Annotated in this window: 101 protein-coding genes and 1 tRNA gene (2 of these 102 running past the window's edge); 33 read left to right on the top strand and 69 right to left on the bottom strand. The window is 63.4% G+C overall.

The features are described 5' to 3' along the window. Both glcF and QQF40_RS02495 read left to right on the top strand, forming a co-directional pair. On the top strand, positions 1-614 hold the final stretch of the coding sequence (gene glcF, locus QQF40_RS02500; RefSeq protein WP_285460272.1) for a glycolate oxidase subunit GlcF. 733 nt of this gene lie to the left of the window's left edge; only the last 614 of its 1,347 coding nucleotides appear in the window; the start codon falls outside the window, past its left edge; it ends in the stop codon at positions 612-614. 90 nt (positions 615-704) lie between these two features. Next, positions 705-1,112: a GlcG/HbpS family heme-binding protein gene (locus tag QQF40_RS02495; RefSeq protein WP_043334532.1), complete on the top strand. Its 408-nt coding sequence runs from the start codon at positions 705-707 to the stop codon at positions 1,110-1,112. Between the two features lie 104 nt (positions 1,113-1,216). Here QQF40_RS02495 and QQF40_RS02490 read toward each other — a convergent pair whose 3' ends face one another. Then, positions 1,217-2,122 (bottom strand): LysR family transcriptional regulator, encoded by a 906-nt coding sequence (locus QQF40_RS02490; protein ID WP_285460270.1) that lies wholly within the window; start codon positions 2,120-2,122, stop codon positions 1,217-1,219. Between the two features lie 192 nt (positions 2,123-2,314). Between QQF40_RS02490 and mgrA the strand changes: the two genes are divergently transcribed. Then, positions 2,315-3,343 carry an L-glyceraldehyde 3-phosphate reductase gene (gene mgrA / locus QQF40_RS02485; protein ID WP_175089809.1) on the top strand — a complete coding sequence of 343 codons (1,029 nt, stop codon included), beginning with the start codon at positions 2,315-2,317 and terminating at the stop codon, positions 3,341-3,343. A gap of 112 nt (positions 3,344-3,455) precedes the next feature. Here the strand turns inward: mgrA and xylB are convergent, their stop codons facing one another. The 8 genes from xylB to QQF40_RS02445 form a co-directional block, all read right to left on the bottom strand. Then, positions 3,456-4,973 (bottom strand): xylulokinase, encoded by a 1,518-nt coding sequence (gene xylB, locus QQF40_RS02480; protein ID WP_285460269.1) that lies wholly within the window; start codon positions 4,971-4,973, stop codon positions 3,456-3,458. A gap of 24 nt (positions 4,974-4,997) precedes the next feature. Next, positions 4,998-5,699: a nucleoside/nucleotide kinase family protein gene (locus QQF40_RS02475; protein WP_348994691.1), complete on the bottom strand. Its 702-nt coding sequence runs from the start codon at positions 5,697-5,699 to the stop codon at positions 4,998-5,000. 59 nt (positions 5,700-5,758) lie between these two features. Continuing rightward, positions 5,759-6,601, bottom strand: a complete 843-nt coding sequence (locus QQF40_RS02470) for an L-iditol 2-dehydrogenase (protein ID WP_175089807.1) — start codon at positions 6,599-6,601, stop codon at positions 5,759-5,761. A 21-nt stretch (positions 6,602-6,622) separates the two neighbouring features. Further along, on the bottom strand, positions 6,623-7,333 hold the full coding sequence (locus QQF40_RS02465) for an HAD family hydrolase (RefSeq protein ID WP_254627098.1): 711 nt from the start codon (positions 7,331-7,333) through the stop codon (positions 6,623-6,625). A gap of 41 nt (positions 7,334-7,374) precedes the next feature. After that, complete coding sequence (locus tag QQF40_RS02460; RefSeq protein WP_285460268.1) at positions 7,375-8,622, bottom strand: ABC transporter ATP-binding protein; 1,248 nt, start codon at positions 8,620-8,622, stop codon at positions 7,375-7,377. Between the two features lie 211 nt (positions 8,623-8,833). Further along, positions 8,834-9,718 carry a carbohydrate ABC transporter permease gene (locus QQF40_RS02455; RefSeq protein ID WP_176676670.1) on the bottom strand — a complete coding sequence of 295 codons (885 nt, stop codon included), beginning with the start codon at positions 9,716-9,718 and terminating at the stop codon, positions 8,834-8,836. Between the two features lie 31 nt (positions 9,719-9,749). Continuing rightward, positions 9,750-10,637: a carbohydrate ABC transporter permease gene (locus QQF40_RS02450; RefSeq protein ID WP_043334545.1), complete on the bottom strand. Its 888-nt coding sequence runs from the start codon at positions 10,635-10,637 to the stop codon at positions 9,750-9,752. Between the two features lie 256 nt (positions 10,638-10,893). Then, the gene (locus QQF40_RS02445; protein ID WP_279837136.1) at positions 10,894-12,237 is read right to left on the bottom strand and encodes an ABC transporter substrate-binding protein; all 1,344 of its coding nucleotides are present in this window, start codon (positions 12,235-12,237) and stop codon (positions 10,894-10,896) included. 173 nt (positions 12,238-12,410) lie between these two features. On the opposite strand from QQF40_RS02445, the gene QQF40_RS02440 reads away from it, so the two are divergent. Then, entirely contained in the window at positions 12,411-12,668 is a 258-nt protein-coding gene (locus QQF40_RS02440) for a hypothetical protein (protein WP_175089803.1), read from the top strand. Positions 12,669-13,085: 417 nt separating this feature from the next. Here QQF40_RS02440 and QQF40_RS02435 read toward each other — a convergent pair whose 3' ends face one another. Together QQF40_RS02435 and QQF40_RS02430 are read right to left on the bottom strand one after the other, a co-directional pair. Beyond that, complete coding sequence (locus tag QQF40_RS02435; protein ID WP_285460267.1) at positions 13,086-14,042, bottom strand: sugar-binding transcriptional regulator; 957 nt, start codon at positions 14,040-14,042, stop codon at positions 13,086-13,088. A gap of 181 nt (positions 14,043-14,223) precedes the next feature. Continuing rightward, a complete protein-coding gene (locus QQF40_RS02430) occupies positions 14,224-14,817 on the bottom strand; it encodes a Yip1 family protein (protein ID WP_175089801.1) in 594 nt (197 codons plus the stop codon). A 322-nt stretch (positions 14,818-15,139) separates the two neighbouring features. On the opposite strand from QQF40_RS02430, the gene QQF40_RS02425 reads away from it, so the two are divergent. Further along, positions 15,140-16,153, top strand: coding sequence for a TRAP transporter substrate-binding protein (locus tag QQF40_RS02425; protein WP_285460266.1), 1,014 nt, complete (start codon positions 15,140-15,142; stop codon positions 16,151-16,153). 153 nt (positions 16,154-16,306) lie between these two features. Further along, the gene (locus QQF40_RS02420; RefSeq protein WP_285460265.1) at positions 16,307-17,305 is read left to right on the top strand and encodes a TRAP transporter substrate-binding protein; all 999 of its coding nucleotides are present in this window, start codon (positions 16,307-16,309) and stop codon (positions 17,303-17,305) included. Between the two features lie 108 nt (positions 17,306-17,413). On the opposite strand, the gene QQF40_RS02415 is transcribed toward QQF40_RS02420, so the two are convergent. The 3 genes from QQF40_RS02415 to QQF40_RS02405 all read right to left on the bottom strand — a co-directional run bounded on the left by QQF40_RS02415 (position 17,414) and on the right by QQF40_RS02405 (position 18,936). Next, positions 17,414-17,581 (bottom strand): hypothetical protein, encoded by a 168-nt coding sequence (locus QQF40_RS02415; protein ID WP_175089798.1) that lies wholly within the window; start codon positions 17,579-17,581, stop codon positions 17,414-17,416. Between the two features lie 82 nt (positions 17,582-17,663). After that, a tRNA-Gly gene (locus QQF40_RS02410) sits at positions 17,664-17,737 on the bottom strand. A 158-nt stretch (positions 17,738-17,895) separates the two neighbouring features. Continuing rightward, positions 17,896-18,936: an adenosine deaminase gene (locus tag QQF40_RS02405; protein WP_348994690.1), complete on the bottom strand. Its 1,041-nt coding sequence runs from the start codon at positions 18,934-18,936 to the stop codon at positions 17,896-17,898. Between the two features lie 309 nt (positions 18,937-19,245). Here QQF40_RS02405 and QQF40_RS02400 point away from each other — a divergent pair, with 309 nt between their 5' ends. Next, positions 19,246-20,313 (top strand): Bug family tripartite tricarboxylate transporter substrate binding protein, encoded by a 1,068-nt coding sequence (locus QQF40_RS02400; protein WP_285460264.1) that lies wholly within the window; start codon positions 19,246-19,248, stop codon positions 20,311-20,313. A gap of 169 nt (positions 20,314-20,482) precedes the next feature. Here QQF40_RS02400 and QQF40_RS02395 read toward each other — a convergent pair whose 3' ends face one another. Beyond that, complete coding sequence (locus QQF40_RS02395) at positions 20,483-22,135, bottom strand: MFS transporter (protein ID WP_285460263.1); 1,653 nt, start codon at positions 22,133-22,135, stop codon at positions 20,483-20,485. Between the two features lie 607 nt (positions 22,136-22,742). Between QQF40_RS02395 and QQF40_RS02390 the strand changes: the two genes are divergently transcribed. From QQF40_RS02390 to QQF40_RS02380, 3 genes are read left to right on the top strand one after another with little or no spacing between them, the layout of a single operon-like run. Further along, positions 22,743-23,717 (top strand): Bug family tripartite tricarboxylate transporter substrate binding protein, encoded by a 975-nt coding sequence (locus QQF40_RS02390; RefSeq protein WP_254627097.1) that lies wholly within the window; start codon positions 22,743-22,745, stop codon positions 23,715-23,717. Continuing rightward, positions 23,717-24,154 carry a tripartite tricarboxylate transporter TctB family protein gene (locus tag QQF40_RS02385; protein WP_175089794.1) on the top strand — a complete coding sequence of 146 codons (438 nt, stop codon included), beginning with the start codon at positions 23,717-23,719 and terminating at the stop codon, positions 24,152-24,154. Before QQF40_RS02390 ends, QQF40_RS02385 begins: the two co-directional genes overlap by 1 nt. Further along, positions 24,154-25,674 carry a tripartite tricarboxylate transporter permease gene (locus tag QQF40_RS02380; protein ID WP_285460262.1) on the top strand — a complete coding sequence of 507 codons (1,521 nt, stop codon included), beginning with the start codon at positions 24,154-24,156 and terminating at the stop codon, positions 25,672-25,674. The genes QQF40_RS02385 and QQF40_RS02380 overlap by 1 nt, the downstream gene beginning before the upstream one ends. Before the next feature lie 156 nt (positions 25,675-25,830). Here the strand turns inward: QQF40_RS02380 and QQF40_RS02375 are convergent, their stop codons facing one another. Next, positions 25,831-26,496, bottom strand: a complete 666-nt coding sequence (locus QQF40_RS02375; protein WP_285460261.1) for a helix-turn-helix domain-containing protein — start codon at positions 26,494-26,496, stop codon at positions 25,831-25,833. 200 nt (positions 26,497-26,696) lie between these two features. On the opposite strand from QQF40_RS02375, the gene QQF40_RS02370 reads away from it, so the two are divergent. The 4 genes from QQF40_RS02370 to putP all read left to right on the top strand — a co-directional run bounded on the left by QQF40_RS02370 (position 26,697) and on the right by putP (position 33,578). Next, positions 26,697-27,062 (top strand): hypothetical protein, encoded by a 366-nt coding sequence (locus QQF40_RS02370; RefSeq protein ID WP_043335450.1) that lies wholly within the window; start codon positions 26,697-26,699, stop codon positions 27,060-27,062. Beyond that, the gene (locus QQF40_RS02365) at positions 27,062-27,820 is read left to right on the top strand and encodes an AraC family transcriptional regulator (RefSeq protein WP_285460260.1); all 759 of its coding nucleotides are present in this window, start codon (positions 27,062-27,064) and stop codon (positions 27,818-27,820) included. The genes QQF40_RS02370 and QQF40_RS02365 overlap by 1 nt, the downstream gene beginning before the upstream one ends. Positions 27,821-28,449: 629 nt before the next feature. Beyond that, entirely contained in the window at positions 28,450-31,629 is a 3,180-nt protein-coding gene (gene putA / locus QQF40_RS02360; protein ID WP_175089893.1) for a bifunctional proline dehydrogenase/L-glutamate gamma-semialdehyde dehydrogenase PutA, read from the top strand. A gap of 467 nt (positions 31,630-32,096) precedes the next feature. Then, positions 32,097-33,578, top strand: coding sequence for a sodium/proline symporter PutP (gene putP / locus QQF40_RS02355; RefSeq protein ID WP_279838110.1), 1,482 nt, complete (start codon positions 32,097-32,099; stop codon positions 33,576-33,578). 178 nt (positions 33,579-33,756) lie between these two features. Here the strand turns inward: putP and QQF40_RS02350 are convergent, their stop codons facing one another. The 10 genes from QQF40_RS02350 to QQF40_RS02305 all read right to left on the bottom strand — a co-directional run bounded on the left by QQF40_RS02350 (position 33,757) and on the right by QQF40_RS02305 (position 44,070). Beyond that, entirely contained in the window at positions 33,757-35,619 is a 1,863-nt protein-coding gene (locus tag QQF40_RS02350; protein WP_285460259.1) for a glucosyltransferase domain-containing protein, read from the bottom strand. Between the two features lie 162 nt (positions 35,620-35,781). Beyond that, on the bottom strand, positions 35,782-36,621 hold the full coding sequence (locus QQF40_RS02345; RefSeq protein WP_282627817.1) for a mechanosensitive ion channel family protein: 840 nt from the start codon (positions 36,619-36,621) through the stop codon (positions 35,782-35,784). Positions 36,622-36,828: 207 nt separating this feature from the next. After that, the gene (locus QQF40_RS02340; RefSeq protein WP_285460258.1) at positions 36,829-37,524 is read right to left on the bottom strand and encodes a hypothetical protein; all 696 of its coding nucleotides are present in this window, start codon (positions 37,522-37,524) and stop codon (positions 36,829-36,831) included. Continuing rightward, positions 37,499-38,698 (bottom strand): putative hexosyltransferase, encoded by a 1,200-nt coding sequence (locus tag QQF40_RS02335; protein ID WP_285460257.1) that lies wholly within the window; start codon positions 38,696-38,698, stop codon positions 37,499-37,501. The genes QQF40_RS02340 and QQF40_RS02335 overlap by 26 nt, the downstream gene beginning before the upstream one ends. Then, the gene (locus QQF40_RS02330) at positions 38,695-39,129 is read right to left on the bottom strand and encodes a GtrA family protein (protein WP_175089786.1); all 435 of its coding nucleotides are present in this window, start codon (positions 39,127-39,129) and stop codon (positions 38,695-38,697) included. The genes QQF40_RS02335 and QQF40_RS02330 overlap by 4 nt, the downstream gene beginning before the upstream one ends. After that, the gene (locus tag QQF40_RS02325; protein WP_285460255.1) at positions 39,119-40,261 is read right to left on the bottom strand and encodes a glycosyltransferase family 2 protein; all 1,143 of its coding nucleotides are present in this window, start codon (positions 40,259-40,261) and stop codon (positions 39,119-39,121) included. The genes QQF40_RS02330 and QQF40_RS02325 overlap by 11 nt, the downstream gene beginning before the upstream one ends. Positions 40,262-40,755: 494 nt before the next feature. Next, positions 40,756-41,061: a cyd operon YbgE family protein gene (locus QQF40_RS02320; RefSeq protein WP_082388798.1), complete on the bottom strand. Its 306-nt coding sequence runs from the start codon at positions 41,059-41,061 to the stop codon at positions 40,756-40,758. Between the two features lie 60 nt (positions 41,062-41,121). Next, on the bottom strand, positions 41,122-41,223 hold the full coding sequence (cydX, locus tag QQF40_RS02315; protein WP_024951692.1) for a cytochrome bd-I oxidase subunit CydX: 102 nt from the start codon (positions 41,221-41,223) through the stop codon (positions 41,122-41,124). A gap of 90 nt (positions 41,224-41,313) precedes the next feature. Then, positions 41,314-42,447 (bottom strand): cytochrome d ubiquinol oxidase subunit II, encoded by a 1,134-nt coding sequence (gene cydB / locus QQF40_RS02310; RefSeq protein WP_279836936.1) that lies wholly within the window; start codon positions 42,445-42,447, stop codon positions 41,314-41,316. Positions 42,448-42,453: 6 nt separating this feature from the next. Further along, positions 42,454-44,070, bottom strand: coding sequence for a cytochrome ubiquinol oxidase subunit I (locus QQF40_RS02305; RefSeq protein WP_054556794.1), 1,617 nt, complete (start codon positions 44,068-44,070; stop codon positions 42,454-42,456). A gap of 584 nt (positions 44,071-44,654) precedes the next feature. Between QQF40_RS02305 and QQF40_RS02300 the strand changes: the two genes are divergently transcribed. The 3 genes from QQF40_RS02300 (at position 44,655) to QQF40_RS02290 (ending at position 47,570) form a co-directional block, all read left to right on the top strand. Then, a complete protein-coding gene (locus tag QQF40_RS02300; protein WP_285460254.1) occupies positions 44,655-45,518 on the top strand; it encodes a lipopolysaccharide kinase InaA family protein in 864 nt (287 codons plus the stop codon). Between the two features lie 361 nt (positions 45,519-45,879). After that, on the top strand, positions 45,880-46,473 hold the full coding sequence (locus tag QQF40_RS02295; RefSeq protein WP_175089782.1) for an OmpW/AlkL family protein: 594 nt from the start codon (positions 45,880-45,882) through the stop codon (positions 46,471-46,473). A 485-nt stretch (positions 46,474-46,958) separates the two neighbouring features. After that, entirely contained in the window at positions 46,959-47,570 is a 612-nt protein-coding gene (locus tag QQF40_RS02290) for an OmpW/AlkL family protein (RefSeq protein WP_285460419.1), read from the top strand. A gap of 145 nt (positions 47,571-47,715) precedes the next feature. Here the strand turns inward: QQF40_RS02290 and QQF40_RS02285 are convergent, their stop codons facing one another. Beyond that, positions 47,716-48,714, bottom strand: coding sequence for a DMT family transporter (locus tag QQF40_RS02285; protein ID WP_285460253.1), 999 nt, complete (start codon positions 48,712-48,714; stop codon positions 47,716-47,718). A 156-nt stretch (positions 48,715-48,870) separates the two neighbouring features. On the opposite strand from QQF40_RS02285, the gene QQF40_RS02280 reads away from it, so the two are divergent. Further along, entirely contained in the window at positions 48,871-50,577 is a 1,707-nt protein-coding gene (locus tag QQF40_RS02280; protein WP_285460252.1) for an aminotransferase-like domain-containing protein, read from the top strand. A 39-nt stretch (positions 50,578-50,616) separates the two neighbouring features. Here QQF40_RS02280 and QQF40_RS02275 read toward each other — a convergent pair whose 3' ends face one another. Further along, positions 50,617-51,492, bottom strand: a complete 876-nt coding sequence (locus QQF40_RS02275; protein ID WP_175089779.1) for a carboxylate/amino acid/amine transporter — start codon at positions 51,490-51,492, stop codon at positions 50,617-50,619. Between QQF40_RS02275 and QQF40_RS02270 the strand changes: the two genes are divergently transcribed. Next, positions 51,491-52,057, top strand: coding sequence for a DUF6314 family protein (locus tag QQF40_RS02270; RefSeq protein ID WP_285460251.1), 567 nt, complete (start codon positions 51,491-51,493; stop codon positions 52,055-52,057). The two genes, QQF40_RS02275 and QQF40_RS02270, sit on opposite strands and share 2 nt — an antisense overlap. A 138-nt stretch (positions 52,058-52,195) precedes the next feature. On the opposite strand, the gene QQF40_RS02265 is transcribed toward QQF40_RS02270, so the two are convergent. The 7 genes from QQF40_RS02265 to QQF40_RS02235 form a co-directional block, all read right to left on the bottom strand. Continuing rightward, positions 52,196-52,879, bottom strand: coding sequence for an alpha/beta hydrolase (locus tag QQF40_RS02265; protein WP_175089777.1), 684 nt, complete (start codon positions 52,877-52,879; stop codon positions 52,196-52,198). Positions 52,880-53,090: 211 nt separating this feature from the next. Further along, a complete protein-coding gene (locus QQF40_RS02260; RefSeq protein WP_285460250.1) occupies positions 53,091-53,936 on the bottom strand; it encodes a haloacid dehalogenase type II in 846 nt (281 codons plus the stop codon). A 504-nt stretch (positions 53,937-54,440) separates the two neighbouring features. Then, entirely contained in the window at positions 54,441-54,707 is a 267-nt protein-coding gene (locus QQF40_RS02255; protein WP_285460249.1) for a hypothetical protein, read from the bottom strand. Positions 54,708-55,239: 532 nt separating this feature from the next. After that, entirely contained in the window at positions 55,240-55,572 is a 333-nt protein-coding gene (locus QQF40_RS02250; protein ID WP_285460248.1) for a hypothetical protein, read from the bottom strand. A gap of 115 nt (positions 55,573-55,687) precedes the next feature. Continuing rightward, positions 55,688-56,020, bottom strand: coding sequence for a hypothetical protein (locus tag QQF40_RS02245; protein WP_285460247.1), 333 nt, complete (start codon positions 56,018-56,020; stop codon positions 55,688-55,690). Between the two features lie 90 nt (positions 56,021-56,110). After that, the gene (locus tag QQF40_RS02240) at positions 56,111-56,443 is read right to left on the bottom strand and encodes a hypothetical protein (RefSeq protein WP_175089771.1); all 333 of its coding nucleotides are present in this window, start codon (positions 56,441-56,443) and stop codon (positions 56,111-56,113) included. An 86-nt stretch (positions 56,444-56,529) separates the two neighbouring features. After that, positions 56,530-56,871, bottom strand: coding sequence for a hypothetical protein (locus tag QQF40_RS02235; protein ID WP_175089770.1), 342 nt, complete (start codon positions 56,869-56,871; stop codon positions 56,530-56,532). A 1,229-nt stretch (positions 56,872-58,100) separates the two neighbouring features. Between QQF40_RS02235 and QQF40_RS02230 the strand changes: the two genes are divergently transcribed. After that, a complete protein-coding gene (locus QQF40_RS02230) occupies positions 58,101-59,345 on the top strand; it encodes a DUF1853 family protein (protein WP_285460246.1) in 1,245 nt (414 codons plus the stop codon). A 270-nt stretch (positions 59,346-59,615) separates the two neighbouring features. Next, positions 59,616-60,956, top strand: a complete 1,341-nt coding sequence (gene brnQ, locus QQF40_RS02225; protein ID WP_285460244.1) for a branched-chain amino acid transport system II carrier protein — start codon at positions 59,616-59,618, stop codon at positions 60,954-60,956. Positions 60,957-61,092: 136 nt separating this feature from the next. Here brnQ and QQF40_RS02220 read toward each other — a convergent pair whose 3' ends face one another. Both QQF40_RS02220 and QQF40_RS02215 read right to left on the bottom strand, forming a co-directional pair. Beyond that, entirely contained in the window at positions 61,093-61,593 is a 501-nt protein-coding gene (locus tag QQF40_RS02220; RefSeq protein ID WP_175089768.1) for a gamma-glutamylcyclotransferase family protein, read from the bottom strand. A 131-nt stretch (positions 61,594-61,724) separates the two neighbouring features. After that, a complete protein-coding gene (locus QQF40_RS02215) occupies positions 61,725-62,090 on the bottom strand; it encodes a YqcC family protein (protein WP_175089767.1) in 366 nt (121 codons plus the stop codon). 75 nt (positions 62,091-62,165) lie between these two features. Between QQF40_RS02215 and QQF40_RS02210 the strand changes: the two genes are divergently transcribed. Both QQF40_RS02210 and QQF40_RS02205 read left to right on the top strand, forming a co-directional pair. Continuing rightward, positions 62,166-64,154, top strand: coding sequence for a monovalent cation:proton antiporter family protein (locus QQF40_RS02210; protein ID WP_175089766.1), 1,989 nt, complete (start codon positions 62,166-62,168; stop codon positions 64,152-64,154). Positions 64,155-64,353: 199 nt separating this feature from the next. After that, a complete protein-coding gene (locus tag QQF40_RS02205) occupies positions 64,354-64,620 on the top strand; it encodes a late competence development ComFB family protein (protein WP_217485873.1) in 267 nt (88 codons plus the stop codon). A 223-nt stretch (positions 64,621-64,843) separates the two neighbouring features. Here the strand turns inward: QQF40_RS02205 and QQF40_RS02200 are convergent, their stop codons facing one another. The 3 genes from QQF40_RS02200 to QQF40_RS02190 form a co-directional block, all read right to left on the bottom strand. Next, positions 64,844-65,608 (bottom strand): amino acid ABC transporter ATP-binding protein, encoded by a 765-nt coding sequence (locus QQF40_RS02200; protein ID WP_175089764.1) that lies wholly within the window; start codon positions 65,606-65,608, stop codon positions 64,844-64,846. Continuing rightward, positions 65,605-66,279: an amino acid ABC transporter permease gene (locus tag QQF40_RS02195; protein ID WP_175089763.1), complete on the bottom strand. Its 675-nt coding sequence runs from the start codon at positions 66,277-66,279 to the stop codon at positions 65,605-65,607. Before QQF40_RS02195 ends, QQF40_RS02200 begins: the two co-directional genes overlap by 4 nt. Before the next feature lie 148 nt (positions 66,280-66,427). Next, positions 66,428-67,162: an amino acid ABC transporter substrate-binding protein gene (locus tag QQF40_RS02190; protein WP_217485879.1), complete on the bottom strand. Its 735-nt coding sequence runs from the start codon at positions 67,160-67,162 to the stop codon at positions 66,428-66,430. 779 nt (positions 67,163-67,941) lie between these two features. Between QQF40_RS02190 and QQF40_RS02185 the strand changes: the two genes are divergently transcribed. From QQF40_RS02185 to QQF40_RS02170, 4 genes are all read left to right on the top strand, one after another. After that, a complete protein-coding gene (locus QQF40_RS02185) occupies positions 67,942-69,066 on the top strand; it encodes a DUF3549 family protein (RefSeq protein WP_175089761.1) in 1,125 nt (374 codons plus the stop codon). A 488-nt stretch (positions 69,067-69,554) separates the two neighbouring features. Continuing rightward, positions 69,555-70,064, top strand: coding sequence for an ATP-dependent zinc protease family protein (locus QQF40_RS02180; RefSeq protein ID WP_175089760.1), 510 nt, complete (start codon positions 69,555-69,557; stop codon positions 70,062-70,064). A gap of 197 nt (positions 70,065-70,261) precedes the next feature. Next, positions 70,262-71,170, top strand: a complete 909-nt coding sequence (gene rimK / locus QQF40_RS02175) for a 30S ribosomal protein S6--L-glutamate ligase (protein ID WP_175089759.1) — start codon at positions 70,262-70,264, stop codon at positions 71,168-71,170. A gap of 305 nt (positions 71,171-71,475) precedes the next feature. Next, positions 71,476-71,934: a hypothetical protein gene (locus QQF40_RS02170; RefSeq protein WP_043335223.1), complete on the top strand. Its 459-nt coding sequence runs from the start codon at positions 71,476-71,478 to the stop codon at positions 71,932-71,934. Between the two features lie 105 nt (positions 71,935-72,039). Here QQF40_RS02170 and QQF40_RS02165 read toward each other — a convergent pair whose 3' ends face one another. The 19 genes from QQF40_RS02165 to QQF40_RS02075 form a co-directional block, all read right to left on the bottom strand. Continuing rightward, the gene (locus QQF40_RS02165; RefSeq protein WP_285460243.1) at positions 72,040-72,960 is read right to left on the bottom strand and encodes a SanA/YdcF family protein; all 921 of its coding nucleotides are present in this window, start codon (positions 72,958-72,960) and stop codon (positions 72,040-72,042) included. A 146-nt stretch (positions 72,961-73,106) separates the two neighbouring features. Beyond that, positions 73,107-73,712 carry a YceI family protein gene (locus QQF40_RS02160; RefSeq protein ID WP_175089757.1) on the bottom strand — a complete coding sequence of 202 codons (606 nt, stop codon included), beginning with the start codon at positions 73,710-73,712 and terminating at the stop codon, positions 73,107-73,109. Positions 73,713-73,964: 252 nt separating this feature from the next. After that, a complete protein-coding gene (gene sufT, locus QQF40_RS02155; RefSeq protein WP_285460242.1) occupies positions 73,965-74,540 on the bottom strand; it encodes a putative Fe-S cluster assembly protein SufT in 576 nt (191 codons plus the stop codon). Between the two features lie 165 nt (positions 74,541-74,705). Then, the gene (locus tag QQF40_RS02150; protein ID WP_175089755.1) at positions 74,706-75,950 is read right to left on the bottom strand and encodes a cysteine desulfurase; all 1,245 of its coding nucleotides are present in this window, start codon (positions 75,948-75,950) and stop codon (positions 74,706-74,708) included. Further along, the gene (gene sufD / locus QQF40_RS02145) at positions 75,947-77,359 is read right to left on the bottom strand and encodes a Fe-S cluster assembly protein SufD (protein WP_175089754.1); all 1,413 of its coding nucleotides are present in this window, start codon (positions 77,357-77,359) and stop codon (positions 75,947-75,949) included. Before sufD ends, QQF40_RS02150 begins: the two co-directional genes overlap by 4 nt. Beyond that, positions 77,359-78,108: a Fe-S cluster assembly ATPase SufC gene (gene sufC, locus QQF40_RS02140; RefSeq protein ID WP_175089753.1), complete on the bottom strand. Its 750-nt coding sequence runs from the start codon at positions 78,106-78,108 to the stop codon at positions 77,359-77,361. The genes sufD and sufC overlap by 1 nt, the downstream gene beginning before the upstream one ends. Before the next feature lie 75 nt (positions 78,109-78,183). Beyond that, positions 78,184-79,626 (bottom strand): Fe-S cluster assembly protein SufB, encoded by a 1,443-nt coding sequence (gene sufB / locus QQF40_RS02135; protein WP_176676623.1) that lies wholly within the window; start codon positions 79,624-79,626, stop codon positions 78,184-78,186. A gap of 119 nt (positions 79,627-79,745) precedes the next feature. Beyond that, the gene (locus QQF40_RS02130; protein ID WP_175089751.1) at positions 79,746-80,252 is read right to left on the bottom strand and encodes an SUF system Fe-S cluster assembly regulator; all 507 of its coding nucleotides are present in this window, start codon (positions 80,250-80,252) and stop codon (positions 79,746-79,748) included. A 378-nt stretch (positions 80,253-80,630) separates the two neighbouring features. After that, positions 80,631-81,926, bottom strand: coding sequence for an adenylosuccinate synthase (locus QQF40_RS02125; protein ID WP_166019460.1), 1,296 nt, complete (start codon positions 81,924-81,926; stop codon positions 80,631-80,633). A 188-nt stretch (positions 81,927-82,114) separates the two neighbouring features. Then, positions 82,115-83,299 carry an ATP phosphoribosyltransferase regulatory subunit gene (locus QQF40_RS02120; protein ID WP_285460241.1) on the bottom strand — a complete coding sequence of 395 codons (1,185 nt, stop codon included), beginning with the start codon at positions 83,297-83,299 and terminating at the stop codon, positions 82,115-82,117. A 348-nt stretch (positions 83,300-83,647) separates the two neighbouring features. Continuing rightward, positions 83,648-84,529, bottom strand: coding sequence for a protease modulator HflC (hflC, locus tag QQF40_RS02115; protein WP_175089748.1), 882 nt, complete (start codon positions 84,527-84,529; stop codon positions 83,648-83,650). Next, positions 84,529-85,749 carry an FtsH protease activity modulator HflK gene (hflK, locus tag QQF40_RS02110; RefSeq protein WP_043335204.1) on the bottom strand — a complete coding sequence of 407 codons (1,221 nt, stop codon included), beginning with the start codon at positions 85,747-85,749 and terminating at the stop codon, positions 84,529-84,531. Before hflK ends, hflC begins: the two co-directional genes overlap by 1 nt. Positions 85,750-86,136: 387 nt before the next feature. Further along, entirely contained in the window at positions 86,137-87,507 is a 1,371-nt protein-coding gene (gene hflX / locus QQF40_RS02105) for a ribosome rescue GTPase HflX (protein ID WP_285460240.1), read from the bottom strand. A 15-nt stretch (positions 87,508-87,522) separates the two neighbouring features. Next, on the bottom strand, positions 87,523-87,771 hold the full coding sequence (gene hfq / locus QQF40_RS02100) for an RNA chaperone Hfq (protein ID WP_043335203.1): 249 nt from the start codon (positions 87,769-87,771) through the stop codon (positions 87,523-87,525). Between the two features lie 114 nt (positions 87,772-87,885). Then, entirely contained in the window at positions 87,886-88,869 is a 984-nt protein-coding gene (gene miaA, locus QQF40_RS02095; RefSeq protein WP_084589552.1) for a tRNA (adenosine(37)-N6)-dimethylallyltransferase MiaA, read from the bottom strand. 60 nt (positions 88,870-88,929) lie between these two features. Then, a complete protein-coding gene (mutL, locus tag QQF40_RS02090) occupies positions 88,930-91,245 on the bottom strand; it encodes a DNA mismatch repair endonuclease MutL (protein WP_285460239.1) in 2,316 nt (771 codons plus the stop codon). Positions 91,246-91,408: 163 nt separating this feature from the next. Further along, positions 91,409-92,863: an N-acetylmuramoyl-L-alanine amidase gene (locus tag QQF40_RS02085; RefSeq protein WP_175089746.1), complete on the bottom strand. Its 1,455-nt coding sequence runs from the start codon at positions 92,861-92,863 to the stop codon at positions 91,409-91,411. A 121-nt stretch (positions 92,864-92,984) separates the two neighbouring features. Continuing rightward, a complete protein-coding gene (gene tsaE / locus QQF40_RS02080) occupies positions 92,985-93,470 on the bottom strand; it encodes a tRNA (adenosine(37)-N6)-threonylcarbamoyltransferase complex ATPase subunit type 1 TsaE (protein ID WP_043335197.1) in 486 nt (161 codons plus the stop codon). Next, positions 93,451-95,256, bottom strand: coding sequence for an NAD(P)H-hydrate dehydratase (locus QQF40_RS02075; protein WP_285460238.1), 1,806 nt, complete (start codon positions 95,254-95,256; stop codon positions 93,451-93,453). Before QQF40_RS02075 ends, tsaE begins: the two co-directional genes overlap by 20 nt. Positions 95,257-95,543: 287 nt before the next feature. Here QQF40_RS02075 and queG point away from each other — a divergent pair, with 287 nt between their 5' ends. Then, the gene (queG, locus tag QQF40_RS02070) at positions 95,544-96,614 is read left to right on the top strand and encodes a tRNA epoxyqueuosine(34) reductase QueG (protein ID WP_285460417.1); all 1,071 of its coding nucleotides are present in this window, start codon (positions 95,544-95,546) and stop codon (positions 96,612-96,614) included. 45 nt (positions 96,615-96,659) lie between these two features. On the opposite strand, the gene orn is transcribed toward queG, so the two are convergent. Continuing rightward, positions 96,660-97,232 (bottom strand): oligoribonuclease, encoded by a 573-nt coding sequence (orn, locus tag QQF40_RS02065; RefSeq protein ID WP_285460237.1) that lies wholly within the window; start codon positions 97,230-97,232, stop codon positions 96,660-96,662. Between the two features lie 183 nt (positions 97,233-97,415). Here orn and rsgA point away from each other — a divergent pair, with 183 nt between their 5' ends. Next, entirely contained in the window at positions 97,416-98,426 is a 1,011-nt protein-coding gene (rsgA, locus tag QQF40_RS02060; RefSeq protein ID WP_285460236.1) for a small ribosomal subunit biogenesis GTPase RsgA, read from the top strand. 145 nt (positions 98,427-98,571) lie between these two features. On the opposite strand, the gene QQF40_RS02055 is transcribed toward rsgA, so the two are convergent. After that, positions 98,572-99,906 carry an NCS2 family permease gene (locus QQF40_RS02055; protein ID WP_285460235.1) on the bottom strand — a complete coding sequence of 445 codons (1,335 nt, stop codon included), beginning with the start codon at positions 99,904-99,906 and terminating at the stop codon, positions 98,572-98,574. A 539-nt stretch (positions 99,907-100,445) separates the two neighbouring features. On the opposite strand from QQF40_RS02055, the gene QQF40_RS02050 reads away from it, so the two are divergent. Beyond that, on the top strand, positions 100,446-101,309 hold the full coding sequence (locus tag QQF40_RS02050; protein ID WP_175089740.1) for a sulfurtransferase: 864 nt from the start codon (positions 100,446-100,448) through the stop codon (positions 101,307-101,309). 251 nt (positions 101,310-101,560) lie between these two features. Beyond that, positions 101,561-102,478, top strand: a complete 918-nt coding sequence (asd, locus tag QQF40_RS02045) for an archaetidylserine decarboxylase (RefSeq protein WP_285460234.1) — start codon at positions 101,561-101,563, stop codon at positions 102,476-102,478. A gap of 485 nt (positions 102,479-102,963) precedes the next feature. Here asd and epmA read toward each other — a convergent pair whose 3' ends face one another. Further along, positions 102,964-104,034 (bottom strand): EF-P lysine aminoacylase EpmA, encoded by a 1,071-nt coding sequence (gene epmA / locus QQF40_RS02040; protein WP_285460415.1) that lies wholly within the window; start codon positions 104,032-104,034, stop codon positions 102,964-102,966. A gap of 238 nt (positions 104,035-104,272) precedes the next feature. After that, positions 104,273-104,839, bottom strand: a complete 567-nt coding sequence (efp, locus tag QQF40_RS02035; RefSeq protein ID WP_175089738.1) for an elongation factor P — start codon at positions 104,837-104,839, stop codon at positions 104,273-104,275. A 91-nt stretch (positions 104,840-104,930) separates the two neighbouring features. Between efp and epmB the strand changes: the two genes are divergently transcribed. Together epmB and QQF40_RS02025 are read left to right on the top strand one after the other, a co-directional pair. Then, complete coding sequence (epmB, locus tag QQF40_RS02030) at positions 104,931-106,163, top strand: EF-P beta-lysylation protein EpmB (RefSeq protein WP_285460233.1); 1,233 nt, start codon at positions 104,931-104,933, stop codon at positions 106,161-106,163. A 125-nt stretch (positions 106,164-106,288) separates the two neighbouring features. Then, positions 106,289-106,648: a 5-carboxymethyl-2-hydroxymuconate Delta-isomerase gene (locus QQF40_RS02025; RefSeq protein WP_043335180.1), complete on the top strand. Its 360-nt coding sequence runs from the start codon at positions 106,289-106,291 to the stop codon at positions 106,646-106,648. Positions 106,649-106,758: 110 nt separating this feature from the next. Here QQF40_RS02025 and QQF40_RS02020 read toward each other — a convergent pair whose 3' ends face one another. From QQF40_RS02020 to pgi, 6 genes are all read right to left on the bottom strand, one after another. Beyond that, positions 106,759-107,007, bottom strand: coding sequence for a TIGR02647 family protein (locus QQF40_RS02020; RefSeq protein WP_043335179.1), 249 nt, complete (start codon positions 107,005-107,007; stop codon positions 106,759-106,761). Positions 107,008-107,246: 239 nt separating this feature from the next. After that, complete coding sequence (gene serB / locus QQF40_RS02015; protein WP_175089736.1) at positions 107,247-108,458, bottom strand: phosphoserine phosphatase SerB; 1,212 nt, start codon at positions 108,456-108,458, stop codon at positions 107,247-107,249. Positions 108,459-108,564: 106 nt separating this feature from the next. After that, positions 108,565-110,841 carry a DNA topoisomerase IV subunit A gene (gene parC, locus QQF40_RS02010; RefSeq protein WP_285460230.1) on the bottom strand — a complete coding sequence of 759 codons (2,277 nt, stop codon included), beginning with the start codon at positions 110,839-110,841 and terminating at the stop codon, positions 108,565-108,567. A 161-nt stretch (positions 110,842-111,002) separates the two neighbouring features. Further along, a complete protein-coding gene (parE, locus tag QQF40_RS02005) occupies positions 111,003-112,883 on the bottom strand; it encodes a DNA topoisomerase IV subunit B (protein WP_285460229.1) in 1,881 nt (626 codons plus the stop codon). Positions 112,884-113,136: 253 nt separating this feature from the next. Beyond that, entirely contained in the window at positions 113,137-113,889 is a 753-nt protein-coding gene (locus tag QQF40_RS02000; protein WP_285460228.1) for a YqiA/YcfP family alpha/beta fold hydrolase, read from the bottom strand. A gap of 274 nt (positions 113,890-114,163) precedes the next feature. Then, a protein-coding gene (gene pgi, locus QQF40_RS01995; protein ID WP_285460227.1) for a glucose-6-phosphate isomerase crosses the window boundary here: on the bottom strand, positions 114,164-115,343 show its 3' portion. Its footprint extends 524 nt past the window's final position; only the last 1,180 of its 1,704 coding nucleotides appear in the window; its start codon lies off the right edge, out of view; it ends in the stop codon at positions 114,164-114,166.

The raw sequence follows: 115,343 nt of genomic DNA, 5'->3' as shown, positions 1-115,343 counted from the left end.
ACTATCACCTCAACGCCCAGCAGGCCGGTCGCGCGCGCATGCGTGCCAACATCGATGCCTGGTGGCCGGCCATCGAGGCCGGTGCGGAAGCGATCGTGCAGACCGCCAGTGGCTGCGGGGCCTTCGTCAAGGAATATGGCGAGATGCTGGCCGATGACCCGGACTATGCTGAGCGCGCCGCACGCGTAAGCACCCTGGCCCGCGATATCGTCGAAGTGCTGGGCGAGGAGATCGCGCGCCGAGATCGACAGAGTCTCGCGGCCGCGCCCGACCAACAGCCGCTGGCCTTCCATTGCCCCTGCACCCTGCAACATGCCCAGGGTCTGGGCGGCGAGGTGGAGAAGATCCTGACGCAACTGGGCTTCACACTGGCGCCTGTCATGGAGGGCCATCTGTGCTGCGGGTCCGCCGGCACCTACTCGATCACGCAACCGGAGTTGTCACGCCAGCTGCGAGACCGCAAGCTTGAGGCGCTGGAGGCCAACGGGCCTGCGCGCATCGCCACCGCCAACATCGGCTGCCAGACGCATCTGCAGAGCGCCGGACGCACGCCGGTGAGTCACTGGATCGAACTGGTGGATGATGCCCTGCCCGAGACGCTCCCGCAGGAATGAAGCGTCACTATCTGTTTCAGTATCTGTTTCACTATCTGTTTCACTATCTCTTTCACTGTCCTTTTCCCTCACCACTGCCAAGGAAGACCGATGATCACTCGCCACGTACTGACCCTCGCTGACGTCAATCAGATGCTGGACGCCGCCCAGAAGGAAGCCGAGGCCAATGGCTGGGCCGTCTCCATCGCCGTTGCCGACGATGGCGGCCACCCGCTGGGCCTGCGTCGCCTAGACGACACCCCGGCGATGACCGGCTACTTCGCCCAGGAGAAAGCCAAGAGCGCCGCCCTGGGTCGCCGCGAGACCCAGCTGTTCGAGGACTCCATCAACGGTGGACGCACCGCCTTCCTGTCAGCGCCGCAGCTTGAGGGCATGCTGGGCGGCGGCGTGCCGGTGATGGTCGAAGGCCAGATCGCCGGCAGCATCGGTGTGTCCGGCGTCAAGCCGGAGCAGGATGCCCAGATCGCCAAGGCCGGGGTCGCCGCACTGGGCCTCTGAGGCCCCGTCAGTCTAGATAAAAAAGAAGCGAATATAACAACGCCGCGCCCGCTAGGGTGCGGCGTTGTTTTGTCATATGCCCCACGTGCGCCTGTATCTTTCGGTCACGCACCGCGAGGCGCCATGGCGGCTTCCACCGCCGCCATGAAGGCGCGCAGCTTGCCCGACTGCGGCAGGCGCTGGGGATAGAGCATGTAGATGCTGTTGGGCTCGCCCTCCTCGTGCGCCAGCAGACGCACCAGACGGCCTTCGGCCAGCTCACGGTCAACCAGATAATGGGCAACCCGGATGATGCCGGCATGACCCAGTGCCTGCTGCTTGAGCAGGCGGTGATCATTGATGGCCACTCCCCCCGCGAGACTGACCTCACCACTGGCCAGCGGCCAGCCGGACTGCCCTGACCAGACATGGCAGCGATGATCGCCAAGCGCCGCGGCCGTGTGCGGCGTGCCATGCGCGGCAAGATACTCGGGCGAGGCGCAGCAACAGTGGACGTAATCGAGCAGGCGACGCGCGATCATGTTGTCCGGTGGCGTGCGCGTGGCGCGAAATGCCACATCAAATGGCTCGCGGGTCAGGTCATGACTCTCGTAACTGACGTCCAGACGCAGCTCGACTGCCGGATGACGGGCCTGAAAGGCATTGCAGACCTCGACCAGATAACGCTCGGCGAACAGCACCGGTGCCGTGATACGCAACACGCCGCTGTAGCCCTGACGCTCCGACTCGCTCGTCTGCTCCAGGTCATGTTCAAGCTCCCGCTCCAGTGCCAGCAGCTCGCCGTATACCGACTGCATGCGCTTTCGAATGCGCTCGCCCTCCTCGGTGAGACGGACCGCCCGCGTGGTGCGGATCAGCAAGGGCGCCCCGATGTCCTGCTCCAGTCGCCGCACCTGCTCGGAAAGATGAGCACGCGACACGCCCAGCGCCTTTGCCGCCCGGGTGAAGCTGAGGGTTTCCGCCACCTGAGCGAACAACATCAGTCGCTCCACCTGCTTGTGATGTCGCATCCTGCCTGCTCCTCATGCCAGCCATCCGGAATTTGAGCGATCGAGCCTGCCACATAATTGTACGCTCTGGCGAACAATCTATTCGTTGGCATGTGCTTATCAGACCTGCAGACGCGACCTAGACTGAAGGCGTCATTCGATGTCACTTCACCTCTGCGACATCGACGCCTCCACTCGCGAAAGGACTCCGCCATGCGCTATACCCCGGCTGAAGATCGCTATGAACGCATGCACTACCAGCGCTGCGGCAAGAGCGGCCTCAAGCTGCCCCGCCTGTCACTGGGGCTCTGGCACAACTTCGGCAACAACGCCCACGAAGGCAATGCGCGCGCCATCTGCCAGACCGCCTTCGATCTGGGCATCACCCACTTCGATCTGGCCAACAACTACGGGCCGCCGCCGGGCAGCGCCGAGGAAATGTTCGGACGCATGCTCAAGCGCGACTTCGCCGGCTATCGCGATGAGATGGTGATCTCCACCAAGGCGGGCTATCACATGTGGCCTGGCCCCTACGGCGAATGGGGCAGCCGCAAGTACCTGCTCTCGAGCCTGGACCAGAGCCTCAAGCGCATGGATCTCGATTACGTCGACATCTTCTATTCGCACCGCTTCGATCCGGACACGCCGCTGGAAGAGACGATGGGGGCGCTTGACAGCGCCGTGCGTTCCGGCAAGGCACTCTATGCGGGCATTTCCTCCTACAATGCCCAGCGCACCCGCGAAGCCGCCGCCATCCTGCGCGAGCTGGGCACGCCGTGCATCATCCATCAGCCCAGCTATTCGATGATCAATCGCTGGATCGAGGAAGACGGCCTGCTCGACACCCTCGATGACGAAGGCATCGGCTCCATCGTGTTCTCACCGCTGGCCCAGGGCGTGCTGACCAACAAGTATCTGGGCGGCGTGCCACAGGATAGCCGCCTGGCGCGCGGTGGAGCGATCAAGGAAGATCACCTCACCGAGGACAATCTGGAGCGGGTGCGCGCCCTCAACGCCATCGCCGAGCGTCGTGGCCAATCACTGGCCCAGATGGCCCTCGCCTGGGCGCTGCGCGGCAACCGTGTCACCACCGCACTGATCGGCGCCAGCCGCCCGGAACAGGTCAGCGATTGCGTCAAGGCGCTGGATCATCTCGACTTCACCCAGGCCGAGCTCGACGAGATCGACCGCTACGCCGTCGATGGCGGCGTCAATCTATGGGCGCGTTCGTCCAATGCCTGAGCTAGCGCCTGAGCCACGACTGAAGCAGTGAAGGACCTGAAACACATCGCCCCCACCGAGTGAGTCTCGACGGGGGCGATGTGCTTTGGCGTGACGTGCTCATGATATGAGTTCAGCCGCCGGCGGGAATGCCGTGCTCGCTGGCCAGCAGCGTACGATAGTCGGCGTAGCCCTTGCGGTAGGTGGCCACGCCTTCGGCCTGGGGATGGGCGAGAGTCGCATGATCCAGCGCGACCAGCCGCTCACACAGTTGCTCAAGCGTCTCGCTGGGGCGACCCTTCCCTGCATCGCCTGACTGGCCCAGACACCAGCCCGCCTGAATGGCGGCGCCTAATGCTGCGGCCTCGGTCACCTGCGGGCAGACCACCTCGAGGCCGAGAATGTCGGCCAGCATCTGACGCCACAGCGGGCTTTTGGCGCCACCGCCCACCAGACGGATCTGGCGCGCTTCATTGGCCAGCGGCCCCATGCACTCCAGTGCGTAACGCAGGCCGTAGCTTGCGCCTTCCATGGTCGCGCGACAAAGGTTGGCCGGGGTGGCATTGCGACTGTCCAGACCATGGAAACTGGCCTGGGCACGCGGCAGCATCGGCACGCGTTCGCCATTGAAGAACGGCAGCACCTGCACACCCTCGGCTCCGCGCGGGGCGCTTGCCACCTGAGCGGAGAAGGTGGCGATGTCGAAACCGAAAATCTCGCGCACTCGGGTGGTGGCCGACGTCACATTCATGGTGCACACCAGTGGCAGCCAGCCACCATCGCTGGCGCTGAAGCTGGCCACCTGAGGATCACAGCCCACCGGATAGTCCGCCGACCAGGCGCATACCGTGCCGGAGGTGCCCATGCTGAGCGTCACCCGCCCCGGAGCGATATTGCCGGTGCCGATGGCGCTCATCATGTTGTCACCGCCGCCGCTGGAGACGATGACGTCGTCACGCAGCCCGAAGCGCGCGGCGACCTCGGAGCGAATGCGCCCGGCCGGCTCGTGGGACTCGATCAATCGGGGCAGCACGCGCCGGGCGTCAAGCTCCGGGGCGATCTGCGCGAAGACATCCTGATGCCAGCAGCGCCGACGGGTATCGAAATAGCCGGTGCCCGAGGCATCGCTGTATTCGGCGACGCGCTCACCGGTCAGCCAGAAGTTGAGATAGTCATGCGGCAGCAAGATGCTGGCGATGCGCTGGTAGCGCTCGGGATGCTGCTCACGCAGCCAGGCGAGCTTGGAGGCGGTGTAGCCGGTCTGCAGCACCAGGCCGAGCGTCTCCAGGCAGCCCGCCTCACCTCCCAGCGCCTCGACCAGCGCGGCATTGTGCTCGCTGGTCTCGGTGTCACACCACAGCTTGGCCGGATGGAGCGGCACGCCGGCCTCATCCAGCACCACCATGCCATGCTGCTGGCCGGACACCCCGATCGCCGCGATGCGCTGCGGGTCCAGCCGCGAGATGGCCAGTGCATCATCGAAGGCGCCCTCAAGCGCCGCCACCCAGTCCTGCGGGGCCTGCTCGCGGCGCCCGTTGGCGCCTTCCTGCAGCGCATGACTGCGCTGGCCCTGGGCCACGATGCTCCCGCAGGCCGGATCGACGATCACCACCTTGGTACTCTGGGTCCCGCAATCAACACCTACCCACATGCGGCTCTCCCTGCCATCCATCATTCAGCTGCCCTCCCCATCGGGGCCGATGGGGGTATTCGCGAGACGCCAACGCCAGTCGGCGTTGAGCGAGTCCTGCTTGATCAGGTGCGCGTTGAGCATGTCCTTGTGATGGGTACGCTCATGGGCACCACGGGCATCCTGGCCCATCTCGCGCCAGCGGTGCAGCAGGCGCGGCACCAGCACCTCATCCTCGATATCCAGGAAGATGCTGATGTCGAACAGGCCGAGCAACGTATCCCAGGGCGCGTGGCGCAGCAGCAGATAGTTGCCCTCGACCAGCACGATGCGGTGGTGATTCTCGACCACGCGGCCACCGGCACGTGCCAGGTCCAGCGGGCGATCGAAGACCGGCACGGCGACCGGGCCATCATTGGCGCGCACCCTGACGAGATCATGATAGAGCCCGCGCGCATCGAAGGTTTCCGGTGCGCCCTTGACGTAGAGCAGGCCCTGGGGCGCCAGCACGGCGTTGTCGTAGTGGTAGCCATCCATCGGCACCACCACGGCGATGCCGGGTTCCAGCGCATTGAGGGTCTCGCACAGGGATTCCGACAGGGTCGACTTGCCCGCCGCAGGCGGACCGGCGAGGGCCACGATGGTACGTGTGCGCTGACTGGAGGCGTGTTCCGCCAGCACACGGCTGGCCATGTCGTCCAACGAGGGCGACATGTGGGCCAGGCGGGAATCGGATAAAGATGTCACGTGACTACCTCATTCATGGATGCGCACCCTTGCAGCAGGACGGAAGGCGTCTCTCATCCTTAGCTCATCCAGTTGCCACCGTCGACATTGAGTGTCTGGGCGACGACGAAATCGCTGTCTTCACAGGCCAGAAATACCGCGGCACCGGCGTGGTCGTCCGGCAGCCCCATGCGCCCATAGGGCACCGCCTCACCGACCAGGCGCTTCTTCTCGCCCAGTGGACGCTGTTCATGGTGGGCGAACAGCGCATCGACCTGATCCCACATCGGCGTATCCACCACGCCCGGCGCGATGCCATTGACATTGATGCCATGGCGGATGAGATCAAGCCCGCAGGACTGGGTGAGGCTGATCACGGCGGCCTTGGAGGCACAATAGGCGCTGACCAGCGCCTCGCCGCGTCGTCCGGCCTGCGAGGCCATGTTGATGATCTTGCCGCCCTGACCACGCTCGACCATCGTCCTGGCCACCGCCTGCAGAGTGAAGAACAGGCCTTCGACATTGACCGCCAGCTGGTGGCGCAGCATGCCCTCGCTGACCTCCAGCACCGGCGCCATGGCGAAGACGGCGGCATTGTTGACCAGGATATCGATCGGCCCCAGCTGTGCCTGCACGCATTCCAGCATGCTCTGGCGTGAGACGCTCGACGTCACGTCCAGCGTCACTGCCAGCACTCGTGCCTGCGGCCCGGCCTGCTCGCGCAGCTGCTGGGCGGCACGCTCCGCCGCCTCACCGTTGATGTCCGCCAGTGCCACATAAGCGCCTTCGGCGACATAGCGGGTGGCGATGGCCAGGCCGATACCGCCCGCACCGCCGGTGACCACCGCCACCTTGCCGGCGAGCCGGGCGCTGCGTGGCGAGGTCAGCGGTTCACCGCTGGCCGACTCAGATAGCGTCTGCATGGTGTCACCCCCTGACGGTGCTCATGTGGCGCTCAGGTCGCTGGCCTGACCGATACGCAGCTGACTGATCAAAGCGCTGACCTCATCCATGCTCGCACGGCTCTGCCAGGCACCCGCCTCCTGCTGACGCTGGGCGTGGCCCGGCGGAATATGCCCGGCGCCGGTGAAGCCGATCACACGCAGACCGGCCGCGACCGCCGCGCTGACGCCGGCGAGGCTATCCTCGACCACCACGCATTCCTCGACATCACGTCCCAGCTGACGCAGCGCCAGCTGATAGACATCCGGTGCGGGCTTGGGTCGCGCGACCTGCTCGGCCGTGAAGAGCGGCACCGAGCCCAGCCAGTGATCCAGGCCGGTGGCGGCCAGCGAGGCGCGCACGCGGCGCTCGGCACTGTTGGAAACGATCGCCACGGCCACGCCATTCGCCAACAGCCTTCCAAGCAGTTCCGCCATGCCGGTGATGGGCGCAAGTTCCTTCGCCAGACGTGATTCGATGGCGTGATCGATGCGCTCCATTGCCTGCGGTGGCAGGGTGTGAGTACTCATGGCCTCCAGATGGCCCAGGATGGCCTCGGTGGTCATGCCCAGCGCCGCACGCAGCTCGGCCTCGGTGTCGAGGTCCGGCAGCCATTCCCCCAGCTGGCGCGACAGCTCCTCCTCAGCCAGCACTTCGCTGTCCACCAGCACGCCGTCACAATCGAAGATCACCTGCTGCAAGGGGGTACTCATCTCATCATCCTCTCTGGCTTCCAGGTTCGCGGCTGCCCGGTTCATGCGCGGGCTTCCTGTGCGGCGCTGGCACTGGACAGGGAATTGTCCTGACGCGTCAGGCTGGTCAGCGGGTGACGGTTGAGATTCTGCAGCGCCAGCCCTTCACGGGTGAAGAGGTGTGCGCGCTCGACATCGAAGCCGTAGCGGATGCTGTCACCCACCCGGCTGTTGACGTCGCCATCCGCCATCAGGATCCAGCCGCTGTCGGACTGCTCGTCGGACCTGAGGCCGCCGATCGGCACATCGCCGGAGCCATCCGGAGTCGCCAGATAGAGTGACGTCACCCCGCCCAGACGCTCGATGACCTGAACCTGACCCGTGAACGGGCCTTGCTCATCGAGCATCAGATGCTCGGGGCGCACGCCCAGCGTCAGGGTGTCGCCGACGTTGACCGAGGCGCCATCTTCAGTCTGGCTCGCCACCGGAATCAGGCGCTCGCTGCCGTCGGGCAGGCGCACCGTGACGCCCTCGCCGGCCACGCCAGTGACGGTGATGTCGAGGAAGTTCATCTTCGGCGAGCCGATGAATCCGGCCACGAAGCGGTTGCGCGGGTGATGGTAGAGCTCCATCGGCGAGCCGACCTGCTCGACCACGCCGCCCTGCAGCACGACGATCTTGTCGGCCATGGTCATGGCTTCGACCTGGTCGTGGGTCACGTAGATCATGGTCGCCTTGAGCTCGGCATGCAGGCGCGCCAGCTCGATGCGCATCTGTACACGCAGCGCGGCGTCCAGGTTGGAGAGCGGCTCATCGAACAGGAAGATGCTCGGGTTGCGCACGATGGCACGACCGATGGCGACACGCTGACGCTGCCCCCCGGAGAGTGCCTTGGGCTTGCGGTCCAGCAGTGGTCCGAGCTGCAGCACCTCGGCGGCAGCATTGACCTTCTCGGCGCGCTCTTCCTTGGAGACACCGGCGAGCTTGAGGCTGAAGCCCATGTTCTCGCCCACCGTCATGTGCGGATAGAGCGCGTAGCTCTGGAACACCATCGCCAAGCCGCGCTCGGCCGGGCCGATATCGTTCATGCGCTTGCCATCGATCAGGATGTCACCGGAGGTCGCGTTCTCGAGACCGGCGATCATGCGCATCAGCGTGGACTTGCCGCAACCGGACGGGCCGACGAAGACCACGAATTCCTGGTCCTTCACTTCCAGATCGACTCCCTTGATGACCTGGGTGGTGGAGGCGCTGGCGCCGCTGCCGGAGGTGAATTCCTTGACGATGTTCTTGAGCGTGAGTGTGGACATGGGAAGTTTCCTTATCCGCACCTGCCCGAGGGCAGGTGATGGCAAATTTGGGTGGCATGGCAAGGGTGCAACATGCGTATGGCTCTCGGCCGCCTGCGCTGATCTGCTGTCAGGCAATGTTCATCAACCAATGATGTTCATCAACCAATGTTGCGCAGGCGGCGTACCTCTCCGTGAGTGACGCGTCTTGCGTGTCTCTGACTGGCGCGGGTTACTTGACGGCGCCGAAGGTCAGGCCGCGTACCATCTGCTTCTGGGTCATCCAGCCGAAGATCAGGATCGGCGCGATGGCAAGCGTGGAAGCCGCGGACAGCTTGGCCCAGAACAGTCCTTCCGGACTGGAGAAGGACGCGATGTAAGCGGTCAGCGGTGCGGCGTTGGAGGTGGTCAGGTTCAGGCTCCAGAACGCCTCGTTCCAACTCAGGATCACGCACAGCAGACCGGTGGAAGCGATGCCCGGCAGGGTCAGCGGCAGCAGCAGGTGGAAGATCTCCTGCAGGGTGCTGGCGCCATCCATGCGCCCGGCTTCGAGGATGTCCTTGGGGATGTCCTTGAAGAAGGTGTAGAGCATCCAGACCACGATCGGCAGGTTCATCAGCATGTAGATGATGATCAGGCCGGTGCGGCTATCCAGCAGCCCCAGATCGCGGAAGATCAGGTAGACCGGCAGCAGCACGCCCACGGACGGCAGCATCTTGGTCGACAGCATCCACAGCAGTGTCCCTTGGGTACGCTTGGTGGGCAGAAACGCCATCGAGTAGGCGGACGGAATCGCGATCAGCAGCGCCAGCAGCGTTGCCCCGAGCGAGATCACCACACTGTTCATGGCGTACTTGAAGTAGTCCGCGCGTGCCTGGATCTCGATATAGCCCTCGACGCTGGGCGTGAAGAACAGGCTCGGCGGCGTGGCGATCGCCTCGGCCTCGGTCTTGAAGCTGGTGAGGATCATCCAGAAGATCGGGAAGAACATCACCAGCGCGATGGTCCAGGCCACCAGGGTCAGGACAAGCTTCTTGTTGATCACGCTGCGGCGCGCGCGACTGGCGCTGACGGCAGCGCTGGCGGCGGCCACGGAATTGGAAGTTGAAGTCGACATCATTGAGTCTCCCTGTGCTGAGCGCTTGTCATCAGTTCTCGAGATTCTTGGCGACGGTACGCACCAGGAAGAAGGCCACGATATTGGCCAGGATGATGGCGATCACGCCACCGGCGGAGGCACCACCCACATCGAAGTCCAGCAGAGCGCGGATGTAGATCAGGTACGCCAGGTTGGTCGAGGCAAGACCCGGGCCACCTGAGGTGGTGACGAAGATCTCGGCGAAGATGGTCAGCAGGAAGATCATCTCGATCATCACCACCACGCTGATGGCGCGCTTGAGGTGCGGCAGGGTGATGTAGAAGAAGATCGCTACCGGCCCTGCCCCGTCCATGCGCGCCGCCTCGACCTGGTCATCATCGAGTGACTGGATGGCGGTCAGCAGGATCAACACCGCGAACGGCAGCCACTGCCAGGTGACGATGATCACGATGGAGGTCAGCGGCAGGCTGGCGAACCAGTCGATGGCCGGCAGACCGAACAGCCCGGCGACCCAGGCCAGAATGCCGTTGACCGGGTGCATCATCATGTTCTTCCACACCAGGGCACTCACGGTGGGCATGATGAAGAACGGCGCGATCACGAACAGGCGCGCGACGCCGCGGCCGAAGAATTCCTGCTGGAGCAATACCGCCAGCAGCGTGCCGCCGACCACGGTGGCGACCAGCACCCAGCCCACCAGCAGCAGGGTATTGCCCATGGCGGTCCACAGGGACGGATCGGTCAGCAGGTAGTAATAGTTGTCGACGCCGGCGAAACCGGACACCGACGGCATCATCAGGTTGTAACGCTGGAAGGAGAACCACAGGGTCATGACCAGTGGTACCAGCATCCACATCAACAACAGGCTTACGGCTGGGGCTTGCAGCGACAGGGTTCGCAATCCCCCGACGGTGCGTCCGGATGCTCTCGTGCGCATGGTGAGTCCTTCGATACGGTGAGGAAGTCAGGCAATGCGGTGGGCTTCAGGCCGAGGCTGTCCGTGCCACGCCGCGAGGGCGTTGCAGGAGTCTCGAGAGGAAGGGGTACCGCGGGCGCCGGACGGGGCTCCCGCCGTGCTTCGAGTCAATCTCTGTTGAGGCTCAAGGCAAGGCGGAAGGCCGTTGCAACATCATTCAGATCAAACCCGTCCATGTCAGATCAGATCCGTCGGGATCAGATCCGCCGGGCTCAGATCAATAACCTGACTGACGCATGGTGCGCTCGGTGGAACGCTGGGCGGAGGACAGTGCCTGCTCGACCGACATCTGGCCGGCCAGCGCCGCGGCGATCATCTGACCCACCTGGGTGCCGATGGACTGGAATTCCGGAATGGTCACCATCTGCACGCCGACATAGGGCACCGGCTCCAGGGTCGGATCGGTCGGGTCGGCACTGGTGATGGCGTCCATCACGAAGCCAGCGAAGGGTGCGGCGTCCTTGTAGGACTGGTTCTCGTAGGTGGAGACACGGGTGCCCGGCGGAATGCTGGCCCAGCCTTCACGCTCGCCGACCAGGTTCACGTATTCCTGGGAAGTGGCCCAGGTGATGAAGGTCTGGGCGGCATCCTTGGACTTGGAGGATTCCGGAATCGCCAGCGCCCAGGACCACAGCCAATGCGAGCCCTTCTCCGTCTTGGCGATCGGTGCCGGCGCGAAGCCCAGCTTGTCGGCCACGGAAGATTCCTTCGGGTTGTAGAGCTTGCCGGCCGCCGAGGTAGCGTCGACCCACATGCCGCACTTGCCGCTGGAGAACAGCGCCAGGTTCTCGTTGAAGCCGTTGGAGGTCGCGCCCGGCGGGCCGTACTTGCCCATCATGTCGACGTAGAAGTTGATGGCCTCGCTCCAGGCCGGGGAATCCAGCTGCGGCTCCCACTCCTCATTGAACCAGCGACCGCCGAAGCTGTTGACCATGGTGCCCAGCACCGCCATGTTCTCGCCCCAGCCCGGCTTGCCGCGCAGGCAGATGCCGTAGACGCCTTCATCCGCGGAGTTGAGCTTGGCAGCCCAGTCATTGACCTGGCTCCAGGTCGGCTGCTCGGGCATCTCGATACCGGCCTGCTCGAAGAGGTCCTTGCGGTAGTAGAGCATGGAGCTTTCGCCATAGAACGGCAGCGCGTAGAGGCCCTTCTTCTCGCCTTCTGTCACGCTCAGACCATCACGCACCGGCTTGATCAGGTCATCGACCTGATAGTCTTCCGGCAGGTTGTCGAGCTTGGTCAGCCAGCCATGCTTGGCCCAGATGGGCACTTCATAGGTGCCGATGGTCATGACATCGAACTGGCCTCCCTGGGTCGCCACATCGGTGGTCAGACGCTGACGCAGCACGTTCTCTTCCAGTACCACCCAGTCGAGGGTGATGTCCGGATGCGCCTTCTCGAATTCGCTGGTCAGGCTCTGCATGACCACCATGTCGGCGTTGTTGACGGTCGCGACGGTGATGGTCTCGGCGCTGACCTGGGCGCTGAGCGGCGCCAGGGCAGCGACACTGGCGAGCGAGAGCAGATGGCGGCGGGGCTTGGTGATGTGAGGTAGGCGCATGAGGGCACTCCATCGGGGCGTTATTGGCATTGTTCTTTTCGAGGGCAACGGCGCCTTGGGCACCGTTGCCTTCCCATCAACCGGCTTGGTGAACGGATGTCCTGGCGGGACATCGCGACGCAAACACGTTCGATCAAAACGTCACTCAGTGAACAAATGATCGGATCAGACCTGTGAAAAAGCAAACCCTGAAGCGCTATACCTTGGGCTATACAACCTTGGGATCTGATCCTTTGGGTGTAGGCCACAAGGCGGCATGGCCACTGAGCTTGCGTGCAATTCAGCATAGACAGACATTAGCGTTAAACGAAACAACGCTGGCCACGATTGCCGGCCCAATTCTCTATCAAGAAGGCGAACAAACGCGCTGGATTGTCAGACAAGAGAAGGCGGCGTTCGCCCTGAAAGTCGTGACTCCGACGCAAGGGTGAGAGAACGAAAGAAGAATAGATAACGAACCAGGAGAAGGATGAGAGCAAAGCAAAAGAAAAAACGCAGGTATCGCGGAGAAATAGCAAAGGAATGGCGAAGGAATAGCGAAAGAGTGACGAAGAAATAACGGAGCAATAGCGCCGAATAGGTGACGGAAACGCCTGGGCATCGAGCGGGCATCACGCGAGCAATGACAATGCTGAACCCTGACCACGATAACGACACCGTGAACGGCACCAGGAGCAAGGCCTGGGGCCATTCGCCCCGCCCTGCTCCCGACGACTCGCTCGGCGCCTTGTGCGGACTGTATACGGGAGTCTGTCATCGGGAGACGGTCGTCAAGCGCAAGCCATCAGCAGAAAACCATCAGGCTGCAGACTTCTCAATGAAACCATACGAAGACAGCAGTTCTCTGCTCACTCCTTGAGGGCCGCGCAGACACGCTGGGCGGCCACCTCATCGATGATCAGCCCTTGCAGCCAACCACCGCGCAACGCACTCAGAATGGCCGGCACCTTGTCGTGCCCACCCGCCAGTCCGATCAGCGGCTGCGCCTTGAGCGAGGTCAGCGGCACACTGGTGATGCGCTGCGCCAGCGGGCAATCGATCAGCCGGCCATGGGTGTCCAGCGGCCACCCCATCAACTCCCCCACTGCCCCGACTTCCATCAACTCATCGCGTTCCGCGGCGCTGATGAACTGATCCTGGAACAGCGTCGCCTGGGCATCGAGACGCCCGATGCCGATCATGCCCACATCAGCCTCACAAGCGACCTTGAATACCGCCTTGACCAGATTCTGACTCAGCAGCGACTCCTTCTCCTCGATGCTGGCCGCCACCACGGGCGCGGGCAGCAGGAAGCGATCAGCGCCGATCTTGTCCGCCAGCAGCATCACGCCGTCATAGCGGTTGGAAGAGCCATCCAACGCCACATTGCCGACCAGTGACACGATACGATGCTGAGGACGCTCGCTGCGACTCAGTGCTTCCACCGCCGCGCGTACCGCACGCCCGGTACTCAGCGAGATGGTCTGCGGCTGCTGGCGACCGAGATAGAACGCCAGGCGTTCGGCACCCGCCACCGCCAGATATTCCGCGATGCATTCCGGTGACTGGGTGTCAGAGGGCACCACATCACAGAAGCTCAGCCCGAAGTGCTCCACCAGCGTATCCGACAGCGCCATGCTGCTGGCCACGGGGTGATCGATGGAGATCTTGACCAGCCGCTCCTGACGCGCCAACGACAGCAGGCGCTGCACGCCGGGGCGCGACACCCCCAGCTGAACCGCGATGTCGTCCTGGGTCCGTCCACCGACATATGACAACCATGCAGCCCGCGCAGCCTGCTCCAGTCGCTGTTCAAACTTGTCCATGCGCTTTCTTCCACACTGTCGATTGAGTCCAACACTTTCCACGCCACCGCCACCGAGCACAAGTGCCACGCGCCAACCCGCGCACGAAACGACAACGCCCCGCCGATGAAGGCGAGGCGTTGCAGAGGCGCTTTTCTCGCGCCGAGGCATCAGCTGACTGAGGCCGGTGTACCGCGGAGGACTACATGAACCAGCGTGCGCCATACCCCCACAGCAGCACGGTGACCGCCAGCAGGCCCTCGAGAACCAGTACCCCGATTCCCAGAGTCGACCCGGTGACGAGGAAGCCTTCCTTGTTGGAGATGTCGAGCAGTGGCGGGATGCCCAGATACAGCAGGTATGCGCTATAACACAGGCCAATGGTCCCCGCGAGGATGCACACCCAGATGACAGGATAGAGCGCAACCAGCCCCGCGAGGAACATCGGCGTGGCGACATAGCCCGCGAAGATGATGCAACGCCGGCGACTGGGGTGCCCCGAGAAACGCTTCGAGAGCATGTGAATGACAGTGCCCATGAAGCCGATCGCTGTCAGTATGGCGATATAGAACGCGATACCGGCGAAGAAGGCATCCAGTGGCTCCAGAAGAATGGCGTGGCCTTCCGTCAGGCTCCAGCCGAACTGCGTGGTCCCGATATAGGCGCAGATGACAGGCACCAGCGCCATGAGCAGCACATGATGTGCGTAGAGGTGGGTGATGGATTCGTGTTCCTTGCGGATGGTCTGCCATTCCCGTTGCGGATGCGCCATCAAGCCCCATACGTGGGTCAGCATGTGGTCTACCTCCCGTTGACAGTCGTCGACAATCCGGCCATGCGGTCCCGGCGCGGAGTCCGTGTCAGGGCAGTTGCACAGCCATGATTTGAGCGTAGACCACATTGCGCCAAGTGGCAGTTCAACGCCCGTTGCCCCTTCCGAATCGTGCCGGTGCAGGCGTGAAACAGGCCAACCAGGGAAGCGTTGACCGGGACAGCGGCAGCACGCCCTGCACTTTTGAGAGATACTTGATTTACCCCCTATGGATGGATGACGACGAATGCCAATCGGACAGCGTAGCGGCATGAAGGCAGTGCTTGTCATGCAGGGAGCGCTCGACATGAAGAGAATGTTCGGTATCAAGAGAACGCTCGGCGTGAGCCTGGCACTGAGCCTTGCAACCCTGAACACGCCAGCTCAGGCGGAGCCAGTCGAGCTGACCATGAGCCGCGAATACGGCCCCCAGACCATGATGGGCCAGCGCGCCCAGCAGTTCGTCGATCAGGTGGCAGCGCTCAGCGGGGGCGAGCTCAAGATCACCTTCGGAGAAGGCCCGCTGAGTCGGCTGCGTTCGGTGAATCACCTCGAGGCCATCAACGCCGACATCATCCAGCTGGCCGACTCCCACAGCGGCGCGCTGGCTGCCGAGATGCCGCTGTTCGGCCTCAGCTCGCTGCCGACCCTGGTCGATGACCCGCATCAGGCGCGCGAACTCTACCGTCTGGCGCGCCCCAGCTATGAAGCGCTACTGGAAGAGCATGACCAGATTCTGCTCTATGCCCTGCCCTGGCCGCCCAGCGGGCTGTGGTCGCGCAAGCCGATCACCACACGCGATGACCTCCGGGGCGTCCCCGTGCGGGCCTACGACCGCAATACCCAGCGCGTGCTGCTCAACCTTGGCGCCATCGCCACCGTGCTCGGCTGGGAGCCGATGCAGCAGCAACTAGCCGAAGGCCGTATCGAGGCGGTGATGACCTCGGCCCTGGGCGGCCTGACGGCGGAGCTCAACCACACGCTGAATCACTACACCGCACTGCAATACGCCATGCCGCTCAATATCGTTCACATGAGCCGGTCACGCTATGAGGCGCTCGACGACACCCAGCGCGAGGCCCTTCTCGCCGCCGCGACCCAGATTGAAGACACCAGCTGGAACGCCATCGCCAGCGTCCTGGAGCAGACCCATGCCCAGCTGGAAGAGGCCGGCGTGAAGGTCAGCAACCCTCTCTCGCCCGAACTCAAGCGCTCACTGGCACGCGCCAGTGTCAGCGTGATCGAGAGCTGGCGCGGCAAGGTTTCCCCCGAGGGAAGCGAACTGTTGGACCGCTATCTCGTACAACGCGACACCCTCTGAGCCAGACGCGCGCACGCTCCACCAGCCGCGGCCATGACGGCCACCTTCGATGGCAATGCTGCAAGACCGTGGAGACACGATTCATCTGAGCATAAACGCAGACATGCACTACCCTAGCGGGCAAAGGCCAAAGACAAAAAGAAAGGATTCCCCATGACGTCTTCCTCACGTATTGCCGCCCTGTTGTCCGCCTGGCTGGCAGCGGCAGGCCTGATCGGCGCACTCAGCGCGCACGCTCAGACGACCCTCAGCATGAGCAGCGATTACCAGCCCGACACGATGATGGGCCAACGCGCTGTCGAATTCAGCCAGCAGGTCGCCAGCCAGTCCGAAGGTGACCTGACGCTGACGCTGCGCTCGGACATTCGCTCCGCCAGCCACCTGCAGGCCACCACCGGCGGTGTCATCGACATCGCCGCGACACTCAGTGGCGCGCTCGCCGAGGAAGCCCCCTTCTTCGGCATCTCCTCGCTGCCGGCGATCGCCTACGATCTCGATGAAGCTCACCGCCTGTACGTGATCGCGAAGCCACGCTACGAGGAACTGCTCGCCGAGTACAACCAGATCCTGCTGTATGCCCTGCCGTGGACACCCAGCGGTCTGTGGTCGAAAGCGCCCATCGCTGACGGTGATGACCTGAAGGACATGCCGATCCGTACCTACGACCGCAACACGCAGCGTGTGCTGCTCAATCTGGGCGCGGCGCCCCAGGTCATGAGCTGGGGAGAGCTCAAACCCCTGCTGCCCGGTGGCAGCATCCACGGCGCGCTGACCTCCGCGATGGGCGGCGTCAGTGCGGAGCTCTACCGCTACATGCCCCATTTCACCACGCTCAACTACGCGATGCCGCTCAATATCATCCACATGAATCGCGATAGCTTCGACGACCTGACAGAGGCGCAGCAGCAGGCGTTGATCGATGCCGCGCATGCCGCCGAATCTGCCGGCTGGATGGCCACCCACAGCGTGCTGGACCAGGCCTACGCCACCCTGCAGGAGAACGGCGCGAAGCTGATCACTCCTGCCCCGCCTGAGCTGCAGGATGCCCTCGAGGAGGCCAGCCAGCATGTGGTGGAAAGCTGGAAGCAGAAGGTCACCAGTGAAGATCGCGAATTGCTGAGCAGGTATCTCGAATCACGGCCTGAGCGCTGAGCCTGATAGCACTGATGATCGACAGACTCCAGACACGACAACGGCACCCTCGGGTGCCGTTGTCGTCTGCGTGCGCTTCACGACTTGTGCAGTAGAGCGGGGCTCTGCTCAACGATGCGACGCCGCCCATGCCGCGCCGAGGCTCATCGACGACAGAGCCATCAGTACCAATGACGGCGCCGCCCCGCCCGCCACCGTCGCGAACGAGCGGCGTCGCCCGTGGCGCAGGCCGTGATCCATGCACAGCAACGCAAACGGTCCGGGAAAGGTGATCAAGAACGAATTCCATGCGCATGCGTGCCGCATGGAATCCTAGACACAAAAAAGCCTCCCATTCGGGAGGCTTTTTTGAAGAATCTGGAGCGGGTGAAGGGAATCGAACCCTCGTCTTAAGCTTGGGAAGCTTCTGCTCTACCATTGAGCTACACCCGCAGGGCGGTGCATTGCGCACGCCAGAACTGCATTGTACTCAACGACTTAGCGCGGTCAAGCAACATCTGATAGAGCGGTTGCTGCAGGCGCCGTCGCACTGGCGATGTTGGTGGCCAAGCCGTTGATTGCATTCACTATTCAAGCGCCGGTGATAATCCTCAGGCAGCGCAGCTATCGAGTTGCGCCAGCAGCACGTCACGGCGGGCATCACTCATGCCGAGGCCTTCGGCACGCTGCGGAAAGGCGGCGTCGATGGCGTTGCGGCACAGGGTGAGCCACTGCGCCTCGCTGAGATCCAGCGCTTGCTGCACGGCTAGGAAGTTGTCGAGCATGCCACCGCCGAAATAGGCCGGGTCATCCGAGTTGAGGGTGATGTTGAGGCCCGCCTCGATCAGCTTCGGCAGCGGGTGGTCCTCCATGCGCTCCACCACCTTGAGCGCGACATTGGACAGCGGGCACACCGTCAGCGGGATACGCCGCTCGGCCAGCTCCGCGACCAGGGCGGCATCTTCCAGGCAGCGCACACCGTGGTCGATACGCTCTACCCCCAGCACCTCAAGCGCCGTGCGGATGTACGCAGCCGGGCCTTCCTCACCTGCGTGAGCGACACGATGCCAGCCGCGCTCTCCCGCAAGCGTGAAGACTTCGGTGAACTTCTCTGGCGGATTGCCGATCTCGGCGCTATCCAGGCCGACACCCACGAAGCGTGACTCGAAGGGGATCAGCGCATCGAACAACTCGCGGGCAGACGCCGCGGAGTGACAGCGCAGGAAGCTCGGTACCAGCGCCGAGGTGATATCGAACTCCTTCACCGCCTCACGGCAGGCACGCTCCAGCCCCGCGAACTGGGTTTCCAGACTCACGCCACGCGCCAGGTGCGCCTGCGGATCGAAGAACAACTCCAGATGCTTGACGCCATCGGCGCTCGCACGGCGGAAGTAGTCCTGCGCCAGACGATAGAAATGTGACTCGTCATTCAGAACACCCATGCCCTGGTAATAGAGCGCGAGGAAGGCAGGCAGATCCGCGAAGTCATAGGCCGCCTCGACCTCCTCCAGGGTGGCGTAGGGCAATGTGATGCCCTGCTCCGCCGCCAGCTCGAACATCAATGCCGGCGTCAGCGAGCCTTCGATGTGCAGGTGCAGCTCCACCTTGGGCAGGCGGGCGAGAAAGTCGTGCATGCGCGGGGTAAGGGTCATGGCCCGTCTCCTCAATGAAAGGCGGCGGCTGGAAGATCGCGGAGCGCTCACCACAGCCTGATGGCGCAATTCTAGCAATCCCGAGACCACCTTGAGGAGAGACGGCGCGGGAAATGCGATTTCTCTGCGCGATGCCCGCCTGCCGTGACTTTTCGCGACTCGCCGAAATAGGCTATTTTCGTTCATTCGCACTCTCGCAAGCTCACCACAACAGTCATGAGCGTGCGACAGCCAGCAACGCCCAGCCCCATGCCGCGCTGACTGACATAACCATAACGATCGACGCTGAACACCAAGGACACGATTGCCATGCACGCCACATCCCCTGCCCGCCATCCCTTCTCACGCAGAAAGCATGCTCGACAGCGTGCTGGCGCTCTGCCCGCTGCGCTCCTGCTCAGCCTTGGCCTGCTGGTGCCCTTGAGCGCCAACGCCACCCAAGAGGAACATAACGAACAGACTGGCTTCGCCCCGCAGGGCAAGACGGAGTGCATCGCGCCGGCCAAGCCCGGCGGCGGCTGGGATTTCACCTGTCGCAGCGTGGCCCGCCTGCTGGATGAGCAGAACCTGATCCCCGCCGGTATGCAGACGCTGAACGTGCCCGGCGCCAGCGGAGGCGTCGCCTTCGCGCATGTGAAATCCAAGCGCCATGATGATGAGCAGGTCATCGTCGCCGCCTCGAGCGCGACCACCACCCGTCTGGGCCAGCATGCCTATCAGGACGGCAAGGTCGACGACGTGCGCTGGTTGATGACCCTCGGCGCCGACTACGGCGTGATTGCCGTGGCCGAGGACTCGCCCTATCACTCGCTGACCGAGCTGCTGGCCGCCATGCAGGCAGACCCCAAGGCGGTGCGCTTCGCCGGTGGCGATGTCGCGGGTGGCTTCGATCACCTCAAGGTGCTGATGGCGGCGCGTGAAGCGGGCATCGACAACCTGCGCGCCCTGCCGTACCTCGCCTACGACTCAGGCTCCGTCGCCATCACCCAGGTGATGGGCGGCCACCTGGAGGCCTTCACCGGCGACATGACCGAGGCCCGCGGTTTCGCCGAATCCGGCCACCTGCGCCTACTGGCAGTGTTCAGTGAAGAGCGTCTGCCCGGTCAGTACAGCGACATTCCCACCGCGCGTGAGCAGGGGATCGATGTGGTCGCACCCAACTGGCGCGGCTTCTACCTGCCGGGCGGCGCATCGGATGCCGCCTTCGCCTGGTGGGAGCAGACTCTCAACCGCATGGCCGAGACGCCCGAGTGGCAGCAGGTGATGCAGGACAACGGCCTGATGCCGTTCCACAAGTCCGGCAAGGCGTTGGATCGCTTCATCACCCAGCAGGTCAGCGATGTCGAGCAGATGTCGCAGGAGCTGGGCCTGCAGTGATCCACTGAAGCACTGAGGTAGTGGCTCCCTGAGGTCCTTGAGCCCTGAGCGCTGCGCTCGCCTGGCAAACGCTCAAGACTGGCAAAAGCTCATGGCAGCCCCAAAAAAGCCGCCACACCGTTTGCCGGGGTGGCGGCTTTTGGCGACTGACTGGTTTGCTCCAGCAATCTCAGGGCATGGACGGCCACGGCCCCTTGGGCGGCTGATGTTCGGAGTCAAACTGAGAGGGCAATTGCGGGTCGCGCTCTTCATGCGGCGCAGAATCTCCCTCTGAATCTGTCTGTGACCGAGGCACTGTTTCCGGCGCTGCTCCTGTCTCAGTTGTCAGTTCCGCTCTCGGCAACAGCTCGGACAACCGCTCCGTCTCGAACGCGATTTCCGTGTCTACGCCAGCCTCGAGCAGCGGCTCTGCCACGTACTCGTGACTCAGCTCCACCAGTTCCGCCTCCTCCAGCGGCGCGACGTTGGCCTCGAAGGCCTCATCCAGCGCCTCTTCCAATGCCTCCTCGAAGGCTTCCTGCAACGCGACCTCAAAGGCCTCTTCCTGCGCCGCCGCCTCGGCGGCCTCAGAGGCCAGCTGCTCATCCTCGGCGTGTTCATGTGCCCACTCCACCGCCACCTCGACCGCCATCGGTGACGCCGTCGGCAGGATGTTGAGGTAACTGTCGGTCTCCTCGACCGGCACCATCTCGCGCTGGGTGATCTGATAGAGCGCATACAGCGAGATGGCCACGAAGGTGGTCGCCAGCACCAGCCAGAAGGCGTAGGGGTCCATCACCTCCATCGCGCCACCTGCCGCCAGCGGCCCGACGATGGCGCCCAGCCCGAAGGCGAACACCAGCCCGCCGGAGGCACCCGGCATCTCCTCGGCCGACAGCGAATCATTGGTGAAGGCCAGCAGCAGCGCGTAAAGCGGTGTCGTCACGCCGCCGGCAAGGAAGGCCGAGGCGATCAGCGGCCACAACGCATCGCCCGCCATCCAGCCGAACAGACACGAGCCTGCCCCGGCAGCGGACAGGCCGCAGATGAGCACGCGGCGGTCCATGCGGTCCGACAGCCAGCCGATCGGGGTCTGCAACACCAGCGCGCCGGCGAACAGCATGGCGATGAACAGGGCGATATGTGAGCCCGACAAGCCCACCTGGGTGCCGAATACCGCGCCCATCCCCGACTGGGTCGCATAGACACTGCCGAGCAGGAAGATGCCGATGGCACCCAGCGGTGACGCCTTGAACAGTGTCGCGAATGACATCGCCCGCGACACCTCGACCGCCGGTGCCACGGCCGCCGACAGCAGAATCGGCCCGAAGGAGATCGACACCAGGATGGAGGCACAGATGAACAGCACCGAGGTCGCGGCGTCGCCCAGCGTCAACAGGCCCTGCGCACCGATGATGCCCAGCGTCTGCGCCATCATGTAGGCCGACAGCACCTTGCCGCGTGTCTCGTTGCTGGCGGCCGCATTCAGCCAGCTTTCCGCCGTGACATAGATGCCCGACATGCAGAAGCCGATCAGCAGGCGCAGCAGGGTCCAGGCCCAGGGTTCGGTCAGCAGTGGCAAGGCGATCAAGGCCGCCGAGATGAAGCTGCCGAGTGCTGCGAACACCCGCACATGCCCGACCCGCTGGATCAGCACCGGGGTGTAGCGCGCGCCGGAAAGGAAACCCACGAAATAGCCCGAGGTGACGATCGCCAGCTCCGCCGAGGAGAAGCCCTCGATGCCGCCACGCAGACCGATCAGCGTGAAGTGCATGCCATTGCCAAGCATGATCAGCACGATACCCAGCAACAATGCCCACACACTGCCCAACACCTTGGCCATGAGCCTTCCCCCTCCCCTGTCCCCTTGCACGATTGCCGCTGGCACCCGGACAGCACGCAGTCTGGCCACCGGCTACACGCTAGACCAGAGCCCAAGGGCCACGCTTCTGCTGCAACGCCGCATAACGTTTCAAACACGACAGGCAAGCCATGGCGCCCGTGGGCGGATAGCTCACGCACCCAGCGCGAGCGCCTCGCTCGGGCCTGCCGGGAGAGGTGCGAAGGAGGCATGCAAGAGCAGCAAGAGAAGCGCAACGAGAGAGAAGTGAGTAGAGAAAAAAGAGAGGGGCGAGAGAGGAGCAACAGAGCGTCGTAAACCGCCAGATTCCGACACGCCATCCGGGCGGATCATCCACGAAAATGCACCGCAATGGTGCGCGAATACGCCTTTCGACCAAGGTCGGTGCGACGAATGGGTATCTTGCGAGCCAGCGGGCAGCAGTCTAATTTCACCACACAGAATAAAGTTTCGCCTTACAGAATTGTAAGGTTGCTGTCAGGTTCGCGGCTGCAGGGCGAGTTTCTCGCTCGACCGCTGCCAGCACCTGACCCACGACATGTGCCGCTACCACAATCCAATAACACCAGAGGTCGCCATGACACGTCATATGACACTCAAACTCCTGACAGCTGCGGTGGTCACCGCCATGTCCGCCCAGGCCTTCGCCTTCGAACCGAAAGGCAAGGTTGACTGCATCGCGCCGGCTGATCCGGGCGGCGGCTGGGACTTCACCTGCCGCAGCGTCGGCAAGATCCTGTCTGAGCTCGATTTCGTGCCGGGCAACGTGCAGACCATCAACATGGCGGGTGCCGGTGGCGGGGTCGCCTTCGCGCACACCGTCTCCAAGCGTGCCGGTGACGAGCAGCTGCTGGTGGCCGCCTCCACCGCGACCACCACCCGTCTGGCTCAGGGCCAGTTCCCGGGCATGAATCAGGATCAGGTCGAGTGGATCGGCGCACTGGGCGCGGACTACGGCGCCATCGCCGTCTCCAAGGACTCACCGTACGACACCCTGAGCGAGGTGATGGACGCGCTGAAGAAAGACCCGAAATCCGTCAAGTTCGCCGGCGGCAGTGCCGCAGGTGGCTGGGATCACCTCAAGGTGCTGATCGCCGCCCAGGCAGCCGATGTCGAGAACCTGCCCAAGGTCTCCTACCTGTCCTACAACAACGGCGGCGAAGCCATCACCCAGGTCGTCGGCGGCCACGTGCAGGCCTTCACCGGTGATATCTCCGAGATTCAGGGCTTCATGGAATCCGGCGACCTGAAAGTGCTGGCCGTGCTCTCCGAAGAGCGCCTGCCGGGCAAGCTGGCTGACGTGCCGACCGCTCGCGAACAGGGCATCGATGCCGTCGCCCCCAACTGGCGCGGCTTCTACATCCCGGCCGGTGTCAGCGACGATGCCGAGCAGTACTGGACCACCACGCTGGACAGCGTCTATGAAAGCGAAGAATGGAAAGACGTGATGACCAAGAGCGGCCTGATGCCGTTCCATAAATCGGGTGCCGAGTTTGATGCCTTCGTGAAGGCACAGATCCAGGACATCCAGACCCTTTCCAAGGACATTGGGCTGATTCGCTGATGAATGACCGCATCTTTGGTCTGCTGATGCTCACCCTGGCCGTCGCGTACGGCTGGGGTGCCCAGCAGTTCCCGGAACCCTTCGGCGGGGCCGAGTCCATCGGGCCCGAAACCTTCCCCACGGTGCTCTCGATCGTGCTGGCGCTGAGTAGCCTGTATCTGATCGTGCGCCCCGATCCGGACCAGCAATGGCCGTGGAGCCGCACCGGCGCCGAGATGGTGCTGGCCATCGTCATCCTGTGCCTCTACACCGCGCTGCTTGAGCCGCTGGGCTTCATCGTCACGACCACCGCTGCGGTCGGCACCCTGTGCTGGCGCATGGGCTCCAGGCCGGTTCGCGCTTACGTGACAGGTCTGCTCGGCGGCATCGTCGTCTTCGCCCTGTTCAACTTCGTGCTTGAGCTACCACTGCCGCTGGGCATCCTGGAGGTGGCGTAATGGAAAGTCTTGGCTTCTTGATGCAGGGCTTCGGCATCGCCCTGCAGCCAGAGAATCTTATGTTCGCCGTGCTGGGGGCCTTCCTGGGCACCCTGATCGGCGCACTGCCGGGCCTGGGCCCGGCCAACGGTGTGGCCATCCTGATTCCGCTGGCCTTCACCCTGGGCCTGAGCCCGGAAACCTCACTGATCCTGCTGACCTCGGTCTACGCCGGTGCCATGTACGGCGGGCGCATCTCCTCGATCCTGCTCAACATCCCGGGCGATGAGCCGGCGATGATGACCTGTCTCGATGGCTATCCGATGGCCCAGAAAGGCAAGGCCGCCGAAGCGATGGCCATCTCGGCGATCGCCTCCTTCATCGGCAGCCTGATCGCCACCATCGGCCTGATCATGATGGCGCCGTGGCTGGCCAGCTTCGCGCTGACCTTCGGTCCGGCGGAGTACTTCGCCCTGTTCGTGCTGGCCTTCGCCACCCTGGGCGGCATCACCGGCAAGAATCCGGTCAAGACGCTGATGGCCGCGGCCATCGGCCTGATGATCGCCACCGTCGGCATCGATGGCTCCACCGGCACCCAGCGCTACACCTTCGATGTGCTGGAGCTGTTCGAAGGCATCGACTTCATCATCGCCATCGTCGGTCTGTTCGCCATCTCGGAGCTGCTGTTCTTCATCGAACAGCACGCCGGTGAAGGCAAGCCGATGATCGCCATGAACAAGATGACCCTGAAGCTGAAGGACGTCATCGCCATCCTGCCGACATCCTTCCGCGGGGGCGTGCTGGGCTTCATCTCCGGGGTATTGCCGGGCGCCGGTGCGTCGCTGGGCAGCTTCATCAGCTACACGCTGGAGAAGAAGATCCTCGGCAAGAAAGGCAACTTCGGCGAAGGTGACTCGCGCGGCGTGGCCGCCCCGGAAGCCGGCAACAACGGTGCCGCCTCAGGCGCACTGGTGCCGATGCTGACGCTGGGCGTGCCGGGTTCCGGTACCACCGCGGTACTGCTGGCGATGCTGATCTCGCTCAACATCACCCCGGGCCCGCTGATGTTCACCCAGCACGGCGACATCGTGTGGGGCGTGATCGCGGCGCTGCTGATCGGTAACGTCATCCTGCTGCTGATGAACATCCCGATGGTCGGCATCTTCGTCAAGCTGCTGTCCGTGCCGCCCAAGTACCTGCTGCCGGTGGTGACCATGGTCGCCTTCGTGGGTATCTACTCCATCAGCCACTCGACCTTCGACCTGTACTTCATGGTCGCCTTCGGGGTCGCCGGCTACTTCCTGCGCAAGCTGGATATCCCGCTGGTACCGGTCATCCTCGGCATGCTGCTGGGGCCAGAGATGGAGAAGAACCTGCGTCACGCCATGCAGCTGTCTGACGGCGACTGGACCATCCTGATCGGCAGCCCCCTGGCCGTGACCCTGTGGTGCATCGCCATCGCCGGTCTGCTGCTGCCAGTGATCGTCGGCCCCATCCTGCGTCGCCGCATGAGCGCCGCCAAGGCCGCCACCGACGCCTGATCCAGGGCAGGGCCCGCGCCTCTCATGAGGTGACACGCCCTGAACGACAACGCCCTGAATGACAGCGCTCTGAAATGACAACGCCCCCGCCGGCAAGACCGGCGGGGGCGTTGTCATTTCAGCACCTCAAGAAAGCTGTCACTGGCGAGTCGCGTATCAGTCGCCCTGCTGCCACTGCGCGAGCAGGCGGTGGGCCTGGGCAGGCGTCAGGCGCGCCGTCGGGCCACTGAGCACGATGACCTCAGCCGGTGCCCCCCCCTCGTCGTGATGCTGGGCGACGCTGACCGCCAGCGCCGCCACCGACAGGCCGGCCGCTTCGCCGGTCTCGATCTCGCCACTGTCGACACACTGCTGCAGCAGGGCGGACAGCGCCTCATCGACCAGCTCGCCTTCCTCCAGCTGATGACGCAGCGGCCACTGGCTGACATGCGCGTACTGGCACATCGCCTGACGCGGGCGTGTCACGCCCTTCACCGGTCGCGCCTCGGCCAGCGGGCCATGCTCAACCAGCATCAGGCTGGCCGTCTCGCCACTGATGGCATTCAGCGCCGCCAACCAACCCCGCAACTGAGCCTCGCGGGCCGGCAGCGCCGGTGCCAGCTGGGCAAAACGCCCAAGCGCCGCGCCGATGGAGTAGATACCGTGGCTGTCACGCGCCACATAGCCGAAGTGCTCAAGCGAGCCCATCAGCCGCAGAATCGTGCTCTTGTAGAAACCACTGGCCTGCGCCAGCTCGTTGAGCGTCAGTCGAGGGGTCGCGGGGGTAAAGGCTTCCAGCAGCGTCAAGGCACGCTCGACCGCTTCCACACGTTGATTGGCCATGCGGCGGGACTCCCACGGCAGATGAAGAACGAGGCTGACAGGCGGCTTGCGCCATGCCGCCTCACAGGACTTGAATCATGCCATAACGTTCTGACAGACAGAACATGACGCGCCTGTCGCATTGACGATACTGGCCGTGCAGCGTGGTAGAATGGTGAGCTACGACACTATTTCCGGTTACGTCCGCACAAGGTTCGCTCATGTCCATCTTCATCATCACCTTCGTGGTCTGCCTGATCGTCACCGTCGGCACCGTGGCCATGCTGATGATGTCGCGTACGCCGCGTTTTCGCACCGACTACAGCGACATCGCCCGCGTGCTGGACCAGGCGATCAGCGGCGAGATCAACGAGAACGAATGGCACAGCGTGATCGGCTATCCGATTCGCCATGATGAGTATCTGGAGAGTCTGCGTCGCCGCTGCCAGGGCATCTTCGACAACCATGCCAGGCCGTGGCAACTGGCCCAGGGCGGTGCGCTGTTCTCGCGCGCCGGCCGTGAAGAGCTCAACGTGCTGCTGGGCCACCTGCGTGCCCGCACCGGTGTCGCGGAGACTCGCGCCTGATGGCCGCCAGCGAGATGCGCCTGATTCCGCTCTCCAACCTGCGCGAGCACCACGATCACAGCTACCACCAGCTGGTGATCGGCCTCGATGGCCTGGCCGAGTTCGAGATCGAGGGCCAGGGCGGCGAGATTCGCCCGCTGACCGGCTGCATCGTGCCGGCCGATCATGTCCACTACTACGCGGGCATCGGCGAGAATCGCCAGCTGATTCTCGACCTGCCCGATGATGCGCCCTACCTGACCGGCCATCACCGTGAACTCAAGCGTCTGTTCGAGCGTCCACGCTTCTTCACGCTGGACACCCGCCTGCGCGGCTATCTCGAATTCATGCTCGCGGAAGTCAACGACTACCAGCAGGCGCCGGGTGACCTGCTCGCCGCCACCTTCCTCGCCTGCCTCAACACGCGCATCGAAGAGCCGATGAGCGCCCTGAGCACCAGTGGCCGCCAGCTGGATCTGGTCGCGCTCAACCGCTTCATCGACGCCAATCTCGGCCAGCGCCTGAGCGTGGCGGATCTTGCCCGCCAGTCGCATCTCTCCGAGCAGCATTTCAGCGAGCGTTTCCGTGTACTGACCGGCCTCTCGCCCTATCAGTACCTGCTGCGCCGTCGTCTGGAGGAGGCACGCCAGCTACTGGGCACCAGCGAGCTTTCCCTGTCCCAGATCGCGGATCGCTGCGGCTTTGCCAACCAGAGCGCCCTTTCCCATGCCTTCCGCAAGCATCTCGGCTTCCCGCCTTCGGCTCTGCGCAAAGCCTGATCGAGTTGGCAGAAGCCGATGAGGCATGCGCATCCCCGGGTATCTGACATGCCCTTGCTTCCCTCATTCACGGCCGTGTTTCTGACACGCCGCTCTTCATTCCTCCCCCTCGCTGGAAGTACGTCGCCTGGGGCACGCACGTCGTTCAACGCCACTCCCACCGTCAGCCGCAAACCAGTTCACCTCCAGACCTCTACCACCTTGGTATAACAAGATCGCGTCATTTCGCGGCACATCCTTCGACAAAGGTCGGAGAAGAGCGTCACTTTTCTGACATGCCCGTGAATTTGACATGCGCAGCCGAGAAATTGGAAAGACCCGCCCCCCTGCGCCACCCTACATTCTCAGTCATACATCCAGACGTGCCGCTGTCGCGCTTTCTGATGCGTTCTGCATCACTCCCGGCGCTGTGACTCGGCAATCCCATTCGGCGCTTCGACGCCCAGCAGCAAGGGGTTCGCACCATGACCACCTCCACTTCCTCCGATCAGTCCAGTGCAGTGAATGCCGCGATCGCCTCGGCCACGTCCACAGCCGCCCAGTCCTCGAACAACTCGTCCACGAATACTGCCAAGCAAGGGGTTCTCAAGGGCAATGTGCTCAAGGACAACATCCTGCGCAGTGACCAGATGCTGGCCGCCAGCACCTGGCAGCAGTCTCCGGAGGCGCTGTTCGCGCGCGTCAGTGACCACTATCTGGTCGATGAAAGTGCCTACGTCAGCGAGCTGGTCGGCCTGCTGAATGCCGAAGAGCAGGATGTCAAGCGCATCGGCGACAAGACGGCAGAGCTGGTGCGCGAGATTCGCACCATGGACACCGCTGTCGATTCCATCGACGAGCTGCTGCAGCAGTACAGCCTCGACACCCAGGAAGGTGTGCTGCTGATGTGCCTGGCCGAGGCGCTGCTGCGCATTCCGGACAAGGAAACCGCCGATGCGCTGATCGAGGACAAGCTCGGCGTGGCCGACTGGAAGTCCCACCTGGGCCAGAGCGAGTCCTGGTTCGTCAACGCCTCCACCTGGGGCCTTCTGATGACCGGCAACGTCATCAAGATGGATCTGCCCAAGGGTGACGGCAAGCCGGCCACCTTCATCAACCGCATGGTCAATCGTCTCGGCGAGCCGGTCATCCGCCGCGCCATGTACCAGGCGATGAAGGTGATGGGCAAGCAGTTCGTGCTGGGCCGCGACATCAAGGAAGCGCTCAAGCGCTCCCAGCCGCTGTTCGACAAGGGCTACACCTATTCCTACGACATGCTGGGTGAAGCGGCCTGCACCCGCGACGACGCCAAGGGCTACTTCGACGACTACGCACGTGCCATCCGCACCGTCGGCGAAACCTCACGCAAGCTGAAGGAAGCCACGCCGTCACCGTCCGTCTCCATCAAGCTGTCCGCCCTGCATCCGCGCTATGAATTCGGCCGTCGTGAGCAGGTGCTGGAAGAGCTGGTGGCAAGCGTGCGTGAACTGGCCGGTATCGCCCGCGAGCTGAACGTCGCCATCACCATCGATGCCGAGGAAGTCGATCGCCTCGAGATCTCGCTGGAAGTGTTCCGCGCCGTCTACGAGAGCGACACCTGCCGCGGCTGGGGCAAGTTCGGCCTCGTCGTGCAGGCCTACTCGACGCGGGCCCTGCCGACCCTGCAGTACCTCAACCGCATCGCCGACCTGCAAGGCGACGAGATCCCGCTGCGTCTGGTCAAGGGCGCTTACTGGGACAGCGAGATCAAGGAATCCCAGGAACTGGGTGTCGAAGGCTATCCGGTGTTCACCCGCAAGGCCTCCACCGACGTCAGCTACCTGGTCTGCGTGCGCTTCCTGCTGTCCGAGAACACCCGTGGGCGCATCTACCCGCAGTTCGCCACCCACAATGCCCACACCATCAGCACCATTCTGGATGTGGCCAACGCCGGCGAGACACGTCAGTTCGAATTCCAGCGCCTGCACGGCATGGGCGAAGCCCTGTATGAAGCCGCGCTCAAGCGCGCGCCCAAGGGGACCTGGTGCCGTATCTATGCGCCGGTCGGCGCACACAAGGACCTGCTCCCGTACCTGGTGCGTCGTCTGCTGGAGAACGGAGCCAACTCCTCGTTCGTTCACCAGTTGGTCGACCCGCGCGTGCCGGTCGAGAGCCTGTGCACCCACCCGGTGGTCACGCTCAATCAGTACAGGACCTATCACAACCCACGCATCGCGCTGCCGCCGAACATCTATGGCGCAGACCGCCTAAATTCACGGGGCATCAATCTGAACATCAATAGCCAGTACCAGCCGCTGATCGACGAGATGGCCACGCACATGGACACCACCTATGACGTGCGTCCGCAGCTGGCCTTCGATGTCCAGGTCAATGCCGAGCGCCGCCAGGCCGTCACCTGCCCGTTCGACCGTCGTGACACCCTGGGCCACGTGCAGTGGACCAGCGCCGAGGAAGCTTCCAGGGCCATCGACGCCGCCTGGGCTGCCTTCCCGCGCTGGGAGCAGACGCCGGTCGAGGAACGCGCCGCGATTCTCGAGCGCTTCGGTGACCTGATGGAAACCCACACCGCCGAGCTGATGACCCTGTGCTCCCGCGAGGGTGGCAAGCTGTTGACCGACGGCATCGCCGAGATCCGTGAAGCGGTCGACTTCTGCCGCTACTACGCCAACCGTGCGCGTGCCGACTTCGCCGAACCGACCGAGCTGCAGGGGCCGACCGGCGAGCACAACCAGATCATGCTCGGCGGCAAGGGCGTCTTCGCCTGCATCAGCCCGTGGAACTTCCCGGTCGCGATCTTCTGCGGCCAGATGGTCGCCGCCGCCGTCACCGGCAACACCGTGGTCGCCAAGCCCGCCGAGCAGACCTCGCTGGTCGCTCACCGCGTGGTCGAGCTGCTGCGCGAAGCCGGCATGCCGCGCGATGTCGTCCAGCTGCTGCCGGGTGATGGCCCGACCGTGGGCAGCGTGCTGTCCAGCGACCCGCGCATCACTGGCGTGTGCTTCACCGGCTCCACCCAGACCGCGCAGATCATCAACCGCTCGCTGGCCGCGCGGGAAAACGCTCCGCTGCCGTCACTGATCGCCGAGACCGGTGGCCTCAACGCCATGATCGTCGACTCCACCGCCCTGCCGGAGCAGGTCGTCAATGACGTGGTGCAGTCCGCCTTCCAGAGTGCCGGTCAGCGCTGTTCCGCCCTGCGTGTGCTCTACGTGCAGGAAGACGTCGCCGAGCGCGTCATCAGCCTGCTAAAGGGCGCGATGGACGAGCTGAAGATCGGCGATCCGCGTGACCTGGGCACCGACGTCGGCCCGGTCATCGACGAGGAAGCGCGTGCCGGTCTGCTCAAGCACATCGAGGAATATCGCAGCCAGGGCCGTGTGATCGCCGAAGCCGCCGTCGACAAGGCCACCACCGAGCACGGCACCTTCGTCGCGCCGGTCGCCCTGCGCATCGACGGCATCGATAGCCTGGAAAGCGAGCAGTTCGGCCCGGTTCTGCACATCGCGACCTGGAAAGGCGGCGAAGTGGACAAGGTCATCGACACCATCAATGGTCTCGGTTACGGCCTGACCTTCGGTGTGCATTCGCGAAACGAAAGTTTTGCTAATGCCGTTGCACAGAAAATTCGTGTTGGTAATGTCTACGTCAACAGGAATATCATCGGTGCCGTGGTAGGTGTACAGCCGTTTGGTGGTCAGGGCTTCTCTGGTACTGGCCCGAAAGCCGGCGGCCCGCACTACCTGCACCGCTTCGCTACCGAGAAGACCCGTACCGTCAACACCACGGCTCTCGGCGGCAACGCGTCTCTTCTCGCCATGGGCGACGAATGACCGACGCTGCCTGCTCTCGCGGCAGCAGCAGAGGTCACGCCTGGCGGAAGACTGCATGCTGGACGTGCATGAGGTAGCCAGGTGACAGGGCATCAGGACGATGCCCAGTGGATGACGGCGAGCACGCCAGGCCGTCATCTGCCCCGGACACCGACGGGACGCCCACGGACATGAATCGCCAGCGACTGGCCCCTCATGTTCGTGCCCTGCGGTGTCCGTTGCCGTTTTCCCTTTTGACTCGACGGCAATATGCGGGGACGGACGATCGTCAGAAGATTCGTTTATGCGCTAGTCTGAACGTACAAGATTGGCAGGAACTTGCGAGAGCCGCCGCGACATGGCCCTCGAAGGACGTTCGATGCATGACGCAGGACTCCCGGCGACGGTCTGACAGGAACCGTCACTGGCAGTGAATCATCACGACGCTCGCCGTCCGACAACAATAAATGCAAAGGATTTACTCCACGATGGTCGATAACAGCCCCACCATACTCATCACGTTCGCTATCTATCTGGCGGTGATGCTCGGCATTGGCCTGCTGGCCTACAAGCGCACCTCCAACATGTCGGATTACATCCTGGGTGGCCGCTCATTGGGCCCCTGGACGTCCGCCATTTCCGCCGGTGCGTCTGACATGTCCGGCTGGCTGCTGCTGGGCCTGCCCGGTGCTGCCTACCTCAGCGGCCTGTCCGCTGCCTGGATCGGCATCGGTCTGCTGGCCGGTACCTGGCTCAACTGGCTGATCGTCGCCAAGCGCCTGCGTATCTACAGCTTCATCGCCAGCGACTCGCTGACCCTGCCGGATTACTTCGAGAAGCGCTTCCGTGACAACTCCAAGATGTTGCGCGTCATCTCGGCCGTCTTCATCCTGCTGTTCTTCCTCTTCTACACCAGCTCCGGTCTGGTGGCAGGTGGCAAGCTGTTCGAGACCGTCTTCGGCCTCGACTACACCATCGCCGTGACCGTCGGTACCATCGCCATCGTGTCCTACACCTTCTTCGGCGGCTTCCTCGCCGTGTCGTGGACTGACCTGATCCAGGGTCTGATGATGGCCGCCGCCCTGATCGTGGTGCCCATCGTGGCACTCACCGACATGGGTGGCGTGGCAGAAGCGACCTCGCGCATCACCGCCGAGAACCCGCTGCTGCTGGAATGGTTCCGTGACGCCTCCACCGGCGAAGCGCTGACGCTGGTCGGCATCGTCTCCTCACTGGCGTGGGGCCTGGGCTACTTCGGTCAGCCGCATATCCTGGCGCGTTTCGCGGCCATCCGCAGCGAGAAGGACATCGGCGCGGCACGTACCATCGCCGTGGTCTGGTCTGCGCTGGGTCTGTTCGCGGCCATCTGCATCGGCCTGCTGGGTCTCGTCTACGTGCCGAAGGACCTGGCCGACAGCGAGAAGATCTTCATGGTCATGGTGAACTTCATCTTCCACCCGGCGGTTGCCGGCGTGCTGCTGGCCGCCATCCTGGCTGCCGTGATGTCCACCGCTGACTCCCAGCTGCTGGTGTCGTCCTCTGCCCTGGCCGATGACTTCTACAAGGCGCTGTTCAAGAAGGATGCGACCCAGTCCGAGCTGGTGTGGGTCGGTCGCTTCGCGGTGGTCGGTATCGCCATCATCGCCTGGATCCTGGCGCTGGATCCGAACTCCAGCGTGCTGGGTCTGGTGTCCTACGCCTGGGCCGGCTTCGGTGCCGCCTTCGGTCCGGCTCTGATCATGTCGCTGTACTGGCGTCGCATGAACCGCTTCGGCGCGCTGGCCGGCATCATCGTCGGTGGCGTGACCGTGGTGGTCTGGAAGCAGCTTTCCGGTGGCATCTTCGATCTCTACGAGATCGTGCCGGGCGTCATCTTCGCCTACATCGCCATCTACGTGGTCAGCATCATGAGCGCAGCACCGGCTGATGAGATCACCACGGAATTCGACAAGGTCGAGAACCACGCCTGATCGAGGTGTGACAGGACACTGTCGAAGCCTGTATTGCCGTTCACATCGGCAACACGACAACGCCGCCCCTCGGGGCGGCGTTGTCGTTCATGGCCACTTGTCATGACTGACTCTCGCTTTCATGGATCCCTCTTGTGAGCCCCTTGCATGTCCTGGTTACATGACTGACTCGCATGGCCTAATCACATTGACGAGGCTTGCGAAAATCGATCACCCAGACGCCCTCCTGCAGTGACAGCGCTGGCGATTGCACTCGAGACTGCACGTGCGACAGAAGTTGAGATTGAGCGGATGAAGGGGCTGAGGTCTGACTGGTGGGCTGATCAGAGGACTGACTGGCAGCATCGCCAGGCGCACAGGACGAATGCGCTTGCAGGCGTGCCTTGAGCGCCTCATCGCGCAGCAAGGTCACCGCGCTGGCGCCCGCCAGGCGCAGCCGCACCACGGCCCAGTAGTTGTCGGGCGTGAAGGCGGCAACCAGATTCTGGCCCACGGCCGCCACCTGCTGGCGAGCGACCCGCGCCAGCGGCGCCACTGGCGCCTCGCCCAGCACCAGTACCGGCAAGGCATCGCGCGGTTGGTAGCGCTCGGCGTCGCGGGGCGAGTCCAGCGGCAGGCCCTGCTCCCGCGCCTGAGCCACCAGCGTGCGAGCCAGCTGCGTTTCATGAGCCTGCTGGGCGGCCAGCGCATTGCTCCAGGCGGCGAAGATCACCACATGGCGCACCAGCAACAGGCAGGCGACGATCAACAGGCACTGCTTCAAAGGGCACTGCATCAGCCGCCGCCAGCCAGGTGACTTGCGCTGCGTGGTGGCCGCTTCCGTCATGCTCGGCGTTGCGCTTGCTTCCGTGCTCGCTCTCACACTCTCACTCGTACTCTGAGCCAGCATCAGGGCGCCACCCAGCAGCGGCCCCCAGGCGATCAGAGTGCGCGAATGCAATACCGGCTCGGCCAGCAACAGCATCGGCCCCCATAGAGCAGGAACCAGCAGCAGCGCCCACAGGGCCCAGCTCATGCGCTGCAGCGATAGCTGGCGCGCCGAGCGAGACCTGAGCTCGGGCGCGCCAGCGGTTTCATGTCGCACAGGCGCGCCGCGAGGCAGGAGTCGCAACAGCGCCGCCCCGGCCAGCAGCGCCAGACTGAGCAACAACGTGACCTGCCCCAGCCCCTCACGCAGTTCACCCAGCGCCACGCTCAGGTTGTGCTCGAGCCCCGCCAGCAAGGCCTGCGGGTCGGCGAAGGGCAGCATCTGGCCATGCTGCTGACTGTACTCGCCCGCCACCAGCAGCCGCGTGATGGGCAGATAGAGCAGCAAGGCCACGGCGGCCAACGCCCCACGCTGCAACAGCATCCGCCAGCGCGACCACAGTGACGTGCTGGCAGCGCCCGCGAACAGGGCTTCGAGCAGGCTCAGCACCAGAAAGGCATTCAAAGCCGGTTGATAGCAGCACAGCGCCAGCAACAACAGCAGCAAGGCACTCAGCGGTGGCTGCCAGGCCTGCCACAGGCCCCGCCCTTCGCCCCGCCCTTCGCCCCGCCCTTCGCCTCCCCCTCCGGCTTGCTCTCCCTCTCCCCCGCTTTTCCCTCCAGGGCGCAGCAACAGACTGGCCAGTACTGCACTGGCCAGCGCCACGCTCATCGGCAGGCTATCGAAGGCGTAACTGAAATTCTGCAGGATGAAGGGCGTCAACCAGATCAGCGCATTGCCCACGACGCAGCCCGTCAGCGAGAGCCCCGGCAGCCATCGCCACCAGGCCAGCGCCATGCCCGACGCCAGCCCCCAGGCCGCCAGTTGTGGCAAGGGCGCGACATTGACCAGCACATCGCCGAAGCCCAGCAGACGCATGATGCCCTCGGCGGCCGGGCGCGCATTGAGCATCCAGCCGTAATAGCCATCCAGCGCGCGGCTCATGTCATCCAGATACAGCTCGCGCGTGGCAATCAATGGCACAAGCCCGAGGCCGATCACCACGAGGCTGGCAAGCAGAATGCGCCACGCCTGACGCCGCCGGGCATCAGCGGCATCATACGCTTGGGACAACGACTGCGACCTTGTCATGCACTGGACTCCCGATCAGAACGACACCCAGGACGGATGACCTCGAGAGTACCTGACTCGGGGCGCGATGGAATGCCCCGACGAAAGCCCATGAAAAACGCCACCCGAGGGTGGCGTTGTCGACCTGCATGGGTGATGCGCAAGTTACTCGGCCGGCGTACTGGCCTGATGGAAGTGCACATCGCGCTGCGGATAGGGAATGCTGATGCCGCGCTCATCGAAGGTCAGCTTGATGCGTTCGGTCATGTCCCACTTCAGCGCCCAGTAGTCGGCCGCACTGCACCACATGCGGAAGTTGAAGTTGACCGAGCTGTCGGCCAGCTCTGACACGGCGATCAGGTGGGACGGCTCCTTCATGATGCGCTCGTCACCGGCGACCAGCTCCTCGAGCACCGCCTTGACCTGACGGATGTCATCGTCATAGCTGACACCGACCACCAGGTCCAGACGACGCGTCGGCAGCGCCGAATAGTTGGTGATGGTGTTGGACATGACGCTGGAATTCGGCACGGTGACCTTGCGGTTGTCCGGCGTCACGAGGCGGGTCTGCAGCATGGTGATCTGATCGACGCTACCGGAGGTGCCGGCGGCTTCGACGTAATCGCCCTTCTTGAACGGCCGCAGCGTGACCAGCAGGAAGCCGGAGGCCAGATTGGACAGCGAGCTCTGCAGCGCCAGACCGATCGCCAGACCCGCCGCACCCAGCGCGGCGATCATGGAGGTGGTATCGACACCGAGCTGATCCAGAGCGGTCAGCAGCACCATGACCACCAGGATGGCGTAGGCGATCTGCCCGACGAAACCGGCCGCCGCCTCGTCCATGCTCTTGCGGTGCAGCAGCGAGGTCGCCCACCGGGTCAGACGCTTGGCGACCCACATGCCGAAGACCAGCACGGCCAGCGCCGACAGCAGGGTTCCGCCCCATTGCAGCCCCATCTCGAACAGCTGACTGGTATCCATGGGAATGGCATTCAAAAATTCCACGACAACTCCTTGAGCATCCCTTGCGTGGCAGTCAGCAGACCACCGGGTGCTTTATCGTTATAGGGCACGAGGCGCGCGCCGGGGACGCACCGACACTCGGCCGAACGGATCATTGGGTATTCACGCGCGCACAATTTACCTGACTATCGGCGTCACGTCAGTGCTCTTGCAGCTGAAGCAGCGTGCCCTGACAGGCCATTCATCCATTCAGGGCTGTGCCCGAGCGGGTGTCAGTCCCAGCGGTGAGCGCAGCGTCAGCGCGTCCAGACGCAGGCCCACGGGAAACTTGTTGGCATCCAGCCCCACATCGCGCGGCGCAATGGGCGGCGGCCCCTTGAGGGTCAGGCTGAAGCTGCCATCGCTCGCGATCAGCGCGGCGGGCACCTCGACCTCGAAGCGCTCATAATCACCGCCCACCGGCCAGCGCGTGACGGTCTGCTCTTTGATCATGACTTCCACCGGCAGCGCGGTGGCCGAATCCGAGAAGCGTGACAGCTCAAGCGCCACGACCACCGCCTGTGAACCTGCCGGCGAGACCTCGGGCGCCACCCGCAGACGCAAGGTGACCTCCGCCAGCCGCGCACTGACCGGCACGTCTGGCTGAGGCGAGTAGAAACCGGCCCACAGCACACCGCAATTGCCCAGCGGCTCGCCCTTGCGGACGGAGTAGCGCTCACCAAGCGTCAGTACCGGCACCTCGCCCATCGGCCGGTAACAGGTGGTGGCATGCTCGATGAAGTAGCGCCGATAGTGATCATCGACCCTGGGCGTGCGCGCCAGCCACAGAATGGCGAGTTCGAAGGCCAGCACCACCACGGTGGCCAGCAGCCACCAGACCCGCTGGCTGCGACGCGGCCGTGGCGCGCCATACAGCGCATCAGACGAGCCAGAAGACGGCGTCATACCAGTTCTCCACCAGCCAGAGATTAGCGAGCGCACCCAGCATGACAAGACCCCAGGCCAGCGTGCGTGGCAGCCGCACGAGCAGGTCATGGAGGGCCAGCACGAACACCGGCATGCCGATCATGTAGCGCGGAATGGCGTCCAGCCCGGTCGCCAGCGGTATGAACAGCGTGAAGCCCGCCAGCCCCGTCTCCAGCCAGCGCCGCTGCAGGCCCAGCCAGCCGATCAGGCCGACACCGACCAGTGCCATGCTCGCCTGCCACGCCGGGCGCAGCGTCTCCGGCGCGCTCTGCCAGTAGCTCAGCCCTTCAATGAGGTTGGTCAGAGGGTTGCCCATCTCACGGCCCCAGGAAATCTGCACATGGCTGAAGGCCAGCGCGTCACCCATCCGGAGATAGAGCAGCGCCATGAACAGAAACAACCCCAGGGGCCCCACCATGCCGATCAGCAGCCAATCGGGCCGCCGCCACAGCTCGGCGAAGGCCCGCAGGCGCAGGCGCGCCACAAGCTCGATTCCCATCGCGATGACCCAGAACACCCCGGTGGCACGGGTCATCGACAACAGCAGCGTCCAGAGCATCACGCGGCCGGTGCGCTGGCAGCGCCAGTCGATCAATGACGCCAGACACAGCAGCCAGAACAGTGACTCGGAATAGAGCGCGCTGAAATAGAAGCTGTACGGCATGCTGGCCGCCAGCCACACGAACAGCAGCAACGGCGCGCCGGGACGCGTGATGGCCAGATAACGACAGCCCAGCCCCAGCGCCACGGCCAGCAAGGCATTGCTCAGCAGTACGCCCATCAGTTCGGGGTCGAGCTGACCGCCCAGCGTCACCAGCCACAGCAGTGCCGGATAGAGCGGGAAGAAGGCCCAGTTGGCGGCGTCGCCATCACTCATGCCGCGCGCCTCGACATCGTAGCCGCGCGTCATGATGCCCTTGAACCAGCTGCCGTCGAACTGCGCCATGGCGTGCAGATAGCCGTGATCGCCCCACAGCGCGATGGCGATCCAGACGGCGCGTGTCACCAGCAATGCCAGCAGGATATGCCCCCAGGGAATGTGCACGGCCTGCGCCCGCGCGAGTGCCTCGGCAGGGGGCGGCGTCTCGGCCGCCAATGTCTTGAGGCGCTCCCCCAGCATCGAGCGCGGCCCTGCGGTGACGCTGTCATTCATGCATGGTCTTCCTTGAAGGCCCACAGCCGTGAGGCCAGATAGGTCACGATAGGCACCGAGAGCGTGGCGATCGCAATGGCGACGAAGCCCGAAAGGTCCAGCCCCTGCATCAGCAGTGCCAACAGGCCATTGTTGAGCGCGAAGCCGCCCGCCGCGACCAGTCCGAAGCGCCAGGCACTGCCCTGGCGCTTGAAGGTCAGCCGGCGATGGCCGACCAGCGAGACCTGGAAGGCGACGCAGAAGGCAATGATATTGGCGATGAATTCATTGAGCTGCGGCCACAGGAACAGTAGCAAGGCAGCGACCCCCAGATGCACGCCCGTCGCGACCAGCCCGACCAGCCCGAAGCGGGTCGCGGTGCCCGCCTCCTCCCTGGCGCGGGCAGTGACTGGCTTTTCGGACTCGCTGACGCCTTCACGATCAGCGCTCAAGTGATTCACCTCGCGCCGCGTCGCGTGGCCCACCGCGCACGACGCGCGCAGTGCTCAGGCCGCTGTCGAGGCCCCTGTCCGGTGACACGCTGCCCGGCGGGCTGTCGTGCAGGCTGTCATGGTCGATCAGGTAAAGCGGACGCTGCTTGGTTTCCATGAACAGGCGACCGAGGTATTCGCCCAGCACGCCGATCGAGATCAACTGCATGCCGCCGAAGAACAGGATCGCGACCATCAGTGAGGCATAGCCCGGCGCATCGGCGCCGAACAGCACCGTCTTGCTGATGATCACCAGGATATAGAGGAAGGAAAGAGCGGCGACGACACTGCCGATATAGGTCCAGACCCGCAGCGGCCAGGTCGAGAAGCTCACCACGCCGTCGAGGGCGAAGTTCCACAGCTTCCAGTAGTTGAACTTGGTAGTACCGGCCGTGCGCGACGGGCGCTGGTAGGTGACGCCCACCGAGCGGTAGCCGGGCCACGAGAACAGGCCCTTCATGAAGCGGTTGCGCTCGGGCAGGCGCCGCAGCGCCTCGACGACACGGCGGTCCAGCAGGCGGAAGTCGCCTGCATCGCGCGGTATCTCGGTGAAGGTCAGGCGGTTGAAGACGCGGTAGAACCAGCCTGCCGTCTTGCGCTTGGTGGCGGTGTCCTCATGGCGCGCGGCGCGCACGCCATAGACCATGTCGTAGCCGGCCTGCCATTGACTGATGAACTCGAGGATCACCTCCGGCGGGTCCTGCAGATCGACATCCATCGGCACGATGGCATCACCACGCGCCTGCTCGATGCCCGCGGACATGGCCGCTTCCTTGCCGAAGTTGCGTGTCAGGCTCAGGTAGCGCACGCGGGCATCGCCGGCCGCCGCGGCCTCCAGACACGCCCGGGTGCCGTCGGTTGAGCCATCATCGACGAACAGCACTTCAAGATGCGGCACCTGCGAGCCCAGTGTCTTCTCGATGGCCTCCAGAAAGAGGCCGATGGTCTCCTCCTCGTTCATCACCGGCACCACCAATGACAGGACCCAGTCACCGGAAAGGCGGCGCGACATGTCGCGGGGAATATGCCCCGACGAGATCGAGGACTGCCTGCCAGACGTCTGGCCGCAGGATGCATCAGCTGAGGACCGCATGGTATTTCCTCCATCGAGAGCCCCGTCATTCATGCACGCTAGGGCATCATCATCTGACAAGGTGAGAATGAAGAGGCCACAGGCGCTGCACCAGCGCCTTACCAGACACTCTCGCTCTCGATCGGTGCCTCTCCTCCCTCCGCTCCATTACCTCTTGGGGCCGAGGGCGACGAATACAACGCAGCGTCAATGCTGGCGGTGGCCAGCGCGAACGGATCTGCCGACTGCAAGAATCCGTGAAAAGCCCCCGCACAGCGCCAGACATCGGCAAGGGCCTGCAAGAGCCACGAGCGATCACGAGGGCCTGCGCGGGGCAATGAGCGCGATGCCACCTCGCTGCGTTATAGAGCCTGCGGCCTCGACAAGTAAAGCCTGAATCACTCAAGGACTCGCAAGCCATGCCCTTGAGCCATGCCTTTAGCCCTAAACAAACACGGCCGCTCCAGGGAGCGGCCGTGTTTGTTGATGTAATGAATAGAGCCTGCGCAATCGCGTTACTGGCTGGACGCGAGGGTCACCAGCGTGATGAGCAAAAGACACCAGCTCAGCGGCGCCCCCAGCAGCCAGGCGCGGGTCGCATGGCGCGGTACCAGGCCGACACCATGCGTGAAGCCGGCTCCCAGCCCCCACAGCGCGACCAGCAACATCAGATAGCGCGGCCCTGTCTGCATCGAGGCAATCGCATCCGGCCCCAGCAGCATCCAGATGGCCACCATGGCAGACAGCAGCAGCGAGGCCAGATGGGCAGGTCGAGTTCGGCACCAGGCCGGTGGTCGTGAGGCGTACCAGGGTCGTGACATCGAGCTCTCCTTGATCGGAACGGTCAGCGGCGCAGAAGTAACGTTGGGGGGCCGCCTCACTCAATCATCGTCAAAGGTGTGGGTCTGCTCAAGCCACAATGCATTGATGATGCCCGCGAAGCAGGCCAGCAACACACCGAGAATCCAGGCGAAATACCACATGGTGTCGTCTCCTGGCGAGGGCACTGCCCTCGCCTGTTGATAGCAAATGGGAGCAATTGGCTCAGCTAGCTCAACTCAACTCAACTCAACTCAATACAGACTGTGACCGTCCTGCTCGATATGCGCGACGGTGACACGTCGCCACATCTTCACGTAGCACCAGGTGGTGTAGAGGATGATGGTCGGCACCATCACCAGACCCGCCACGGTGACGATGGAGAGCGTCAGCTCGCTGGAAACGGAATCCCACAGCGTCAGGCTGGCCTCGCTCATGCGCGAGGACGGCACGATGAACGGGAACATGCTGATGCCCGCGGTGGCGACCACACCCCCTACCCCGACGGAGCTTGCCGTGAAGGCCGCGCCGCCCTTGCGCCGGGCCGACAGCACCATCGCGGCCAGCACACCGACCACCGCGCTGAGCGGTGCCAGCAGCGTCAACGGCTCACGCGCGTAGACATCCAGCCAGCTGCCCGGCCCGACCTGCTTGTCGAGCAGCTTCAGGGCCGAGGCGGTATCGCCCATCTGATCGATGCTGTAGCCCATGCCGGACAGCCACACCCACAGGCCGCCCAGCGCGAACAGCCCCAGCGTCAAAAGGCCCAGCGGCTGCACCAGACGCGCGCTGCGTGCGGCGACGGTCTCATCGGCACGCGCCACCAGCCAGGTACCGCCATGCAGCATCACCATCACCACGGACAGCGCGGCGCACAGCAGCGCGAAGGGGTTGAACAGGCCCAGGTAGCTACCGGCGTAGCTGGCACGCATGAACTGATCGACTTCCAGCGGCACGCCCTGCAGCAGGTTGCCGAAGATCAGCCCGAAGAAGGCGGTGGGAATCAGGCTGCCGGCGACGATGCCGCGGTCCCACCAGCCACGCCACTGGGTGTTCTCGAGCTTGGAGCGATAGTCAAAGCCCAGCGGGCGGAAGAACAGCGAGAACAGGATGGTCAGCATCGCGAAATAGAAGCTGGAGAACACGGCGCCGTAGACCACCGGCCACACCGCGAACACCGCGCCAATGGCGGTGACCAGCCATACCTGATTGCCATCCCAATGCGGGGCCAGGGTATTGATCACCACGCGGCGTTCGCTGTCATTGCGGCTGACCAGCGGCATCAGCATCGCCGCGCCCATGTCCATGCCATCGGTGATGACGAAGCCGATCAGCAGCAGCCCTACCGCCACCCACCAGAACAGCTTGAGGATCTCGTAATCCCACATGATCCGTTACTCCTTGAATGACAGCGAAGGATTGAGTGACATGCCGTCATCTTCGGACATGGCGCCATGGTGGATGCCGCCGCGCTCGAAGTGATAGCGACCGGTGTGCAGGGAAGACGGCCCCTTGCGTGCGAAGTGGAACATCAGCCACATCTCGATGACGAAGAACAGGCTGTAGAAGGCCAGGAAGCCACCGATGGACCACCACAGATCGGACTCATCCAGACTCGAGGCCGCCATGAAGGTCGGCAGAATCTCCCCCACCGCCCACGGCTGACGCCCGAATTCGGCCACGAACCAGCCGGTTTCCACGGCGATGAACGGCAGCGGGATCGACAGTAGGCAGATCCACAGGAAGGGCCGCACGTCGAAGCGCTGCTTGGCGGTCATCCACACCGCCGCGATGAAGATCACCAGCATCGCCATGCCGCAGGCGACCATGATGCGGAACGAGAAGAACATCGGCGCGACCGGCGGAATCGAGTCGGCGGCGGCCTTGTCGATCATCTCCGGCGTGGCATCGGAGGGCGTCTCGACGTAGCGCTTGAGCAGCATGCCGTAGCCGAGATCATCCTTGACCGCATCGAAGGCCTTGCGGGTCGCGATGTCGTCCTGGCCATCACGCAGCTGCTGGAGCAGGTCATAGGCCTGCATGCCGTTGAGGATGCGTCCGCGGTGCTCCTCGGTCAGCTCCTTGATGCCGGGAATCTCGGTATCCAGCGAGCGCGTGCCGATCAGGCCCATCACATAGGGAATATGGATGCCGTAATCGGTGTGCTGGGTTTCCTCGTTGGGCAGTCCGATCAGCGTGAAGGACGCCGGCGCCGGCTCGGTTTCCCACATCGCCTCGATGGCGGCCATCTTGGCCTTCTGGACATCCCCGACCTCGTAGCCGGACTCATCGCCCAGCACGATCACCGAAGCCACCGAGAACAGACCGAAGGCGGCGGCGATGGCGAAGCTGCGCTTGGCGAAGCCCAGATCACGCCCCTTGAGCAGATAGAAGGCGCTGATGCCGAGCACAAACATGGCGCCGGTCACATAGCCTGCCGACACGGTATGCACGAACTTGGCCTGGGCGACCGGGTTGAAGATGACATCCGCGAAGCTGGTCAGCTCCATGCGCATGGTCTCGAAATTGAAGGCCGCACCGACCGGATTCTGCATCCAGCCGTTGGCGATCAGGATCCACAGCGCCGAGAAGTTGGAGCCGAAGGCGACAAGCCAGGTCACCATCAGGTGCTGACGCTTGGTCAGGCGGTCCCAGCCGAAGAAGAACAGGCCGACGAAGGTGGACTCGAGGAAGAAGGCCACCAGGCCCTCGATGGCCAGCGGCGCACCGAAGATGTCGCCGACGTAATGCGAGTAGTAGGCCCAGTTGGTGCCGAACTGGAATTCCATCGTCAGGCCCGTGGCCACGCCAAGGGCGAAGTTGATACCGAACAGCTTGCCCCAGAACTTGGTCATGTCCTGGTAGACCTGCTTGCCGGTCATGACATACAGGGATTCCATGATGGCCAGCAGAAAGGCCATGCCGATGGTCAATGGTACGAACAGGAAGTGGTAGAGCGCGGTCATGCCGAACTGGAACCGCGACAGCTCCACGACGGTATCGGAGATCATGTCTTAACCCCTTTGCGATAAGGCGGACGGTCAGGCGCCGTCCCTGCATGCGCTTGCCATCGACGTCGGGCGGACACATCAGGCCGACTGTCGCCGGCAAGCACACAGGCACTGGCACCGTGGCACCAAGACCTTGGTCGGCATTGTCTACCCTCCCGCGCCAGCCTCCAGATGTCAGGTTGTCGCACTCACCGAGCGAATGTCGCACCCGCCACCTCCGCCAAGTGCCTGTCGTCACAGGACAACTCCGCTGCAAGCCGCATGGATGCTGGAGCGACGGGCATCGCTGGCCTGGCGCTAACTCAACGCTGACTCCTCGCACCCCTGCGCGCGCTGCGACCATCGACCACACTGCGACGTTCAACCACGCTGCGACCGTCTGGCGCACCCAAGCAGCGCCAGCGCCACGCAGAAAGCCATCACGCCTTCACGCCATTGCCGCAGTGGGAAGGAGAGTTTTGTGCCACAGGCCTGTCACTTCCCCAGCAGGCTAACTATCATGGCCAGTCATCGCAGCGCTCACCGACAAGGATTGCCAGTGCACGCTTACCGCCCATCACCCGAGACCGTGATTCCTACCTGACATGACGCATCGCTCCCCCGTTCATCCCTCTGCTGGTCATACCGCCACTACCAGCCCCAGCGCCACGGCGCCGCGCGGCCACGGCGATTACTGCGAAGCCGGGCTTGCCCGCCTGCTGGAGCAGCACGACCTCAATAGCTTCGATGCCCTGTGGCAAGTGGCAGCCCACGACGTCGACGCGCCGAATCGTGAACGCGGCGGCGTCTCGACGGTCTCGCTGCTGACACTCGAGGATGAGGACGGCAACAGCCATCGCCTCTACCTCAAGCGCCAGACCAACCATCTGGGCCGCAGCCTGGCGCGACCGCTGGGCGAACCGACCTTCTCTCGCGAATGGCGTGCCATCCGTCACTATCACGCGCTGGGGATACCGGCAGTGGACGCCGGCTGGTACGGCGAGCGGCGCGCAGGCCGGGAATGGCGCGCCATCCTGATCACCTTCGATCTCGCCGGGCGCGATGATCTGGATCACTGGCATCAACGCTGGGCGGAACTCGATACCGGCATGCGCTCTCAGGTCATCACCGCCAGCGCTCGCCTGGTTCGCGAGATCCATCAGGCTGGCCTGATGCATGGCTGTCTGTTCCCCAAGCACATCTTCCTGAGCCGCCCGCCGAGTGAGTCGCCGGACAGCACCTGGCAGATGGACGCCGTCATCATCGATCTCGAGAAGACGCGCCGCTTCGTGCTGCGCCGCCACGAGTGCCTGCGCGATCTCTACGTGCTGTGGCGCCGCCTGAAGGGCTGGCAGCATGATGAATGGCGACAATTTCTTGCCGTCTATCGCGATGCGGATGCGCAGAGCGCCGAGGTCAGTCAGTGGCTGGAACAGCTGGAAGCACGCGCCGCACGCAAGCGTCGCTGAGCCTTAAGAGGCCGGCAAAGATCCTTGACGTAGTGATCACTAACCTTGCGCACGGCATGCGACCAAGGTCTTGGTCACCTTGCGCGAGGATGAATGGGAATGTCGCTCAAATGCGTCATCTCAAGTCTCACTCGTGAGACATTAAACTTCCCTGAAATAATCGGTAACATCTGCTAACAGGACGCCCAACAAGTTTTCAAACATCGTTCTAAAAAAATACTTGCCAAACAGAACGCTGTTTTTTATAGTTTTCAGCGTCCCCTGATCGACGCAGCCACGCAGAGCACACGGCCCACGCCGTAGGGTAGCGAGGCACTGCTGACAGGCAGCTCACGAAGCCAAGCTTCAAGGAGAACTACATATGAAAGCTATCAAGATCCTGACCGCTACTGTTATCGCCGGCACCATGGCAATGGGCGCACAATCCGCCATGGCATATGGCAAGGGTGATACCTTCCTGCGCGGTGGCGTTGCCAAGGTCGACGGCAAGAGCAACAACGGCAACGGTCTGATCGCCAAGGACGAATCTGGCTTCGCCGGTTCCGTGGGCTACATGTTCCACGACAACCTGGCCATCGCCCTGCAGTCCACTGAAGAATTCAGCACTGACTGGGAAAACAGCGCCGGTGGTTTCGATGAGATGCCGATCAACCTGATGCTGCAGTACTACCCGCTGGGCGGTACTGAAGCCCGCGTCCAGCCGTACGCTGGTGTCGGCCTGAACTACACCCACTTCTCCGGTGAGTCTGCCGGTGGCCAGAGCATGGACATCGACGACAGCTACGGCGCCGCTGCCGAGCTGGGTGTGGACCTCAAGATCACCGAAGCCTGGGCCGTCAATGGCTACGCCCGTTATGCTGACGTCAAGGCCGATACCAAGATCGCCGGTCAGGACGTGAACGACACCGAGCTGGATCCGGTCACTGTCGGTGCCGGTGTCACCTACCGCTTCTAAGTCCTTGCACGAGGCGTGAACATGCCTCCAGCGAGTACTCGGCAAGCCGTGTGGTGCCGCATCATTCCCTAAAGCGCCAGCAATGGACCTCGGCAACATCGAGCCGTCCAGGCGCCGGATGGGCATCACACACGAACGCCGCAGACCTCAGGGTCTGCGGCGTTTTCGTTGTGGGCAATCAACGGCTACATGGCCAATCTTGAGCGGCGCCGCGCAGAAATTGACCTGGATCAACCAGGCTCCTGCCCAGGCAAGAACGTCCGTAAACTCTTGCCCCAGATCAAATTTCTCGAAATTCGGCTACCTAGAATGAAGGCATTGTTTCCCGCCACCCTTCAGGAGCCATCATGCCCGACGTCGTCACTCGCTCAGCCTCCCTCCCCGCGCACCTGACTTCACGTAGCCCGCGCTCTGCAGCACGCCCGTGGCAGCTTCTGGCACTGGCAGGCCTCACCGGCCTCGCGACTCTCTGTGCCACACCGGCCATGGCCGCCGACTCGCTGAATGCCAGCTCTCATAGCTCTCTCAACTCTCCCAGCTCTCTCAACTACGGCGCCGGGCAGTTCTGGACGCGTGCAGGTGTCGCCAAGGTCTCGCCGAAGAGTGACAACGGTCGCATCGATGCCATCGGTGCCGACGTGGATGTCGATGATGACAGCGCCTTTGCCTTCACTCTCGGCTATCGCTTCACCGACATCTTCGGTATCGAGCTGCTGGCGGCGCAGGATTTCGACCACGATATCTCGCTCAATGGCCAGAAAGCCGGTTCCGTCGACCACCTGCCGCCGACCCTGACACTGCAGTACTACCCGCTTGGCGGGCGTGAATCGCGCATCCAGCCGTACATCGGCGCGGGCGTCAATTACACCCACTTCTCCGATGAAACCCTCGACGATGGCACCAAGCTCGAGATGGATGACAGCTGGGGCGCGGCCGCACAGATCGGCGTCGATCTGGTGATCAACGAGCACTGGGCGGCCAACGTCGCCGCCTGGTATCTGGATATCGATTCCGATGTCACCGTGGCGGGCAGCGTCAACGACAAGGTCGAGATCGATCCCATCGTGACCATGGCCGGGATCAGCTATCGCTTCTGATCAGCCACTTCCTGGCTAGCGCTTCTGACGGGCCAGAGACGACAACGCCCCGCCAGCCCATCTCGGGCCGGCGGGGCGTTGTGCGTTGTGCGTTGTGCGTTGCACCTGGTGTACTGTGCGTTGTGAGTTGTGCGCTCGGCACGCCTCAGCGCGGGGCGGCTTGCCCACTGTTCGTTGCCGAAGCATTGGAAGTTGCTGAAACTGTTGAGGTTGAGGTCGTTGAGGGAGTTGAAGGCGAAGGCGGCGTGACGTCCTCCGCCGGCGCCTTGCTCACCTTGCCCGGACGCGGGCGGTCCAGTACCAGCCCCAGCACCACCAGTGCGGCGCCCGCCACCATCAGCGCGGTCCACTGCTCATCGAACAGCCACCATGCCATCAGCGCGGCACACGGCGGCACCAGGAAGAAGGTGCGCGCGACCTGATGGGCCTCGCCACGCTCCAGCATCAGCATCAGCAGCCAGATGGCACCGACCGAGATGGCGATCACCAGCCAGGCCATGGTCAGCAGCAGACGCGGCGTGGGGTCAAAGGCAAAGCTGCCGACACTGGTCGCGGCGACGACGAACACCGCGCCCGCACCGAGATACTGGAACATCAGCCCCTCGACCAACCCCATGCGCCCGGAGACCCGCTTCTGCCACAGCGTCGAGCTGGACACGCCGATCAGTGCCACCAGGCACCAGACGAGCCCGATCAGCGGCCACTCCAAGGTGCCCGCGCCGTCCCTGGCCAGCCCTACCCCCAGCACCAGACTGACGCCGATGGCGCCACAGCCAAGCCCCGCCCACTGCCTGGCCCCGAGACGCACGCCGAACAACGGCAGCGACAACGCCGCCGTCACCAGTGGATGCAGGCTGACCAGCAGCGCCGTCAGACCCGCCGGCAGCCCCGCCTTGACCGCCGCGAACACGCCGCCCAGATAGGCGCCGTGCAACAGCATGCCGATGCCCATCTGCGCCAGACGGTCATTGCGCCGGCCCCACTGACGCGGCTTGCGGCGCAGCCACAGAATCAACCCCAGCACCGGCAGCACCAGCAGGCTGCGCACCAGCAGCAAGGTGAAGGGTTCAGCGTCCAGGGTACCGAAGCGCGCGGCGATGAAGCCGCTGGCGAACAGAAACACGAAGCAAAGTGGCATCCACATCACGCAGACTCCAGCGAGAGAAATGACAAGCGGGCGGCCCATAGGCAGGTGCAGAACGTGCACCGACGGGGCCACGACATGAGCCTTCAGCTTGCCGCGAACCCTCAAGGGGGCACAAGATACAGATAATCACCAATTCAAGGGGTACAGACAGGCATGTCATGCGCCGAGCACGCTTCGTCCGCCAGCCGCCCTTCGCTTGCCGACGACGCCATCAACTCAACCACCAGCTCAATCGCCAGCTCAGGCGCCACAGCCGCGACGCTGCCGCGCTATCAGCAGCTGGTCGAGCGACTCAAGGCCCAGATGGCGACGGGCAAACTGAGCGCAGGACAGCGCCTGCCTTCGCTCAGGCGGCAGGCGGCACAGTCGGGGCTCGGCCTCAACAGCGTGATTCGTGCCTATGGCGAGCTGGAGTCGGCGGGCCTGATCATCGCCGAACCGCGTGCCGGCTATCGGGTCGCACCATCGACGCAGGCTGCACATGATGCGAACGACCTCAATGCCGGCTCACAGACCAGCTCGGCTTCATCCCGTCATCCCGGCGAGACGCAGCACGGGCAGCGGGAGTCACATCACAAACCGCGTGCCATCACCACCCTCACCATCAGCGACCCGGCCTGGCAGGCGATGGCGAATGCCAGTGATCCGCGCCTGGCGCCGCTGGGTGCCGCTCACCCGGAGCTGGACGCCCCCGCCGTGCGACGCCTGTATCGTCTGGCGCGCACTCAGCTCGGGGCGCATGCCCAGCACCCCAGCGCCTATGCCCTGCCGCCAGGCTCGAGCGCGCTGCGCACTGCCATCGCTAAGCACCTCAGCCACCACGGCCATCCCTGTGACAGCGATGCCCTGTTGATCAGCCAAGGAGCGCAGCATGGCATGTCACTGCTGCTCGGCCAGTTGCGCGCCGCCAAGGGCCGCTGTCGGGTCGGCGTCGAAGCGCCGGGCTATTTCGGCATCGTGGCCGCCATCGAAGCCCAGGGCCATCAGGCGATTGCCATCCCTGCCCATGCACACCAGGGACTGGATATCGAGGCACTCGAACGTCTGCTCGAACGCCATGATGCCGAGACGCCCGCCCTGACGCTGGATGCCCTGATCGTGACCGCGGATGGCCACAATCCCCTGGGCGGACAACTGAGCACGCCAGATCGCCACCGCCTGCTGACATTGGCGGCCCGCCACGCCATCCTGATAGTCGAGAACACCACCTTTGCCGAGCTGAGCTTCGATACCCGCCATCCATGGCTGGCCGACCTCGCCCACCGCCATGCCGACAGGCCGATGCCTGCGCTGATCAGCCTCGGATCATTTTCCAAGACGCTGGACCCCCGCACCCGCTGCGGCTGGCTGTGGCTGTCACGATCCGAGCAGGAGTCACCACTGGGGCTGCAGGCGATGATTCGGACGCGCTGGGCCAATGGAATGGGCGACATGCCGTGGATGCATGCCGCCCTGAGCGAACTGATCACCAGCGGGGATTACGGCCGCCATGTGCAGCGCATGCGACGCTGCTATGCCAAGCGCCTGGAGCGTCTGCGCGCGCACCTGAGCGCAGCGCTGGGCGACAGCGTCTGGCTGCCGCCACCAAGCGGCGGCTATCTGCAATGGTGTGGCCTGCCAAGCCTTGAGGCGCACCAGCTGGAGCAGTTGCATCAGGAACTGCTGAACGCAGGCATCGCCACCCTTCCCGGCAGCCTGTTCAATGTCGAACAATCCGGCCTGCGTCTGAATGCAGCCCAGCTCGGCGAGGAAGCGACGCAGAACGCTGCACGACCCTCTGACGAGATTCCCCGCCAGCAGGGCATACTGGCGCGCCTCACCACTCACCTGCAAAAAGCCCTCGCACAGGGCGAGGGCTGATTGAGATGCGATGTCTGGATTTCCTTATGGCGCAGTCTTTCAGGCCATGCGCAGCGCCTGCTCGCGGCGACGCGCCCACACCTGATTGATCACCAGTGCCGCCACGATGACCACCCCACCCAGCGCCAGACGTACCAGGTCGGCGTCGCGGTTCCAGATCAGCAGATTGACCAGCAGGCCCGCCGGCACCAGCGCGTTGTTCATGATCGCCAGCGTGCCGGCATCCACCCGCGTCGCGCCCTTGTTCCACAGGAAGTAGCCCAGCCCCGAGGCCACGATGCCCAGCCAGCCAAGCACCACGAAGTGCACCGGCTGCGACGGCAGCTTGTCGGTACTGCCGAACAGCAGGAACATCACGATCACCAGTGCCAGCGCACCGAGATAGAACCAGCCGAACACATGGCGATGGGCGACATCCGCAGGCAGCTGCGGAGCGACCTGACGATAGGCCACCTGTCCGATGGCGAAGCACAGGTTGGCACCCTGCACGACCGCAAAGCCGAGCCAGAAGCCGTCACTGACCCCGTCGTAGCGAATGATCGCCGCACCCAGCACCGCAATCGCGGCGGTCAGCAGGTAGAATGGCGACAAGCGCTTGTTCATCAGGTCATCGAGCAAGGTGATGTAGATGGGCGTGAAGATGGTGAACAGCAGCACTTCCGGCACGGGCAGCAGCAGGAAGGAGCGATAGAAGAAGATGTACATCAGGCCGAGCTGGATCGCGCCGATGGCCATCAACTGGAAGCGCAGGCGTCCGCTGATCGCCCGCGGGCGCAGGAACGGCGCGAAGATCAGGCACGCCAGCGCGATACGCGTCAGTACGGCCAGATAGCTATCGACCTGACCGGACAGATAGACGCCGATCAAGGAAAACGAGAAGGCCCAGAGGGCCGTGACACCAATCAGGTAGGACATGACGAGTAAACCCGGTAGCCAGAAGAAGTTGACACCAATTGTAACCCTCTATGCGCTGCTCGCGCAGATCCGCCGGCTGGATTTTTCGTCACGCTCCGGCCCGGCCTCGCACAATGCCTGGTCTGGCCAGGGTAGCGGCGAGGTGACGGTCACCCGCGAAGCCGCTGCTCCCCCTCGCGATGAGTCACGACAAACGGCTCAGCAAGAGGCGGAGAGCGTGGTATTTCTCGAGCAGGGCCAGTTCCAGCTCGAGGGCCAGTCATCCAGCGTCAACTTCCACAACCGCTATCGCTGGCAGCTGGCCGCGGATGGCGCCGCGCTGTCGCTGAGTCATGAACGACGTGGCCGCGATGCCGCCGTCTTCCTGTTCGACCTGGTGGCCGACAGCGCTCGAGGCGAAGACCACTTCGTCAGTCGTGAAGCGCATCTGTGTATCGATGATCTCTACGCCGCCACGCTGGTCATCGTGCGCGATGAGGCGGGCAATGCCCTGGGCTTTGATCTCGACTGGCGCATCACCGGCCCGCGCAAGGATGAACACCTCGCCTACCGCTATCGCTGCTGAGCGCGACCAGCACTGGCAAAGACCGCTGACGGCGCATGACGGGACCGCTGGCAGCACGTGAAAACGCCGCTGACAGATCACTCCGTCGGCGGCGTTTTGTTCTGGCAGTCGATACTGACAGTCGATCCTGGCGACCGATCAGGCCAGCAGACGCGCCTTGAACCACTCACCGATCGCCTCGATTTCCTCGAGACACACGGCGTGCGCCATCGGCCAGGTCTGCCATTCCAGCGGATGACCCAGCGCACGCGCACTCTCGGCGCCCGCCTCGCCCAGTGCCAGGGGCACGATATCGTCGTGGGTACCGTGATGGACACTGATGGCCAGGCCCTGATTGGCGGCGCTCGGCGCAATGGTCGCGCTGGTCGCGAAATAGGTCGAAAGCGCCAGCAGGCCGCCCAGCGGGCGCTCGCAGCTCAACGCCGCCTCATAGACCACCGCGCCGCCCTGGGAGAAGCCGGCCAGAATGATGCGCTCACTGGCGATGCCCTGGACGATCTGCTCCTCGATCAAGGCATGCACGTAGGCCGCGGATTCACGCAGCTGCACCTCATCGACACGCCGCCCGAGATTCATCTCGAGAATGTCGTACCAGGCCGGCATGCGCATGCCGCCATTGACGGTCACGGCCAGTTCGCGCGCATGCGGGAAGACGAAACGCACGCCGTGATTCTCGGGCAGACCCAACGCAGGCACCACGGGCACGAAATCACTGCCGTCAGCACCCAGGCCATGCAGCCAGATCACGCAGGCATCCGCCTGGGCGCTCGGCTCGATGATCTGAGGGGCACGGTGGCCATGCTGCTGTGATGCGTCACTCATATTCAGCTCCGGTCGGAAAGAAGGGGAATACCGCCCAGCCTACCATTGACGCCATCATCTGCCATGCGATGAGGCTGGCAATCTCACCATGTACAGGAAAATTCACCTGTCACTCGACGCCCGCCAGCCTCACCAATGCCGCTGACGCCATGATGACAGGATATCTTCAGCACCCGTCGATCAAGGATTCTGTCAATCAAGGGTTCTGATGCTATTGCAGAATGTCGGCCAGTTCGTTCACATCCTTCACGACATGATCCGGCTGCTTTGACAGCGGGAACAGGGCCTTGCCCGGGCGGGCGATGAACGTGGTCTGCAAGCCCGCCTCCTTGGCGCCCGCGACGTCCCAGCCATGTGCCGCGACCATCATGGCTTCCTCGGGCTCGACATCAAGCTTGTCCAGCACCCATTCATAGGAACGCAGGTCCGGCTTGTAGATCTGGATATCTTCAATGCTGTAGCGCGCATCGAAATACGGCAGCAATCCCGCGTTCTCGAACTGCGCCTGGACACCCTTGTTGGACGAGTTGGTCAGGCTGACGATCTTGTAGCCTTCAGCCTTCAACCTGGCCAGACCTTCCTTGACATCAGGATGAGGCGGGAGCGTCATCAACGGGGTGATGATGGCCTTCTTCGCCTGCTCATCCGTCAGTTCGACATCATTGTTCTGCGCGACCACCCGCAACGAAGCGACACCGATCTGCCCGAAATCGTGGTAATCCCGGGTCACGGTAGACACCAGAGAATAATGCAGCATGGTCGAGAACCACAGGGGCAGCAGGTCTTCTCTTCCCCCCAGTGCCTCACCGACGGAACTGCGCATCGAGGCAAGATCCAGTAGCGTTTCATTGACATCGAAGATCAGCACCTTGGGCTTTTCGACGACATCACCCGCCATCACACTCCCTGACATCAAACCAACACCCAACACCAATGAACCTGCCACTTTCTTGAGTTTTCCGCGCACCATCATGGGCCTCCACTTGAGTAATATCATGGCATCCTGTCGCGGAATATCCGACATGCAGGCCAGCAACCAACAACGTTTAATCACCATGATGCCTCATGACACTCATACTGTGAACTGCCGATGAATCCATACGAACTTCCTGGAAAACCCTCAGCATATTGCGGTCATCAAGCAAGACGACATGCACAGAGTCGATCAGCCACTTGCTGCGCCCTTCTAGAATCCGGGCATAAAAAAAACCCGCCATGGTGGCGGGCAATGAATGTCGGGACAGCGACACCCAGGACAGGAAAGCGTTTGAGCAAGGGTTTTGCCACCGGGTCGTTCAAGACGGGCTGGTGGAGGGGCCCAAAGCCCTTGCTCAAGCGTTCTGCTCACTATCCAAGTGTCTCTACGTCTGGGATATTTCCTTTCGCTTTCCCTGAATTTCGGCAGTCACCGGCTTGCGCATCAGTGCTCACGCCTTCGATCGTCGCTGCAAAGTGATTCAAGCAGCGGTAATCAAATCACAGCGCTTCAATTGTTTCGCAATGACAACTTGTGGCATGAAGTCATGTGAAGCGAGTCATGTGAACCGTCATCCTCGAAAGCTCAGCGATGGTCGGCGTCGATATCGACTGCACCATGCACATCACTATCGGCAAATACATTGCCACGGCTGGTGATCAGAATGTCAGGATTCGCGGCGTAGCGCTTTTCACTCTTCTGATAATCACGCACTTCACTGTGAATGCCGTGAGATAGAGCGCCATTGAAACGCGCATTGCTGCTGTCATCAGTGCTGATATCGGCACTGGCCAGACCGCTGGTGGCGAGGGCAAACGCTGCCAGGCCGTGAGTCATGAATGACTTGATCATCTTTCTATCCTCCGTTCATTTTCACTATCGAGTTGCCATGAAGTGACACATCATTGATCACTTCAAGTACTGCGCATATCCAGGTGGATTATTTGTCGGAGTCGATACCCGACATCACCCACGCAAACAATTATTGAACCCCATCAACAAGCACTACCCACAAGGCTGCGGCTTACGATGACGCGACATTCAGGCTTCCCCATGAAGGGGATCTTCTACGTCATCGTACGAGGCACGGGGCGTCTCTGTGCGGGATGCCCCTCGACAATTACCGGCCATTCCAGGAAGGATCAGACTGTGATTTCACTTCGCAACGGGATGTCAGCTGGCGATCAGCACCAGCGACACTGCTGTGCAACTGGCTTGATCACGCTCTTGATTCTTCAGGCCCTTCATGTCTCCAGGCCTTTATATCTTCAAGCTTACAGCTTCTGTTCCAGAGACTGTTCATGACGACACTTGCTGCGGAGACGCTTGAGTCAGTTGCTGCAATGCATGGTCACGAATCAGAACGGAGCTCAGACAATTTGAATCAGACGCTTTCGCTCAGCGCATGCTGAACGCGAGTCGCGGAAACGCTCTTGCCAGCATCGTTGGCGAATTGCTGGGAGTCGGACGCCAGCGTCTCGCGCTGACCTTCGATCACGGCATCGTTCAAGGAGCTTTCGACACGGCCCGCAGCAACGCTCATGCCGGTATCGGCAAAGGTGACTTGCTTGGCGGCGGCGGACTGGGCCTGGCCGTGGATATTGGATTCGCTGAGCGCAGAACGCACCTGAAGGTCAGCGACGCTGTCTGCAAAGGCAGCACCGGTGGCAGCAACGGAAAGCGCGGTGGCGGCGATGAGGGTATTGAGCATTTTCATGAAATATCTCCAGTGAAATCTTTGTTCAGGTCAACAGGGTCAACTGGGCTAACAAGGTCAGCCAGGTCGCAAGCAGAGTCCTTGTTCGCTGCCGTCAGTGTGAAGGCGCGATACATCAGGCGTTGTCGTTCAGGGCATGCTCGACACGTGACGCGGCAACACTCTTGCCGGAATCATTGACGAACTGCTGGACGTCGCGAGTGACCTGCGCCTGCTGGCCCTTGATGGTCTGGCTGTTCAGCGCCTGCTCGACGCGGCTGGCCGCAACGCTCTTGCCTGCATCGGTGATGGTCTGCTGCTGAGTGGCTGCCTGCTGAGCCTGACCGTGGATCACGGATTCGCTGATGTTGGCGCGAACCTGCTGGTCGGCAACGCTATCGGCATTGGCGACGCCAGTGGCGGTCACGGACAGGGCAACGGCGGCGATAAAGGCATTGAGGGTTTTCATGAGATGACTCCAGAAAAAGTGAATAGCGAATAGAGAAAAGGGAGAACACTGCTGCTGTGGTCCTGAGGCCATGAATCAGGACCTGCAGACTCAGGCGTTGTCGTTCAGCGCATCTTCAAAGCGTGATGCCGCGACACTCTTGCCGTTGTCGTTGCTCAGGCTCTGGCCGCGGGAGACGGCGTGCGTCTGTTCACCCTTGATGGTGTCGGCGTTCAGGGACTTCTCGACACGGTTGGCAGCGGCACTCATGCCGGACTCGGCAGCATTCAGCTGCGTCGCGGCGGGCTGCGCCTGGCCGTGGATGACCTGTTCGCTCAGTGCGGCACGCACCTGGGCATCGGCAACGCTTTCATCAGCGGTGGCAACGCCGGTGGCAGCAATGGAAATGGCAGCGGCGGCGATCAGGGAAGTCAGGGTTTTCATGATGATTCTCCAGAAATGGGTAAAGTCGAATGTCAGGTGAGGCGCTGTTCGGGGGTCACTGAGTTGTCAGCGTGACCCACTCTGCTTCAGGCGTTGTCGCTGATGTGCTGCTGAACGCGGCTAGCGGCGACGCTCTTGCCTTGATCATTGACGGTGGCGTTGGCCTGGGACACGTCAGCGGTCTCAATGCCGCGGATGTGGTCAGCATTGAGCGCCTGCTCAACGCGACCGGCAGCAACGCTCATGCCCGTTTCGGAGAAGCTCTGCTGGCTGGTGGCAGCCGGCTGAGTCTGGCCCATGATCTGCTGGCTGCTGATGGCGTTCTGGACGCGCACGGCGGCGGGGCTATCGTCGGCTGCGAATACGGAGGTGCTGGCAGTGGCGATGGCGACGGTAGCGATCAGAGTCTTGAGGGAAATGTTTTTCATGGTGTATCTCCTGGTCCTGGTGCGGATGCTTCCGCTTTGAGTCGTTGTCAGTCAGTGATGGAGTGGTTTGCTGACCCCTGTCCGGGCCCTGGCCTTCACTGACTATGGTGCGTGCTGCGTTTCGATGATTAACAGACTAATGTTTATGCTGCGTTCAAACTAGCCGTGCAACTGGAAGCTCACTGTTTCTCTTTGAGCAACGCTACTCGAAACGAACGGCCTTCCCCCAGCACTTTCCCCTCCTGCCCTTCCCATTGCCTATAAAGCTATTGCAGCGGTTCTGAAAAGGTTATGTACAATATGGAGAGTGCAAGAATTCCTTGTTTGCGTGCTGGCCCATCCCCTTGCGCGGCGCTTCGTCCTGGCAGATCACTATCGACGTTGGTTGAGGAAGACAGTGACTTACCCACCACCTTGGTCGAACATGCTGCACGCTGCAGGGTGTGTCTTGCTGTGCTGATGAGTTATACGTCGCCACAGCAGAACTGGATGCCACAAAAACAGTAAAATGCGTATTTTTCTTTTTTCTTTGGCTGAGACGCCTGAAAACAGCGTCCAGCAGCAAGAAATTGTGCACATCAACCTTTACGAATATTTATTGACCGATTGTTCAGGGTGTGGATCTTGCCCCTCACACCGTCAGTCGGTGACGCCTTGCCCACTGATGTCGAGTCGATTCATGTCGCTCGACAACCAAGAGCTCGAAGTCAATACCGCCTCATCGGCCCTGCATATTTGCTGCAACGTTGATGGAGGGCATTGTGAACCTCGCGAGCCGCGAGATATATCCACGCGCCGGAACAGGATTGGTTCCTCCAGCGAATCAATTCAGCGCTATTCCAACCCAGACTGAAGCCCCTCACCTACCCACGCCAAGTAACCTCAACGTTTTCAATCGCTTAGGCGACCCACACAACGATGTCAAAACGATGACAGCCCGGGGACGGTCGTCGCATTACCGGCGACGGACAGCAGAACGTGTTGGAAGCCCCTCAAGAAAGCGGCGAGAAAGTGTCGTGTGAGCAGCGCAAGGCTGGCGCAAAGGCTGGCGTAATAACTGGCGTGAAGAGTGGCAAGTGAGGAAAAGGAGCGAGAAGACAGAGGGAGAGAAGAAGCGCCAGCAGGACACCACGACCGGCAAGCAGCACTCGGCTCGGTTCCGCACAGGGCCAGCCCCGAACGAGATCGCGCATTATCGACCGTCATGCGACGTGGGATACACTGCCGTCATGCCTATCGAGCCCGAAGCCCCGCCCCATGCATCGCCCCCTCTTGCCCAATGGGGCGACTCCCCCTGTGCGACCGGCTGCGACCTGCGCCGCGACTGCGCGCGCTACAGTCACCCGCGCGTCAGGGATATCGCCTGGCTTCTGAATGCCCCGGACCTCTTGCAGCTTGCGCGTTATCCGCGCCCGTCCCTGGCGGCACTCGGGCTGGAGGATGACCGCGTCCGCCACCGCTGGCTGATGACACTGGAGCAGGCACCCCACGTGCTCGAGGCCGCCGTGAATGAGCGCCGCCACTACCGCCTGGGCCACTACCACGAGCTGCTCTGGCAATTCGTGCTGGCACACGCACCCGGCAGTCGCCTGCTGGCCAACAACCTCAGGATTTCCCGGGGCAAGATCACGCTGGGCGAGCTGGACATGCTCTATCTGGCGGCGCGAGACACGTTGCCCACGCACCTTGAGGTCGCGATCAAGTTCTATCTCGGCCTGCCCGAAGGCCCTGAAGCGGCCGACAGCCCGGCACGCTGGATAGGCCCCGGCGGCGCCGACAGCCTCGCCATCAAGTATCAGCGCAGCCTTGAGCATCAATTGCCCCTCGCCTATACCGAGCGCGGACAGCAGACGATCCGCCAGGCACTTGCCAGACAATCGCTGGCCAGACAGGCAGGCGCGAGCGAGACGAATCCACCGCCGGTAGAAGCCCCAATTGCCCCGCTGCTGGCGGGGCAGCAACTGGCTTTGCCCGGCTGCCTGTTTCGCCCCTGGCAGCCAGACAAGGCGCCCGCCGACTGGCTGCCCCCGCCCCGCCATTGCCACCCCGAGAGTGCGCGCCAGGCCGGCTGGTGGATGAGCGTCAGCCAGTTTGCCGCCTTCTGTCAGACCCTCGAGGCCTCCCCGATGCATGGCGGCCCGCTGCTGGGCTGCGTCAGAGAAAAACCTGCCTGGCTGGCCGCCCCGCCCGTGGCGTCGCTACAACCATGGCATGAACTGGACCGCTGGCTGCGCGATCACTTCGAGCTCCCCGGCGCCGCTGATGAACTCAGGCCGGACGAACCGGTTCAGCAGCACAGTAGCCAGCGCACGCATCAACACCCCCGCCAGCTGTGGCTGGAGCGTAGCGTGGCGGCGCCTGACGGCGAGCCAATCACCGCCAGCTCGCCCCACCAGCAATGGCGGATCTTCGTGGTACCGGACGACTGGCCGAGCTTCATTCCACTACCGCCCCCACCACCTGCCGCACAATGAGACTGCCGCGAGGCTTGCTGGTGGCTTTGTCTTGCTACGTGAAATCAACGATAATGCGCCGCGTCAGATCAGGGTGGCGACAATCCGTCAGCCTGATCTCGCCATTCGGCCCGCGCGCAACACTACCCCGCTGCTCCCGGGTCTGCTGGTGACCCACCCCTGTCGCTAGCCAACGGCTTCTCGGCACGTCATTTCTGCCTGACCGACCACCTCATCGGTCACCTGATGACGCCTGCTGCAACGCATCTGCTGAATCCGTAGGACGTCATAGTGAAAACACGACTTTCCAGCCTCGATATCGTGGCGCTGGGCTTCATGACCTTTGCCCTCTTTCTGGGCGCAGGCAACATCATCTTCCCGCCTCAGGTGGGTCAGGGCGCGGGGGCCGAATTCTGGCCTGCGGCACTGGGCTTTCTGGCCACCGGTGTCGGCATGCCGCTGGCCGGTATCGTCGCGGTGGCCGTGATCGGCGGTGGTCTCGACAAGATCACCTCGCCGTTGCCCAAATGGGCGGCCGCGGCCTTCGGGGTCGCCATCTACCTGTCCATCGGGCCGATGTTCGCGATTCCGCGCACCGGCACCGTGGCCTTCGAGATGGGCATGCGCCCCTTCATCGACATGTCAGCAAAGAGCGGCCTGGCCCTGCATTCGGTGCTGTTCTTCGGCATCGCCACGCTGATCGCGCTGAGCCCGGGCAAGTTGATGGATGTGGTCGGCAAGTGGCTGACGCCACTGCTGATCGCGCTGCTGGCGCTGATTGCGCTGTTTACCATCATCGACCCGCAGGGGCCGCTGGGACCGGTGAGCCCCGAGTGGGCCGAGGCGCCATTCATGACCGGCTTCCAGCAGGGCTACCTGACCATGGATGCGCTGGCCTCGATGGTGTTCGGCATCCTGATCGTCTCGGCGATCAAGGCACGCGGCATCACCGCGACCGCTGACGTGACCCGCTACACCCTGTGGGCCGGCGCCATCGCCGCCATCTGTCTGGCTGCCGTCTATCTGCCGCTGACCTACATGGGCGCCACCAGCCATGCGCTGGTCAGTGAAGCCGCCAAGGGCGAACTGATCCCGGTCTACGTCGAGGCACTGTTCGGCGATGCCGGCAAGCTGATCCTGGCGCTGGTCATCACCCTGGCGTGCCTGACCACCGCAGTGGGCCTGTTGACCTCCTGCGGCGAGTTCTTCCATCGTCTGTTGCCGAGCGTGCCCTACCGCCTGCTGGTGATCGTGATGGCCGTGGCTTCGGCGTTGATCGCCAACCTGGGCCTCTCGACCCTGATCAGCGTCTCGATTCCGGTACTGGTGACGCTCTATCCGCTGGTGCTGGTGCTGACGCTGCTGTCCTACCTGCGTCCGCGCCTGCACGATGCACCGCGCGTATTCGCCTGGACCTTGGGCCTGACGCTGCTGGTCAGCCTGCTGGATGGCTTCGAAGCCAGCGGCATAGACTCGCTGATGGCCATCTCGCACCGCATCGAGCCGCTGCTGCCGCTGGCCTCGGTGAACCTGGGCTGGCTGGCACCGGCACTGGCGGGGCTGATCATCGGCATGCTGGCCAGCCGTCGTGACCAGACGAATCTGGACCCGGCACTGGCCGCGCAGGACTGAGGCTCACGCCAATCAGTCACGCAGCATGTCCAGAAACACGAAAACCCGCCTCTCCAAGGAGAGGCGGGCTTTTTGTTGCCACACGGCAGGTGACAGACAATCGGTGACAGGCCCCCCGTCCGCCAGCAGGCGACCGTCAGCGCGGCGTACTGCGCGACAGGCCCAGCTGAGCCAGGGTGGCGTCATCCAGCGCTTGCACGGCCTCGACGCCGCTCAGCGCCGTGAAGTAGTCCGGCGTCAGAAAGTCACGCCCGCCTAGCAGGTGCTCCAGATACTCGTGTGCCGGCTTGAGGCCCTCGGCGGTGCGCTCGGGCAGCGCCACATACACCCAGGCGTTGATCACGCCTTCATGGGTGACGATGGGATGAAGGGAACGCTCATATTCATGCGGGTGGCCTTCGAAGGGGTCCATCAGCGTGATCTGCTCGGACTCGAGCAGCTCGTACAGCACGCCTTCGACGCGCTCGCCCGGCGCAGGCTGTACGTTGGCATGCGCGATACCCTCGACCCGGGAGGCCTTGTCGAAACTCAGGCGATGCTCTTCCAGCCAACCATGCACGGCCCGTCGCGTCTCGCCGATGCGTGCCACGACACGCGCCGGATTCATGTTGCTGCCGTAGGCGAAGTAATAGGCCATGCAAGCTCCTGAAGGGGTCGCGTGGCGTAATGCGAGGGCATCACGCCAGCATAAGGGGCACAGTGGGAGGTGTCGGGAAGAGGAGGCTCAGTACGAGGCGAGCTTCCTGCTCGGCAATCAGTACGTCGCGATCAATGCGTCGTGACCAGCGTGTCGATCTCGCGAACCACTTCCGTCATCGCCACGCGGCGCTCGGGGCGGGCATCCTTCAGCCAGGCCTCGATGGCCGGTGCCACTTCACACTTGATGGGGAACGGCGCACGGGCATCGCACAGCGCTTCCAGACGGGCGATGAACACGAAGCGCAGCCACTGGCCCATGTCCATGCTATCGACACAGAATGGCTCCACACTCATGAGGGCCTGCGGGGAAGGCGTGTCCATGCGCCACAGGTCTGCAGCCTTCATGGTCGCTTCCAGACGTACCAGCAGCGCGCGCAGCTCGTCGTAGGGATTGCCGGCGATCTCGCCGTCATGGGGTTGCTCAGTCGGATTCATGCGACCTCCGTCAAATCGTGCAGGGTTCGTTCACGCTATTATCCCGATGTTGCTCACGGAAGGCCAGGAGGCCGCATGGCAGACACGCTGTTCAATGATGTGATGATATTGTTGGGGGCCTCGGTGGTGGCCGCGGCGCTGTTCCGCCGTCTGCATCTGCCGCCGGTGCTGGCCTATCTGGCGGTCGGCTTTATGGTCGGCCCTCATCTGGCGGGCTGGATCGGTCGCCCGGAAGAACTCGCCTTCCTGTCGGAATTCGGGCTGGTATTTCTGCTCTTCTCGCTTGGCCTCGAATTCTCGGTGCCGCGCATGCGCGCCCTCAAGACCACGGTGTTCGGGCTGGGCGCCTGTCAGGTGGCGGTATGCAGCGGCCTGTTCTGGGCGCTGGGCTCGGCGCTTGGTCTGTCGCCGGCGGCGGCACTGGTCGCGGCCGGCGCGCTGGGGCTTTCCTCCACCGCCATCGTCACGCGGGAACTGGCGCGCTGGAATGAACTGGACAGCCCCCACGGCCACGCCGCCGTGGGCGTGCTGCTGTTCCAGGATCTCGCTGCCCTGCTGTTCCTGATCCTGATTCCAGCCATGGCCGGTGATGGCAGCCAGCTGCTCAGTGACCTGGGCCTGATGCTCATCAAGGGGCTCGGGCTGGTGGTGGTGATGCTGATGATCGGCAAGTGGGTGCTGCCGTTGGTGTTCCAGGAAATTTCTCGCGCGCGCTCGGAAGAGCTGTTCGTGCTCACTGTGCTGCTGGTGGCGCTCTTCTCCGCCTGGCTGACCCACAGCCTGCATCTGTCGATGGCGCTGGGCGCCTTCCTGGCCGGGATGATGCTCGGCGAGAGCCATTTCCGCCATCAGATCGAGGCCGACATCCGGCCCTTCCGCGACATCCTGCTGGGGCTGTTCTTCGTCTCGGTGGGCATGTTGCTGGACCCGCAGGTGTTGCTGGCGCAGTGGTACTGGGTCGTCATCGGCGTGGCCTGCCTGCTGGCGACCAAGGCACTGCTGATCACCGGGCTGGCGCGCCTCTCTGGCCGGCCGCTGGACAGCGCGCTGCGCACTGGCCTGGTGCTGTCCCAGGGCGGCGAATTCGGCTTCGCGCTGCTGGCCCTGGCCAGCCAGCAACGCCTGATGGACAACGAGACCGTGGGCCTGGTGGTAGCGATCATCATCGGTTCGCTGGTGGTCACGCCGAGCCTGATTCGTCACAACCAGCAACTGACGCGCCGCCTGTGCCGCTCCACCACGCCCACCCAGGAGAACCCGCACACCACCGCGGAGCTGAGCGCCGCCACCGCCCCGCTCAGCGGCCATGTCATCGTGTGCGGCTTCGGGCGTGTCGGCCAGACGGTGGGGAGATTCCTCACGCAGGAGAAGCTTGAGTGGATCGCCATCGATGCCGACCCCATCCGCGTCCACGAGGCCGCCAGCGCCGGTGAGCCGGTGGTGTTCGGTGACGCGCAGCGTCTGGAAATCCTGCGCGCTCTGGGCATCGAACGTGCCCGGCAGGTGGTGATCACCGTGAATCAGCTCTCGCATGCGCTGGCCATTCTGCGTGCCATCCAGCCGCTGGAACTCGAAAACCTCAAGGTGCTGGTGCGCACCCAGGATGACGCGGACCTCGAGACCTACAAGGCCGCCGGGGCCACCGAGGTGATTCCCGAGGTGCTCGAAGGCTCGCTGATGCTGGTCTCGCACGTGCTGGTCAATCTCGAGGTGCCCTTCCGACGGGTGGCGCGCTCGATCCAGAATGCGCGTGAGGCGCGCTACAGCATGCTGCATGGCTATTTCCATGGTCAGCAGTCCCAGCTGACCGACAAACGCGGCAACCCGCTGCTGCGGCGTCATCCGCTGACGCTGACCGCCGATGCCTGGGCCTGTGGCCGGCGGCTGGACGACATCGCCCTGCCGGAAGTGTGTGGCATTCTCGTCTCACGCGTGGTGCGTGCCAGTGGCGAGAACCTGGAAGAGCCCACCGGCGACCTGATGCTGGCGTGTGGCGATACACTGGTATTATCGGGATTGGCTGATCATATTGAAGAGGCGGAAACCCGCCTGCTGACCGGTTGAGAGGCCTTGCGCGGCAGGCGACACCCAAGACTCCGCCGCTTTCTGCCCTGCCGCCAGCAACCGAGCTTGCGTGCGGGAGGAAGAACGTCACAGAGAGTCAGCTCGGATGTACATGCTGATGAGCACACTGAAGGGATCGACATGTCAGGGGGCACGGCCCTGCATGGGAGATAGCACCCATCACCAGAAGGGAATACACATGGAAAGCGCAGGCGTACACAACTACATGGAGCAGCTGGTGCTCGACCAGCTGCGCTTGCACCCCGATAGCCACGCCATGGATGTCGACAGCCGCGAAGACGTGGCCTGCATCGCGCTCAATCAGCTGGCGCCCCGCTATATCCGCCACGACGTCGACATGGCGTTCTACATGGCGCCCGCCGAGCAGGAGCTGCTGGAAGAGCGCGTCTCGATGGCGCTTCAGGAAGCCTTCGACAAGGTGCGCGCGATGCCCCGCCACGGCTAGCCACGACTTGCGCCCCTATGACCCTATGACCCTATGACCCTATGAGCCTATGAAAGGTCGCCCTGAAACGCGCCCGGCAACACCAGTAGCGGGTCAATGATCACCGCCAGAGAAACGACAACGGCCACCGCGACGATCTCGCGGTGGCCGTTGTGTCTGTCGCAGGTACTGCCCGGGGCGTTACATCACGTGACCTGAGGGTCATGACCTCAACCGAGCAATATCAGATTCCCTCGGCGCACTGTGGCGGCACCTCATCCAGCACCTTGCGCAGGAAGGCACGCGTGCGGTCATCCTTCGGCGCACTGAACAGCTGGCTCGGCGGCCCCTGTTCGACGATACGGCCGCCTTCCATGAAGATGACGCGGTCGGCGACTTCCCGCGCGAACTGCATCTCGTGGGTGACCACGATCATGGTCTGGCGCTCGACCGCCAGCTGCTTCATCAGCTCCAGCACCTCATCGACCCATTCCGGGTCCAGCGCCGAGGTCGGCTCATCGAACAGGATCACCTCGGCCTGGGCCGCCATGGCGCGCCCGATGCCGATACGCTGTTGCTGACCGCCGGAAAGAGCCGCCGGGAAGGCGTCCGCCTTCTCGCTCATGCCGATACGCTCGAGAATCTCGCGCGCCCGCTGGTGCGCCTTGGCCTTGGGCCAGCCATTGACGACGATCAGGCCCTCGGCAATGTTCTCGAGCGCCGTCTTGTTGGCGAACAGCGCATAGTTCTGGAACACGAAGGCACTGCTGCGACGCAGGCCGAGAATGTCGTGACGACTGGCGCGCGCAGCCTCGACCTTGCGCTCACCGATCTGGATCTCGCCACCATCGGGCTGCTCGAGGAAGTTGATGCAGCGCAGCAGGGTGGACTTGCCGGTACCCGACGGGCCGATGACGACGATGATCTCACCCTGCTTCACTTCCAGAGTGATGCCATCGAGTACGGCCTGCCCGCCGAATTTCTTGACCAGGTTTCTGACTGCAATCATCGCTGATAGGCCTTGTTGAGTCGTTTCTCCATCCAGCGCTGCACGAAGGACAGCCCTTCCACCATCACCCAGTAGACGATGGCCACCATGATGAAGGATTCAAAGTACAGGAAGCTGCTGGCCGCTTCCTTCTGGGTCGCGCCCATCAACTCGGTCACCCCCAGCGTGAAGGCCAGCGACGTGGACTTGATCATGTCCACGAAGTAGTTCATCAGCGTGGGGGCCGCCACACGGGCCGCCTGAGGCAGCACGATGCGCCGCATCAGCTGGGCATTGGTCATGCCGATCGAGAGCGCCGCTTCGGTCTGGCTGCGATCGACCCCGACGATGGCGGCACGGATGGATTCGGCCATGTAGGCCGAGAAGTGCAGCGTCAGGCCGAGAATCGTCGCGGTGACGCCATCGATCTGGGTCAGGAACGCCATCACCTGCGGCAGGCCGTAGTAGAACAGGAACAACTGCACCAGCAGCGGCGTGCCACGGAAGAAGGAGATGAACACGATGGTCAGCGCATTCAGCACCGGCACCTTGAGCACCCGCACTACCGCCAACAGCGAAGCCAGCACCAGCGCGGCCACCATGCCGATACAGGCCATCTTAAGGGTCAGTGGCAGGTATTTGAGCATGACCGGCAACAGGCCAAGCATGTAATCGATATTGAGAGTATCCATTCGTTATCCGGACAGGCTGGGGGGCTTGGCTGAGGGTCTGGAAAGACACCCGTCGACATGACGACAACGGGGTGACGGTCAAGCCGTCACCCCGTTTGCACATGACATCCTTGCATGCGCCCTTGTATCAGGGCGCAGCGGGCAATGTTCAAGGCGTGGTGATGTCGATGCCGAACCACTTGTTGGAAATCTCGGCCAGGCGGCCATTTTCCTTGAGCTCGGTCAGCGCGGCATCCACCTCGTCACGCTTGGCCTCGCCTTCGGCGTCCTTGCGGAACGGCAGTGCGTTCTCGAGGCGCGAGAACGGCTTGCCAGCCAGTTCCAGCGGCAGCGGCGTCTTCTGGATCACCTGGCTTGCGCTGACGCGGTCCATCACGAAGGCATCGACACGGCCCAGGGCGGTGTCCTGCTCGATGTTGGACTCATAGGTCTTGATATCGATCTGGTCGGCGTACGGCAGCTCTTTCATCAGCGCTTCGTAGTTGGAGCCCAGGTTGACCGCCACGCTGTGGCCCTTGAGGGACTCGACACCGGTGATCTCGTCATTGCCGCGACGCTTGACCACCTGGGCTCCGTCATAGACGTAGGGCTGGGTAAAGGCGAACTTGTCCTTGCGCGCATCGGTGATGGTGATCTGGTTGGCCACGGTGTCGATGCGGCCGGCTTCCAGCGAGCCGATCAGCCCGGAGAAGCTCATGGTCACGAATTCGATATCGTCGCCGGTGATCTCGCCGACGGCGTTGAGGACATCCACTTCAAACCCCTGCAGCTTGTCCTGCTTGACGAAGGTGAACGGGAAATAGCCGCCCGACATGCCGACCTTGAGGGTGTCAGCCTGTGCCGCCAGGCTGCCCAGAGTGGTCGCGCCCAGCGCGGCAGCCATCACGGCGCCCTTGAGAGCGGTAGAAGAGAAGACAGCTGCGAGCGAACGTGATTGGCGCATCGGGATTCCTCATGGATCGCAAGACTGGGCCAATGGCGCTGGACGGTCGCTGACATACGGCTGAACGCGGATGTCGATTCGACAGAACAGGCATAAGCACAGCCTTTTATATGTGATTTGGTTGTATAGGATAACGGGGCTGACCCGCATTCCCAATCATTTCATCCCTTAAGGACATAACCATAAGGAATAAGACAGCAATTCTGTCAATGGCCGCGATTCTAGCACGCCTGTCTTGGCGGGCCAGTGACGTCGTCTGGGCTAGCTGCAGCGCTGGATGTCAGCCTGACGACAAGCGGATGACAGTTATTCACGCCATCCGTGGACGATGCTGTGGATAACCCGTCTCGGTCACGCTGCAAGCCGCGCCAGCCGTGGGATGACGAAAATTGATCAAAAATTCATCAACCTGCAAAACGCGCAGCGGGGCTTGAGGAGCCGCGTCATCTGTCAAGCCATCACGGGCCGAAAGAGCGGCCATAATAGAAACAGGTCGCTCTCTTCCCTCTGGCCACCATCACACGCCAGCGGGTGGCATGACAGCCGGTGAATCGCTAAAGTCGCTGCCATTCCAGACATGCTCAGGCACATGTCACGCGCCGGCAGCTGTCACTCAACGACACGTGCCACGCCTGGCAATGATGCTCGACAAGACTCTTTTTTCCGTTCTCCACCACGCCCAGCCAGGACGTGGCGGAGACATAGCCGTGGTGAGCCTCATGACTCCTCTCTCTTCCTTGAGCAACTTCTTCACACGCACCGGCGCCGAGCTGCACCTTTATCACCTGGGTCGCACCCTGGCCCCGCTCAGCCTTGAGCAACTGGAAGCCTTCGAGACCGAACAGCAGCCGTGGGAGCAACCCTTCAAGGGCCAGGCACGCCTGGCATGCGTATTCCGCCCGGCCGGGCTCGACGATCCGCTGGTGTGGTTTCTGGCCCTGCCGCTGGATGAGGAAGGTCGTCTGTCTCCCGCGCAACGCGACGCCTTCCTCGAGCGCTTGATCACGACGCTGGGTCAGACGGCGCTGACCGTCGGCCGGCCTGATCTCCAGCAGGCCGAGGCAGGCAAGATCGACAACCTGATGCAGGACAATCCGCTGGCCTTCACGCCGGACGACAGCCTGCGCGCCATGCTGCACGCCCGCGCCAGCCTCGATTGCGACCGCCCTGCCAGCCAGTACTACGAGCTCGCCGAGCAGTATCTCACCGCCCAGCTACCGCTCGATGACTGGCCGTCACTCGGTCTGCAGGGCATCGCCGACGTGCTGACACGGCGCGGCGAGTTGTCCAGCGAGCTTGCCGCTGCCTTCGTGCAGCGTCTGGCTGACCTGCCGGACACCCCGCTGCGCGCCATCGCGCTGTGTCTGGAGCAGGCGCCGCCCGCCCATGCCCAGCTGGCTGGCCCGCTGCCCCAGGAATACGAGGCCGAGCTGCTCACCGCCTTGATCGCGCGTGGCCAGGCCGCTCGTGATCTAGGTGATCTGGAGACACTGTGCGCCTGCCTGCGGGCCGCCGGCGCCAGCCCTCGGCCTGCGGCGGCGGAGTGGATCGATGCCTTGCTGGCAGACGAAGGGGCCGTCAATGTCGACGTGCTGGTCGCGATCGCTGCTCGCGGCTACGCCCATCTGGAAGATGCCGAACGTCTGCCGGCCTTCCTGACCCGCCTGGCCAGTTGCCCGCAGGCCAACTTCGCCGCCTTGGCACGCGACCTCGCCCTGATTCCGCGTCTGCGCCTGCCTGTGCTGATGACGCTGCGCAATGCAAGCGCGGACAGCCCGCTGGGTCAGGCGCTTGCCGCCCTGACCCGCCAGGCCGATACCGGCAACCCTGCCCCGCGTCATTGACGCCGGGCATGCCCGCAGGTGACAGTACTTGAGATCATGCGCATAACCCACGACACTCGAACAGACACTTGATCGGACACTAGCTCAAGGCATGGAATCGTGGCTGATCGGCACCGGTGAACAGGGAACGCGGCGACGCGCCAGTTGCACGCCGTCACCTGCGCCTGTGGCCGCGGGGGACTTGCCCAGCGCCCTCAAGCGAGGCGTCTGGCGGCGATGAAAGCGCGCCATGTCCGCGTGCCATGACCGCGCGCCCGGGGCGTTTTGCCGGGCGCTGTCCGCGCCACCGTCATACCCCACTGCGTGACGCGAAAAAATAGGCTTCAGCAAGGATTGCTGTCAGTACGTTAAGTGACTATGCTGCGCGCCCGCCTGGCCATTACCCCGCCAGGCCGGCAACGCACATTACGCTGTGCCGCGCCTGCCCGGTGTCTTCATGCCGTGAGCCGCTGCCCGCTTCGCTCACGTCCTCTGATTCAGGATGAAACATGTCGCATCACAAGAACACTTCGCGTCATCATATCGACAAGGCACCGCCCCTCGATCTCAAGACACTGAATCATGACCTGCTGGGCTTTCGCCCGCGTGGCGTGGTGGGTCGGCGTGAGCTGATCGAACTGCCGGAGCTCAAGCTGCACCTCAATGCCAAGATCGACACCGGTGCACATTCCAGTGCGCTGCATGCCGAGAGCATCGAGGTCTTCGAACACAACGATGATCTGTGGGTTCGCTTCATCACACGGACCGGCGGTAGCGACTCCCCGCCGCATACGGTCGAGACGCCGGTGCATGATCGCCGCCGCGTGCGCTCATCCAATGGTCAGGCCGAATGGCGCTATGCAATCCGCTCGCGCATGAAGCTGGCCGAGCTCGACTACGATATCGACATGACGCTGGTGGACCGCTCCCAGATGCGTCATCCCATTCTGCTGGGGCGCCGTGCCCTGCGTCGCCTGCTGGTCGCACCGGGCGCCGCCTATCTGCACGGCGAACCCTGACGGCACCAGCCAGGCGCGCGGCGACATGCTTCGGCACCCCGCCTCAAGACGCTGACGCCGCTGCCATCTGCATCGCGTGACGCCTCGAGACGGCAAAGGCCTCACCGGCGAATACCACGCCTCCTGACGGGCATCACGTCAGTCGCCTTCTGATTCATTCCTATCTCTGTCTGGCCCATTCGGCTCCGGAGGATTTCATGCATATCGGTATCCTGTCGCGTAACTCACGCCTCTACTCCACCCGACGCCTGATCGAGGCCGCCGAGGCACGTGGCCACACCGCACGCGTGGTGGACACGCTGCGTTGCTACATGAACATCGCCTCGCACCGCCCGTCCATCCATTACAAGGGCGCCGAGATCGAGCACTTCGATGCTGTCGTGCCGCGCATCGGTGCCTCCGTCACCTTCTATGGCTGCGCCGTGCTGCGTCAGTTCGAGATGATGGGCACCTACGTCGTCAATGATTCCGTGGCCATCTCCCGCTCACGCGACAAGCTGCGCTCCCTGCAGCTGCTGTCACGCAAGGGCCTGGGCCTGCCGGTCACCGGCTTCGCGCATTCGCCGGATGACATCCCCGACCTGATCACCATGGTCAAGGGCGCGCCGCTGGTCATCAAGCTGCTGGAAGGCACCCAGGGCATCGGCGTGGTACTCGCCGAGACCAACCAGGCCGCCGAGAGCGTGATCCAGGCATTCATGGGCATGAAAGCCAACATCATGGTGCAGGAATACATCAAGGAAGCGCGTGGCGCCGACATCCGCTGCCTGGTGGTGGGTGACAAGGTGGTGGCGTCCATGAAGCGTCAGGCGGCCGATGGCGAGTTCCGCTCCAACCTGCACCGTGGCGGCACCGCGAGCGAGATCCGCATCACGCCGGAAGAGCGCTCCACCGCCATTCGCGCCGCCAAGGCCATGGGTCTGTCCGTCGCCGGTGTCGACCTGCTGCGCGCCAATCATGGTCCGGTAATCATGGAGGTGAACTCCTCGCCGGGCCTGCAGGGTATCGAGAGTGCCACCGGCAAGGACATCGCCGGCCTGATCATCGATCACATCGCCAAGTCCGCCGCGCCGGCCAAGAAGATTCCGCCCAAACCCAAGGGCTGAGGGCTGAGGGCTGAGGGCTTGAACCTCAGGGCACTGCGCGCAACGCTTCCCGAGGGTGCAGGTCGCCATGACGGCACCCTCGGCGCATCTGTGCCAGATAGTGTTACGGACAAGGGGCTGGGCGACGAATCAGGGCAAGCACAGCGTCTGAAGGCAGCGATGATCGTCATCAGAACGTCATTGTATTGTCGTAAACTGCAGGGATTGACAGTGCGGGAATAAATATCCTGACTTTCTGGCCTCAAGGGGTAGAAAAACACTGTTTTCACCCGCACAATCTCTTCTGACGGAGGAGGTGACAGCCCATGTTTCTCGACAATCGCCAGGTGGCGATGGATAGCGTCCAGGAAGCCTTGGCAGACAGTCTTGATTATTTCGAGGATAACGCCGAACGGCTGCGTCCCGCGCTCCTGAAGGCCTTCGAGCCCTTCTATGCGAGCCGTGTCGAGCTCAAACAGGCCCTGGAAGTCGAGACACGCAAGCATCTGAGCCTGATGCCGCGCGACGCCGATGTCGAGCGCGATGACTACATGTGGCTGTGGAGTCGCCTGAAGAGCATCGTCGGCAATGACAATCAGGTGCTGATCAACGAGCTGCTCGAACAGGAACGCGTCCTGATGCAGGCCTGCTCGACCGCCTTCACGCATCCCCTGCCTGACAGCATGGAAAAGGTACTCGAAGGCATCTTCCACAACTGCCGCCATCTGATCCGCGAGCTGTACCGTCACCAGACAGGTCAGGCCGCCCGCCGCCGCGCCGGCTAGCCATATATCCGCCGCCAGGCCGTGAACGCAAGACGCCCCGCCTTCCAAAGGAAGTGCGGGGCGTCTTCGTGTTGGCCCTGTGCGTCTGGCGAAGCCGACACGCGGCTAGTTCGCATCAGATCTGACAGGCAGCCACTGGAGCAATGCCTGCTTCACCTCGGGCAGACTGGCCAGCAGGCTTGCCTGCGCCTGACGCGCGAGGGCATGCGAATCCGGCGTGACGGCAGCATTCTCTGCATCCGCCACTTCCACTCCATCCGCCACATCACGACTGGCAGTGGCCTGCTGCCCTGCCCCGGCAGCCACCGAGTCCGCCGCCGGTGACACGGGCTTGTCCGAGGAGTGAGATGATGAGGGCTGCGATGATGAGTCCGATGACAAGACCGGCGTCGGCAGCGTCTCCTGCGGCCCGAGAAAGCGCGGCTTGCGCCCCCACAGGTAAAGGTCTCCCACTGTCGCCGCACGGGCCAGCCACTCGCGCAGCATCAGCTTGAGTCCCGGCGGCTGGCGCTCGGAGATGGCCGGGCAACCCACTGCCTCCAGGCCCAGCGCATCGGCGATGAACAGCGCGCGCGGCAGGTGCCACGGCTGGGTGACCAGCACCGCCTCGTCGACACCGAACACCTTGTGCGCTCGCACGAGGGTATCGAAGGTGGAGAAGCCCGCGTAATCGAGCGTCATGAGCTCCTGCGGCACGTTGCGCGCTCGCAGGTCACGCCACATGGTCATCGGCTCATTGTAGTAACGCGTGCGGTTGTCCCCCGAGAGCAGCAGGTTGGAGACGCGGCGCAGGCGGTAGAGCTGGGCGGCGGTATCAAGGCGCGCCTGATAATGCGGATTGCTGCCCCCGCCCACCAGGCCGTGGGAGGTGCCGAACACGATCCCCACCTCACGGCTCTGGCAGGTCAGCGGTGACGTGGCAATGCGATCGTGCGTTGCCATCACGACCCAGAGGTTGAGCCCGACCACCGTCATTGCACCGGCGGCCAGCAGACCGACGATGGTCCAGCCAGTCCGCTTGATCACTCGCAGCATCTCTTCCCCACGCCCATCCCTGCCTGTCTTTCCTGCCAGTACCGCCACATCGTGCAGGCATGAGCGCCCAGCCTACCCAAGCGGCCGAGGCTCTGCCAGCACTGACTGTCCCCAGCCACGCATGCGAGTGACTCCGCTCAGTCTTCCTGAACCATCACGGCCTTGACGCTGACTGGCACCTGGGTCGCGATGTTGCCAAGCCCGGCCAGGTCACGCAGGGTGCGGATGCCATCGACCAGCGCGAACTGCTCCGCGTCGACCATCACAGGCGTGAGGGTCTGCACCAGCCAGCGATCGCCGCGCAGGCGCGTCACCTGCAGGCTCATCGGCAGGTTCTGGGTGTTGTCGTGCAACGTCAGCTGGCCTTCGACATCCACTTTCTGAGTGTCGCCCGGCTCCATCACCTTGAGGGTCGGCATGTCGAGACTCGCGGTCATCACGGCCAACGGGTAGGTGCCGGACTCGAACAGCTTCTCGCTGACGCGCTGGTCACGAATGTCGATGCCGGTACTGGCGGAGTCGAGGTCGATCTCCACCGACAGCTGACCGGCGTCATTGACGCGCGCACGCCAGGAGGTGAAAGCATCCGTCTCGACGGTGCTGGCGCCCGACTTGGCCATCTTGGTGGTCTGGAAGCTCAGCTGTGACAGATCGCCATCCAGCTTCCAGGCGGCCTGCGCGCTGGCAGCGGTGCTCAGGATCAGAGTGGCGGTCAGGGTGCGCAGCGCAGTCTGGAATCGCATTGGGGAGTCTTCCTTGAGGCAGGTGATACGGGAAACCGTCAAACGGACGTGCCGACGCGGCCCGAGGCAACTTGCCCGGACGCTCAGCAACGTGAATTGGATAGCCGGATGGACGAGAGGTTCCCGCCCATCCGGTTGCGTTTGCTGCATCTCGCCCCAGTGATACTGCGACTGACGGCCATGTCAGGCCGACGAGGGAGCCGCAGACAGCAAGGAGCGAAGCAGCAGACGACAAAGGCGTGCTGAAGATGCTCAGAACATGCCCAGCTCCAGGCGGGCATCCTCACTCATCATCTCGCGCGACCAGGCAGGCGAGAACACGATCTCGACGTGGACCTTGGAGACATCCTCGGCGCCGAGAATCTTGCGCTTGGCATCTTCGGCAATCACGTTGCCCATGCCGCAGCCCGGCGCGGTCAACGTCATCTTAAGATTGACCATCTTCTCGCCGCTGATCAGGGTGTCGATACGACAGCCATAGACCAGCCCCAGCTCGACGATGTCGACCGGGATCTCGGGGTCGAAGCAGGTGCGCAGCTGGGCCCAGACGAAGGCCTCGATATCGGCATCGCTCTGGCCGGCCGGCAGATGCGGACGCGGCATGGCGTCCAGCCCCAGCGCATCGAGGCTGAAGCTCTCGATCAGGTACATGCGACCCTCGAAGGCGACGCTGACAGTGCCGCCCTTGGCCTGCATGACTTCAACCACCGAATCCTCATGCAGGGTCACCGACTTGCCGAACGGTACCGAGATACCCTCCACGTCCCGCTGCAACGGCATCTTCTGGCCCTTGCCGAGGCTGGCCAGCTGGTCTTCAGTGTGGCTCATGCCCTCTCCTTGCCGATCCGCATGACAGGCATGCGGATCGTGAATTCTGTTGGTTCACTCAAGACGTACGGGTGACGACATCCCCTGGCAAGGGCCGATACCAATGAGGCCCGCCATGCGCGAGCCTCATTGATCAGCGCCCGTCAGGGGCACCGCAGGGGGTGCTCAGCGCACCATGGTCAGCACACGCTGCAGGGCATCGACGAACATGTCGATCTCTTCCGGCGTGTTGTAGGCCGCGAAGGAGGCCCGGCAGGTGGCATCGACACCGAAGCGACGCAGCACCGGCTGCGCGCAGTGGTGGCCGGTACGGATGGCGACCCCCAGCTGGTCGATCAGCAGACCGATATCCTGGGCGTGGGCACCATCGACCACGAAGGAGATCGCGCCCGCCTTGTCGGGCGAGTTGCCGATGATGCGCAGGCCGTCCACTTCGCGCATGCGCTCGCTGGCATGGCGCATCAGCTGCTGCTCCCAGCGCGTGATCAGCGCCATGTGGGTACAACCCAGCCAGTCGATGGCCTTGCCCAATCCGATGACCTCGGCGATGGGCGGCGTGCCGGCCTCGAACTTGTGCGGCAAGTCCGCGAACAGGGTGCCATTCTCGAACGACACCGTGCGGATCATCTCACCACCACCCTGCCACGGCGGCATCGCCTCCAGCAGCGCTTCCTTGCCGTAGAGCACACCGATGCCGGTCGGCCCGTACATCTTGTGGCCCGAGAAGACATAGAAGTCAGCATCGATCTCGCGCACATCGACCTGCTGATGCGGCACCGCCTGGGCGCCATCGACCAGAATCAACGCGTCATGAGCGTGCGCCAGCTTCGCCATCTCGGCCACCGGGTTGATGCTGCCCAGGGCGTTGGAGACCTGATTGACGCAGACCAGACGCGTCTTCTCGCCCAGCAGGTCGCGGTAGGCCGCCATGTCGAGCACACCATCGTCGTCACACGGGATGACCTTGATGACGATATCGAGGCGCTCGGCCAGAAGCTGCCACGGCACGATGTTGGCGTGATGCTCCATTACCGAGATCAGCACTTCATCGCCGGCATTCAGCCAGTTGGCCCCCCAGCTGTTGGCGACCAGGTTGATCGCCTCGGTGGTGCCACGCGTGAAGATGACTTCCCGCGTCAGGCGCGCATTGATGAAGCTGCGCACCTTCTCACGCGTGCCTTCAAAGGCCGCCGTCGCCTCATCCGCCAGGGTATGCAGACCGCGGTGGATGTTGGCATTGGTCTTGCGGTAGTAGTCGCTCATCGCGTCGATGACGGCGGTCGGCGTCTGGCTGGTGGCGGCGCTGTCCAGATAGATCAGCGGCACATCGCCATGCACGCGACGCTCGAGGATCGGGAAATCCTCACGTACCCGCACGACGTCGAGCATCAGGTTGTCGAGTGCGCTCATGCAAAGTCCTCATCACGTGCCACCGCCACGGCGCCACCGCCCAGCTCGACACTGAGATCGACCAGCTCATCGAGGTGGAAGCGTGACGGCAGGCGTCCCGCGACACTGCGCTCGATGCGCTCGGCGATGGCGTCGATGCCCAGGCCAGTCATGACTTCGTTGGCGAAGGCCAGGGTCAGAAGACCACGGGCGGTCTGCTCATCGATGCCACGGGCACGCAGCGCGAAGACGGCGGTCTCGTCGAGCTGACCGGTCGTGGTGCCGTGGGAGCACTTGACGTCGTCGGCGTAGATCTCGAGTTCCGGCTTGGTGTTGATCTCGGCGCGGTCCGAGAGCAGCAGGTTGGCGTTGTTCTGATGCGCCTCGATCTGCTGGCTGTCGCGCTTGACCAGCACGCGGCCGTTGAAGACGCCGCGGGCACGGTCGGCCAGGATGCCCTTGTAGTTCTCGTCGGAGAACGTCAGTGCCTCGTTGTGATTGACCAGCGAGTGGGTGTCGACGTGCTGGCGATCACGACCGAAGAACAGGCCATCGAGGCGTGCATGGGCGTTGTTGCCGTTCAGGTCGCAGACGATGTCGTTGCGCACCAGGCCACCACCGGTGTTCAGGTTGATGGAGCGATACTGGCTGTCACGCGGCTGCTCGACCTGCAGCGAGGCGATATGCGTCTCGCCGGTGGCAGCTTCGCCCAGCTTGTAGTGATTGAGCACGGCGCCGCGCTCCAGCATCACTTCGCTGACCATGTTGGTGAAGTTGGTCGCGCCGCTTTCACCGATGTGATGCTCGATCACGCTGGCTTCGGCGCGGCTGCCCAGCTGCACCAGCAGACGCGGGTGGCTCATGGTCACGGGTTGGCCTTCGACGGCGGCACGCGACAGGAACAGCACGTAGACCGGCTTGTCGAGCACCGTACGCGGGCCAACCTGAATCACCGCACCCTCTTCGGTGAAGGCGGAATTCAGCGCCACGAAGGGCGTGAAGTCGATGCCGGTCAGGCGGTTCAGCGAGCCGCCGATGACTTCCGGCTGATTGACGATGGCCTCAGACAGCGGCACGACACGCACGGTGTCGGGCAGGCCTGCCATATCGGAGAGTTCGGCATTGTAGAGGCCATCGACGAACACCAGACGATAGGCATCGACGTCGAGTGCCAGCTCATCCTTCACGGCCGGCGCGAGGCTTGCATCGTCGGCGAGACGATATTGCTGACGACCCAGTGCCTGGGTATCGGTGTACTTCCAGGCCTCGACCTTGCGGGTCGGCAGGCCGAGGGCTTCAAAGCGGGCGATGCCGGCCTGACGGCGGGCGGCCATCCAGCTCGGGTCGGCCGCAAAGCGAGCCTTGCGGGCAGCGAATTCGCTGGCGAAGGCTTCGCTGCCGGGGACGGACGCGGTAGCAAGTGCTGTCATTACGCGGTTTCCTCCTGCAGCCAGTCATAGCCCTGGGCTTCGAGTTCGAGGGCCAGCGACTTGTCGCCGGACTTGACGATGCGGCCATCCATCAGCACATGGATCTGGTCCGGCACGATGTGCTCGAGCAGACGCTGGTAGTGGGTGACCATCAGCACGGCGCGGTCTTCGCTGCGCAGCGAGTTGACGCCCTTGGCGACGATCTTCAGCGCATCGATGTCGAGGCCGGAGTCGATCTCGTCGAGCATGGCGAGCTTCGGTTCCAGCACCAGCATCTGCAGGATCTCGTTGCGCTTCTTCTCACCACCCGAGAAGCCTTCGTTGACGGCGCGCTGCAGGAAGCTGGCGTCCATCTGCATGAAGGCCAGTTTCTCGCGGATCAGCTTCATGAATTCCGGGGCCGGAATCTCGCCCAGGCCTTCGGCTTCACGCTTGGCATTCAGCGCCGCCTTGAGCAGGTAGACGTTCTTGACCCCCGGGATCTCCACCGGGTACTGGAAGCCCAGCAGCAGGCCAGCACGGGCGCGCTCCTCGATTTCCATCTCCAGTACATCCTCACCTTCATAGGTAATGGTGCCCGAGGTCACTTCATAGCCGTCCTTGCCGGCGATCACGGAAGACAGCGTGGACTTGCCTGCGCCGTTCGGGCCCATGATGGCGTGGACTTCACCCTTGTTGATGGTCAGATCGAGACCCTTGAGGATTTCCTTGCCTTCCACCGAAACGTGCAGATCTTTGACTACGAGCATGTTGATACCTTTTGCTGACAGGCCGCCCGCGAGCGGCCCTCAAGAATGGGGGTGAATGCGAAAGACGCGGCGATATCAGCCGACGGCGCCTTCAAGGGTGACGTTGAGCAGCGCCTCGGCCTCGACGGCGAACTCCATCGGCAGCTCCTGGAAGACGTCCTTGCAGAAGCCATTGACGATCATGTTGACCGCATCTTCCTCGCTGATGCCACGCTGACGGCAATAGAACAGCTGATCTTCGCCGATCTTGGAGGTCGTGGCCTCATGCTCGACAGTGGCCGTCGCGTTGCCGATTTCCTGATACGGGAAGGTGTGCGCGCCACAGCGGTCGCCGATCAACAGCGAGTCGCACTGGGTGAAGTTGCGCGCCCCCTTGGCCCGCGGGCCGATCTTGACCAGACCACGATAGGACTGCTCGGAATTACCGGCCGAGATACCCTTGGAGACGATGGTGGACTTGGTGCCCTCACCGATGTGGATCATCTTGGTGCCAGTGTCCGCCTGCTGACGACCATTGGTGACGGCGACGGAGTAGAACTCCCCGACACTGTCCTTGCCGCGCAGGATGCACGACGGGTACTTCCAGGTGATCGCGGAGCCGGTCTCGACCTGGGTCCAGGAGACCTTGGAGCGGTCACCACGGCAGTCGGCACGCTTGGTGACGAAGTTGTAGATGCCGCCCTTGCCGTCTTCATCACCCGGATACCAGTTCTGGACGGTGGAATACTTGATGTAGGCGTCTTCCAGCGCCACCAGCTCGACCACGGCGGCGTGCAGCTGATTGTCATCACGCTGCGGCGCGGTACAGCCTTCCAGATACGAGACCTGAGCCTGCTTCTCGCAGATGATCAGGGTGCGCTCGAACTGGCCGGTGTTGGCGGCGTTGATGCGGAAGTAGGTGGAAAGCTCCATCGGGCAGGTAACGCCTTCCGGCACGAACACGAAGGAGCCATCGGTGAAGACGGCCGCATTCAGCGCGGTGAAGAAGTTGTCCGCCTTGGGCACCACGGTACCGAGATACTGCTTGATCAGCTCCGGGTAGTCCTGGATGGCTTCCGAGATGGAGCAGAAGATGACGCCCGCCTCGGACAGCTCCTTCTTGAAGGTGGTGGTCACGGACACGGAGTCGAAGACCGCGTCGACCGCGACACCGGCCAGTGCGGCGCGCTCGTGCAGCGGAATACCCAGCTTCTCGTAGGTCTCGAGAAGTTTGGGGTCGACCTCATCCAGACTCTGCGGGCGGTCTTCCGGCTTCTTCGGGGCGCTGAAGTAGGAAATCGCCTGGTAGTCGATCTCCGGATAATCCAGGTGGGCCCAGGACGGCGCCTTCATCTTCAGCCACTGCTGATACGCATCCAGACGCCACTCCAGCATCCACTCTGGCTCACCCTTCTTGGCCGAGATGAAGCGAATCACGCTTTCATCCAGTCCCGGCGGAATGGTGTCGCTCTCGATATCGGTCACGAAGCCCTGCTTGTACTCGCGCTGTACAAGCTGCTCCATCTCCTGGCTCGCCATGCTGGTCTCCTCTCCCGGAGAGCTCCGGGTCTGTTCAGATGCCTGATCACCCCGCCCGAATCGCAGCGAAGTTCGAATGTTCGTGTTGCCACGGCGAAGTTTGTCGCGCGGCAACGAATTCAGCGTTTGCCGGCGCCGTTGGATGCCTTGGCCCTGGGGAGTGGCTCGTCATCCCCATACAGACTGATGGCCTGAATCGGCAGTTGCACCGGCATGCGCAGTGGCGCGGATGACGCCAGATGCGCCAGCGTCACGCTGCCCAGCAGCTCACTGATGGCGTACGAGACGCGCTGCCAGTTGTCGGCCACCCCGCAGGTGTTGACCAGCTCGCAATCGCCATCGGCATGACTGCATTCGGTCACGGCTACCGGGCCTTCGATGGCGCTGATGATGTCGCTGGCCGTGATCTGGCTGGCTGGGCGCGCCAGGCGATAACCGCCCAGCGCGCCGCGACGCGATTCAAGCAGACCGGCCCGCACCAGCGCCTTGAGCGTCTTGCTCACGGTGGGATGCGGCAGCTGCACGCTTTCGGCCAGATCGATCGCCGCGTGGGCCGAGTCCGGCTCGCGGGCGATGCGCGCCATCACGACAGCGGCATAATCGGTCATCTTGGAAAGCTTCAGCATGCTGGCCTCCACCACGGGAAGATTAATTGGGGACCATTTTAGTCCTGTATCAGAACGTTGTGAAGCGGGGACCCCACCGAAAACGTCGAATTGCGACCTGGGCAACCAGTTTGCCGACAAGATAGCCGCCGATCACAACAAAAATAACAATCATTCCCATTTAAAATATCTACCAGCCACGCCCGATGACCCAGGCGCCCTGTACAACAATCCCGCACGTAGCGAAAGATCGATGACGGCCACTCCGCTTCACAAGCCCTCCCTACAACGCGCCCCCTCCTTCACAACGCAAGACACCCCGCCGGGAGAATCCCGACGGGGTGTCTTGGTCACGCCATCATGCCGTCATGCAAGGCTCATCCGAGCGATGCATGATGGTCAGTCGTGGAACGGATTGCGCAGCACGATGGTCTCGTTGCGGTCCGGGCCAGTGGAGATGATGTCGATCGGCACGCCGACCTGCTCTTCCAGGAAGCTGATATAAGCGCGAGCGTTGGCCGGCAGCTTGTCGACTTCGCGCACGCCGATGGTGGAATCACTCCAGCCCGGCAGGTCCTGGTACAGCGGTTCGATGGCTTCGTAGCCTTCGGAATCCACCGGGTTGTCCAGCACGTCGCCATCCTTGCTGCGATAGCCGATGCAGACACGGATGTTCTCGAGACCATCCAGCACGTCCAGCTTGGTCAGGCAGATGCCGCTGACCGAGTTGATCTGCACGGCGTGGCGCAGAGCGACGGCATCGAACCAACCGCAACGACGCGCACGGCCGGTGGTGGCACCGAATTCGTGGCCACGCTCGGCCAGGTGACGGCCGAACTCATCGAACAGCTCGGTCGGGAACGGACCGGAGCCGACACGCGTGGTGTAGGCCTTGGTGATGCCCAGCACGTAATCGAGATACAGCGGGCCGACGCCGGAACCGGTGGCGGTGCCGCCGGCAGTGGTGTTGGAGCTGGTGACGTACGGGTAGGTACCGTGGTCGATGTCGAGCAGTGAGCCCTGAGCACCTTCGAAGAGGATGTTCTCGTTGGCCTTGCGCACGGAGTGGACCAGATCCACGGTGTCGCAGACCATCGGACGCAGCTCTTCGGCCATTTCCATGGCTTCGTCCAGCACCTGCTGGAAGTCGACCGGTGCTTCACCGTGATAGTGCTGCAGCACGAAGTTGTGGTAATCCAGCACTTCGCCCAGCTTGGAGGCGAAACGCTCACGGTGGAGCATGTCACCCAGACGCAGGCCACGACGCGCGACCTTGTCTTCGTAGGCCGGACCGATGCCGCGACCGGTAGTCCCGATCTTGGCGACGCCACGGGCCTTCTCGCGCGCCTGGTCCAGACGCACATGGTAGGACAGGATCAGCGGGCAGGCCGGCGACAGACGCAGGCGATCACGCACCGGCACGTCGTTGGCTTCAAGCTCACGGATTTCCTTGATCAGCGCTTCCGGAGACAGCACGACACCGTTGCCGATGACGCAGGTCTTGCCCGGGTGGAGGATGCCGGACGGGATCAGGTGGAGGACGGTCTTCTTGCCGTCCAGCACCAAGGTATGACCTGCGTTGTGGCCACCCTGGAAACGCACGACGGCGCTGGCGGATTCGGTCAGCAGGTCGACGACCTTGCCCTTGCCTTCATCACCCCATTGGGTGCCGAGCACGACTACATTCTTGCCCATGGTTCCTATCTCTTTCGGTGAATAACCGTCGGTGAAAACCCACTCACAAGTGCAGCTGCCCTATCGGCAGCTGCACCTCGGGGCCCAGTGGCCCCAGCTGTTCTGCTATCTGTCACTCGCTGCCATCGTTCTCGGGTCAGCCAGACTCAGTCATCCAAGTCCAGTCATCCAAGTCCAGTCATCCAGGTTCAGGCATCGAGTGTAACGACCTGCCAGCCGCCGTCGCCATTGACCAGCTCACGATTGCAACGGTGTGCATCCGCGCCTGTGGTCTGGCCCGGCAGGGCCTCGATGACACGCTCGCCAGCGGCACGCAGCTGATCGACACACTCACGCAGCGCGCTGTCGTTTAGTGCCGGCGCCCAGATGCCGTCGCAGGCCGGAGCCTGCACGACCAGCGAGGCCAGCTGCTTGAGGTCCATCGAGAAGCCGGTGGCAGGACGCGCACGACCGAAGGCTCGTCCAGTATCGTCGTAGCGACCACCCTTGGCCAGCGCCTGACCGTAACCCGGGACGTAGGCCGCGAACACCATGCCGGTGTGGTACTCGTAACCGCGCAGTTCGGCGAGGTCGAAATAGAGCGTGACCTGCGGATGACGCTCGCGGACCGCGCAGCTCAGCGCCGTCAGCTGATCCAGAGCGCTGGCGACCGCCGCCGGTGCGCCGGCGAAGGCGGTACGCGCCTGGGCCAGAATCTCGTCATCACCGTGCAGGTGCGGCAGCGCCTTGAGCATGCCCGCCACTACCTTGTCACCCACCACGCGATCGATCAATGCATCGAGAGCGGAATACTGTTTACGCTCGATGGCAGCGAACAGCTCACGCTCGTGCTCGTCATTCATGCCGGCTTCGGCGATCAAGGCACGGTAGATGCCGATATGGCCCAGTGCCAGGTGCAATTCACCGGCGCCGGCCTGCTCGAGACTGGTCAGGGCCAGATGCAGAATCTCGTGGTCGGCCTCGAGACCGGCGTGGCCGAAGAGCTCAGCCCCGACCTGCACCGGGCTGCGACCGCCCTGGTGCTTGTCCGCCTTGGTGCGCAGCACGTTGGCGCAGTAGCACAGACGCACCGGGCCTTCGCGGTGCAGGGAGTGAGCGTCCATGCGTGCCACCTGCGGGGTGACATCGGCGCTGGCGCCCATCATGCGACCGGTCATCTGGTCGGTCAGCTTGAAGGTCTGCAGATCAAGCTCGGTGCCGGTGCCGGTCAGCAGCGAATCGAGAAATTCGACGGGCGGCGGCAGCACCAGGTCATAGCCGAAGCGATGATAGAGGTCGAGCAGCGCGCGGCGCAGCGCCTCCATACGGGTTGCCTGAGGGGGCAATACCTCATCCATGCCATCCGGGAGGAGCCAGCGATCTGCGATGGTCATTGCGCTATCCTGCGAGAGATTTATGACAAGGGGTGACTCGTGACGCGAGGAAATTCACCCGGCTGACGCTCATGTCGAACGCGACGCCCGCGGGGGATTTCACAGCAGCCGACCGAGACCCGTGAAGCAAGGTCCTGCTCGACGCTTTCCTGTCGGCCTTGCGCCTGTGCATGAAAAGCGGCCACAAAAAAACCGGGCGGTGCCCGGTTGCAGGAGTCTAGCATGAATCCTTGTGGGATGAACCCCGCGAACCTCTCGAGCGACGTTCATCCGTTGCGCGGCCTCTGATGCTGCCAGAGGCCGCGCGCAACATCCCCGAAAGCAAGCCTTCGGGTTTGATGATGCTGCTTACTGGTTGCTGCCCTGCGGGTCCTTGAAGAAGCGGAAGAACTCGCTGTCCGGCTGCATGACCATCATGTTGCCATCACCCTTGAAGCTGTCGCGATAGGCCTGCAGAGAGCGGTAGAAGCGGAAGAACTCGGTATCCGCCCCGTAGGCGCCGGCATAGATGGCAGCAGCGGAGGCATCGCCTTCACCGCGCAGGGTCTGCGCCTGCTCTTCAGCCTGCGCGAGCAGGACGGAACGGCGACGATCAGCATTGGCCTGGATCTTCTCGGCCTGCTCCTGACCCTGGGCACGATACTCACGTGCCTCACGCTGACGCTCGGTCTTCATGCGCTCGTAGACCGCCTGGGAGACTTCGTCCGGCAGGTCGATACGCTTGACGCGGATATCGAGAATCGACACCCCCAGTTCCTTGCGCATCACCTCGTCGAGCTCTTCAGTGGGCTTCTTCATCAGCGCGTCACGCTGCTCGGAGATGATCTGCACCAGTTCGAGCTTGCCGAACTCGTTACGCAGACTCTCGTCGACACGCGGCGCGATCAGGCGCTCGGCCATCTGCTCGTCGCCGGAGGTCGCTTCGTAGTAGCGCTTCGGATCGACGATCTTCCACTTGACGAAGGAGTCGACGATGACGGCCTTCTTCTCGCGGGTCAGATAACGACTTGCCTGGGCATCCAGCGTCAACACGCGCGTATCGAAGGTACGGATCGTGTTGTAGACCGGCAGCTTGAAGTGCAGGCCGGGCTGGATATTGTCTTCCACCACTTCACCAAACTTGAGCTTGATGGCGCGCTGGGTCTCATCAACCGTGTAGAGGCTGTTGCTACCAAGCCAGGCCACTACGGCCAGACCGGCGACGGCCATCAGTGAGCGATTGTTGATCATTAACGACCCTCCCGACGGATGCTGTTGCTGCTGTCAGTGCTCTGGCTGCGGCTCAGGGCATCACTCGCCTGTCGGGACACACGGTCCAGCTCACTACGACTCATGCCACTGCTGTCTTCGGCGGCAGCACTGGACTTGTTGGCCAGCTTGTCCAACGGCAGGTACATGAGGGAATTGCCGTTCTCGACATCCACCAGCACCTTGTTGGTCTTGCCGAGCACTTCGCCCATGGTTTCCAGATACATGCGCTCGCGGATGATTTCCGGCGCCTTCTGGTACTCGGTCAGCAGGGACGTGAAGCGGTTGGCTTCACCCTGGGACTTCGCGACCACGGACTCCTTGTAACCCTCGGCTTCCTCGATGATGCGCTGCGCCTGACCCTGGGCTTCCGGGAGAATCGAGTTCTCGTAGGCCAGTGCCTGGTTGATCGTGCGCTGACGATCCTCACGCGCCTTGATGACGTCATCGAAGGAATCCTGGACCGCTGCCGGCGCAGAGGTGGACTCGACGTTGATGGTCTGCAGCGTCAGGCCGACACCGTAGTTGTCCAGATAGGACTGCAGGCGCGACTTGACGTTGCTGGCCAGCAATTCACGACCGGAGGTCAGGATGTCGTTCATGTCGGCACTGCCGACTTCGTGACGCAGCGCAGAGTCCATGGCGTTCTCGAGGCTGATCTCGGGCGCACGGACGTTGAGCAGGAAGTCACGCGGGTTGGACACCTGATACTGCACGGACATCTGGACTTCGACGATGTTCTCGTCCTGGGTCAGCATCGACTTGGTCTGGGAGAGCGAACGCACCTTGGTGACGTTGACCTCACGCACATCGTCGATGATCGGCGGATTCCAATGCAGGCCCGGGCCGACGATGTCGTTGTACTTGCCGAAACGCAGCACGACGCCACGCTCTGACTGATCGACCAGGTAGAAACCGGAAGCCGCCCAGATGGCGACCAGGATGACACCGATGATACCCGGCAGCGCGAAGGCATTGGTGCTGCCACCGTTGCCGCCATTGCCACCGGCACCGCCACGACGCTTGCGGCCATTGCCGAGCATGCCGTTGAGCTTGTCCTGGAATTTCTTCAGCGCTTCGTCGAGGTCGGGCGGTCCACCATTGCCACCGCCGTTACCCCCGCCCCCCTTCTTGTCCCCGTTGCGACCGCCGCCGCTCCACGGGTCATGCTGGTTGCCGCCACCCGGCTCATTCCAAGCCATACGTCGTCTCCACTCAGTCGATGTTCCGCTCGTCATTATGATGACGCCGCCCTGCCAGCTGCGACCGGTTCCGTGCCTTGAGCCTGATGGCCTCCGGCGACCGATTCTCTCGTACGGCATGGCGACGCGTCCCTTGCGGGAGAAGGCCATGGCCCTGCCCGACGGCCATCGTCCGTCGGACGGCATCCAGCCAATCCTGCTGAATGCCCGCTGCTCTGACGCGCAGGGCATGCCCTGCGCGAGGGCATCCATCGTCATTCGTGCGCGGCGATGGATGCCGGGTAGTGCTTGCCACTGCGTTGCGACAACGGTGCGATGCTGCGTGTACGCCACTTCTCATCGAGCTGCTGCGCAGCGCACCAGCGCAAGTCTCGTTACCAGACGGTATCAGGACTTGTGCGTGACCGACACGCGATGCTTTTCCGCGCGTTCGGCGGACAGTTCACGCTGCCAGGCTTCGCGGTCGTCATGTTCACCGCCGAGATAATCTTCAGGCGATTCACCAAGATGCGACAACAACTGCAGAAAATCGCGTTTCTCGAGACGAATGTCCAGCAGCGCATTGCCCTGCTCGTCATATTGCTCGTCCTTGACCGCATCCAGCTCATGCAAACCTGCCCGCAGACGGGACTTGGCAGGCCCCAGCGTCAGCTGCATGGAGATGACGTTGTCGGACAGCAACTCGGCGAAGGCCTGCATCAGCAGATCCAGCCCCTTGCCATCGCGTGCCGACAGCCACACCGCCAGCGGACGACCGAAGCCATCACGCTCGATGCGCGGTGCCATGTCGAGTCGATCGATCTTGTTCATGACCAACAGACGCGGCACATCACCGGCATCAATCTCGCTCAGGACGTGATTGACCTGCTCGGTATTGCGGTCATTCTCCGGGTCTGCAGCGTCGATGACATGTACCAGCAGATCCGCTTCCGCCGCTTCCTGGAGGGTCGCCTGGAAGGCTTCCACCAGCTTGTGCGGCAGATGACGAATGAAGCCGACGGTATCGGCCAGGACTGCCGAGCCGACATCCTCGAGCTCCAGACGACGCAGCGTCGGGTCCAGCGTCGCGAACAGCTGATCGGCGGCGTACACCTCGGAGGTGGTCAGCGCGTTGAACAGCGTCGACTTGCCAGCGTTGGTATAGCCGACCAGCGACAGACTCGGGATCTCGGCACGCGCACGGGCACGGCGGTTCTGATCGCGCTGCTTGTGCACCTTCTCGAGTCGCTTGTGGATCGACTTGATGCGGGCGCGCAACAGGCGACGGTCAGTCTCGAGCTGGGTTTCCCCCGGGCCTCGCAGACCGATACCGCCTTTCTGACGCTCAAGGTGAGTCCAACCCCGCACCAGGCGGGTGGACATGTACTCGAGCTGTGCGAGTTCCACCTGCAGCTTGCCCTCATGGGTCCGCGCACGCTGGGCAAAGATGTCGAGAATCAGACCGGTACGGTCGATGACGCGACACTTGAGCGTGGCTTCGAGGTTACGCTGCTGGGAAGGACTCAATGAATGGTTGAAAATGACCAGCTCGGCTTCGTGCACGGCCAGGGCCTCTTGCACTTCCTCAAGCTTGCCTTCTCCGATGAACGTACGGGAGTCGGGGCGGGGCCGGCTACCCTCGATGAGGGTCGCCGGCACGGCGCCTGCCGAACGTACGAGTTCGAGGAGCTCACCGGCATCCTCGCGTTCTTTTTCGTCCCGGAAATTGACATGCACCAGGACGGCCGTTTCACCGGCTTCAGGTCGTTCGAAGAACAATCAGCGCCTCTGACTTCAGCTTTCTGTGGACGGCACGCTCGGATCCTGGGCCGGCAGGCGCACATTGCGCGACGGCACCACGGTCGAGATAGCGTGCTTGTAAACCATCTGGGAGACAGTATTGCGCAGCAGGATAACGAACTGATCGAAGGATTCGATCTGGCCCTGCAGCTTGATGCCGTTGACCAGGAAGATCGAGACCGGGATACGTTCCTTGCGCAGGATGTTCAGGTACGGGTCCTGGAGTGATTGACCTTTGGACATGTGACTCTCCGTAAAAATGTCTCGTTCGAGGTAAGTATGGTTATGTTCGCCAGCGCTCCGGGTTGCCCTCTTGAGGGGGCTTCACGGGCGCGGGTCGTGACCGCTCATGTTACGCTAAGTGCAGGTCTGGCGCACGATTTTCAAGGTTTCACTGTAAGGATCTACACCCATGGAATCCACCGGGTGAATCCCCTGCCAGCTCCGCAGCCAGGTCAACTGTCGCTTGGCGAGTTGACGCGTCGCGATGATGCCGCGTTCACGCATCTCGTCCCGGCTCAGATGGCCATCGAGAAAATCCCACACCTGACGGTAGCCGACACAACGTATCGAGGGCAGGCCCGCATGCAGCTCCGGACGTGCCTTCAGCGCTTCGACCTCGGCAATGAAGCCCTGTTCCAACATCTGATCAAAACGCGTCTCGATACGTTCATGTAACACGGCTCTATCGTGGGGCGCCAGTGCGATCGCTATCGGCCGGAACGGAAGTTCCGCCTCTGGCTGCTCCGCGAGCAGCTCGCTCATCGGGCGCCCGCTGATCAGACAGACCTCCAGCGCGCGTGTCAGCCGCTGGGGGTCAGTGGCCCGAATGCGCTGTGCCGTGGCCGGATCAAGCCGCGCCAGCTGCGCATGCAGCGCCGGCAGACCCTCGGACTGGATACGCGCCTCGAGCTCCGCGCGCAGCTCGGCATCCGCTGCCGGCAGCTCCGCCACGCCTTCCAACAGACGCTTGAAGTACATCATGGTGCCGCCGACCAGCAGCGGCATCTTGCCGCGGGACTGGATCTCGGCGATATGCGCCAGCGCATCGCGACGAAACTCGGCGGCGGAATAGCTCTCCAGCGGGTCGAGAAAGTCGATCAGGCGGTGTGGCGCTCGGGCCAGCTCTGCCGCGCTCGGCTTGGCCGTGCCGATATCCATGCCGCGATAGATCAGCGCCGAATCGACACTGACCAGCTCCGCGCCCTGCTCCTCGTGCCATCGAATGGCGAGGTCGGTCTTGCCGGAGGCCGTTGGCCCCATCAACAGCACGACAGGCGGCTTGTCAGCCACCTCAGACGCGTGGTGTCGGGAATCTTCAGGGGGTTGAATCTGGGTCATGGCCTATTGTCTGGGCTGGGAGGTGAATCAGGGGTGAACCGCGACGACACGGGGCGTCATCTACTGGCCACGCAGGAACAGCTTGTCGAGCTCATGCATCGAAAGCTCGGTCCAGGTCGGCCGGCCATGATTGCATTGCCCGGAGCGCTCGGTGCGCTCCATGTCACGAAGCAGGGCATTCATTTCCGGAATCGTCAGACGGCGGTTGGCGCGCACGCTACCGCGACATGCCATGTCGGCGAGCAGTTCATTCATGTGCGCCTCCATGCGGTCGCTGCGCCCATAGCGCTCAAGATCTTCCAGCATGCCGCGCACCAGGGGCTCCACATCGGCATTGCCGAGCACGACCGGCACCTGACGCACCAGCAGCGTTTCCGGCCCGGCAGCGTCCAGCTCGACGCCCAGACGCGTGAACGCCTCGGACTCGCGCTCGAAGGTGCCCATCTCGCGCGCACTGACCGCCAGCGACACCGGCACCAGCAGCGGCTGGGCCTCCAAGTGGCCGCCACCGTGAACGTGCTGCTTCATGCGCTCATAGGTGATGCGCTCATGAGCAGCATGCATGTCGACCATCACCAACCCGCGCGAGGTCTGCGACAGGATGTAGACGCCGTGCAGCTGCGCCACGGCGTAGCCCAGCGGCGGCGTGTCATCGTCGTCACTCTGCGCCGGCAGGCCTCGCATCACCACTGCCGAACTGCCTGAGTCCGAGCCACTAGAGACAGACTGCACCGACATGCCAGGCCCTGCGTCGCTGGAAGGCGCGCCACCGGACGGCCTACCCACCTGAGGCGTGTCGACCCGCCAGCCGGGCGCAGACTCCCCGACACCGGCCTGCGCACTCCCCAGTCCTGCGCCCTGCCCTGGCCCGTCACCCTCGCGGCCACCTTCGCCCAGCGTGACACGTGGCGCACGCCGCGCCTCACGCTCGGCACTGGCGATCGCCGCCGGATCATTGGCCACGCCCGCACCGCCTGCTCCGCCACCCGGCGTGAGCAGATGATCTTCGCTGGGGTGCAGTGCCCGATAGCCGGCCATGAACTGACGCACACGCTCGGCACTCAGGCGTTCGCTGGAGCGTCCATCACCGGCAGGCGGCAGCTGCGAGGAAGGCTGCCAGGGGGCCGCAGCGCCGGCAGGCGCGCTCGGCGAGGCTGACGAGTCGCCCCCGGCCTGCGGACCGGCCGATGACGATTGCTGTTCAGTGGCGGCACTTTGCTGGGCATCCTGTTCCTGACGACCGAGACGCATGCCCTGCTGCTGCCAGCCGGGGCCCTCCTCCTTCTCCTGCCCGTCGATGCCGGTAGGCGCGGCGCTGTTGTCACCGGGGCGCACCTCGGCCAGCGCCTTGTGCAGGCTCGAGAACAGGAAGTCATGCACCAGTCGCCCGTCCCGGAAGCGCACTTCGTGCTTGGTCGGGTGAACGTTGACATCCACCACCGTCGGATCGAGCTCCAGATAGAGCACGAACACCGGATGCCGACCATGGAACAGCACATCGCGGTAGGCCTGACGAACGGCATGCGCGACGAGGCGGTCGCGCACCACGCGGCCATTGACGAAGAAGTATTGCTGATCGGCCTGGGCACGCGAGTGCGTCGGCAAGCCCACCCAGCCGGACAGGCGCAGCCCGGAGGCCGCGATATCCAGGTGCAATGCATGCTCGAGGAAGTTGCGCCCGAGCAGCGCTCCGATGCGCCGTTCCACCGTCAGGGTGTCTTCACCGGCACGCAGCTGATGCACCACCTTCTGGTTGTGGCGCAGCGTCCAGCCGATATCGTGGCGTGACAATGCCAGCCGCCGGAAGCTTTCCTCGACATGGCCGAACTCGGTCTTCTCGGTGCGCATGAACTTGCGGCGCGCCGGTGTATTGAAGAACAGATCACGCACCGCGACGCTGGTGCCACGCGGATGCGGCGCCGGGGAGACACGCGGTGCCATCTCGCGCCCTTCCGCCACCACTCGCCAACCATTGGCAGGCTCATCCGAGACATTCGAGAACAGCTCCAGCCGCGAGACCGAACTGATCGAGGCCAGAGCCTCGCCCCGGAAACCGAGGCTCGCCACGCCCTCGAGATCATCCAGGCTCTCGATCTTGCTGGTCGCATGCCGTGACAACGCCAGCGGCAGATCTTCCTCAGTGATGCCGCAGCCGTTGTCACGCACGCGAATCAGCCGCGCACCGCCGCCTTCCAGCTCCAGCTCGATGCGGGTACTGCCGGCATCGATGGCGTTCTCGACCAGCTCCTTGACCACGGAAGCCGGCCGCTCCACGACCTCACCCGCCGCGATCTGGTTGGCAAGGCGTGGATTGAGGATGCGGATCCGTCGCTCGCCAGGGCGAGCGGGTTGCATGTCGGTCAGCTCGTCAGACATCGATAGACTCCTGGATACACGAGCGAAAAACGCCGCGTCTCTGAAAACGATACTGTCCGCCGACCCAGCCACGGCAAGCAACGCATGCCGGAACTGCATCAGCGGACAGTGTCTGCGCCCCGCCAACGCATGGCGCTGTCAGGACGACTTGATGGCGTCGGGGTCAGCTGCGCGGAATCTTGAGCAGCTGGCCCACGCGCACCGTGTCGCCACTCATGTTGTTGGCCTGCTTGATGGCCGCCATGCTCACGTTGTGGCGCTGGGCCACTTCCGACAGCGTATCGCCACTCTTGACGCGATACTCACCGCCGTTGCCACCGCGTGCCTGGCTACGCTGCCATGCCAGCAGACTTGCGGGCGGCGGATTGCGCTCGAAATGGCTCTGGATTCCCGAAAAGATCGAGCGCGCCAGCTTCTCCTGATAGGGGCCGCTGTTGAGGTTGCGCTCTTCCTGGGGATTGGAGATGAAGCCCGTCTCCACCAGCAGCGAGGGGATATCCGGCGACTTGAGCACCACGAAGCCCGCCTGCTCCACCTGACGCTTGTGCAGGGAATTCATGCGCCCGAGGTTGGCCAGCACGCCGCTACCCGCCGCCAGCGAATCGTTGAGCGTCGCGGTCATGGTCAAGTCGAGCAACACGCCACGCAGCATCTCATCCTTGTCATTCAGGCTGAGATTGCCATCCACGCCCCCGATCAGGTCAGCACGGTTTTCGGTGGCGGCCAGCCAGCGTGCGGTCTCGGACGTCGCGCCGCGGCTTGAGAGCGCAAAGACCGAGCTGCCGTGCGGGCGCGGACTGTTGAAGGCATCGGCGTGAATCGAGACGAAGAAGTCTGCCTTCTGCTCACGCGCGATCTCGGTGCGCTTGCGCAGCGGAATGTAGTAATCGCTGTTGCGGGTCAGGATGGCCTTGAAGCCGGGCTGGGCATCGAACATGCGCTTGAGGCGCTTGCCGATCTTGAGCACCACATCCTTCTCTCGAGTCCCGCTGGGGCCGCTGGCGCCCGGGTCTTCCCCGCCGTGGCCAGGGTCGATCGCGATGATGATGTCACGCTTGGGATGTGCCGCCGCCTGGGTATTGACCACAGGCTCTGCCGGCTCGCCCTTCAGCTTGCGCTTGGCCGCGGCCTGTTCCTGCTCGCGGATACGGGCCTCAATGGGGTCGATGGGATTCTCGACCGCCGACTCGCCGGGGAACTCGAGATCCACCACCAGGCGATTGCCGTACTTGGCATTCGGCGCCAGCGTGAAGTCCTTGGGATTGACCGGGCGCGTCAGGTCGAGCACCACACGCAGGGCATCCCCCTGACGTCCGCTGCGGATCGACTTGATGGCGCTGCCTTCGAGATTCAGCGCGGCGAACTTGCGCTCGACCGCGGCACTGGCCACTTCGCTGCCGGCAAGGTCGATCACCAGACGGCGCGGATTGTCGAGGCCGAAGACCTTGGCCTTGGCGGCACTGTCGAGATCGAACACCAGCCGCGTGTGGTCCGGTGCGGTCCACAGGCGCAGGTTCTCGACCTTGGCGGCCAGCGCCTGCGGCGCCAACACCAGACTGGCAAGCGAGCAGACGACGCCACCCGCTAGCCATCGACGGAAGCTGCGCGCCAGACACATACGGGGGATTTTGGACGCTATTTCAGGCATCAGACAGGATGACCCAGACAGAAAGAACATGAATGAAGATAACGAATGATCGGACACTGCGCCGCCAGACATCGCAAGCGGAACGGCGTCATCATGCCTGAGAGGTTCGGCGCTCGGCCAGTGTTGCCAACCAACCCTCACCTCGCGGTGTCAGGGCAGTCAATTCGGCCTCGCGTCCTTCGTCGGCGACGAACAGCGTGATGCGCAGATCCGGCGTGGGCAGAAAGCCCTGACCACAGCTCGGCCACTCGATCAGCGCCAGGCTGTCGGCGGCGAGCAGATCGCGCCCCCCGATGAACTCGAGCTCTTCAGGGTCGGCGAGGCGGTAGAGATCGAAGTGGTTGATGTGCCACTCGCCACCCTCGGCCCGTGGCAGCACATAGGGTTCCACCAGCGTGTAGGTCGGACTCTTGACCGCGCCCTGGTGGCCATAGGCGCGCAGCACGCCGCGGGTCAGGGTCGTCTTGCCCGCCCCCAGCTCGCCCTCCAGGAATACCAGCCCGCGGCCGGCAAGGATATTTCCCAATTGAGTGCCGAAGGCAACCTGGGCGTTTTCATCAGACAGAAGTATGCGCATCTCGGGCCCGTGGATTGAGCAATAAATGCATATAGGATGCCAGATCACCTGCAAGCAGGCCACGTTCACCACGCTCCTGTACCGCCTGATCGGCGGCCAGGGCATGCACCAGCACCCCAAGCCGTGCCGCCTGCGCCATGGCACGCGTGACTCGCCGGGCCTGCGCCGCCTCATCCTGGGTGGAACGCAGCTGGCGTGCATCGAAACCGCCGTTGAGCGCCTGCGCCGCCAGACCCGCGATGATGCCACCCAGCACATCGCCCATGCCGCCACTGGCCATGCCCGGGTTACCGTAGGGGCAGAGCGCCACCGCCGGCCCCTCGAGTACCCCCTCAGGGCTCGCCACCAGACTGCCCGCGCCCTTGAGCACCACGCTGCCGCCGAAACGCTGCTGAAGCGTTCTTGCGGCTGCGATCCGGTCGTGTTCGATGTCCGCCACACTGCAATCGAGCAAACGTGCGGCCTCGCCGGGATGCGGCGTCAGCACCCAGTCGTCGCGGTGGATGATGTCGCCTTCGCTCGCGCGCCAGGCCAGCAGGCTCAGCCCATCGGCATCCACGACCAGTGGCTGACCCGCCGCCAGCACCCGCGACATGCCGCCCCAGCCCCACAGCATGCTCTCAAGACTCTCGGTACCCATGCCCGGTCCGACCAGCGTCACGCTGGCCTGAGCCAGCTGTGATTCCAGCACGGCGAAGCCATCGTGGCTGCTGCCCTCCGGGCCACTCTTGAGACCGCGCGCCATGACCTCGGGGCAGCGCGTCAGGCTGGCACTGATATGCGCGGGCGCCGTCAGCAGCGCAACCTTGCCGGCACCAGCCCGCGCCGCCGCCTCACTGGCCAGCAACACCGAGCCCCCCAGCCCCGGCCCGCCGCCGAAGACCAGCGCGCTGCCGGTATCGCCCTTGTGGGCCAGCGGCGAGCGCGGCACCAGCTCGGATTCCAGCCAGCGCGGTGTCAGGCGCTGCACGGCATCCTGGGCCAGCAATGCCGCGGTTCGCGACTGCGCGACCACCTCCGGCAACACGCGCGCCGCACCCAGGCGCGCCAGACTGACATGCCCGGCATGCAGCTCGGCGCGCCCGGTATGCAGGCCCGGCTTGTCGACCAGAAACGTCAGCGTCACATCCGCTTCCACGGCGACACCGGCGACCGCGCCCGTCGCGGCGTTCAAGCCTGAGGGCACATCCAGCGCCATGACATGCACGCCCAGCCGATGAGCGTGATTGATGCGCTCGATGGCTTCAACCACGCTGCCGCGCGGCGCATCGCGCAGACCGATGCCGGTCAGTGCATCCACCAGCAAGGGCCAACCCTTGAGCAGCGCATCCGCCGCACCCTCATCGGCCTTTGGCCATGCCAGCGTCTCGACGCCCGCCTCGCGCGCCGCGATCGCGGCCAGCTGCGCATCACCGGTCAAGGCATCCTCCGGCGTCAAGGCGATGACCCGCACCTCGAAGCCCGCCAGCAATGCAAGGCGCGCCAGCAGATAGCCATCGCCGCCATTGTTGCCGCCGCCACACAACACGCACATCCTGCGCGTCTCCGGCCAACGCTGGCGCAGCAGGTCAAACGCCGATTGCGCGGCGCGTCCCATCAGGCGCTTCTCCACCGGCGCTTCGCTCTGGCCACTGTCAGCGGCGACGGTTTCCTCCGCGAGCATCCAATGCTCCAGATCGCGCAGCGCCGCCAACGGCCACAGGCAGTTGACCGAACGCCACAGCGTCATGGTCTCCGAAGATGCCGGGGGGCAGGTCTGCTCAGAGGTCGATTCGTGCGCTGCCATGCCTACACTCCTTGTCTGGGTATTCGTTGCCTGTCTGGACGCTCATTGCCTGCCTGGATGTGCGTTGCCTGTCGTGAGGCATGGCGCTGCATGCCGCCTTCCTTTCTACCACCTTTATCTGCCGTGCACGCCCCGACAGGCAGCACGCTTGGGCTGACCGGCAAGTTGCGCTAAGGTGGCGCGCCTCTGCCCTCGATCTCGCTGGAAACCCCATGTCTGCTTCGCACTCCTCCACTGCTGCCGCATCACCTGATGACACCGGGAGCCCCGCCGCCGATGAACAGGCCATGGCGGAGCTGGCGACGCGCATCAAGACATGGGGGCGCGAGCTGGGTTTTCAGCAGATCGGCATCACCGATGTCGACCTCACGGCCCATGAGGCCTATCTGGAGCGCTGGCTGGCCAACGGCCATCACGGCGAGATGAACTTCATGGCCAAGCACGGCACCAAGCGCACTCGCCCTGAGGAGCTGGTGCCCGGGACACTGCGCGTCATCAGCGTGCGCCTCGATTACCTGCCGCCTGAGGTCGAGACCACTCAGGTGCTCAGCCAACCCGAGCGCGCCTATGTGTCACGCTACGCGCTGGGGCGTGATTACCACAAGCTGATGCGCAAGCGACTGGCCAACCTGGCCAAGCAGATCGAGAAGGAGGTCGGCAAGTTCGGCTATCGCGCCTTCGTCGACTCCGCCCCGGTGATGGAGCGTGCCTTGGCACAGAAAGCCGGCATCGGCTGGTTCGGCAAGAACGCCATGCTGATGAATCAGCAGGCCGGCTGCCTGTTCTTCCTGGGCGAACTCTACACCGACCTGCCCCTGCCGGTGGACGCGCCCTTTGAAAAGGAACACTGCGGCAGCTGCAACGCCTGCAAGGTCGCCTGCCCGACGGATGCCATCGTCGAGGACAAGGTCGTCGATGCGCGGCGCTGCATCTCGTACCTGACCATCGAGCTAGATGGCGCCATCCCCGAGGAATTCCGTCGCCCGATGGGCAACCGCATCTACGGCTGCGATGACTGTCAGCTGTTCTGCCCCTTCACACGCTTCGCCAAGGCGACCCAGGAGACTGACTTCTCGCCGCGTCATGATCTGGATCGCATCGAGCTGATCCGCCTGTTCTGCTGGGGGGAGCAGGAATTTCTCAGCAAGACGGAAGGCAGCCCGATTCGACGCATCGGCTACGAGAAGTGGCTCTCCAACATCGCCATCGGGCTGGGCAACGCGCCATGGTCGGAGCAGGTCGAGCATGTGCTGCGCGCCCGCCTGGCCTACCCCAGCGAGCCGCTGCGCGAGCATGTGCGCTGGGCGCTGAAGGAGCAGGCCATCAAGCGCGGCGCCCGCCTGGCCACCGCGCTTTGAGAGGCGTTGCCTCGTGGGCTATCGCTTTGAATGGAGGAACGATGCTTAGACGATGCCCTGCTGGGTCAGCTTGAGAAAGGTCTTGCGGTAATGCGCAAGCTCCGCCAGTGACTCACGGATATCGTCCATCGCCTGGTGGGTCGCACGCTTCTTGAAGCCGTCGAGCGCGACCGGATTCCAGCGCTTGGCCAGCTCTTTCAGGGTCGAGACATCGATGTTGCGATAGTGGAAGAATTCTTCCAGCAACGGCATCTCGTGCTGCAGGAAGCGACGGTCCTGATGCACGCTGTTTCCACACATCGGCGAAGCGCCTGCCGCCACGTGCCGGGCCAGGAACTCGAGGGTCTGGCGTTCGGCTTCGGCGGTATCTATCTGACTTTCCTTGACGCGCTTCACCAGCCCGGATTCACCATGGGTGCGCGTGTTCCACTCATCCATCGCCTCCAGCAAGCTGTCCGGCTGATGCACGGCCAGCACCGGGCCTTCGGCGATCAGATTGAGGTCGCCGTCGGTGACCAGCGTGGCCACCTCGATGATGCGCTCACGCGCCGGGTCGAGACCGGTCATTTCCAGGTCGATCCAGACGAGGCGGTCGGCCTGCGCGGTGGGATTTGCCATGGGTCACTCCTTGCTGAACAGATGATGGAATGGCGCGGGACGCCAGTCGATGACAGCAGTATCACACGCCATCCCGGGGCGTCGCACGACACCCGAGGGCGCAAAGGGTACAATCGCGCCGCAAAGGGGGGAAGACTCTCCCATCCCTGGCGAACGAACGGCGACCGGAGTCACCAGCCAAGCATGAGTAAACGCAAGCTAAGCCGCCAGCAGCAATGGCGAATCGAGAAGGTGCAGGCCGAGCGTACCAAGCGCGCCGAAAAGCGCGAGACGCAGGACCGCGACAAGCTCGACGCCGGCGAATATGGCCCGGAGCAGCATGGCCGTGTCATCGCCCACTACGGGCGCAGCCTGGAAGTCGAGAGCGAATCCGGCAGCCTGCACCGCTGCCACCTGCGCGCCAACCTCGAGACGCTGGTCACCGGTGACCGGGTCATCTGGCGCGAAGCCAGCGATGCCAGCGGCGTCGTCGTCGCGCGTGGCGCACGTACCACCGAGCTTGAACGCCCCGACATGCGCGGCGTGCTCAAGCCGGTGGCGGCCAACATCGACCAGATCCTGATCGTGTTCGCCGCCGAGCCCGCGCCGCAACCCAACCTGATCGACCGCTATCTGATCGCCGCGGAAGCCACCGGCATCACGCCGGTGCTGGTGCTCAACAAGGTCGATCTGCTGCCGGAAAGCGGCGGTGAACTGCGCGACCTGCTGGCACGCTATGAAGCACTCGGCTACGAAGTCGTTGCCTGTACCACCCGTGGCGAGTCGGGGCTTGATGCCCTCAAGGCCCAGCTCAGCGATCGCACCTCGGTCTTCGTCGGCCAGAGTGGCGTCGGCAAGTCGTCCCTGATCGGCATGCTGCTGCCCAGGGAAGAGGTTCGCGTCGGCCCGCTGTCGGCCGAATCACGCCAGGGCATGCACACCACCACCACCGCCTGGCTCTATCATATGCCGGATGGCGGTGACCTGATCGACTCGCCCGGCATCCGCGAATTCGGCCTGGTGCACCTGACTCCCGAACAGGTCACCGACGGCTTCCGCGAGTTCCACGACTATCTCGGCTATTGCCGCTTCCGCGACTGCAAGCACGAGAAGGAGCCGGGCTGCGCCCTGCTTAAGGCCGTGGACAATGGTGAGATCGGCCGCGTACGCTTCGAGAGCTACAAGAAGATTCTGCTCTCGCTGACCGAGAGCTGATCAGGCGCGATCCAGAAGCCGTCAAAAAAAGCCCCGCCAGGCAGTCACTGCCTGGCGGGGCTTTTTCATGCTCGACACTCTCGGGATGCATCACATCATCGAGACACATCACAGCCTCGAGACACATCACTGCCGCTTTCCAGGGCTAGCCTTCCAGCAACAGCAGCAGTGAGAGTGCGAACAGCACCCACATGGTCGGGCGGACCTCGCGCGCCTTGCCGACGCCGAGCTTGATGACCACGAAGCTCAGGAAGCCGAACACGATACCGTGGGTGATGGAGTAGGTCAGCGGGATCATCACCATGGCGATGAAGGCCGGAATCGCATCATCGAACTGGTGCCAATGGATCTTGCCGATCGGCTCCATCATGAACACGCCGACCAGGATCAGCGCCGGAGCAGTCGCGATGGACGGCACCAGCGACAGCAGCGGCGCCAGGAACAGGAACGGCAGGAAGCAGAGCGCCACCACCACCGCGACCAACCCGGTGCGTCCGCCCTGACTGATACCGGCCGCCGATTCGATGTAGGCATTCGCCGGACTGGTGCCCAGTGGCGCGGACACCAGCGCCGAGAAGGCATCGACCATCATCGAGCGTCGGATATTGCGCGGGTCACCATTCTCGTCCTTCAGGTTGCCTGCCTCGGCCACCGCCATGAAGGTCGAGAGCGCATCGAAGAACACCGTGAACAGGATGACGAAGATGAACGGCGCATAGGCCACCTTGAGCGAACCGAGCAGGTCCAGCGCCAGCAGGCCACTGAAATCAGGCGCGGCGAAGATACCGGTGAAGTTGACCAGTGTCGGCTGAGCGATCTCCGGCGGGAAGTAGGCGCTGCCATCCCCCCACAGACGCCCGATGGTGGTCGCCATCAGGGTCGTGACGATGATGCCGATGATCAGTGCGCCATGAATGCGCTTCGCGACCAGAATGGCGGTCAGCGCCAGCCCCAACAGGAAGACCACCAACGAAGGCGTCATCGGCGCCACACTGACCACGGTGACCGGGTTGGAGACGATCAGCTTGGCATTCACCAGACCGATCAAGGTGATGAACAGGCCGATACCACAGGCGATGGCGTAGCGGAGCTGAGCGGGAATCGCATCGATCACCAGGCGGCGCACGTTGAACATGGCCAGTACTGCGAAGATGACGCCAGCCCAGAACACGCAGCCCAGCGCGACCTCCCAGCTCATGCCGCCGCCCAGCACCATGGTGTAGGCGAACAGGGCATTGATGCCCATGCCCGGCGCGACCAGGATCGGGTTGCGCGCGTACAGCCCCATCATCAGGCTGCCGAAGAAGCTGACCAGCACGGTCGCCGTGAGGGCCGCACTGAATGGCACGCCGGCGGCTGACAGGATGCCGGGATTGACCACGATGATGTACATCGACGCCATGAAGGTGGCGATGCCCGCCAGCACTTCCGTGCGCGTCGTGGTGCCTTCGGCACGCAGTGAGAATAGGCGCTCGAGCAAGATGATGACTCCCGTTCAGGATGAAGCGATTGAGTAGCAGCTCAGCGTCGACGGGTCGCCGACACGCCGCACCAAAATGACACACATTGAGCGCCAGCACCGCACCCGAAAAGTGCAGCAGCGCCACTGGCGACAGACAGTGTATTGCCTGAGGCCGCGAAGAGGATGCCTCGAGGGCCAATGTTGCATTCGCCACCGGGCGCTGGGCTGAAACAAGATCTACTGGATCTACTGGTCTATCTCACCAGCTGACCAGAAACCCGTCCTTGAAACTGTCCGGAATCCGGAAGGCTGTCCAGGAGGTCAGGTCGTGGCGCACACTGGGCTTTCACACGTTCGCCCCAGAATGTGACGCACGGCATTATACTGAAAACATGTCGTTTCAGGGGACAAGATGGCAAGGAATCTGGCGCGACGACACTTCGCCTCACCGCAGTCACTTGATTGCATCTCTTGATCACAGTGACTTGACCACAGTGCCAGCCGACGTGCCATGATGCCGGGAGGATCACTCTCTTCGTAGAAGCAAGGATTACGCCATGTCTCACGATTCTTCACACCCTTCCCCCTCGGAAGCCGACCTGCTGCCCTTGATCGTCGAACCGCAGCAGCTCGCGGAGATGCTCGACCATCCTGATATCGTGATCGTCGACGTGCCGCTGAAAGCCGAGAGCCATGCGCGTCACGTGCCCGGCGCTCGTCTGCTCGACTTCAAGCAGCTGGTCGGCAGCAATGACGATGACATTCCCGGCGTACCGAGCCCCGAGGCGCTGTCTGAGGTGATGTCAGCCCTTGGCATCACCCGTGACAGCCATGTGGTGGCCTATGACGATGAAGGCGGCGGCTGGGCCGGACGCCTGCTATGGACCCTCGCATTGCTCGGCCATACCCGTTACAGCTACCTCAATGGTGGCCTGCACGCATGGCAAGGCGATGGCCTTCCGCTGAGTGACGCCACCAGCGACTGGAGTCCCAGCGAGTATCACGCCGCCTACATGGACACCAGCGTGATGGCGACGCGGGAGGACATTCTCGACCGGCTGGCGGCCGAGGACCCGCAGGAAAGCGTCGTGATCTGGGATGCACGCTCGGCGGAGGAATATCGCGGCGAGAAGGGCCAGAACGCCCGCCTCGGCCATATTCCGGGCGCCGTGCATTTCGAGTGGACCGAGGCCATGGACCGTGAACGCAACCTGCGCATCCGCGACTATGCGGAGCTGGTGACCGAACTGGGCGCTCGCGGCCTCAACCCCGAACAGCACATCGTGACGCACTGCCAGAGCCATCACCGCTCCGGCCTGACCTGGCTGGTGGGTCAAGCGCTTGGCTTCAGCGATGTGCGCGCCTATCCGGGCTCCTGGAAGGAATGGGGCAACCGTGACGACACGCCCATCGAACGCTGAGGGCGCTTGATCGTAGACTGGAATGCCCCTTTCGAACGCCAGCACGCCAAGCCAAGCCATGCCGGAATGACACGCATGGCCTGCCTGGCAACTGTCGCCAGGCCCACGACTGCGGCAATTCGCAGGCTTGAGCCGTTATTGGCGATGGGCTAAGGTGCAGCCCAACTGCTGGCCGCCGCTGTTGCCGGCCAACGCCCGCCCTCTCGAGGAGCGGGCTTTTCATTCCTGAAGTGCCTGCAAGGATCGCCATCGTGGATCGCGCCAAGCTGTTTTCCCTGAGCCAGTACCCACTGCCCCAGCACCTGATCTCACGCCTCATCGGCCGTGTCGCCGCCTGCACCAACCCGTGGGTCAAGAACACCTTCATCGAGCGTTTCATCAAGGCCTACGGCGTCAACATGAACGAGGCGTTCGAGGAGAATCCACGTGCCTATGCCTGCTTCAATGACTTCTTTACCCGCGCCCTGAAGGCGGACGCCCGCCCCATCGGTGAAGGCCTGGTATCACCGGCCGATGGCGTACTGTCCCAGTTCGGCAATATCGAACATGGCACCCTGGTACAGGCCAAGGGTCAGGCATTCTCGCTGACCCAGCTGCTGGGCGGCAGTGAAGAGCGCGCCGCACCCTTCCGCAACGGCCGCTTCGCCACCGTCTACCTGTCACCGAAGGACTACCATCGCGTCCATATGCCGGTGGCCGGTCGTCTGATCGAGATGGCCTACGTTCCGGGACGCCTGTTCTCGGTCAACGAAGCCACTGCCAAGCACGTACCGGGCCTCTTCGCGCGCAACGAACGCCTGGTCTGCATCTTCGAGACCGAGCATGGCCCGATGGCCATGGTGCTGGTGGGCGCGATGATCGTCGCGGCGATCAAGACCGTCTGGAGTGGTCAGGTCACGCCGCTTTCCGGTGATGTCGAGACGACCCGTTTCGATCAACTCATCGAGCTGGCGCATGGCGCCGAGATGGGCCGCTTCCAGCTCGGCTCCACCGTGGTGATGTGTTTCCCGGACAGCGTCGAGTTCGATGACGCCCTGACGCCGGGCCAGAAGGTCAGCATGGGTCAGTCACTCGGCATGCGCCCGCCTGCGACAGCACCGGCCCCGAGCGAGTCAGAAGCGCATGCGGCAGAGACAGCGCAGGACACGCCGACCGCAGACGAGAAATAACGCCAGGCCTGGCGCAGCGCGAGCACAACGTGTGCGCATAAAACTCGCACATGAAAATCGAGCATAAAAAAAGGGAAGCCCCTGGCTTCCCTTTTTAACGACAGGAGCCTGACTGCGCTCCTCGTCTTCTTGCCTTGTCCGCGATGAACGCTGCCATCGGGGTGATCACTACCTTCAGTGCCCAAACAGATCAGAGTCCTCCATGACAGGCGTCACGCTCTCACGACGCGACTGCCGGATGATGCCTCGAAGGCTCCGAGGGTTCGAGCCATCATCTGTCGCCTTCTTTCACCATGCCCGATAAAAGAAGACCCGCTGCGACCATTGCCCTGGTCCTGCCATCACCTTGCCTGCGGCTTCGCCGGCAAGCGCCAACCCTCCACGCTGACCTCTCCAGTCTAGTCAATGCACGCTCGGCAAGCGTGTCGGCAATAAACGCTGGGATTCACGCAAATCACATCAAAAGCTGCCTTTAAAGCCTACTCTCAAGCACGTGATGCCGGGAAAGCGATGACCGCCGAGATATCGCGCTCCCCCAGCGCCAGCATGATCAAACGATCCAGCCCCAGCGCCACCCCGCTCCCCGCGGGCATGCCCGCCTGCAGGGCCGCCACCAGGCGCTGGTCGGCCGCTACCTCAGGCAGGCCCCGGGCGACTCGCGCGGCATTGTCTTCGGCAAAGCGCGCCGCCTGCTCACTGGCATCGGTCAGCTCGTCATAGCCGTTGGCCAGCTCGATGCCCGCCACGTAGGCCTCGAAGCGCGATGCCACCCAATCCCCCGCGCTGTCCTGGTGCTTGCGCGCCAAGGCAGCCTGCGCAGCTGGGTACTCGGTGACCAGCTCCACGGTGGCTTGTCCCTGCGCTTCTGCGCCCTGTGCTTCTGCGCCCTGCGCCCCAGAGCCCAGGCTCGGCTCGATCACCAGGCTCATCAGCGCATCCAGGCAGGTCTCATGCGACCAGCTATCAGCCGCGACCTCACATTCGCGTGCGCAGGCGGCTCGCAGTTCCTCGAGCGTGGCCGTGAAGGGGTCCAGCGACAGCACACGGCGAAACAGCGCACGGTAAGGCGTGATGGCAGGCCTGGCCTCTGCATCTTGAGACTCACTGAGCAGCGACGGCTGGCCGGTCAGCTGTGCCCCGAGCGCCATCACGCGCCGGATCAGCTCGCAGGTCTCCATCATCATCGCCTCAAGGTTCATGCCGGGGCGGTACCACTCCAGCATGCAGAACTCGGGATTATGGCGACGGCTGACCTCGCCATCACGGAAGGCACGCGCGATCTGGAAGATCGGCCCGCTACCGGCCGCCAGCAGACGCTTCATGTGAAATTCCGGCGATGTCTGCAGCCACAGCGGCACACGCTCACGCTCACCCGGAAACTGCGCGGTCAAGGACAATGACGCGAGACCGACATCCGTCGAACCGGCCCGCCCCAGCACCGGTGTTTCCACCTCCAGCACTTCACGCTCGATGAAGAAAGCCCGCACCTCACTGATCAGACGCGCGCGCTGGACGAGTCGCTCGCGCGTGGCAGTGGGTGCCCAGTCCTCTACCAGGGCAGCGCCTGGCGCGGCAGCGGCTGAAAGAGGTGAAGCAGCGGCGGAAGAATCGGCATCAGACATGGGAAGCTCGAGGAAGGGACCAGCAGAAGACGTTGGCCAACCGGGAGGGCTGATCGACACGATCACCCTCCACGTATGACCAGCACGAAAGAGAAGCACAAATGAGCAGCACAAACGATGATGCCCCGCACGAGGCGAGGCATCAGGGTGTTCACGACGTGAGCGAAAGGGCTCAGGCGCGAGACACGTACTCGGCGCTGCGGGTATCAACCTTGAGGACTTCGCCCTGGTTGATGAACAGCGGCACACGCACCACGGCACCGGAAGACAGGGTCGCCGGCTTGGAGCCACCGTTGGCGGTGTCGCCCTTGAGGCCCGGGTCCGTCTCGACGACTTCCAGTTCGATGAAGTTCGGCGGCGTCACGGCAATCGCGTTGTCGTTCCACAGCGTGATGGTGTAGACGACCTGCTCCTTCAGCCACTTGACGTTGTCGCCCAGCGCCTTGCCATCGACAGCGTACTGCTCGAAGGAGCCATCGGTACGCATGAAGTGCCACATCTCACCGTCGGTGTAGAGGTATTCCATGTCGACTTCCATGACATCGGCGGCTTCGATGCTCTCGCCGGACTTGAAAGTACGCTCCCATACACGACCGGTCTTCAGGTTGCGCAGCTTGACGCGGTTGAAGGCCTGACCCTTGCCCGGCTTGACCAGTTCGTTATCGACGATGGCACAGGGATCATTGTCCAGCATCACTTTCAGACCGGACTTGAATTCGTTGGTAGAATAGTTGGCCATCTTGCTCGCTCTCGACTCGTTAACGGGTCTTGCCCGCCATGAATTCCAGATTGCAGTCAATTGGCTGCAATCATGACTAGAAGTGATGCGCATGATAACCCGAACCCCTGCATCCTTGCATACCATCCCGCACAACAGCCACGAAAGTCGTGCCTCAGAGGCCTTCTCGACTGCCGCTGAAACCCCGTCTGCCCCGAATGACTGGCGTGCACAGCTACGCGATGTGATCCGCTCTCCACAGGCTCTGCTGGAGCGTCTGGGGCTGGAGCGCGAGTGGCTGACGGGCGCCCGCGACGGGCATGAGCTGTTCGCGATCCGCGTGCCCGAGGCCTATGCCAGCCGCATCCGCGCCAATGACCCCGACGACCCGCTATTGCGCCAGGTGCTGCCGCTGGACGCCGAGACCGACGTGCTCGACGGCTACGTCACCGACCCGCTGGAAGAGGCCGAACATACACCACTGCCGGGGCTGATCCACAAGTACACCAACCGGGTACTGCTGATGGCCAGCGGTGGCTGCGCGATCAACTGCCGCTACTGCTTCCGCCGTCACTTCCCCTATGATGACCATCAGCCCAGCCGCGCGCAGTGGCAGGATATCCTCGACTACCTGCGCGCCGACGAGCGCATCCACGAGGTGATCCTGTCCGGTGGCGACCCGCTGGTCTCCCCCGACAAGCGCCTGGCATGGCTGGTGGAGTCACTGGACGAGATCCCGCATCTCAAGCGCCTGCGCATCCACACGCGCCTGCCGGTGGTGATTCCGGACCGCGTCAATGACGAGCTGCTCGGCTGGCTGGGCACCACACGCCTGCAGAAGGTGCTGGTCATTCACACCAACCATGCCAACGAGCTGGACGATGCCGTCGCTGCCGCCATGACTCGCCTCAAGAGCGCCGGCGTCACCCTGCTCAACCAGGGCGTCATCCTGCGCGGCGTCAATGACAGCGTGGAAGTGCAGACGGCCCTTGCCGAGCGTCTCTTCGAGTGCGGCGTACTGCCCTACTACCTGCATGCCTTCGACCCGGTGCAGGGCGCCGCCCACTTCGCGGTCAGCGATGACGAGGCCTGCAACCTGATGGAAGCGCTGCTTGAGCATCTACCCGGCTTCCTGATGCCGCGCCTGGTACGTGAAGTGCCAGGACGACGCTCCAAGACACCTCTGTCCAAGCCCCCTGTGTCCAAGCCCCCTGTGTCCAAGACCACAGTGTCCAGGACACCTCCGGGAGTCGACGCCACCACTCACCCTTCGGCGTCTTCCCCTGCGGACGACGAGCGCGAGCCATCTTCGCTCAACCTGACGGGTATCATCGCCAGTGCGTGATTGGCGCACTGGCAGCGTGAGGCAACAACAGGCGGCGTGCCGCACAAAATTTGCTACTATCGCTGGCCAATTTCATCATCGGCACACGCCCCGAGAGGCGTGGCCACGCTCAAGGAGCCCATCACATGCCTCATCTCGTCATTGATTATGCCGACAGTCTGGCCCCCAGCCTCGACATGGACGCGATCATGGATGACCTGCATGCCGCTGCCATGCAAAGCGGCCTGTTCAAGGAAACCGACATCAAGGTGCGCGCGGAAAGCTGGCGTCACTGGCGTCTGGCCGGCAATCAGGCACCGCTGGCGCACAAGCACGGCTTCGTCAATCTGCACTGCCATCAGCTGGAAGGCCGCAGCGATGACGACAAGTCACGTCTGGCGGATATCCTGATGGAGGCCCTCAAGCCTCACTGCGAGGCAGCCCGCGAAGTCAGCGTGGAGATCGTCGAGATCACCCGCGCGACCTATCGCAAGCACAAGGCCTGAGCGCACGGATTCCTCACTGCCCCTGAGGCCATATACGAAAACGCCCCGTGGCCGAAAGCCACGGGGCGTTTTTCCTTCTCGCGATCAGCGATTCAAGCCAGTGGGCGAACTCAGGTGCCCGTCATGGCCATCGGGACGTGAAGCAGGTCATTGAGACGATGGGCGTGCTCGGCGGCCTCACGGCCCACCGACGTCAGATAGCCGCCATCCGGCAGCGTGGTCAACCCCTTGGCATGCAGACGCTCGGCGGCGGCCACCATGTCAGGGCTGGCATCGTGGCGAATCTTCAAGCCCTTGAGAGCGGCATCGTGCGGAAACAGGCACAGCAGGTGCAGTTCATCGTCATAGGGTGACGGCATGGGCAAACTCCTGACGGCGTGGCGAGTGGCATTTCAGTATGGCGTCAACTGACGAGCGACGAGTCGTCGGCGCTTCCCCTCCAGTCTAGCCCTCACACCTGAAAGCGCATTGCTGCTTTGGGACTATTCTGCGATCTGATGACCAGACGACACCGCCCCCATCGCGGCGGCGATGGAGGCGGTATCACTCACACACTGGCTTGTGACTCAGCCCGGGCGTTCAGCGGCTGAATCACGGATCAGTGCTCGAGATCCTGCTGACGATAGCCCATCAGGTAGAGCACGGCATCCAGGCCCAGAGTCGAGATCGACTGACGCGCCTGTTCACGCACCAGCGGCTTGGCACGGAAGGCGATGCCCAGCCCCGCCTCGGCCAGCATCTTGAGGTCATTGGCACCGTCACCGACGGCGATGGTCTGCTCCATGCGCAGGCCATGACGCTCGGCGATCTCGCGCAGCAGCAATGCCTTGCGCTCGGCATCGACGATCGGTTCACGCACTTCACCGGTGACCTTGCCATTGACGATCACCAGCTCATTGGCGTGGATCTCATCGAAGCCCAGTAGCTGCTGAAGATGACGCGCGAAGTAGGTGAAGCCGCCGGACAGGATCGCGGTGCGATAGCCCAGCGCCTTGAGGTTGGCCATCAGGCGCTCGACCCCATCCATCAGCGGCAGATTGGCAGCGATATCGGCCAGCACCGACTCATCCAGGCCTTCCAGCTTGCTCATGCGTTCGCGGAAGCTTTGCTTGAAGTCCAGCTCGCCCCGCATGGCCCGCTCGGTGACTTCCGAGACTTCCTCGCCGACACCGTGACGACGCGCCAGCTCGTCGATCACCTCGGTCTGGATCAGCGTCGAATCCATGTCGAAGCAGATCAGGCGACGATGACGACGCCAGATATCATCTTCCTGGATCGCGATATCGACACCGTGCAGCGCGCCCAGCGCCAGCGCCTTCTCGCGCAGGGCGTCGATGTCGGTGTCACTCTCCGGCAGGCGCAGCCAGCACTCGACACAGGCGCCTTCGGCCGGTGACTCGCCATCCAGCGGCTCACGCCCCGACAGACGATGCATCAGCTCGACGGTGATCCCGAATTCGGCTGTCAGGCCACCGACCTCGGCCAGAATGCCGGCCGGCAGGCACGGCGCCAGCAGCGTCAGAATCCAGCGCGGGCGCTCCGCCTGATGGCTCCAGCGCGCATATTCCTCAGCACCGACCTGCACGGCCTGCACATCCAGCCCCAGCTGTTCACCGGCGGCGGCCAGCGCGGCCTCCAGATCGGACTCCGCACCGAGAGCCACCAGCGCTTCCAGCGACACCAGCCCGAAGGTCACGCTCTGATTGATGTCCAGCAGTCGTGCGCCGCTGCGCGCCAGCGCCTGACCAAGCCCTGCCAGCTGTCCTGGACGAGCCGTACCGGTGGCACGGATCAAGATACGTTGTGTCATTGGAAAATCATTCCTGAGCAATGAATCATCAAGGTGTCGCCCACGGGGCATGTCGGCGTCAATGCCGACGCACCTCTGCTAACAAGCCAGGCCATCCGGCCCGGATTCAACTATCGACGGCCAGACGGTCGACCTTCTGGAAGCCCTTGGGCAGCTTGCTGCCGCGGCGGCCACGCTCGCCACGATAATAATCGAGATCCGCCCCCTTGAGCAGGGTCTTGCGCTTGCCGGCATGCACCACCAGGGTCGTGTCGGCGGGCAAGACCACCAGCGAGCGCACGAACTCCTCGCGGTTGGCGGCGCGTTCGCCCGGGATCGACAGCATCTTGTTGCCCTTGCCCTTGGACATCTCAGGCAGCTCGGAGAGCGGGAAGACAAGCAGGCGCCCTTCATTGGACACCACCGCCACTTCCAGCGCAGCCCCATCGCCCTGCGCTGACTCAGGCACTTCGGGAATCGCCACCGGCGGCAGCACCGCACAGCCGCGCGGTAGAGTCAGTGCCGCCTTGCCGGACTTGTTCTTGCCGGTCAGCTGCTCAAGCGTGGTCACGAAGCCATAGCCGCCATCGGAGGCCAGCAGGTAGCGTGCGGAAGGCGCATCGAGCAGCAGCCCGACCATCGCCGCCCCCGCCGCCGGATTCATGCGCCCGGTGATCGGCTCGCCCTGTCCGCGTGCACTGGGCAGATTGTGCGCGGCCAGGGTGTAGGCACGTCCGGTGTCATCCAGCAGCACCAGCGGCTGATTGGTCTTGCCGCGCGCCGCCAGATGGAAGCGGTCGCCGGCCTTGTAGGACAGACCCTCGGGGTCGATATCATGCCCCTTGGCGGCACGGATCCAGCCCTTCTCGGACAGCGCGACGGTGATCGGGTCGGCGCCCATCAGCTCGACTTCAGACAGCGCCTTGGCTTCGCCACGCTCGACCAGCGGTGAGCGACGTGCATCGCCGAAGTCGGTGGCGGCCTGCTCAAGCTCACTGTCGATCAGGTCCATCAGTGCCTCGTCATTGCCCAGCAGATGCTTGAGGTGCTTGCGCTCACGCTTGAGCTCGTCCTGCTCGCCACGCAGCTTCATCTCTTCAAGACGTGCCAGGTGACGCAGACGCAGCTCGAGGATCGCCTCGGCCTGACGCTCGGAGAGCTGGAAGGTCTCGATCAGGCTGGCCTTGGGGTCCTCTTCCTCGCGGATGATGCGAATGACCTCGTCGAGATTCAGGTAAGCCGTCAGCAGACCCTCGAGGATATGCAGACGATCCTCGACCTTGGCCAGACGATGCTCGAGGCGGCGACGCACGGTAGCGCGACGATAGCGCAGCCACTCGGCCAGCATCTCGTGCAGCGCCATCACCCGTGGACGCCCCTTGAGGTCGATGACGTTCATGTTGACGCGCGCGTTCTTCTCGAGGTCCGTGGTGGCGAACAGGTGCGCCATCAGGCATTCGATATCGACACGATTGGAGCGCGGCTGAATCAGCAGGCGCGTCGGGTTCTCGTGGTCGGACTCATCACGCAGATCCGCGACCATCGGCAGCTTCTTGGCCTGCATCTGGGCGGCGATCTGTTCGATCACCTTGGCGCCGGAGACCTGATACGGCAGCGCCGTGATCACGATATCGCCCTCTTCCAGCACGTAGCGGGCGCGCATCTTCACGCTGCCACGACCGGTGCGGTAGAGCTTGGCGAGGTCGGTGCGCGGCGTGATGATCTCTGCCTCGGTGGGGAAGTCCGGTGCCGGCAGGTGCTCCATCAGCTGATCGCTGTCAGAGTCCGGATGGCGCAGCAGATGGCGGGTGGCGGCCACGACTTCATGCACATTGTGCGGCGGGATGTCGGTCGCCATGCCCACCGCGATGCCGGTAGTACCGTTGAGCAGCACATTGGGCAGACGCGCCGGCAGCACCTTGGGCTCGCTCATGGTGCCATCGAAGTTGGGCACCCAGTCGACGGTGCCCTGGGAAAGCTCGGACAGCAGCACCTCGGAGTACTTCGACAGCCGCGATTCGGTGTAACGCATCGCCGCGAAGGACTTGGGGTCATCCTGACTACCCCAGTTGCCTTGGCCATCCACCAGCGGATAGCGATAGCTGAACGGCTGCGCCATCAGCACCATCGCCTCGTAACAGGCGCTGTCACCATGGGGGTGGAACTTGCCCAGCACGTCGCCGACGGTACGCGCCGACTTCTTGTACTTGGCGTTGGCCGTCAGGGACAGTTCGCGCATGGCGTAGACGATGCGGCGCTGCACCGGCTTCATGCCATCGCCGACATGCGGCAGGGCGCGGTCGAGAATCACGTACATCGAGTAGTCGAGGTACGCCTTTTCGGTGTAGTCGCGCAGGGCCAGACGTTCGACGTCACCCTCCGCGACCTGGATATCCATGCTCATGGGCGCTTGACCTTGATTACGAGCGTAAAACCGGGGAGCGTCTGACTGTGGCGCTCCCGAAAGAATGCTGTCGCGCAGCTTGTCTGGCTTTCGAAGTTAAGCTGCCCTCGCAGCCCGGTTGGCTTTCGAAGTCCAACTGGCCGTGAAAGCTCAACCGATGATCAGACCTCGATATCGGCCATGTTGCCGTAGTCCTCGAGCCAGCTCTTGCGATCACTGGCGCGCTTCTTGGCCAGCAGCATGTCGAGCATCTCGTGGGTGCCATCATCCACGCTGCGCGTCAGCTGCACCAGACGGCGGGTGTCCGGCGCCATGGTGGTTTCCCGCAGCTGCAGCGGATTCATCTCACCCAGACCCTTGAAGCGCTGCACATTGGGCGTGCCACGCTTGCTTTCGAGCTGCTTGAGGATGTGCGCCTTCTCGCTCTCGTCCAGGGCGTAGTGCACTTCCTTGCCCAGATCGATGCGGTACAGCGGCGGCATGGCGACGAAGACGCGCCCGGCATCCACCAGCGCCGGGAAGTGACGCACGAACAGCGCGCACAGCAGCGTGGCGATGTGCAGACCATCGGAGTCGGCATCCGCCAGGATGCAGACCTTGTGATAGCGCAGCTTGGTGAGGTCATCCGAGCCCGGGTCCAGGCCGATGGCGACCGCGATGTCGTGGACCTCCTGGGAAGAGTAGATGTCATGCGACTCGACTTCCCAGGTATTGAGGATCTTGCCGCGCAGCGGCAGGATCGCCTGGGTCTCGCGGTTGCGCCCCTGCTTGGCACTGCCGCCGGCGGAGTCACCCTCGACCAGGAACAGCTCGCTTTCGGCAGGGTCGGAGCTTGCGCAATCCGAGAGTTTGCCCGGCAGCGCGGGCCCGGAGGTGACCTTCTTGCGCGCGACCTTCTTGGCGCTCTTCAGGCGGCGCTGGGCCGCCGAGATCACCAGTTCCGCCAGCGCTTCGGCCTGGTCGACATGGTGGTTGAGCCACAGCGAGAAGGCGTCCTTGACCACGCCGGAGACGAAGGCGGCGACGCTGCGCGAGGACAGACGCTCCTTGGTCTGGCCGGCGAACTGCGGATCGAGCATCTTCACCGACAGCACGAAGGCGGCGCGCTCCCACAGGTCATCCGCGCTCAGCTTGACGCCACGCGGCAGCAGACTGCGGTAGTCGCAGAATTCCTTGAGCGCCTCGAGCAGACCGGAGCGCAGACCATTGACGTGAGTACCGCCCAGCGGCGTGGGAATCAGGTTGACGTAGGGCTCCTGTACCAGCTCGCCACCTTCCGGCAGCCACTGGATCGCCCAGTCGACCCCGTGCTCCTCGTCTTCGAAATGGCCGACGAACGGCGATTCCGGCAAACGCTCGAAGCCATCGGTGGCACCGAGCAGGTAATCGCGCAGGCCATCCTCGTAATGCCAGGTCGTCTCGCTGCCATCGGTCTCGATGAGCACGACCTTGAGCCCCGGACACAGCACGGCCTTGGCACGCAGCAGGTGGCGCAGACGCGGCATCGCCAGGCGCGGGCTGTCGAAGTAGCTCTCGTCCGGCCAGAAGCGCACCAGGGTGCCGGTATTGCGCTTGCCGACGGTGCCGATCCGGGTCAGTTCCTCGGCCTTCTCGCCATTCTCGAAGGCGATGCGCTGACGCAGGCCATCGCGGCACACTTCCACTTCCAGACGCGTCGACAGCGCATTGACCACCGAGACGCCCACGCCGTGCAGGCCGCCGGAGAAGCGATAGCTGTCCTGGGAGAACTTGCCCCCCGCGTGCAGCTTGGTGAGGATCAGCTCGATGCCGGTCACGCCATGCTCGGGGTGGATGTCGGTGGGCATGCCACGACCGTCATCGCCGACCTCGATACCGCCATTCTCGAGCAGGCGCACGCGGATTTCCTTCGCGTGCCCCGCCAGCGCCTCATCGACGGAGTTGTCGATGACTTCCTGCGCCAGGTGGTTGGGCCGAGAAGTGTCGGTATACATGCCGGGCCGCTTGCGGACCGGTTCGAGGCCGGAGAGGACCTCAATGGAACTGGCGCTGTACTGACTCATCGCAGCCTTGTGTCCTTGGTGTTGACGTCCGCCATCCGACTCGCCATTTCACGTGCGCGAGACGAACAACGGATTCCTGAAAAATGAGAGACCGGCGCCTGGCGTTCAGCATCAAACGCCCTGCCATGTCGTGCCAATCCGTATCGTGGCGATCCATGTCGTGGCAATCCATGTCATGCCAGGAGATGCCGTGTCCAGCCAAGTCGTGGCGGGTGGCGGCGGGTCTGGCAGAAAGCACCACACACGTGACCTGCTAGTCCGGCGCGACATGCATCGCCGCTGCGGTGGCGGGGGCCAGCCGGTGTCCGCCATGCGCCATGATCGCCGGCAGATATTCCGCCAACTGCGCAAAGCCGTGATCACCACCCGGCGTGATGATCAAGCGGCTTCCCTGATAGAGCCCTGCGGCATCATTGACATCCAATGTCTCATCGGCCGTCGCCAACAGCACCAGGGTGCGCTGCGCCGTGACAGGCTCCGCTTCCAATGCAAGCAGCCCGGGGCCGAAATCCTCGGTGACGGTAAACGTCACGCCGGTATAGGGATTGGCATGCACCGAGCCGAGCCATTCGCTGACCAGTCGCGCGGGACGCACGGCCGGATTGATCAGCACACTGCGTGGCCCCAGACGCCAGACGCTCTGGGAGGGACCAGCCGGCCCTTCGAGGCGTGCGGCCTCACGCGCGACCAGCCAGGTGGCCAGAAAACCGCCCATGGAACTGCCGATCACCATGATGGCGTCATCACAGGCGGGGTCTGCGGGGTCCAGCGCCAGGCGCTCACACAGCGTGAGATAGGCTGCGTTGACCGCCGCCTGACCCGCATCGGGCGCCGGAGGGATATCCGGCATCACGCACGGCAGGCCGAACTGCTCTGCCGCGCGCTGCATCAAGCGCGCCTTGGGCGAACAACTGGCCGAATTGAAGCCGTGCAGGTACAGCAGCCCCTTGACGGGCGCGGTGGTGTGCATCGCTGCCGTATCTGACGGAAAGAGGGAATTGGCCATCAGCACTCCCGACAACACGCCAGCCCGCGACACCGCCCCTCCCACGCTTCAAGATGGCTAGGAATCTCTCGAGCGTTCATGCGCTGGAAGCAGGGTTTTCGACGGTCCGCGTCGTGCTGTCTAGTGTAAACGATTGATTCGCTTATAGGATAGCGAGAATACTGTATAAATCAACAGAGAGCGGCGACTGGCGCCGCCACTCGTCTTGCACGGCATATCGGCATGCCCTCACACACTCTCTCACTCGCCCCCCTCACTCACATCCGCCGCGGGTTCAGCGCGGGTCCTGATCCTGTGCTGCCCACACCGCTTCGATCAGCGCGCGGCTGGAGGCATCCAGCATCTCGAAGCCTTCGCCGGTGGTCATGGTCGCTTCGGTGGCGGTGGCGATCTGCTTGCCCAGCTCCACGCCCCACTGATCGAACGGGTTGATATCCCAGATGGTGGCCTGCACGAAGACCTTCTGCTCGTAGAGCGCAATCAACGCCCCCAGCGTTTCCGGTGTCAGCGCTTCCAGCAATAGCGTGGTCGACGGCTGATTGCCACGGTAGCGCTTGTGGTTCGGCTGCGCCTCATCACCGGGGATGGCGTCATCGCCAAGCATCAATACACGTGACTGGGCAAAGCAGTTGGCCAGCGTCAGGCGGTGTTGTGCCTTGAGGTGGGCGCGCGTCTCGGCGTCCTCGACATGATCATAACGACACATCGGTGCGATGAAGTCACACTCGACCGCCTGGGTGCCCTGGTGCAGCAGCTGATAGAAGGCGTGCTGGGCGTTCGGTCCCAGCTGGCCCCACAGCACCGGACAGGTCGAGTAGTCGATCATCTCGCCATCGTTGGTCACTGACTTGCCGTTGGATTCCATCTCCAGCTGCTCGAGGTAGCTGGCGAAGTATTCCAGACGACCGTCGTAGGGCAGGATGGAGTGGGCGCGGATATCGAGGAAGTTGTTGTTCCAGATACCCGCCAGCGCCAGCAGCACCGGCAGATTGTCTTCCAGCGGCGCGGTGCGGAAGTGCTCATCCAGCTCATGCGCCCCGGCCAGCAGACGACGGAAGTTGTCCATGCCGACGTTGAGCGCGATGGGCAGGCCGATGGTGCCCCACAGCGAATAGCGGCCGCCGACCCAATCCCAGAACAGCAGCTGATGTTCCGGCGCGATGCCCCACTCGGTCATCTTCTCCGGCTTGGCGGAAGCGCCGATGAAGTGCTGACGGTTGATCAGCGCTTCCAGGCGCCCTTCCGGGTCGAGACGTGATTTCAGCCAGTCGCGCGCGGTGCGGGCATTGGATAGCGTGTCGATGGTCGAGAATGACTTGGAGGACAGGATGAACAGCGTGGTTTCCGGGCTGAAGGATTCCAGATAGTCCGCCAGCTGGGAGCCATCCATGGTCGAGGCGAAGTGCACGCCGATCTCGTGGATGTCCTTGGGGCGGCAATCGCTCAGAGCGCTG

The organism is Cobetia sp. LC6 (assembly GCF_030264805.1).
Taxonomy (GTDB): Bacteria; Pseudomonadota; Gammaproteobacteria; order Pseudomonadales; family Halomonadaceae; genus Cobetia.
Note: the sequence above shows the minus strand (reverse complement) of the source record. Positions and strands in the feature narration are given on the sequence as shown.

Bases quoted from the DNA above. Each gene is read 5' to 3' on its own strand.
- hflK (WP_043335204.1), bottom strand. From the start codon at position 85,749: ATGGCTTGGAATGAGCCGGGTGGCGGCAACCAGCATGACCCGTGGAGC.
- QQF40_RS02340 (WP_285460258.1), bottom strand. From the start codon at position 37,524: ATGACGCCGTCTTCTGGCTCGTCTGATGCGCTGTATGGCGCGCCACGG.
- QQF40_RS02275 (WP_175089779.1), bottom strand. From the start codon at position 51,492: ATGTCCTACCTGATTGGTGTCACGGCCCTCTGGGCCTTCTCGTTTTCC.
- QQF40_RS02150 (WP_175089755.1), bottom strand. From the start codon at position 75,950: ATGAGCGCACTCGACAACCTGATGCTCGACGTCGTGCGGGTACGTGAG.
- QQF40_RS02200 (WP_175089764.1), bottom strand. From the start codon at position 65,608: ATGATTGCAGTCAGAAACCTGGTCAAGAAATTCGGCGGGCAGGCCGTA.
- miaA (WP_084589552.1), bottom strand. From the start codon at position 88,869: ATGACCCAGATTCAACCCCCTGAAGATTCCCGACACCACGCGTCTGAG.
- rimK (WP_175089759.1), top strand. From the start codon at position 70,262: ATGCATATCGGTATCCTGTCGCGTAACTCACGCCTCTACTCCACCCGA.
- QQF40_RS02125 (WP_166019460.1), bottom strand. From the start codon at position 81,926: ATGGGCAAGAATGTAGTCGTGCTCGGCACCCAATGGGGTGATGAAGGC.
- QQF40_RS02335 (WP_285460257.1), bottom strand. From the start codon at position 38,698: ATGAATGACAGCGTCACCGCAGGGCCGCGCTCGATGCTGGGGGAGCGC.
- sufC (WP_175089753.1), bottom strand. From the start codon at position 78,108: ATGCTCGTAGTCAAAGATCTGCACGTTTCGGTGGAAGGCAAGGAAATC.
- QQF40_RS02250 (WP_285460248.1), bottom strand. From the start codon at position 55,572: ATGAAAATGCTCAATACCCTCATCGCCGCCACCGCGCTTTCCGTTGCT.
- QQF40_RS02190 (WP_217485879.1), bottom strand. From the start codon at position 67,162: ATGGCTGCCGCGCTGGGCGCGACCACTCTGGGCAGCCTGGCGGCACAG.
- QQF40_RS02215 (WP_175089767.1), bottom strand. From the start codon at position 62,090: ATGAATCCGACTGAGCAACCCCATGACGGCGAGATCGCCGGCAATCCC.
- QQF40_RS02445 (WP_279837136.1), bottom strand. From the start codon at position 12,237: ATGCGCCTACCTCACATCACCAAGCCCCGCCGCCATCTGCTCTCGCTC.
- QQF40_RS02235 (WP_175089770.1), bottom strand. From the start codon at position 56,871: ATGAAAAACATTTCCCTCAAGACTCTGATCGCTACCGTCGCCATCGCC.
- QQF40_RS02210 (WP_175089766.1), top strand. From the start codon at position 62,166: ATGGCAGACACGCTGTTCAATGATGTGATGATATTGTTGGGGGCCTCG.
- QQF40_RS02270 (WP_285460251.1), top strand. From the start codon at position 51,491: ATGACGAGTAAACCCGGTAGCCAGAAGAAGTTGACACCAATTGTAACC.
- QQF40_RS02120 (WP_285460241.1), bottom strand. From the start codon at position 83,299: ATGACCATCGCAGATCGCTGGCTCCTCCCGGATGGCATGGATGAGGTA.
- QQF40_RS02375 (WP_285460261.1), bottom strand. From the start codon at position 26,496: ATGGCCAATCAACGTGTGGAAGCGGTCGAGCGTGCCTTGACGCTGCTG.
- QQF40_RS02285 (WP_285460253.1), bottom strand. From the start codon at position 48,714: ATGTGGATGCCACTTTGCTTCGTGTTTCTGTTCGCCAGCGGCTTCATC.
- putA (WP_175089893.1), top strand. From the start codon at position 28,450: ATGCTGGCCGCCAGCACCTGGCAGCAGTCTCCGGAGGCGCTGTTCGCG.
- QQF40_RS02260 (WP_285460250.1), bottom strand. From the start codon at position 53,936: ATGGTGATTAAACGTTGTTGGTTGCTGGCCTGCATGTCGGATATTCCG.
- epmB (WP_285460233.1), top strand. From the start codon at position 104,931: ATGATAACCCGAACCCCTGCATCCTTGCATACCATCCCGCACAACAGC.
- QQF40_RS02205 (WP_217485873.1), top strand. From the start codon at position 64,354: ATGGAAAGCGCAGGCGTACACAACTACATGGAGCAGCTGGTGCTCGAC.
- QQF40_RS02395 (WP_285460263.1), bottom strand. From the start codon at position 22,135: ATGGCCAAGGTGTTGGGCAGTGTGTGGGCATTGTTGCTGGGTATCGTG.
- QQF40_RS02470 (WP_175089807.1), bottom strand. From the start codon at position 6,601: ATGCAGACGCTATCTGAGTCGGCCAGCGGTGAACCGCTGACCTCGCCA.
- QQF40_RS02430 (WP_175089801.1), bottom strand. From the start codon at position 14,817: ATGCTGACCCACGTATGGGGCTTGATGGCGCATCCGCAACGGGAATGG.
- rsgA (WP_285460236.1), top strand. From the start codon at position 97,416: ATGAGTAAACGCAAGCTAAGCCGCCAGCAGCAATGGCGAATCGAGAAG.
- QQF40_RS02240 (WP_175089771.1), bottom strand. From the start codon at position 56,443: ATGAAAACCCTGACTTCCCTGATCGCCGCCGCTGCCATTTCCATTGCT.
- QQF40_RS02425 (WP_285460266.1), top strand. From the start codon at position 15,140: ATGAAGAGAATGTTCGGTATCAAGAGAACGCTCGGCGTGAGCCTGGCA.
- QQF40_RS02245 (WP_285460247.1), bottom strand. From the start codon at position 56,020: ATGAAAACCCTCAATGCCTTTATCGCCGCCGTTGCCCTGTCCGTGACC.
- QQF40_RS02450 (WP_043334545.1), bottom strand. From the start codon at position 10,637: ATGCGCACGAGAGCATCCGGACGCACCGTCGGGGGATTGCGAACCCTG.
- QQF40_RS02365 (WP_285460260.1), top strand. From the start codon at position 27,062: ATGGCCGCCAGCGAGATGCGCCTGATTCCGCTCTCCAACCTGCGCGAG.
- QQF40_RS02320 (WP_082388798.1), bottom strand. From the start codon at position 41,061: ATGTCACGACCCTGGTACGCCTCACGACCACCGGCCTGGTGCCGAACT.
- cydX (WP_024951692.1), bottom strand. From the start codon at position 41,223: ATGTGGTATTTCGCCTGGATTCTCGGTGTGTTGCTGGCCTGCTTCGCG.
- xylB (WP_285460269.1), bottom strand. From the start codon at position 4,973: ATGTGGGTAGGTGTTGATTGCGGGACCCAGAGTACCAAGGTGGTGATC.
- QQF40_RS02290 (WP_285460419.1), top strand. From the start codon at position 46,959: ATGGCCGCCGACTCGCTGAATGCCAGCTCTCATAGCTCTCTCAACTCT.
- serB (WP_175089736.1), bottom strand. From the start codon at position 108,458: ATGACACAACGTATCTTGATCCGTGCCACCGGTACGGCTCGTCCAGGA.
- QQF40_RS02025 (WP_043335180.1), top strand. From the start codon at position 106,289: ATGCCTCATCTCGTCATTGATTATGCCGACAGTCTGGCCCCCAGCCTC.
- QQF40_RS02460 (WP_285460268.1), bottom strand. From the start codon at position 8,622: ATGTCCACACTCACGCTCAAGAACATCGTCAAGGAATTCACCTCCGGC.
- QQF40_RS02495 (WP_043334532.1), top strand. From the start codon at position 705: ATGATCACTCGCCACGTACTGACCCTCGCTGACGTCAATCAGATGCTG.
- QQF40_RS02305 (WP_054556794.1), bottom strand. From the start codon at position 44,070: ATGATCTCCGATACCGTCGTGGAGCTGTCGCGGTTCCAGTTCGGCATG.
- QQF40_RS02195 (WP_175089763.1), bottom strand. From the start codon at position 66,279: ATGGATACTCTCAATATCGATTACATGCTTGGCCTGTTGCCGGTCATG.
- hflC (WP_175089748.1), bottom strand. From the start codon at position 84,529: ATGATCAACAATCGCTCACTGATGGCCGTCGCCGGTCTGGCCGTAGTG.
- QQF40_RS02130 (WP_175089751.1), bottom strand. From the start codon at position 80,252: ATGCTGAAGCTTTCCAAGATGACCGATTATGCCGCTGTCGTGATGGCG.
- QQF40_RS02490 (WP_285460270.1), bottom strand. From the start codon at position 2,122: ATGCGACATCACAAGCAGGTGGAGCGACTGATGTTGTTCGCTCAGGTG.
- QQF40_RS02405 (WP_348994690.1), bottom strand. From the start codon at position 18,936: ATGACCCTTACCCCGCGCATGCACGACTTTCTCGCCCGCCTGCCCAAG.
- orn (WP_285460237.1), bottom strand. From the start codon at position 97,232: ATGGCAAATCCCACCGCGCAGGCCGACCGCCTCGTCTGGATCGACCTG.
- mutL (WP_285460239.1), bottom strand. From the start codon at position 91,245: ATGTCTGACGAGCTGACCGACATGCAACCCGCTCGCCCTGGCGAGCGA.
- cydB (WP_279836936.1), bottom strand. From the start codon at position 42,447: ATGTGGGATTACGAGATCCTCAAGCTGTTCTGGTGGGTGGCGGTAGGG.
- QQF40_RS02000 (WP_285460228.1), bottom strand. From the start codon at position 113,889: ATGGCCAATTCCCTCTTTCCGTCAGATACGGCAGCGATGCACACCACC.
- QQF40_RS02420 (WP_285460265.1), top strand. From the start codon at position 16,307: ATGACGTCTTCCTCACGTATTGCCGCCCTGTTGTCCGCCTGGCTGGCA.
- QQF40_RS02465 (WP_254627098.1), bottom strand. From the start codon at position 7,333: ATGAGTACCCCCTTGCAGCAGGTGATCTTCGATTGTGACGGCGTGCTG.
- parC (WP_285460230.1), bottom strand. From the start codon at position 110,841: ATGAGCATGGATATCCAGGTCGCGGAGGGTGACGTCGAACGTCTGGCC.
- QQF40_RS02180 (WP_175089760.1), top strand. From the start codon at position 69,555: ATGTCGCATCACAAGAACACTTCGCGTCATCATATCGACAAGGCACCG.
- QQF40_RS02230 (WP_285460246.1), top strand. From the start codon at position 58,101: ATGCCTATCGAGCCCGAAGCCCCGCCCCATGCATCGCCCCCTCTTGCC.
- sufT (WP_285460242.1), bottom strand. From the start codon at position 74,540: ATGAGCCACACTGAAGACCAGCTGGCCAGCCTCGGCAAGGGCCAGAAG.
- QQF40_RS02280 (WP_285460252.1), top strand. From the start codon at position 48,871: ATGTCATGCGCCGAGCACGCTTCGTCCGCCAGCCGCCCTTCGCTTGCC.
- QQF40_RS02255 (WP_285460249.1), bottom strand. From the start codon at position 54,707: ATGATCAAGTCATTCATGACTCACGGCCTGGCAGCGTTTGCCCTCGCC.
- QQF40_RS02075 (WP_285460238.1), bottom strand. From the start codon at position 95,256: ATGGCAGCGCACGAATCGACCTCTGAGCAGACCTGCCCCCCGGCATCT.
- QQF40_RS02325 (WP_285460255.1), bottom strand. From the start codon at position 40,261: ATGCGGTCCTCAGCTGATGCATCCTGCGGCCAGACGTCTGGCAGGCAG.
- QQF40_RS02400 (WP_285460264.1), top strand. From the start codon at position 19,246: ATGCACGCCACATCCCCTGCCCGCCATCCCTTCTCACGCAGAAAGCAT.
- QQF40_RS02435 (WP_285460267.1), bottom strand. From the start codon at position 14,042: ATGGACAAGTTTGAACAGCGACTGGAGCAGGCTGCGCGGGCTGCATGG.
- QQF40_RS02380 (WP_285460262.1), top strand. From the start codon at position 24,154: ATGGAAAGTCTTGGCTTCTTGATGCAGGGCTTCGGCATCGCCCTGCAG.
- QQF40_RS02295 (WP_175089782.1), top strand. From the start codon at position 45,880: ATGAAAGCTATCAAGATCCTGACCGCTACTGTTATCGCCGGCACCATG.
- QQF40_RS02160 (WP_175089757.1), bottom strand. From the start codon at position 73,712: ATGCGATTCCAGACTGCGCTGCGCACCCTGACCGCCACTCTGATCCTG.
- QQF40_RS02220 (WP_175089768.1), bottom strand. From the start codon at position 61,593: ATGGCCTATTACTTCGCCTACGGCAGCAACATGAATCCGGCGCGTGTC.
- QQF40_RS02385 (WP_175089794.1), top strand. From the start codon at position 23,717: ATGAATGACCGCATCTTTGGTCTGCTGATGCTCACCCTGGCCGTCGCG.
- hfq (WP_043335203.1), bottom strand. From the start codon at position 87,771: ATGTCCAAAGGTCAATCACTCCAGGACCCGTACCTGAACATCCTGCGC.
- QQF40_RS02265 (WP_175089777.1), bottom strand. From the start codon at position 52,879: ATGAGTGACGCATCACAGCAGCATGGCCACCGTGCCCCTCAGATCATC.
- efp (WP_175089738.1), bottom strand. From the start codon at position 104,839: ATGGCCAACTATTCTACCAACGAATTCAAGTCCGGTCTGAAAGTGATG.
- QQF40_RS02085 (WP_175089746.1), bottom strand. From the start codon at position 92,863: ATGTGTCTGGCGCGCAGCTTCCGTCGATGGCTAGCGGGTGGCGTCGTC.
- QQF40_RS02455 (WP_176676670.1), bottom strand. From the start codon at position 9,718: ATGTCGACTTCAACTTCCAATTCCGTGGCCGCCGCCAGCGCTGCCGTC.
- QQF40_RS02300 (WP_285460254.1), top strand. From the start codon at position 44,655: ATGACGCATCGCTCCCCCGTTCATCCCTCTGCTGGTCATACCGCCACT.
- QQF40_RS02185 (WP_175089761.1), top strand. From the start codon at position 67,942: ATGACTCCTCTCTCTTCCTTGAGCAACTTCTTCACACGCACCGGCGCC.
- QQF40_RS02020 (WP_043335179.1), bottom strand. From the start codon at position 107,007: ATGCCGTCACCCTATGACGATGAACTGCACCTGCTGTGCCTGTTTCCG.
- QQF40_RS02170 (WP_043335223.1), top strand. From the start codon at position 71,476: ATGTTTCTCGACAATCGCCAGGTGGCGATGGATAGCGTCCAGGAAGCC.
- putP (WP_279838110.1), top strand. From the start codon at position 32,097: ATGGTCGATAACAGCCCCACCATACTCATCACGTTCGCTATCTATCTG.
- QQF40_RS02390 (WP_254627097.1), top strand. From the start codon at position 22,743: ATGACACTCAAACTCCTGACAGCTGCGGTGGTCACCGCCATGTCCGCC.
- tsaE (WP_043335197.1), bottom strand. From the start codon at position 93,470: ATGCGCATACTTCTGTCTGATGAAAACGCCCAGGTTGCCTTCGGCACT.
- queG (WP_285460417.1), top strand. From the start codon at position 95,544: ATGGCGGAGCTGGCGACGCGCATCAAGACATGGGGGCGCGAGCTGGGT.
- parE (WP_285460229.1), bottom strand. From the start codon at position 112,883: ATGAGTCAGTACAGCGCCAGTTCCATTGAGGTCCTCTCCGGCCTCGAA.
- mgrA (WP_175089809.1), top strand. From the start codon at position 2,315: ATGCGCTATACCCCGGCTGAAGATCGCTATGAACGCATGCACTACCAG.
- sufD (WP_175089754.1), bottom strand. From the start codon at position 77,359: ATGACAGCACTTGCTACCGCGTCCGTCCCCGGCAGCGAAGCCTTCGCC.
- QQF40_RS02050 (WP_175089740.1), top strand. From the start codon at position 100,446: ATGTCTCACGATTCTTCACACCCTTCCCCCTCGGAAGCCGACCTGCTG.
- sufB (WP_176676623.1), bottom strand. From the start codon at position 79,626: ATGGCGAGCCAGGAGATGGAGCAGCTTGTACAGCGCGAGTACAAGCAG.
- QQF40_RS02370 (WP_043335450.1), top strand. From the start codon at position 26,697: ATGTCCATCTTCATCATCACCTTCGTGGTCTGCCTGATCGTCACCGTC.